Source organism: Amedibacillus sp. YH-ame6, from assembly GCF_053848845.1.
Map to the genome: position 1 here is coordinate 1 of NZ_JBSPEZ010000005.1, position 115,343 is coordinate 115,343.

The window sequence follows — 115,343 nt, forward strand, 5'->3', positions numbered from 1 at the left end:
CTTTACTTCTAGATCAACTTTTAATTACACAAATATTATTGAATCTTTAGGTAAGGAAATTTATTCACTTGCGCAAGATTCCTTGAAGTCATGGCTTGAAGATATGGACTTTTCTTTTCGTTTTTCTACACAACAAAAAGAAAGATACTATGTTAAAAACACTCGTCCTAGAACGATTATTACTCCCTTTGGAGAAGTAACCTATACAAGAACCATTTATTCCTTTAAAGATGGCTCAGATGGTCTCTATACACATGTAGACGAAATTCTTGGGATTCCTAAATATGATCGCTATGATCCTTGTGTTAAATCCATGATGATTTCTCTTTACGCAAACCACAATTCTATGATTAAAGTAGGGAAAATCTTAGGCGAACATATCTTTTCTCCTTTTTCTCTTGATGAAAAACGATTTCTACACGCAATACCTAGACAAACGATTCAATCTACGATTAAAAATCATCCTCAAATTGTATTCTCGTTGAAAAAACGTGAAATCACTCCCGAATCACTTTATGTCATGGCTGATGAAAAATGGATACCTCTTCAATCACATGACAAGGAAGGAAATAAACAAAAGCAAATGGTAAAAGCCGCTGTAATATTCGAGGATATCTGCAATGCCTTTACAAATGTAGAATCAAAAAAGCCTAGACATGAACTTATTAATAAGCACATTATCTTAAATTCAGAAAGCGATTTTTGGGGAACGACTTACGAAAGAATTAATGAATTGTATGATTTGGAGAAAGTAAAGAATATTCATATTCTAGGAGATGGAGCATCATGGATAAAAGCAGGTAAAGATATTATGACCACACAAAACACAAAAGCAGATTTCTCATTAGATAAATTTCATTTACATCAATCTTTAACCAGAATCGAAAAAGACAAAGAAATAAGAAATAAATTATTTGAGTATATTGTTCTTGATAACGATAGAAAGTTATTTAGAAAACTCATTGTGGTCTTAATAAGCGAATCACCACATCGTGAAGAAGTATACGTAAAGAGGCACAGTATATATCAAATAACTGGACAGCCATACAATCCGCACACTTCAATCTCTCTATGGGATGTAGTATGGGAAGCGCAATCTCTCATTACTTAGCCTCAACATTTACGAGTGTGCCAAAAGTGTATGGAAAATCAAACCTTTCAAAATATGTAAGTAACAGAGAACATCAGGTTAATAACGTTGACTTATCCAAGTTGTATATTCAATATCTTGATTATGAAGAAGAAAATGACAAGATTATAATAAAGGATTCTTTGGATTTTTCTATATTTGAACATAATACACAAGGACAAGGCAAAGCATCTACATCAAATTATATAAAAGGATTCATGGCAAGACATTGAAGGCTGCTCGCTACGCTCACAGCCTTTCAATATAAGATTTAATTTTATATGGTAATAATTCCACACTTACTTGACACTAACAAAATAAATTGAAAATCGGAAAAAGGTTTGCTACGTAAGATTTAATTTATTATTCTTTTAAACATTCCGTATAATATCATACGGAAGTATATTTAATTGATTATATTACAAGAATATTGTATAATCTCCTAAGAGTAAAAATCGATTTTACTGGAGGTTATTATGCTAAAAACTATAGAACTTTTTGCAGGGGCAGGAGGCTTAGCTCTAGGAATCGAAAAAGCAGGATTCAAAACAATCGGATTAGTAGAAAGTAATAAATTTGCCGCAGATACATTAAAAAAAAATCGACCAAATTGGAATGTAATTTGCGATGATATTGCAAATATTTCTATTTTGGATTTAGAGTCTTACTTTAATATAAAAAAAGGACAATTGGACTTATTATCTGGAGGCGCACCATGTCAGTCTTTTTCATATGCAGGTAAAAAATTAGGTCTAGATGATGCTCGAGGAACATTGTTTTATCACTATGCTATTTTCTTGACTAAACTTCAACCTAAAATGTTTCTATTTGAAAATGTCCGAGGTTTATTAACACATGACAAAGGACAAACATATACAGTCATTAGCGAAATATTTGAAAATGCTGGATACACTATATGTAAGAAAGTTCTAAATGCATGGGATTATGGTGTTCCACAAAAAAGAGAAAGGCTAATAATAATTGGTGTGCGGAATGATTTAGCAAACACTATTGATTTTGAGTTTCCGAAAAAACTAAAATACAAACCTGTTTTACGGGATATTCTTTTAGATTGTCCTGTAAGTGATGGTGCACAGTACTCTGCATATAAAAAGTTTTTATTTGACATGGTTCCCCCAGGAGGATACTGGCGGGATATTCCCGAAGAATATGCAAAGAGTTTCATGAAGAGTTGCTGGTTTATGGGTGGAGGAAGAACTGGTATTTTGAGACGATTAAGCCTTGATGAGCCCTCCCTCACTGTTTTAACATCTCCAAGCCAAAAACAAACAGAGCGTTGCCATCCTCTTGAATCAAGACCTTTTACAATTCGAGAGAATGCACGATGTCAAAGCTTCCCTGATCAATGGGAATTTTGTGGAAGCATAGGAGAACAGTATAAGCAGATTGGAAATGCAGTTCCAGTTAATCTAGCTTATGAAATTGCTAAAATGATAAAAAAGGAGTTGAAAAAATTATGAGTTGGCCTCTAGACTTTATATCCAAAAATGATTTAAAAGAACATATTGAATTAACAATTGAAAAATATGGTGAGAAATTAGAACCCTTCAACCTTACTAGATTCAATAAAAACATTGTAGATCCTATTAAGCTAATTTTTGATAAATTTGTATATAAATCTACTTGGGAAGAAATAGTTAAAAATGAAATTTTTAGACAGAGAGATAAATCTAACAATAATGACATAGGCTATTTTCATCAACGCATTTTCCAATACATTGAAAACTGTCATGTACCAGCTAATGGAGAAGAGGGCGGATGGGATGTGATTTTCGAAGATCCCGCTAGAATAAATTTGCCTGAAGGTGGTACAGTTTCCAGAATTTATGTTGAAATGAAAAACAAACATAATACTATGAATTCTTCATCGTCAGGGAAAACTTTTATAAAAATGCAAAACCAACTCCTTAATGATGATGACTGCGCATGCTTTTTAGTTGAAGCAATAGCAAAAAAATCACAAAATATAAAATGGGCTCCAAGTGTAGACGGTAACAAGGTTGCACATAGATATATTCGCAGAGTAAGTTTGGATCAGTTTTATGCAATTGTTACTGGTAACGATAATGCTTTTTATGATCTATGTTCGATACTTCCTGAATTAATAGAGGAAGTGGTAAGTAGTTCAGAGCGAATAAAAACTCCGGCTGATACAGTTTATGAAGAATTAATCTCTATGGTTGCCAGAGATTCCTCAGAATCTAAAGATTTATCAATAGCATTAGCTATATATTTGCTTGGTTTCAATTCATATGCTGGGTTCAAAGACTCTGTCTAAATGAAATATCTCCCATCATTTCTCCGCTGGTTTATAATAAACCAGCTTTTTCATTACATTTTCCTATAGTATAACTTTACCGCATCCAATTATTAAAATGAAAATCCGTAATATTAAAAACACTATGAAGATTAAGACACTCATTCTTTATTTTGAAATGCCTAACTTATTCGAATCTTAAAAATCAATCAATAAATAAAATCATAATTTGTAAACAAAGAAATATTATAAAAGAAATAATGAAGCTTATTGAAATCATCTTTATTGATTACAGTAACACTGAATTTATTATTGCTCACTATTTGTTTAGTCTTGTTTTTCATAATTTAATCTTTTTACCTAATAACTTTCTCTATCCACATATACATTTATTATGTTATTATAACAGCAGGTATAAAGTATAATTTACATAAAAAGCAATGAATTTCATTTGACATAAAGAACTTAAAAAAGGCAGGAACAACATGACAAAGAATGAATTAGCAACAATCAAAACAAAGCACAAAGATTTATCCTTTTACACTGACTTATTCTCAAAACCCATTTGGGGAGATATGGGTGAGGATAGCGCATCAATTTATTTAAGTGTGGTTGATGATTCTTGGCATTTACATTTCATTCGTACACAAAGTGGTGAACCTTATCCATTGAGTGAGACAGTTTGCAATATCATTGATGAATATGAAAAAGATTTAACAGATGATGAAGTTTATGATTTTTTAATGTTGCATAAAAAAACGAAAGAGTTCGAAGACTTTTTAACAAATGGGGTGAACGCACATGAATGATAAGAATATTATAAAATTCTCTAAATGTTGTGCACATCTTTATGGAGCTGTAACATTGAAAGACATCAAAGATACAATCCATCATTACAATCATGAGGATGTTGATGAAACTACAATCAAAGAAGTTCTAGAAAAATTTATTTCAAAAAGGACAACGATTCAACTTTATAATAATTTTGTATACAAGGCAAAGATCATCGATACGCCTACTACAATAGAACTTCTATACAACAAAGCTTCCAGCCATGAATTTTATTATCCTGATAGAAAACCAGTATTTTATGCTTTTGAATCTAGTGCGTATGCAGATATTACATATCCACATTCCAAGAATCTATTTAACTTTATAGAACAACATATTATGAAAGGTGATACGTATTGGATTGCGGATGACATAACAATGAAAATTGCAAGTATCTTTATGTCAGGGTATGGTCCTGATCATGTCATGGATATCTTATTTACCGAGTATAAGAAAATATTGTCTATCACGGAAAACGAAATTAATGAGCTCCTTGATCTACTTATAAATGCACATAATAATACACGCCGATATGATTTAAGAGGCTTTACACCTATCGAAGTACAAAACAACGTCAAATCAAAGCCTTATCTATATTAAACTAAAGAAATAATTCTCTATTCTTTTCTACTTCTTTACTAGCTGGTTTATATTGACCAGCTTTTTCATTGTATTCTTTTGCCTTATCTTTATCTCCTAATCTCCACCAACATACACACAACTGCAAACTAGGAATATATCCATAACAATCCCCTCTTACGAATGCTCCACTATGATCATTTCTTTTTGCGGTGAGTGCACATTCATACCAAAAGACAGCTTGTTTATAGTGTTCACGATCAAAGAAATGTTTTCCAATATCACAACACAGTTCAGCTCTTGGTGTATCATAAAGAAAACTCTTAAAAAAGCATTCTAAGGCATGCTCTTCTTGTCCCATAAAATATGCACAATATCCCATCATTTGACATGCATCAATGTTGTTTTCAATCCAACCTTGTTTCCCCTTTAAAAAGGTTTCAAACATAGCGTAGGAATCTTCATAACGTTGATGATAATATAGTTCTCTTGCATAATAAAATTGTTCTCTTGGACTTAAGGCAACACCTTGTGCTATGAGATTTTCAAAGATTCGTATATTACGTTTTGGGTCAGCGACATGCACTTTTCGATGGGTAATCGCAATTTCCTCATAACGAATATTTCCTCTTAATGAAATCACTTCATGAATGACGCCTTCCCAAACATGTGTTCTATCATTCTTTATCAAACGTTCTCTATAATATGAAAATACCGGAATCCCTTGTTCATCAAATCCAGTATGATACTTCATCATCACGATATCCTCTGTTCCATTCATTGACTGTTTAAGTGCTTGAAATTTACGTATATCTTCACCTAGTATGATATCATCTGCATCCAACCACATACAGTAATCCTTAGTAGCTTTTGAAAAGGAATAGTTTCTGGCTTTAGAGAAATCTTCACACCATGAAAAATCATACACATTATCTGTGTACTCCTTTGCGATTTGTTTTGTAGTATCACTACTACCCGTATCTACAATAATAATTTCATCTGCGATTTGTTTCGCACAATCCAAACATCTAGCCAACACGTCTTCTTCATTCTTTACAATCATACACACACTAATACTTATCATATGATCACTCCTTGTTATGTACAAAAGGATAGTTTCCACCATCCTTTTATGAATTGATTTGATAGATGATGAGATACGCATTGATTGTTTCATTCTCGTTGCATAGTACAAGTGGTTCTTCACTATCTGCCACAAGTCGAATGGTATCATTTGTATGAAGTGTCAAAATAATGGTTCCTTGAACAAAGCTTTGTCCAATTGCCAACATTCTTGATTCTTCAATAATCATGGTATTATTCAACTCTAAAGCAATCGCATTTCCACTCTCCATACAATTTGAAATTCTACAACCAAACTGTACTACATACGTACCTTGATGTGCTGCACACAAACTACGATAATCATCTACTACTGTAAATCCGCTTTGGATCTTACTGATGTCAAATATCAAGGCCTCGGATGGACAGATGTTCTTATTGGTAAATGCAAATAAGGATGCGGAAGCAAACTGTAAATTTGACGCATCTTTTCCAGCTGGACCAGTATTTCCTTGAGGTCCTTGTGGTCCTTGAAGTCCCGTGGCACCTCTTGTGCCGGTTGCCCCAGTAGCACCCTTTTCCCCTCTTGGTCCAGTTGCTCCAGTTGCACCTTGAATCCCTGGTTCTCCTTGTGCTCCTGTAACACCTTGTGGTCCACGTGCTCCTTCAATTCCTTCTCTACCTTGTTGTCCTTGTAATCCTCTAGGTCCCTGTATTCCTCTTGGGCCTTGTGGTCCCATAGGTCCAGTAGGTCCAATCAACGGTTCACAATTACACCCACATGAACACCCACACTGTTCACCACATGTAAAATCTTCTTCATCATATACATCGCACTCTTCTAAAGGACGGCAATCAAAATCAAGATTATCAAACTCATTCTCGCATTGATTTTGGAACATAACATTTCCCCTTTCGTTTCAATTCCATGCTCTTGTTTCAATCTATCTTATGCGAGAGTAGGCAAATGTGTTAGTATTTTCGCACATACTTTATGCAAAATGACCTAGACAATGAAATGTACATGCTGCTGTTTCATACCCATGTTTTAAAATACAATCAAAATCCTTCACAGGAACTCTTTCCAAAGATGTCTTATAATCTTTAACAAAATTAACCTGTTCATCACTCAATGCAGATTGTACAATTCGTTTACTTTCTTCATCGGATAATTTGCTACGTTTTACTATATCCACAACACGTGTTCCTATATCTAAATACACTCCATTGTGTTGTTCTCTAAACATATCTTTGATACTTGTACTGCGTAATGTATTCACTTGGTTCATATTAATATCTAGCAATCGTTTTAAATTGCTTATAGAAAAGCTCATTGTACGTGTTTTATGAGAAATACCAGTAGATGCATTACTTACAATCAAATAGTTCACAGGACGTATTAAAGAGTCCTCTCCGCGCATTCTAAACAATGGATCCAGTCCCATATTATCGTAGACTCCTCCATCCCATAAATGCAGTATCTCATCCCTAGGTTTAATAGTAATCGTTCCTGTTTTATCGCACCACGTATAATCCTTCGTCTTTAATTTATATGGGCCAATCAGTACAGGAAATCCTGCACTTGCTGCCATTGCATGAGAAATACGAATATGAGGATTCTTCACATGAGCGCCATCCGTTTGTCCCATTTTCACACTTGAGATTCGAAAATCTTTTCCTGTTTCAAAACAAGTAGTATTAATAGTCCACAGTGGATGTGAAGCAATGCTATGCAAACAACCTTGAATATGCCATCGTTTTTCCATCACATTCCCTAATAAATTAACTTTCTTATCCCAATAATAAGGACTTACAATCAAACGAAAAAGTGCTGTCCATTGAATATCTTTTTCCGTGATATACTTTTTTACCTTGGGCAGCACTTTCTTCAAAAAGGTCTCATCATCTGGCCATGTATTATCGTTACAACCATAGATGAGTCCCATACATATACTGGCACCTGAAACTGTTGAAATATGAGCAACACTCCCTAATAAGTGTTGCTCTGCCAGATACTTCAACACCCCTAAATGATATACAGCTGCTCGCATTCCCCCACCCGATAAGGCAAGTCCAATCTTCAGTTCATTCTTATTCAATCTATCCCCCTCACCATACTATTCCCTAATAGTAAAATGGTTCTTAGATAAACTCCTTAATAAACTATTTTATAGAATCAAAATATCTTCTATTTCTGACATGAATGTAGTATAATCACTACATTTAAGTAATCGATCTACGTTCTCTTGTTCATACAATGCAGCAATCAAACTATCAAAAATCCCTGTAAAAATATCGTGATCAATTTTGCTAAATCCAATTAAAATTATCAAATTTACATCGAACTCTCCCCATCTCATAGGTTTGCTATTCATTACAATGGAGAGAAACGACTGCTTTGTATTCTTGATTAACGAATGTGGCACAGCCACATGATTTGGAAAGGATGTACTTGAAATTTTCTCTCTTTCCAACACTTCATCTTCATAAAAACTATCACATAAGCCTAAATTCTGACAATTGTTGCATAAAATTTCTATCATATCTTCTACAGAGTTAGCATACAGTTCTTTAAAAAATAATTTTTCTCCAACGAACTTCCTCATATTATCACTGATTTGTTTTCTCTTCCTATTTAATTTGATGTGAATCAATGCCTCTCTTATACGTTTTATATCATCATCTGATAATAATAATCCGATTTGAATCTGTGAGAATTGCATATCAAAATCTATAGTATTCATTGTAAATATCATTTCAGTATCCATAGGCACCTGATTGATATGTTCAAATGGCAAAACTTTATTTATACAAATATCATTTTCGAAATTATACATCAATTTCTCCAAACATTTTTGATGCATATTATGATAATTCATATACACAAAGCAACACTTAACTCGATCTTTTTTGAAATTATCATTTTCTAAGTAAGCACCTATATGAAACGCTAAAAATGCTATTTCATCATCTGCTATTTGCCCATAATTCATTGCTTTTAATTCTCCAGCTACATAAACAGCCATATCATAAATAAGAGGATATTCTTTTTTTATTTTCAAAGAGAGAGGATTACTTGTAGAAATATTATTTTTTAGGCGCGAACATAGATTTTTAATATGAATTGTAAATTTTATAAAAAAACTGTCATCAAATCCCTCTAAAAAGAACATATCGGTGAGTTTCCTTATAATTTTTTTCGATAATTGTATGTATTCTTCATCTATAAACTGTTCTATATTTTCTCTGTTTATTAAAGCATCCATGAGGGTAGTACTATTAGATGAGATTAATAAAGTCAAATAATATATTTCTGCTTCATTCATCTTTACATGATATAATTCACCTAATAATCTCTCAATTTGTAAGGCAATACGATAATCATGTGTTTTCTTGATTTTAGAAATTTCGACTACTTCCTGTAAAGATTCATGTGCATGTATTCTAGTTATGATAACTGTGATATGTAATGCAATGTTATTAATTTCATAATCATTTGCATATACACTTTCTTCTACAAATATTCTGTGCAGTTGTTGGCATAACTGTATAAAATCTATATCATTTACTTTTGTTAGAACATCATTATATAACTTAATAAACTCATTCACATTTTCTTTGTTAATTAAATAGCTCATTAGCTTTCTTTTTTCACGCTCATTTCCTTCTAGAGCAAGATGTTTTCTGTTCTTTTTCACATACAAATGAAACTGACTCAATGTATCTTTGCATTTTCTTAATTCAAGTTCTAAAGTCGAATCACTTATATACATTTCATCAGCTAAATCATAAAAATCTAAACTACTGCAACATAGTAACTTTCTAATAATATAATTGCTTCTATTTTCAATTTCTTCATAATCTTTTTGCAATTCATAATGGGTAAAGTTTTCGCTCAATTTATACCCTTTATATGAAGATAATATACAATCGCCATATTGCTCACTGGCTTTACGAACATAATTTCTGATCGTTCTTGAGGAAACTTGAAAATATTCCGCTAATTCACTTGATTCCACCCAGGTCCCTTTTCTTTCAAGAAATTGTAAAATTAACTTACTATTGATTGTCATATCGAACCCTTCTTTTCTTATATAATAACACACTCAGATTATCTTTTTATTTCCAAATTTTACCTAATTAAAAAAGGCAAAAGAAGCAGTATACCTGCTTCCTCACCCAAGCTCTTCAAATCTTCAATGGTTTTTTTCGATTTCTGAAAACCGTTCATCGATTCTTTGGTACATCTTCATTAGTTTTTTTGTGATGCGAATTTCACTAGCTATTGTCATTAATGTATCTTGCGCATGTGCAAACAACATATAATATTCAACCTTAACACCTGCTGCCTCTTGTTGAACAATCTTTGTATGAATCATATGCGCATGAATGATTTCTTCATCACATAATGCCATGTTTTCATTAGCCAGCTGAAAATCAAACTCATAAATGTAATTCAATGCTTTTTCACAATAAGTCCTTGCATCCCCCGCATGTAAGATAATGCTCATTGCTTGGTCTATCAATTCTTCATTCATAATACTTTTCAACGCCTTTCGAATTTTTGATATATTCTTGATACCAATAGTAGCTCTTCTTTTTTATCCTTGGCAACGTAGGGTCATCAAAATCGATAAATACAAGTCCATAACGCTTATTATATCCATTCACCCAACTATATAAATCAAAGGTTGACCACACGTAATATCCTCTTACATCAACACCTTCATTCATAGCTTTTTCCATAGCCTTAATGTGTGATAATAGAAATTCTATACGACTATCATCATTGATTTTTCCATCTTCAACATGCTCGTGTAGTCCAATTCCATTCTCTGTGATATATACAGGAATATTATTATACTTATCTTTGATTATCATAAAAGAATCGTATAAACCATCAGGATAGATTTCCATATCCCAATCAGAATACACTCCATTAGGATCTTCAACTCTTTCAAACATTCCTTTTACATTCATAAGTTTCTTTACTACAGAACCATCTTCTTGCCTAACCCCATTATTATTTTCATTAAAGCAAGTTGGTCCCTCTGAATATGGTTTTACAAACGCCCTCGTATAATAGTTGATGCCAAGGAAATCTACCGTACCTTTCATAAATATCTGCTTATGATCTTCTTTCATATAATCCAGTTCCATATGTTTTTGTAGTTCTTCTATAAAATCATTAGGAAACACTCCATTAACAGCAGGGTCAAGAACCCAATTATTTAACACATTGTCTGCCATCCTTGATGCGAATAGACATTCTTTTTCCTGATTTATGCCATATACGGGATGAATATCATGAACGATACCTATCTTGCCTTGCAATTTCATATCTCGATATAGATTAACTGCCATGGCTGAAGCAAGCATATAATAATATCCTGCTCTTACAAATCTCTTTGGATCTTTTATATGAGGTGGATAATTCCCAACTCCATAACAGCACATTAAATTATACACAGGTTCATTTACAGTTACCCATAACTTTACCTTATTCCCATATTCTTCGAAACATACTCTTGCGTATTCTTTAAATGCAATTACAGTGTTGATATTTTCCCATCCGCCTCGTTCTTCTAGTGCCATTGGTAAATCATAATGGAAAAGTGTTACATTTGGTTCTATTCCATTTTTTAATAGACAATCGAAAACACGGTGATAAAACTGAATTCCTTTTTCATTAATTTCATCAGTTCCGCTTGGCATAATACGTGCCCATGATATAGACATACGAAATGTATTTTGATTTGATTCTTTTAAGATTTTTATATCTTCTTCAAAACGATGGTAAAAATCACTTGAAACATCTGCATCTACGTGATTAATATTTAGTGGAGAGTCATGAGAGAATACATCCCATTGAGTAATTCCTTTGCCATCGATATTCCATGCACCTTCACACTGGTATGCTGCAGTCGCAGAACCCCATAAAAACGAATCTCTTGTATGTTTATTCATCATTTACACTCTAACTCCTTTTGTTCAAGTTCTGTTTCTTGTTTATCGTAAACCTTGAAGAATGGATAATAAATAAGCGCTGCAATCGAGAAACATAACAACATCAATAGGATTGCATTCAATGAACGTGTAATTAACCATGTACTAATAGGATATGGACAATACCATAAATTGAAAACCATATCTGGTATTGGAGCAAAAACAACAATTTTTGTAAAAAACCAAATTACACAAGGCAGGACAATTGCAGTAAGCCACATCGGAATCATAAGTAATGGGTTCCATGCAACACATCCATATACAATAGGTTCATTAATATTGAATAGGCTTGGAACTAAGCCGACTTTCCCTAATGTTTTTAATTTTTGCGACTTTGCTCTTAACAGCATGAATACAAGCGGTAATGTACATCCTGTACCACCAATCATCATATAAGTAGAGAATCTTAATTCTTGCGTAAACATATTTAAATCTGATGCATTTGCCATACCGTTGCTTGCCAACAAAACATTACCTGCAATTGCAGCAAGTGTAACTGGCTCAGTAATAGGACTTAAAACCCAATTAGATATACCTAATGAATATAAGAACACCAATGCAAAATCAAATAGAATCCATCCTGGTAACGTTTGAATAAAACTCGTCAATGGTTTAAATAGAGATTGGATTAATGCATATACATCAATATTAACAACAAGCACACCTAGCCAACCTAATAGTGTAATGACACCTAAAGGGATCATTAAATCAAACATATTTTTAACAAATCCAGGGAGAATAGAATCTTTCTTAAAAAATGAAAAATTGTGGAAAACTTGAAATACAAGAGACACAATCACTCCAATTATGATAGAAACAAACATTCCACCTGCGCCTAATGCGCTACTGCTAAAACCTATGGATTCACTCGCTTCGATTTGTGGTGTTGCCACTATCATAAACAAAGTTAGACCTGCAATTGCCGCCGCAAAGCGATGATTGCGAAATTTTTTCTTTTCACAATAATTGAATGGTATTAAAAAACTAATAAAGAGAGATAATTTTCCTATGGTCCATTCATATCCTGTCCAAAATGAAAATGGTAATGTTACATATTCTTCTAAAATAGATAACAAACAAAAGAACGATCCTAACATAATCACTGGAAGTAGTAAATTAATAGAGTCTTTTATCGTGATAACCCAAATGTTTCCATTAGCTTTGTTCATAATCGGAACAAAGTGTTTTTCTAACCAATTCGTAAATTTCTTCATAATTTCTCCTTTTCATCCATTGAATTTAAGGCACTTTCTAAATGATCCAATGCCAATTTTCCGTCTAATCTCGCATAGTACTCATGTTTCATCACAAAAAGTTTGGTCTGTGTTCGTAGTTCTTCCCTTAACTCTTCCTCTAAATAAGCTAAATGTGGTCCTATCATCACACAGTCAACTTCATCGATATAGTTTTGAATTTCTGATTCAGAATGTGCTTCTATTTCATAACTTAAATTTCTTACTTTAGCTTCTTTCCTCATGCTAGCCGCCATAAATCCGCTACTCGCTCCTGAGCCGCATAGTAATATAATTTTCATTGCCTCATCTCCTTTTCAATTCACGTGAACTTACACTAACATCATATAGTTTCTTTTCGAGAATCTCAAATAATCATCATTCCGGACTTCCGGAAAATAACAGATAAATGATTTTCCTTATGTTTTACATCAAGGAATCTACTATTTTGACTACGAGAAAACTAAATATCTCATTTCTTAAATTCTAAACATGATGGTACATATATCTAAACGATTTATCCGTAAAATAAAGAAGGAAATCTCATTATCAAGTAATGCCACACAAACATCACTATACATGGTGAGAATGAGCCTTTCTTGGTAAATCTTAAACCGTAAAATTGAAATATTGTGATAAAATAATGAAAAACACATAATTTTCCACAGTTTAGACATTATAAAACCACAGCTTTCGGGTATAATTTAGACAAGCAAGTGATAAAAAGACTTGCTTGGTATGATAATCCCCCAAATAAATCATACTTTTCTCCCTTTCAATTATAAAAATATAATGTAGTTAAAAAATGCACTGATCTCCCTCGGTGCATTTTTTTGTTATCTATTACAAATAGTTTATCTTCAAGTTTCATTGGACATCCAGTGTATTTATTCGCATGATAGCGAGTAAAAACTAATAGAAATCTTTGCACAAGAAGAGCAATTACAAAGTAGTAAAAATATGAACTCTAACTGAAACTTTAAATAACTGAAATAAATCCAACAGTCTCGTACATCATCAAAATCCGTTTTCGTTATAGTGTAGTTATTCATAAACACTAGACTAAATAATATAAATAGTATATTATTTAGAAAAATGGAGAACAATTATGGATGAAAATTTCATTGAAATCAAATGCATTTATCAAAGAAAAGATATATTATTTTTTTATAAAAACTATTTAAGGTTAGTGCCTATTCCTGTATTATCTATCATCGCAGTCCTATATCTTTATTCACCTATCATATATGATAGCCTTACAAATAATTTTTCTGATCGTAATCTTATGATTAGGCATATGTTTACAGTAGTATTTTTTGCATTAAATATTTTATTCTTTGTCAAATGTGTAAGTATACTTAAAAGGATAAATTCACTTCAATTCAAAGATGCTAAAGTATCAATAAATAAAAATGATTTTTGTACATTTGATAACCTTATAATTTCAAAAAATTATATATTCTTCAAATGTAATGGTAAAGTCAAAGTTGCTGTTATCGATATCCAAGGAAAAAATAAACTTGAAGAGTTTCTCAGGGAAAATGATATTGAATATCGAAGTTCAGATTCACCTTTTCCATTGAAAAATTATGTAAAGAACAAATACTAAAATAAATCAGACGCAAACATTAGTATTGAATACCTCGATTTCATAAGTGGAACATCCAACAATGAAATAGAATCCGTCACTACATTGAAAAAAAACATAATTTTCCACATTTTTAACGTTATAAAACCATAGCTTTTGGGTATAATTTAGACAAGCAAGTGATAATAAGACTTGCTTAGTATGATAATCCCCCACATAAATCATACTTTTCTCCCTTTCAATTATAAATATAATGTAGTAGAAAAACACCGATCTCCCTCGGTGTTTTTTTCTTATTTCAAATATATCTTTATGATTTACTCAACAAAAAAGCCCGTCATAATAGACAGGCATAATATATTAGATATCCATGTATTTCTGTGCTGCAGTTACGATTGCCATTTTGTAAACTTCTTCCGCATTACATCCACGTGACAAGTCATTGATTGGAGAGTTTAACCCTTGTAGGATTGGTCCAATTGCTTCATAATCACCTAAACGAGATGCGATTTTATAACCGATGTTTCCTGAATCGATATTAGGGAAGATAAAGGTATTGATTTTACCAGCGCATTTTGAATCTGGTGATTTCAATTTCGCAACTTCTGGTGATACACAGCAGTCAAACTGAATTTCACCTTCGACTTCAAAATCTAAAGGCATACGTTTCAAACGAGTAGCGGCCTCTTTTACTTTAGAAACACTTTCCCCTTTTGCTGAACCAAGAGTTGAATAAGATAATAATCCTACTTTAGGTTCAATACCAAACTGACGGATAGTGTGTGCTGTTTGTAGTGTGATTTCTACTAAGTCATCAACCGTAGGGTCAATATTAATAGAACAGTCTCCCATAACTAATTGGTCTGCCCCATCTTTCATAAGAATGAAGCAACTAGAAACGATAGAATTTCCAGGTTTTGTTTTTACCAACTGTAACGCAGGACGAATAGTATCAGCAGTAGAGTATGTTGCTCCACCTAATAATCCATCTGCACAACCAAGTTTTACATACATTGTACCAAAGAAGTTTCTGTGTAGACATGCTTCTCTAGCAGCTTCTTCGTCTAATTTACCTTTACGAAGTTCGACTACTTTTGTAATCATCATTTGCATATTTTTGTATTCGATTGGATCCAATGTCTCAAGACCTTCAATATCCCAACCATTTGCAGATGCAGCTCCCTGAATTTCTGCTCTATTTCCTAGTAGTACTGGAACTAGAATATTTTCTTTATGTAGACGAATTGCAGCTTCCAGGATACGTGGGTCAGAACCTTCTGTAAATACGATTCTTGTACCTTTTCCCTTAATTTTTTCGATTAATGTATTAATCATTGATAAATCCTCACTTTCCTTACCATTATTTATTATACACCGACCATTTGCATATAAAAAGGCTTTTTTCACAAATGAAAAATTTCACAAGATAAAATGTATAAAAAACTTGTATTTTTATACAATACCCTCTATAATTCTCTCATAAGCAGAGTAGGACCAGAGGCGTTAAGTACCACCTGAACGGGGAGTTGTCAGGCGGGCGAAAAGTTTATCTTGCGATTTCTGGTTCGCATCCCGCTGTTGCATATAAAGAGCAATCTCTTTTTCTATATGCAATATGGAAAAGGAGGTATTTTTTTATGAACTTTGCGAGTTTAGTTTCAAAGGCTTCACAAGACATGAAGGATAGTGCGAAAGAAATCAAAAAGGTTTCATCCATTTGTGGGTGTGCGATGTTCACCGCCATCGACATTATTCTAAAAGCAGTACGTATTGATTTTAGTGCATTTTTAAGTATTGGTTTTTCAAGTTTAGCAGTGGCGGTGTCCGCATTATATTATGGACCTATTTTAACAGGTTTAGCTGGAGTCATTGCGGATACTTTAGGATATCTTATACATCCTAATGGACCATACTTTCCAGGTTTCGCAATAAGTGCATTTATTACAGGACTTATTTATGGATGTTTTTTCTATAAACAAGAAGAGATTTCATGGAAACGTGTCATCTTAGCACGACTAAGCATCACCATCGTTATCAACCTTATCCTAACTCCATTATGGTTGAATATGATGTATGGTACTTTATTATTTGCAGTACCTAGAATCATTAAAAATATTGTGATGTTTCCTCTAGATGCATGGCTCTTATACATTGTGTTAAAGACAGCCAAACGAATACAACCAAAAAAACGTTAGAAATTATAACGTTTTTTTTATATTCGTAACTCTTTCTTCATATCTTACGTACTCCTTTGTAGTAAAGTAAGGCTATAAAAGAAAAGAGAACATAGAAATGAGAGAATCTTCAACCGATCTAAATATTGAAAGAGGAAAAGTACTCTATAAGAAGTGTCATTTATATTTATTGTTAAGCTGTATCGCAATGATCTTTATCTTTAAAATTTTGTTAATGTATTGTCTTTCTAATTTAGGTGGTATCTCATTCTTTGATTTTGAAGAAGCTATCAGTAGCCTATTCCCATATATTCTTGGTTTCGTTCCTGTACCAATTGCGTACAAGTTGTCCAATAAAGCTTTTAAAACATCTTTGTTGCTTCATATAGTATCCTATCTATATTCTTATCTATATATCTATTTTACGTTCAAAGGTTGTGAATGGATGTTTTATCCACTCACATCTCAACAATGCTATATCAATCTATTACAGATTACAATAGGCACTGTTTATCCTGCATATCTTATTATTTGTGGTATACAATTATGGAGGCTATGTACGAATCAAGATATTAAATCTTTTATAGAAGCAAATAAGTAAACCGATGTGTATTGGTTCATTTAGACAACAAAAAGGCCCTTAAAGGGCCAATACGTATTCTGAAGTAATAATTTAATGCGTGGGTGTATCTACTATTTTCAAAAATAAAATCCTTTATAATATGATCCCTTTGCTGAGAAATACATATACGAAGGAGGGACTGATTCCATATTTAATTTAATGATAGATTCATTCAATATTGATAGCACGAAAACAAATTCGTTTTTAAACTATATACCCTTTTCCATCAGTTTCTTAAATAAATCACGGATATCTTTTTCACTTACCTCAATTGGATTGTTCAAAAGATTTCCATTTTGGCAATCCTTAATTATGCATTCTAATACATCATCAGTAATTTCGTAGTTTTCTAAATGAGTAAGCATTCCAATTTCTTCTTTCAGATTTTGAATGTACTTTATAAACGTTGCTACTTCTTTAAATCCGATAGTATTGACCAATTCCAATACTCTTTCGCAACCATGTTGATGATTGAACTCAATAAAGTACTCCATCGTTAATGCACATGCTTCTCCATGGGGAATATTTAAAATATTTGTTAATGGATAGGAACATGCATGCATAGATGTGGTTTTTGGGATTTGAAACGCTAGACCTGCAATGAGTGAAGCTTCCGACATTTTTTCTCTAGCAACTTTATCTAAAGGATCATGAACTACGATACTCAAATATTTGATGACAAGTGTAATTGCATGTATGGCGAGCGCATCGCTAATTGGTTGGTGATGCTTACTCCAATACGACTCCAAAGCATGACACAAAACATCCATTCCAGAGCAGGCTGTAATATAGGGAGGCAAGGAATGTGTTAACATAGGATCTACGATCGCTAGTTTTGGATAAAATGCATGGGATACCAGTGGTTTTTTAGTACCTTTTTTATGATTTGATACTACACTTACACAAGTTACTTCGCTTCCTGTTCCTGCAGTTGTTGGAATTGCAATTACAGGAATGCTTGAAGATGGTATATCCACGCCACTTTCTAACCAATCCCTATGTTCATTCAGCACTGCCACAGAAATAATCTTTGCTAGATCAATAACACTTCCTCCACCTAATGCAATTATAAAATCAATTGGTTTATTCCCGATTCTGTGAAGACATTTCATGCAGTCTTCATAATCTGTATTAGGTGAAGTTTCACTGTATACATGTACTATTTTTTGATTGGATAACATCTTAAGTTTATCCACATATCCTCTTCGTTCAAAGGAAGGGGATGTGATCAACAATCCCCGTTTTCCTTCTATGTGCTTTGTTATTTCTTGAATGGTGTCATTTCCAAAAATAATTTTTGTTGGTTGTACATATTGCCAATTCATATGTTTTCCTCGTCAGAAAGTTGAAGTGTATAGTGCACATAAACAGAATCAAATCCCTTCACTGGAACCCATCCTCGAATACGATTTTTTTCTGGACGATCACATTGTGCACTCCTTGTTTTTAATAGTTGTGCAGATTTACAGCCTCTGTGCGAAGAGGGATCACCAACACGTGCACAGCATACTCCTACTTTAAATCCTTTTTCATCTGCTATTGGATTTGCAGCTAGTACAATATGTGTTTTATCAATCAATCGAACAGGTCCTGGAAACGCATCCCACATACAATGAAATGCAGTTATTATTTCTTCTAAATTTTCTTTTGACATCTACTATCTTCCTTTCATTTTTTTAACGATAACATTGCATCTGAAACTTCTATGTGATCCGTTGCGACTACACAAATTGAGTTGTATGCATTTGTATTGGTGATTATGATCGGTGTAATAGTATCATAACCAGCGTTTGTGATATATAATATATCAAACGTTAGCAAGGTGTCTCCTTTTTTAAAAGAATCCTTAACCTCTACTTTATTTTCAAACCCTTTCCCATTTAATTCTACGGTATCAATTCCAACATGAATCAGCATTTCAATTGTACCATCATTATTTTTTATACCAATCGCATGCTTTGTTGGAAATAATGCTACCACTGTTCCATCAAACGGCGCAATTATTTGTCCAACGCTAGGTTTTATACAAACACCCTTACCTAAGGACTCACTTGAAAATGCCTCATCTTGAATATCCTGTAGAGCAATGAGCGTGCCACTCAATGGTGAACTTACAACACTTATATCCTCGATATCTTTATGATTTAAATCGTTCTCCTTTTCCTCTTCCCATCCAAATAGTAACGTTAATACAAAGGTTACTACAACGGAAACAATACCTGCAATACATGCAAACAAGAAGTTCTGTATAAATGTATTGGACGCAAACATTGGAAAAGATAATAAACATGGTCCTGAGAAAGCAAATGCTTTAATTCCTAAAAACCCTATTAATAAGCCCGATATTCCTGATCCAATCATGGATGCGATTAAAGGTTTTTTTAATCTTAAATTGACACCATAAAGAGCTGGTTCCGTTATACCACCAACACATGCCGAAATTGCTGCAGCTGTTGCCGTTGCTTTTAGTTCTTTATCTTTTGATTTTACAGCAACTGCTGCTGCAGCCGCAGCTTGTGAAAAGTTATATGCAAGCATGGCAGGCAGTTGTAGAAAATCATATCCCAAGGATTCTAGATTACTAAATATATATGGAAATACAGCGACATGCATTCCTGCCATAACAACAAATGGTAACAAAGCAGAATACAAACCAATAGTTAACCAGCCTACCTTTGTATACATAAAACTTAAAACGGATGCCATTCCATTTCCTATCAACATTCCCAAAGGTGCTAATACGATTAAAATAATCGGTATACAAACAAGCAAGATCACAAGTGGTTTTAGCAAGGTTCTTCTCCAACTTGTAAAAAGTTTATCAGTAATTGGTTCCACTTTCGACAATAACCATACACTTAAAAGTGCTGGAATTACAGTCGATGCATACGATGCAGAAGTAATCTGTACATTTAGAAATGATGAATTCCCCTTTGCTAATATAGCAATTAATTCAGGATGCAATAGGATTGCGACAAGCGTCATTGCCAATGGTGTATTACATTTGAATTTTTTTGATGCAGAGTAAGCCAACAGTATTGGTAAGAAGTAATATCCAACATCACCGATAATCGTTACTATTCTGTACGTTGATGTAGCGGATGAAACACCCATTAAATCAAGTATAATAATCAGTATTTTAACCATTCCACAACCAAGAATAACGGGGATAATTGGCGCAATTGATCCAGAAATTGCATCTAGTATGCTAGATCCCCATCCTTTTATTGAAAACTTCTTTTTTGTTGTCGCGCTCTGTTCTTCACTCACATCAATAAGGTTCATAACTTCTTTAAAACAAATCGCTACGTCATTTCCAATAATCACTTGGTATTGTCCCCCTTTACGAACAACACCCAAAACATTGGCAATCTCTTTTACCTCCTTATCATTAATTTGTGTATCATCGATCAAATCGAATCGTAAACGCGTCATACAATGGGTCAGTGAACGAATGTTCTTAGAACCACCCAATGTATTCACAATTATCTTTGCCGTGTTTATATAATCTTTCATTTTCCTTCTCCTCTATTTTGTATTTCGAGATCCTCTCCATTGGAGTGTACGACTCTTTGATACCAATAATAGCTCTCTTTTGGAAAACGCCTCCCTGAACCCTTTCCATAGTCGTCAATATCTACATAAATGAAACCGTATCGTTTACTCATTTCACATGATGAAGCACTTACAATATCTAATGGTGCCCAAGCAAAATAACCTTTTATATCCACACCATCTTGTACTGCTAGTTTGATTTGCTCAATGTGTTCTTTAAAGTAAATTTCTCTGTATTCATCATACACACGTCCATCTTTATCCACTTCATCATAGTAGCCACAACCATTTTCAACGATGTATATCGGTTTTTGATAACGATCATAAAATTCATTTAACAAGATTCTCAAACCAATAGGATCGATTGTCCAACCCCATGTATTTTGTGGTAAATATGGGTTTCGATAGGAACTTCTTTGATTATTGTAGCTTTCTTCATCACAAACTCTAGAATAATAATAGGAGAAGCTAAAGAAATCTGCACAATTTTTTAAAACTTCTTCATCTTCTTCTTCGAATGTGATATGAATATTATTTTCTTCGAAGTAGTGAAATACGTAGTTTGGATATTTCCCTCTCATTAAAACATCTGCTGGAAAATACTCCATCTGATTTCTACGCAATGTTGCTAATACATCTTCTGATTTGCACGTTGCTGGATATGCAATATCACCATATTCCATAACACCAATTTGAAGGTTAGGATAATTGGCATGAGCATATTGTGTTACCATAGCACAAGCAACCATTTCATGATGTAATGCTTGATATTTTGATGAAATAGGATCGTCACTACAATCTTGTGCTACCCCTAGGTGATTATAACTTTCATGAACAATCATATTAATCTGATTAACGAGTATCCAATGTGTAACCTTCTTATGATAGCGATCCAATACAATGTTTGCATATCGATTAAAAAATGTAATGGTATCTCTAGATAACCAACCATTATAATTTCTAGCCAAATGTAGAGGCATTTCATAATGACTTAGAGTTAACATGGGTTCCATACCATTCGCAAGTATTTCATCAATCAACGCATCATAATATGCCAATCCCTCTTCATTTGGAATCTCCTCATCCCCATTGGGAAATATTCTAGACCAATTGATAGAAGTGCGATAGGCATTTAACCCTAGACCATATTTCCCCAATCGTCTCAAATCATCTTTAAACGTATGATAGAAATCAATACCACGTCGTTTTGGAAATATTTTCGTATCATCGCTTACACATTCTTCAACATACGCACGTGTCATTTCCGCGGTATATCGCTTTGTAATTTCAACATCTCTTCTCCATTCATCAATATCTGTTACACTAATGCCTTTTCCCCCTTCATCAAAGGCACCATCCATCTGACTGGACGCAAATCCTCCTCCCCAAAGAAAGGTATCAGGAAATTTTTTTCGAACACGATTCATAAGATATTCTCCTTATCATATTTGCTTGTTTGAACGTTCGCCTCTAAGCAACTCTATCGTAACATCCCATCATAGCGCTTACAATATTTCGAGTACATTATGATTTTGCATTTCGTTATTACTTCTAATTTTTTATGTTATTACGAAATGCTATTTCGCAAAAAAAAGAACCCATCGCTTGGATTCTATTCTTCATCCAGTATATGAGAAGTCGAAAATCTGCCTGGTTCAGCACGTTTTCCTAACTCTTTTCGATCACGTAAGAATTTTGCATAGTTTGTTTGAAAGTAACAGGAATATAATATATCAAGCATTAATTTCATCGATGTTTGCGTTGAAAACTCCGCGATTTTTGAATATAATCGCTCTCTCGTTGTAATTTCCAAAACTACATCCGCCTTATTTCGAATACTATTTTCTCCCAAACTTGTAATTGCGATAATGGAAAGACCTTTTTCTTTATACATCGTTGCCATTTCTTTTAAAAGAGGAATTTCACCAGAATAGGAAATCATAATTGCGATATCATTATGTTCAATTATTGGATATGTATATAACTGCTCACCCGTTAATTCCGTTAATTCAACCTTTTTTCCAAGACGTCGCATTTTAAGCTGGAAATCTTTTGCATAGAGTAATGGAAAGCTAATTGCCGCAATATGAATTGTGTTTGCTTTTACTATATAGTCAACCGCTTGATAAAGGGCTTTTTGATTTATCAAACAAAGTGTATCATCAATGGTTTCCTTCATCAAGTTTCCAATACGATTCGCAATCGTTAAATACCCATCAACACTATAAAAAGGAAGATTCGCATCAATATTATTAGTATTTCGATCTAAATATTCTTGTTCTCTTAAAAAGTCATGCTTTAATTCATCAAATCCTTTATATCCAAGTCGCTGCGCAAGTCGCGTGAGTGTTGCGGCAGACGTATATACTTCCATAGCTATTTCCTTTGCCGTTTTCTCACGTATACGTTGCTTCTGTTCAAGCATATAATCAACTACAGATTGTTGTGAATTTGAAAGTTTTTCGATGTGTTCCATTTTTTCAATGAGCAACATTATCTAATCTCCTATCCTTGCAAATTGGCAATTTATGTTCGTAAGATGTATACAAATAGTACTAATACTCTTCTCATATAATATCATATGAAATTATGCAATTCAATCGTACACAAACGTGTAATGATATCTGATTCTATATAGAATTAAGAAATTAGTTCAATATCATATATATCCTCAGCGACAATACTTGTCTTATCTACAAAATGTACGACTTGGCATGATATTAAGTGTCAGTGAGAATATAGCACTTAGTTACTGATATAAAGAGATGTACCTCAATTTAATAAAGAAGCTGCATCAATGATTGTGAAGAGTGGTTTGATTTGATTTCAAATGCATTTATTTAAGTGGATCTTTCAAAGCATTCTAAATTAATAATTACCCTTAAAAATTGGAAAACTTAGATACTCAACTCATTTAAAAAATTTAGCAACAGAAAGAAACTGAGTAATGCATCTTTAGAAAATATAAATGAACAGATATGAACATATTTAGCTGTTTCAAATGATGTGTCTAATTTTATGAGACTTAGAAAATATTGCATTTCTTCTCCTAATCTAAAATCGGTTTTCTCAATAACGGGTTACTTGAGATCAGATAAAACATCTAAAAAGTATAAAAGTAAAGCAATCAATTTTATATTTCTCAGCACAATAAAAGGTGGTATATCCCAGCTACTCCTAGCCATGAATATATCACCTATCTGTTATTCTATAAACTCACTGGTGTATATTATTCGTATCACTATTTAATACTATTTTATTTTGCTTCTACTGTTTTTGCAGTCTCAACTCTTTCTTCTTTCGTTTGCATTTTACTTAATCCAGCACGTAACATAACTGTTGATGTATATACAGTAACTGCAACTACAATCCATTTCAATACATCAAGAGGCATTGATTTGATAACCAAGGATGCTATTAATGTAGCAATAGAACCAAAGATACACATGGATAAAGCAGATTTACGATTGTATGCATTTTCCTTAATAAATTTAACGGATGCAGGTGGCATTAAAAATGCACAAGAACCCATCATGATTGGAAATGCTACATCTGGAGACATTCCTAATAAGAAGATTAATACCATACAAGGGTTATATAATCCAACACCAGCTGTCATCAATGCTCCTAATATAAAGTTTACAGAAACAGCAATAACTAATTTAACACCAGATAAACCAATGGAATTTCCACCTACTGGGAACCATCCCATCAAAGATGAGAACATGATAAATGCAGTACAAGCAAGTGCAAATCCCATAACTAAACGAATTCTTTTTTCTGACATTCTAGAAACGATGCCCGCACCAAGTACGGCACCCGCCATTGCGGATATCAGCATAGCAACTAAGGTAATAGCTTCTACCTTAACAACAGTTGTAAAGATAATTGCTTGTAATAATACAGGAATACAGTTTGCAACATTCATCGTTCCTGGAATAAGTTTATCTCTTGTTTGCTTTGTAAATTTTAATAATGCAGTTTGAGGGGCAAAAGCACCGATACCTAGTGGATCAAAGAAGTTTACCAATGCTCCAATGGCACCCGTCTTAACCCAAGAAGTGTCTTTTTCAAACTCGTGTTTATGTTTGTAAATATCGATTGCAAAGTAAATTGTGTAACTAATTAACAAAACCCATAATACGCTAAGTATGATTGTAGTCGCATCCATTTTAATTATTTCTCCCTATTCTTATTCTGACATCATTTTTGATTTGTCAGCGCATGCTTTCATTGCTTGCATGATAGAAGAACGAAACCCAGTCTCCTCTAGCTTAGCAACTGCAGCTATTGTTGTTCCTCCTGGTGAACAAACCATATCTTTTAGTTCTCCAGGGTGTTTTCCTGTTTCCATTACCATTTTTGCAGAGCCATACACTGCTTGTGCAGCGAAAGCATATGCTTGTGGTCTAGGCATTCCTTCCACAACAGCAGCATCTGCCATAGCTTCGATTAGCATGTAAATATATGCAGGTGATGACCCACTTACCGCTGTCACGGCATCCATTAATTTTTCAGGTACGATTTCACTTTTACCAAAACTATTAAAGATGGCAACGATTTCTGCAGTTTCTTCTTTTGTAACATTGTTTGATGGTGAAATTGCAGCCATTCCCTCTCCTACTAATGCAGGAGTATTTGGCATTGTTTTCACGATTTTTACATCTCTATCAAATAATTTTTGAACTGTAGCACTTGATTGTCCAGCCGCTATCACAACGATGATTACATTTTCTTTTACTACGTTTTTAATCTCATTGATAACGATTGGATACAAGAATGGTTTAACAGAAAGAACGATGATATCACATTCTTTTGCTAACTCCACATTGTCTGTCGTTACATTGACACCATAGGATGCCTTCATACTCTCTAAACTTTGTTCATTGATATCTGATACATAAATATTATTTTTAGAAACAATGTTCGCCTTAATGATACCGCCAATCATTGCTCCTCCCATATTCCCACTACCAATAAATCCAATTGTCTTATTCATCATAAGTTCCTTTCTAACTAATTAAAGCTTTGTTCTGTACGGTTGATAATTTCATCTTGTAATTCTTTGCTTAGGTTACGGAAATGATCAGAATATCCTGCAACACGTACAATTAAATCACGATATTCCGCTGGATTTTGTTGCGCTTTGATCAATGTATCACGATCAATGACATTGAATTGAATATGGTGTCCATCCAAGTTGAAGTATGAACGTACGAGATTTGCCATATTTGTTAAACCATCTTCACCAGCTACAACAGCAGGTGTAAATTTTTGATTTAATAACGTTCCACCAGTTGATAAATGATCCATTTTACTTGCAGAGCGAATTACAGAAGTTGGTCCATGTGTATCTGCAGCTTTTTCAGGAGAAATTCCTTCACTAACAGGTTTATGAGCTTTACGTCCATTTGGTGAAGCTAACATAACCTCTCCAAAATATACATGGCAAGTGGTAGGTAACATATTGATTCTCCATTCCCCATCACGCATGTTTGGACGTCCTGTAATGCTATCTTTGTAGTACGTAAACACATCATTCATAATTGCATCTGCATAGTCATCATCATTTCCATATTTTGGAGTTTTACGTGAAACTAAACTATACATACGTGCATACTCTTCACCTTCGAAATCATGCTCGATTGCTTTCATCATGTCACTCATTGTGAAGTTTTTTTGTTCAAATACATTGTATTTGATAGCTGCTAATGAATCTGTAATTGTACCAATACCTACACCTTGAAGATAGTTTGTATTATAACGTGCTCCACCAGCATTGTAGTCTTTTCCAGCACTGATACAATCATCTGTAATAATAGATAAGAATGGAGCTGGCATATATTTTGCATAAATGCGAGTAATCATATTGCTACCAGTTACTTTGATATCCGCAAAATGAGTAATTTGTTTCTTATACGCATCAAATAATTCATCATAACTCTTAAAATCTTCTGCATTTCCTAGTTTTAATCCAAGTTGTTTATCCGCAACAGGATCAAATCCATTGTGTAATGTGATTTCTAAAATCTTTGGAAGATTGAAATACCCTTGAAGAATATATGCTTCACGTCCAAATGCACCAGTTTCAACACAACCAGAAGTACCTCCACGACGTGCATCTTCAATTGTTTTTCCAGCATTCAATAATTCTTGGATAATTGCTTCTGTGTTATAGAATGCAGGTTGTCCCCAACCTTTACGGCTGATTTCACAAGCACGTTTCAAGAATTTCATTGGAGTTTTCTTTGAAATTTGAACATTACTAGATGGTTGTAAAAGTTTCATTTCATCCATAACATCTAAGATTAAATAAGAAACATCATTTACTCCATCTTCTCCAGTTGCCGTAATACCACCTGTATTGATATTCGCAAAGTCTGTATACGTAGAAGACTCTTTTAAAGTAATTCCTACTTTAGGTGGAGCTGGTTGATTATTAAATTTCACCCAAAGACATTCTAATAGTTCTTTTGCCTTTGTATTATCTAAGATACCTTCTTCGATATCATGCAAATAGAATGGATTTAAATGTTGATCTAAACGTCCTGGTGTATATGCATCCCAAGGGTTTAATTCCGTTGTAACTCCCAAATGTACAAACCAATACATCTGAATTGCTTGCCAATACGTTTCTGGTTTATGTGCAGGAACAACATCACAGTTTGCAGCGATTTGTAATAGTTCTTCTTTACGAGTCGCATCACTTTCTTTTTCTGCCATTTCTCTTGCTAATGCAGCATAACGCTCACCTAATATCATGATGGCATCACACATAATGCTCATCCCATTTAATTCATCGCGTTTTTCCATTGCTTGTGGATCGTTAAGGAAATCTAATTTCTCTAATGTTACTTTGATATCATGTTGATAATCCAAGAATCCTTTTGCATATATTTTTTCAGATCCCACTGTATGACCAGGACCACGTTGTTCCATAAATTCTGTAAAAATACCTGCTTCATAACAATCTTTCCACTCTTGCGACATGGCGTTGATTACTTTGTTACGAATAGAACGCTTTTCCCAATAAGGGATGATAATCTCTTCTTGATCTTTCATGTTCTGTTCACTTACTTTGAAGCAAATCAATTCACGACTATCCATAACTTTCATGTCTTCTAATGTATGACAGCATAGTTCTGGAAATGTTGGTGTTGATTGTGGACCAGCACCTTTATCACCAACAATCAATTCTCCATCTTCTATCGTAATTGTTTTACGAGAGAAGATTTCTTTCATTGTTAATGCACGTAGTTCTGGGATTGATACTTCACCTTCATATTTCTTATAGGCATCTGTCATAAGCAGTGCACGTTCCATAAATACATGTGGTGTTGTTTCTTCACTTTGTTTTCTTAACTTTTTGATACGATCATTCATTCCTCTGAGTTCCATTTGTTTATCCTCCTATTTTTACCTGTTTAAACCCTTGTTCCTCAAACATTGATTTTAATTTTTCCATATTCTCATTGCTTGGTACGCGTAAATCCTTTGCTGGATACACACGTCCTAACTTATCGTATTTACTACTTCCCGTATTATGGTATGGTAATAAATTCACTTTTACGGCTCCTACTTTATCTTTTAAATATTGGATGATATCCTTCATTGTTGTTTCATCATTATTGACTGGTTCAACAACTGGAATTCTAATATTTATACAAGCTTTATTCTTGGCTAAAAATTCTAGGTTCTCTAATATTACATCATTTGATTTACCCATGTACTTTTTATGTGTTTCATCATCCAATGTTTTAACATCATACAGCCATGTATCCACATAGGGTAATAATCTTTCATAATTATCTTTTGGTGCATAACCACATGTATCCACTGCTACATTAAATCCTTTATCCTTCAATTGTTTACACAACTCTTCAAGGTACTCGATGTTTTGTGACATTACCTCACCACCAGATAATGTTACACCTCCACCACTTTCTTCATAAAAAGCAGCATCTCTTCTAACAATATCTATAAGTTCCTTGATGCTATACGTACGACCAACAATTTCTCGATTGTTATGCATACAATAATCTAAACAATCGGAACATAAAACGCATTTTGAAGCATCGGTATGTGCAGTTCCATCTGTTTCTACTTTGATTGCATCATGGGTACAAGCCTTGCTACAATAGCCACATCCCTTACATTTTTCACGATTGAACATCAGTTCTGGCATATATTTTTGACTCTCTGGATTATGGCACCACCAACAATTTAAATGACAACCCTTAAAAAATATGGTTGTACGAATACCATCACCATCGTGAACTGAGAATTTCTGGATATTTATAATGATTGGTTCTTTCATGCATTTTCTCCTGTTTTCGCAAATAGGTTCGGTGTATTAATGGTAATAAACTTCACCAATTTGTTCGTTTGATTACACCAGTTATGCGCTCTTGTGGATTTGTAATGCGCACTGTCACCTGGATATAAATCTATAATTTCATCTTCAATTTGTAGAGTTAATATTCCTTCTAACACATATACAAACTCTTCACCTTCATGTGGATAGGTTAAAGATTCTTCAATTTCTTTTTGAGGAAGTATTTCAACTAGCTTTGGAAGCATTTCAGCACAATCAGCCATATTTGTCATTGCATATTCAATGATAGAACTTCCTTCGATTCGAAGAATTTCACGTTCATAGCTTCGAAGCACTGCCTTCTTTTTTATCTTTGGTTGTTCCATGAAGATGGACATCTCAACGTGTAGTGCTTTCGCAATCTTCTTTAAAGTATCATGTGCAACAGAAGTTAAACCTCTTTCTAGTTGAGAAAGATATCCGATGGATAATCCAGTTTCTTGACTGACATCCTTTAACGTCATATTGTTATTGCTGCGTGTTTCTTTAATTAATTCGCCTACGTTTTGATTCATTCTATCGCCCCTTTTTCAAGTAAATTATATATTTCACAAGTGAAACTGTCTAGTGCTTTTACTATAATTTAAACATTTTTCAGTTAAATACAGGGCATATTAGTATACTTTTTAACTAAATTGTGATATTAAGTGGTAAAATTTTAAGTAAATTATAGATTTTTATAGTAAAATTCTGCAAGGTCGGAAAGCGCTTTCACAAGTGGCGCAATAATTGGCACACTATATTTCAAAAGAAACTGTAAAACACCTTAATATATCGTATATTTCTAGCTTGTTTTGATTGTTCAACTTATCCACTATTTCACAAGCATCTATAATAAAGAGTATATTTAAACTAATTTCCTATGTATGCATCAAAAAAATAATACATTTAATGCAAAAAAAATGTGCATACATTCACCTCTTGTATATAATATACAATGAACAATGTCACATCTTTTATCATATCTCTTTTTGTATTTATCTATAGAATTTCATTCTTTCATAAACAGCTTTCGAACATCACTAATAAAATAGAGAGAACCTGTTATAATAATTGGACGATGCAAGGCAATGGCTTGTTGAAGAGCGTCTTCCATATTATAAACCAAGTGTATCATGTCACTTTCCTGTATTTCATATATATCCAATGCTCTCTCATTATGTTGCAGTTGCGTTAAGATGATATAATCAGAAATTTTTTGAAGTTCATCCAACATAGAATGAAAGTTTTTATCCTTTAAAACCGAAAATATAACAACTGGATTATGAATATCTTGTATGGATTCACATAAAGCCTGAATCCCCTCAGTATTATGTGCGCCATCTAAAATAATACGTGGTATTTCACATACAACCTCAAATCTTCCTGCCCAACTAGCCATTTGTAAACCAGATCGTATGGCGTGCTCATCACATATAATATCATGATGCTCCTTCAAATATGTAATTACTTCAATGGCAAGAGCTGCATTAAGACATTGATATCTCGCCCCTGAAGACAATGTTACATTGTCATAATCTTTGTACTGAAAACTTATGACTCCATTTTGATTATGAACATTTGTAATATCTGAAGTTTGTACAACTTTAGAATGCTTTTCTTTTGCGATAGTTTGAAATATTTGAAGACAACTTTCTTTTTTCTCCGCTGTAAACAATGGAACATTTTCTTTCATGATGCCGGCCTTTTCAACCGCTATCTTTTCATAGGTATTACCTAATAGTTCCATATGATCCATTCCGATATTTGTAATCACACTTACCATAGGAGTTAAAATGTTGGTCATATCTAATCTACCTCCAAGTCCTACTTCAAACACACATAAATCGACATTCTTTCTTGAGAAATAAACACTCGCAATACACATATCAATTTCAAACATACTTAAATTCCATGTCATCCAAGAATCATAGTATTCATTTACGATTTCTAAAAAATCCGTTTCAGATATATAGTTATCATTGATTCGTATACGATCAAGATGAGTAATCATATAAGGAGAAGTAAATGTTCCTACTTGATAATTGGCTTCTTGAAGAATACTTCGTATATCATTCGTGGTACTTCCCTTTCCATTTGTTCCTGCTACATGAATGACCTTTAACTGTGCATGGGGACTTCCAATACTATCCATGTACTCTTGAAAATGGGCTAATCCATTTCCTCTATTTTTTCGTTGTTCAATGATGGAGATAATCTCATTTGCATTCTCAAACATAGTCACTCTCCGATTTTCCAATCAATTGGTGTTCTATTCATTTCTAACAAATAGGTATTTGTTTTAGAGAATGGTTTACTACCAAAGAATCCTTGATACGCAGACAATGGAGAAGGGTGTGGTGAACAGATGATTCTATGTTGCTTATTTGTAATAAGCTCCATTTTCTTTTGTGCCCAATTCCCCCATAAGATAAATACAATTCCTTGTTCTTGTTGATTCAAAACAGAGATGGCTCGATCAGTAAAGATTTCCCATCCTTTTTTCTGATGAGAGCCTGCTTTACCTTCTTCTACACTCATCACTGCATTCATCATAAAAACTCCCTGTTTTGCCCAATCCATCAAATACCCATGATTTGGTACGTCGATATCCATATCACTTTTTAGTTCCCTATAAATATTTTTTAAACTTGGTGGTATTTTTACTCCTTTGCGTACTGAAAAACACAAGCCGTGTGCTTGATTTGACTGATGATAGGGATCTTGTCCCAATATAACGACTTTTACATCTTCTAACGCACATGCGTGAAAGCACGAAAATAAATCCTCACGAGGAGGATAAATTGTTTTCAAAGTATATTCGTTCTCTAAAAAACGCATAAGTTTTTTATAATATTCTGCTTTACTTTCTTTTTCTAAAAATGTTGTCCATGTATGCATAATTTCACTTCCTAGTGATATTATCATACCACATATCAATTTATTTTCGATACTAGTTTTCAATCATATAAACTTTCTTCACATAAATTAACATACTTGTCCATCGCAGCCAGCCATGATTCCTTTTCTTCTTGTATTGTGAATTCTAACATTGCATAGTCATCAAGCGCTATATAACCTTTATCCAACATAAGTTTATAAAATTTCTTTAGGCTTGCACAGTTGGATTTAATTGCTTCACAACTTGACCACATCGCTTTTCTAATAAACCAATCACCTAGAAATCCACTCAAGCAATGGCATCCACAGCTCATATTTTGTGGTTCATAATAACACAAATAATCATTAATATAAAAATCTACATTGTCTACATGTTTGCATACTGTTTTATCCACAAAATCCTTTGATTTTAAGAATGCCTTAAACTCTTTGAGATATTGCTCATTTTGTTTCTTAATCAGTGTGACAGCTGCTTCATAATCTGACATGACAAATTCCTCCATTTCCTATCCTATATTCCTTGACTTTAGTGTACCACAATAGAAAAGAAAAGTTGACTATTTTTAATCAACTTGTTTACTTTTTCTTTCCAATAACTTACAAAATGCTTGAATAGTAACTCCTCCTGTTAGCACACAAACTATCGTACCTAAACCAAACGTTGATCCTAACAAATAAGCAACAATCACAAAAACGACATCACAGATTGTTTTTACAACACGATATGATATATGTAATTTCTTTTCTATACTTGCTAGGATTGCGTCTAATGGACTTCTTCCTAAGTTTAACGCAATCAACATTGCGAATGCATAACACATCATCAATTGACCAACTACAAATAATAGTATTTTTAAAGTTGTTGAAAGTTCTGCAATTTCTAAAGGCGCTAGAATCCAACGATATACATCAATAAATATACCTGTTGCATAGGCATAAGAAACACTTCCCCAACCTAATAAATCCTTTGCGAATACCACGGCTATTACCATACATATCGTACTATAAATCAAACCTGATATTGTATAGTTCGTCTGAAAGAAGCGTGCAATACCATCGTTCATCATGGTGATGGCATCACATCCATATCCAACTTGCAATACAAAATTGATACCAACGCCAAGTAAATTCAATGCAATAAAGATATATAAAAACTTTTTCATTCGCCATCACCATCTCATTCTTGTCTTCCTGTATTTTCATTATACTTCTTTCTTAAAGGAAAGGCTACAAGCATGAGCTCATAGCCTTATGTTTATAAATTTTCTCCGTTTGTTTTAATAACGTTTTGATACCAAGTAAAGGAATCTTTCTTCAAACGTTTTTGACTGCCTTGACCAAAATCATCACGGTCTAGATATACAAATCCATAACGTTTGCTCATTTCTGCAGTGGAAGAACTTACAATATCAATCGGTCCCCATGCACAGTACGCAAAGATATCGACACCATCTTTGATACATTCTTTTAATTGATGAATATGTTTTTCGTAGTAGTCAATACGGTATGGATCATGGATACTTCCATCTTCTTCTACCGTATCAAGTGCACCGAATCCATTTTCCCCAATCATCATTGGAATTTCATAGCGATCCCAATACTGAGATAAACAGTTGTATAGTCCTAGTGGGTCCATACGCCATTCCCAAGGTGTTGGTTGAAGGTTTGGATTTTGTTCCGCATCCGTTGGGTTCATACCATTTTTTGTAGAGTCTATGATTCTACTGTAGTAATAAGATAATGCTAAGAACTCCATTTTGTTATTACGGATGACTTCTTCATCGCCATCTTCCATATGAATATGGATGTTGTTGTCCGCAAAATAACGAAGTGCATATACAGGATATTCTCCACGTAATTGAACATCGGTAAAGAAGTATTGCATACGATTACGTTTCATTGTTAAGATTACATCTTCTGGTTTACATGATGCTGGATAGAATGTACAATCCGCAACCATGGTACCAAGTACTGCATTAGGATCTATTGTTTTTCCTAATTCTTTGATTCTTGCACAAGCTACAAATTGGTTATGAACTGCTTGATACATTAGTTCTTCCATATTTTCTGCTTGATCATCGTAAATTCCTAAAGAACCAAACTGTACGGTAGGAACTAGATTTACTTGATTACAAACAATCCAGTATTTTACTCTTCCTTTGAATCGTTCCAATAATACACTTGCGTACTTCACAAAGAAATCAATCACTTTACGATTTGCAAATCCACCATATTCGCTTACTAAATGAAGTGGCATATCATAGTGAGACATGGTAATGATTGGTTCCATACCATCACGAACGATTTCATCAATTAAATCATCATAAAATTTTAATCCTGCTTCACAAGGTTCTGCTTCATCTCCTTTTGGGAAGATTCTTGACCATGAAATACTTGTACGGAAACATTTGAATCCCATTTCCTTTAACAATGCTAAATCTTCTTTATATGTATGATAGAAATCGATTCCGAAACGTTTTGGATAATACCCTTCTGTATCATTCGCAGCTCTTACAATACTAGCAAGTGTTCCTCCACCTTCTTTTTCGATATGCGCACGATTTAATCCTTTTGTATACTCATGGATGTCAGAGGTAGATAACCCTCTTCCATCCTTATCAAATTCACCTTCACTCTGACAGGCCGCAAATGCACCTCCCCATAAGAAATTCTCTGGAAATCCACTCATTACTTTTTTCATTATTTACCTCTTTCTATTTGTCTAATCTAATTGTTCTCCATTGGATGCGATGACCTTTTTGTACCAGTAAAAGCTATCTTTTCGAATACGAGCACATTCTTTCGGATCATCATCATTACGGTCTACATAAATAAAGCCATAACGTTTTTTTACACCATTGCTTGTGCTCAATAAATCTACAGCTGACCATGGCATATATCCTAATACTTCTGCACCATAATCAATTGCTTTCTTCATTGCGGCTACATGATCTCTTAAATATTTAATACGGTAATCATCGTGTACCTTGCCATCTTCTGTTAAGGTATCAAATGCACCCATACCATTTTCTGTAATCATCAATGGTTTATTGTAGCGTGTATATAAATCACGGAAGATATATTCTAATCCAGTTGGATCAATTGCCCAATCCCAATCCGTTGTATCAAGTTCTGGGTTTTTGCACATTTGATAAAATCCAGGTTGTGTCTCAAATCCAGACATTTCACCTTTTTTACCAGACGGGTTAAACCCTGACCAACGTCTTTCTTCATCAATTGAACAATATTTCGCACATTCACTTGCATAATAGTTCAATGCTAGATAATCTGAAATACCTTCTTTTAGTAGTTCTTCATCGCCTTCTTCCATAACTGGAGCCAATCCATTTTCTTCTAGGTATATGGATGCTGCTTTGTTATAGAAACCTTTGAAGTATACATCTAAATAATATGAATTACGTAAGTCATGTGCATTTTGTGCAGCCATAACATCTTCTGGTTTACATGTTAAAGGGTAAACTGGAGCATATCCAAGAGCCGCACCTGCCATACCACCTGGCACTAATTCATGTACAAGTTTTACTGCAATGGCATGCGCTAAATTCATATGATGATTGATTTGATAACGCAATTGATTGTTGTTTTGATACTCTGGTTTTATATAACATTTTTGTGTCCAATATTGTACAATGATGCTTTGTTCATTGATAGTTAACCAATACTTCACATCGTCTTTGAACTCATTGATTACATAGTTCGCAAAATATTCAAAATCGTTAACAACCTGACGAGAAATCCAACCATCATAACGATCCACAAGAGCCATTGGCAAATCATAATGATACAGTGTTACCACTGGTTCTATTCCATTTGCCTTTAATTCATTAATAAGATTATGATAGAATTCTACACCCTTTGCATTCGGTTCTCCCGTTCCATCTGGAAAGATTCTACTCCATCCAATGGAGAAACGATAGCTGGTAAATCCCATTTCTTTAAATAGTGCGACATCTTCTTTATATTTATGATAATGATCACTTGCAATACTTGCATCTGCAAATCCTGTTTTCTTTGAATATTCAAGGTTTACAATATCTTGTTGAGAAGGTCCCTTCCCATCTTCCAATGCCGCTCCCTCTACTTGATAAGCACTGGTAGCTGCGCCCCACAAAAACCCCTTTGGAAAACCCTTATTCATGTTACTGCCTCCTATTTCTGTTCAATTTTTGTATTTAAAATTTGAAACATGTCAATTAATTCTGATGCTAGTTTTGCCTCAGACATAATGGTCATAATAGTATCCTGAGCGTGAGCAAACAATAGACATGGTGTATACTGTTGTCCTCTCGTTTCATTTTGAATGACTCCAGTTTGTGCAATATGCGCTTGATGGATACATTCTTTGGCCTCTTCTTGACAACGCTTTGCACCATCAAAATCAAACTTTTTAGCACATGCTAGTGCTTCCTCTGTTTTGATTCTAGCATCGCCTGCATGCAATATAATCTGCATTGCTACTTGAATTAATTCGTTGTCTTCTATGTGTTCACCCATATCGGTTACCTACCTTTCTACTTCCTATGCTATCTAGCTTTGTGCAGATTCATTAAGATCTGCTTGTTCTTCTACTAAACACTCTTTTTCATATACTTTAAAGAATGGATACCAGATAAATAAATATACAATAAATAATACAATCGCCCATAAGATACCTCTTACGTCTTGTGTAATCATTACAGTTGAAATTGGTACTGGAACTTGTCCAACTTGGTTAAGCGTTGCTGGAATATTCAACCATCCAAGACTCATTACTGTATATACAATCACTGGCCCTACAATCGCATTGATCCACATTGGTAACATCAGAATTGGATTAAATACAATTGGTGCACCAAACATAATTGGTTCATTGATATTAAAGATAGATGGTCCAATGAAGATACGACCCATAGTTTTTAATTTTTTTGATTTTGAGAATAGCATTAAACAGTTAAGACCTAATGTAGCTCCCATTCCACCCATTGTTACAAGGGCTGCTGTAAATACTGTTTCACTAGTCGCAATGTTTCTAGCTACTTCACCAGCTGCTACTGCATCGATATTTGCTTGAATACCAGCTAAGAAGATTGGTGTTGTTACGGCTCCAAATAACCAAGATGAAATACCCATTGAGTATAATACTGCTGGTATGAAACATAACAATACAAATCCTGGTAAAGTCTGTCCAAAACTTGCTAATGGTGAGAACACCCATACAACAAATTCAAAGATATCTACTTTTAAGTTCATTGTTAAAACCATTGAGATACCTAATGCAATGACTGTAGGTACTATATAATTGATCCAACCAGATACGAAATCTGGAATACTAGTACTATTCTCTAATACGTGTAATTTTGAATAAAGATTGAAGATAATGGAGGTAAATAACCCCGCAAACATACCTACAGCGATTCCAGTTGCTCCCATTCTCCCACCTAGAATCACCATATTTCCTGCTTCATTGGTTTCTGGCATGATAAACATGAGAAATACTGCAATGGCAACTAATCCACAATTGGTTGTATAGAAAGGTTTATTTAATTTTTCCATAACCTGCTGTGCTACCATAAATGAAATAATTAATGATATAAGACCGAAACTATAATCTGCAATTGGTCCTAAATTTGGAAGTGCAGGGATATAAGAACGGAATACGTTATAGAAATAAATCAGTGATCCCGTTAAAATAAATGGGATAACTTTTTGCATGGAGCTTGATACTGCCGCAATCCAAGGACGACTGCATATTTCATTCATTTTTGGGGCAAATTTGTTTGCTAACCAGTCCATAAATTTTTTCATAAATTTTCTCCTTCAATTTTCTTTTTTATTTCTATAAAACCGTGTATAATAGGTTTATAGAAATAACTTGTCCAAAGTGATTTCTTGAGAGCTAAGTGTGCGCTTAGCTCTTTTTTTACTTTTCTTCGATTGTTTTGATTGCATAATCCAAAAGGGCTTCTCCATTTAACATGGCATAGATATCTTTTGGAATCACGCATACACATACATTGTACGGATCTGCCATCTTTTTGAATTCAGGTAGTTCTCCTGCATAATGAGGACCTACCATCAATACATCGATGGAACTCATATAGCTGGCAATATCAGAATGACTACGTGCTTCAATGTTCACATCAAGTTTTTTCTTCTTTGCTGCTTTTCTAGCGGCATTTGCTAAGAATCCACTGGACATACCAGCTCCGCAACATAATAGGATACGAATGGTTTCCATGATTTCTCCTTTCTGCGTTCGTTTGCTTACACCCATATTATCTACCTACTTGCACTTTGCCTCAACTTGATATTTGCACCATACGGGGAAAGTTATAAGAAGATGAAATTGCCCCATGTGGTGCAATAAATCAGTTGTATAGGTAATTTATTATCTATATAATAGAATTAGATTATCATCGCAGAATAGGTAGAGGTGAACATAATGAAAAAGAAACATCGAGAACTTTTGGAATATCTTTTAAATACTCACTCCACAATTACAAGTAAAGAATTGGCGAATGCGTTGCACATATCTGCTCGTTCTGTAAAAAATTATGTTTTGGAAATCAATCTTTTTTCCAATGAAAAAGTAATTCTTTCTTCAAAGAGTGGTTACCAAGTACATGCACAAGCGGCGCATAAACTATTAGCTCCAGAAGAAGAACAAATACCTCAAACTTGGGAAGAACGTTCCTTCTATATCATCAAACAATTGATGTTAGAACATTCCTCTCATGTGGATATCTATTCTTTATGTGAGGAGCTTTTTGTTGGCTACTCCACATTAAAAGCCGATATTGCTAAGATGAACAAAGCATATACAAATTTTAATGTACATTTTGCATGTGAAAATGATGCGATTTATATTCGCGGAGATGAAAAAAACATGCGGAAACTTATCAGTTATCTCGTACAAGAAGAAACAAGCCAACAACTCGTTGATCTATCCATATTGAAAGAGAGCTTCCATGCCATTGAAATTGATAAAGTTGCCAGTATCATACGCAAAACATTTCAGAAATACAATTACTATATCAATGATTTTTCTTTCGTGAATTTATTGTTGCATTTTGTAATTATCATTGATCGTATCCAAAATGGGAATGTTGTAATATCTAAGGATGATGAATTTATCATTGAGAGTGCACATGAACAAGCATTGATAGAAGAACTATGTGAGCACATAGATGAATGTTTTGAAATTCATTTGACACCTAGTGAGCGTTTTGAAATCTATATGTTATTTAAAACGAATGCAAATTATTCTCTTCCAAATTCCGATGATACATTACGTAAAATCGTAGGAGATGAAATCTTAAAGGAAACCAAACATATTGCAGACAAAGTAAATGAAGATTATTATATTGATTTACATACAGAAGGTTTTCTAACTCCTTTTTCATTGCATATTAAAAATCTAATTGTACGAGCACAGAATAAAACGTATACTAAAAATCCAATGGCAGAATCCATTAAGAATACTTGTCCTACGGTTTATGATATTGCGATTTATATCTCTTTAGAGCTTATGGAACATTACCACATTCATATCAATGAAGATGAAGTTGCCTTCCTTGCATTGCATATTGGTGCTGAGATTGAACGACAAAAATCCAATGATGCAAAGATACAATGTGTTTTATTGTGTCCTGACTATATGCAACTTACCTCTGAACTTTATAACCAATTGTTGATCAATTTTGGAAATCAGATCAATATTATAAAAACGATTTCCTTTGAAGATGAATTAAAGGGATTGTCTTATCAAATGGTGATTTCTACCATCGCAATCCATCGAAAACTGCATCATCAAATCTGTATGATTCCTCCTCTTTCAACACGCTTAAATCTTGCGACCATTCAAAATGCCATCGATGCTTGTAAGGCAAATGAAAAACGTTATATTCTGAAAAAAAACTTCAAAGAGTTTTTCTTTGAAGAACTGTTCATGATAACGCAAGAACAAAAAACACGTGATGATATTCTGCATACCTTAACAAATAAAATGGTCGCGTTAGAATTCGTAGATCATGATTTTGAAAACAACGTCATGGTTAGAGAAACTGCAGCCTCTACTGCTTTTGGCAATATCGCAATTCCTCATTCCATGAAAATGGAAGCGATGAAAACTTGTATTGGAGTTGTCATATCTCCAACAGGAGTGCTTTGGGATGAACATCTAGTACATGTCATATTATTAGTAGCAATTAATAAGATTGATAAACGCATCTTCCATGATTTATATGAAACTCTCGTTCTATTGTTTAGTGAACAAAGTATGATTGAGCAGGCGAAAGATTGTCGTAATTTTAAAGACTTCGAAAATCTAGTCTATGCCAATATATCCTCTTTGGAGAGTGAATCATGAAGTGTATATTTCTAGATATTGATGGAACTTTGTTGGATCATGAAGTAGGGATACTGGAATCAAGCAAAGTCGCTATAAAGGAAGCCCGCGCAAATGGTCATAAAGTTTGCTTGGCAACGGGAAGAGCAAAGCCAGAGGTGGCACAAGATTTACTAGATTTAGGATTTGATGGCTTTATTTTTTCTTGTGGAAGTTATGTGGAAACAAGAGATACACTCTTATTTCAAGAAGTTATGAACAAAAAAGATATTGTAGATGTTATTGAACTCTTACAAAAACATCATGTAGGATTCAATCTTGAAGGGATACGAGATTCCTTCTTAGATGAGACGGGATTCTCCTTCTTTCACGATTTATTTAAAAATGAAATGGATATGAATAGTGAATTAGCTAGACAATATATGGCAAGTGTTCATATGTTACCCTATCAACAATTTCAGGATAAAGATTATGAACAAATTTTGAAGATTGCTATTTTTGCGAAAGAGCAGAATGCCTGTCGAATAGTTCAAGAAAATTTATCTTCTCACTTGAAATTGACGTTGCATGGCGTGGATGAAAACCCTATAATCAATGGAGAAATTACGTGTGCCCATATTTCTAAAGCAACGGGTATGGATATCCTACTTGATTATTTCCATATTCCTGTTTGTGATACCATTGCGATCGGAGATAGTATGAACGATGTAGATATGATTTTACATGCACATCGTGGAGTCGCCATGGCAAATGCAAATAAGGAATTGATTCGATTAAGTGATGAACAAACGACCTCTAGTAAGGAAGATGGAATTTATCATTGTTTCAAAAAACATGGTATCATTTGAGAACGGAGAGCAACACCGTTCTTTTTTCTTTATATAAACTTTATTACGGTTTTGTTAGATATCAACAATTTTAAAAAGCTTATGGTATAATATGGATACAAATTTAACAATGTAGTGTGGAGGGGTGAGAAGATGGATCAGGAGAATCTCCATTCGCAAGAAAAACACCTAGATGACAAACAACAACAAGAAATATTCGATGTCATGCGAAATGAAAATGAAGATGTCTTCAACGAAGTCTTTACCTTTCGAACGGTCTTATTTACTGCGATTATATTAGGGATTGTAATTTTAGTATTTTATTTTCTAGGATCCTTGAGATGAGGCATATGCTTCATCTTTTTTGATTGTAAGAGAAATGATACTTACATTTATATTTTCTTAACAAGAATGTTTATTTCTGTATGTATTGATTACATGGTTCATGGTACTATAGTTGAGAGAAACCTCTATTGAATATGTAACATTTTTCAGAATTTATGAAATAATGGTCATTTCTTTCATATAACTATTGTTTTTTTGCATAGATAGTGTTATGATACGTGTGAATTTGATAGAGGTGCGAATGCGACAATATCTTAGGGAACCGGCAGGTAACGATCTAAGATAGAAGCAAATTTGCCGAATTGTTTTCCTAGGCATAGGAAAATGGTGGGTCTATGGAGAATATCCGTAGAACTGTCTACAGTACTGTAGATGTGCTATCTTACTTTCCAATCGATATAACGCGATAGTCAGTAAGTGATACATTTCTACTTGCTGACTTTTTATATATAGATGAGGTGACCTTATGGACAAGAACGTATTAGAAATATCTGGTGTATCTGTTGAACAGTTGGCAAATACTTGCCGTACACCATTGTACATTTATGATGAAAACAAAATTACTGCGAAAATGAGTCAATTCTATGAACTATTTCAAAGTGATGAGTTCGAAACGGAAGTACTATATGCATCTAAGGCTTTTACATGTAAGGCTTTGATTGAGCTAGTAAGTGCTTATGGATTGTGTTTAGATGTTGTGAGTGGTGGAGAATTATTTACTGCGAAACAAGCAAACTTTCCAATGGAACGTGTGTATTTCCATGGAAATAACAAATCTTATGAAGAACTTCAAATGGCTTTAACTTATGGAGTTGGTACCATTGTAGTGGATAACGCTATGGAATGCGAAATGCTAGTACAGGCAGTTCGTCAAAGTGGGAAATCAATCAAAACAATGTTGCGTGTGAATCCAGGAGTGGAAGCACATACGCATAAATATATTGTAACTGCACATTTGGATAGTAAGTTTGGAACTTCTATAACTATGAAACAACAAATTGCGGATATGATCAAAACATTAACATCTACACCACAGATTACATTTGAAGGATTCCATTCTCATATTGGATCTCAAATCTTTGATAAAGATGCTTATGTTGCGGAAATACAAACACTTGCGAAGTTTGTAGATGATATGCAAAAAGAATATAGTCTAGAAATTCACGCTTTAAATCTTGGTGGTGGATTTGCGGCATATTACACAAGTGATGATCATCCAATTCCTTTACAGGAAGTATGCAAAACAATCCTTACAACTTGTAAAGAAGAGAAAGCGAAATATAACCTTTCTTTAACTAAGATTATGATTGAACCAGGACGTAGCATTGTGGCTGAAGCTGGTTCTACCTTATATCGCATTGGATATCAAAAAGAAACAGAAAATAAAAAATATATCTTTGTGGATGGTGGGATGAGCGATAACATTCGTCCTGCATTATATCAAGCAGCGTATGCTTGTGATATTGCGAACCGTATGAACGAAGAAAAAATAGAAAAAGTAACAGTTGCAGGAAAATGCTGTGAGTCTGGAGATATCCTTATTGAAGATGTAATGTTACCAAAGGCTCAACAAAATGATTTATTGATTCTTTATACAACTGGTGCTTATGGATACAGTATGGCAAGTAACTATAATCGTCTATCAAAACCTGCCGTGGTTTTTGTGAAAGATGGAAAAGCAAGAGTAGTTGTGAAAAGAGAAAGCTTTGAAGATTTATGTGATTTGGAATGTGATGAGGCAATTAATGTATGAATGTAGTAGAGAAGTATGGTGGAACAAGCGTAGGGACGATTGATCAAATTAAGGCAATTGCCGCTCATGCTGTAGAGATGAAACGCGCTGGACATAATTTAATTATTGTGGCGAGTGCTATGGGTAAAACAACAAATAAGCTGATTGAAATGGCAAATGAAATTGGTAGTACAAATGAGCGTGAAATGGACTCTTTGTTGTCTACAGGAGAGCAACGTACCATTACTTTATTGGCGATGGCCATTGATGCTTTGGGTGTAAGTGCTATTTCATTAACGGGATATCAGTGTGGTTTTATCACAAGCAATCATCATGCACATGCACGTATTAAAGATATTGAAATTAGTACACTGCAAAAGCATTTGGATGATGGAAAAGTGGTTGTAGTTGCTGGATTTCAGGGTGCTACAGAACATGGTGAAATAACAACTCTTGGAAGAGGGGGTTCTGATACTACTGCGGTAGCGTTGGCAGCGAAACTTGGATGGGAATGTCGTATCTATACGGATGTAAATGGGGTGTATACCATTGATCCAAGAATGTATAAACAAGCAAAATTACTACATGAAATTACCTATAACGAAATGATGCAGATGGCTTGTCTTGGTGCTGGTGTCTTAGAGACAAGAAGTGTAGAACTTGCTAGTAAATATGGAGTTAAATTATTTTTAGGAAAAGCTTTGGAAAAAGATGAGAGAAAAGGAACGTATATTATGGAGACAACAAAGAACTTAGAAGATATGCCTATTACTGGCATCAGCGTAAAAGATGATTATGCGATTATGCGTGTCAACGAATTGCCAAACGATGGTGTATTCTTAGGAGAATTGTTTCGCATGATAGCGAACTTAGATATCAACCTTGATACAATTTCTCAGCATTTGACACACGATGGAAAAGTAAACTTTCAATTCTATTGTAATACAAAACAAAGTGATGTCATCGTTAAGAACATTGATAAACTAAATTCAAAATATCCAATTTCAAGATTGTTGGGATTTGTGAAATTATCTGTTATTGGAGTAGGGATTTCTACTCATAGCGGGATTGCCGCAAAGGTATTAACAACGTTAAGTGAACATCAAATCCCTTACTATATGATTACTTCATCTGAAATTTCTATCTCATTAACAATCGAAGAGAAAGATAAACTACAAGCAGTAGAAGTATTAGCTAAAGCTTTTGATTTATAATTGCGTAAGAACGCGAAAAGGAGAACATCTTATGTTTAATGTAAAAGGAAGTATTGTAGCACTTGTTACACCATTCCATGAAGATGGAACCGTAAATTTTGAAAAATTAAAAGAACTTTTAGAATGGCATGTGGAAAATAAAACAGATGCAATTCTTGTATTAGGAACAACTGGTGAATCCGCAACTATGACACACGAAGAAGATGATGCAGTTGTAAAATGTACACTAGAGACCATTCAAGGACGTATTCCAGTTATGGTAGGAAGTGGTTCTAATTGTACACAGATTGCGATTGATAAGAGTATTGAGTATGCAGAAATGGGTGCAGATGCCTTGTTAGTTGTAGCGCCTTATTACAACAAAGCAAATGCAGAAGGAATGATTCGTCACTTTACTTCTGTTGCAGATGCTGTCAATAAACCAATTATTATGTACAACATTCCAGGAAGAACAGGATGTTCTATTTCTCCCGAGGCAATTGAAACATTAAGTAAACATCCTAATATTTGTGGAATTAAAGAAGCTAGTGGAAACATGTCTTATATCGCAGATATTGCACACTGCTTAAATGATGAATTCGTTATGTATTCTGGTAATGATGACATGATTATTCCAGTTCTATCCATGGGAGGAAGTGGAGTAATTTCGGTATTAGCAAATGTAGTACCACAAGAAACTCATGATATGGTCATGGACTATTTAAGTGGAAATCATAAAGCCGCTTTAGATGCACAAATCAAATATATGGATTTAATTCATGCATTGTTTATCGAAGTTAATCCTATTCCAGTAAAAGAAGCGTTGAACCAAATGGGAAAAGCAGTTGGTGGATACCGTTTACCATTGTGTGAAATGAGTGAAGATCATAAAGTTATGATGGGGAAAGCTCTTAAAGGTGTAAATCTATGATAAATGTATTAGTTGTTGGTTTTGGAAATATGGGGAAACTCGTAGTAAATACCATAGAGAAAAAAGAAGATATGCAAGTCGTTATGATTGCGGATGGTACCAATCATCCTGATCTGTCGAAGTTACAAGAACATGTAGATGTCATTATTGATTTCTCGCATCCTAATAACTTAGACTGGATTTATCCATTTATCAAAGAGCACAAAAGTGCATACATCTGTGGTACAACAGGTCATAACGACTTGCAAATCAAGCAGATTGAAGAACTTGGAGCACTAGCACCGATTGTTTTTCAGGCAAACTTCTCTCTTGGAGTCGCAGTATTCCAAGAAATGCTAAAACTTGTAACTCCAATGTTGGAAGAAAACTTTGATATAGAAGTTGTGGAAAAACATCACAATCAAAAACAGGACTCTCCAAGTGGAACTGCAAAAATGCTGATTCAAACGATGAATCCTACCCATGCTTATAAAGAAGTTCATGGAAGAAATGGGTTTGTAGGAAAACGTCAAAAAGAAATCGGTGTACATGCTGTTCGTGGTGGAAGTGTTGCTGGAGAACACAGCGTATATTTCTTCGGTGAAGATGAAATCTTAGAAATTAAACATACTGCTAATAGTAAACAAATCTTTGTAAATGGGGCAATTCGTGCTGCACAATTTGCATGCAAACAAGTTCCAGGTATGTATACTATGAAAGATATCTTATTTGAACAATAATATCCGATAGAAAAGGAATCTCACAGGATTCCTTTTTTGATAGGTATCTAAAACAACTCCTTACAAAAATGATTCTATATCATCCTTCATTTTTTTTATAAACGATTCATTGCTTTCTTTTGTATACATTGCATTTTGAATGGTACTATAGAAGTTTTCCTTTTTCATCTTGCTAAGTATCTTGAAATTACGCAATTGACTCTCATTAAGTGCTTCCATCAATTCTTTTCTGCTTCGATCATACACAAAGAAATCTTCAAGTGCTTTCTTTGCGATGAGGGGTGTTTTCGATGTATGTTTTAGAAGAAGTTTCATTCCACTTTCACTTCGCACAAGTTGTAGGAATGCACTTGCGGCACCTGGATACTTCGTAGTTTTATATACTACAAAGCCATAGGTATCGACAATAGGAGAAAAGGACTGTGAGTGATACGTTGGCATGCTTTTAAAGTGAAGCTTTCCTTTTCGATATAGATCTGTGAGTTGATATGTTCCATCATTTTGTACAAGACCACAAATATAACCATCCATATAAAATGATGACATTTCATATTGATCATCTAGGAATTCATTATCTTTATTAAGATTGCGATAAGCTTCTAAGTTCTCATACCATGTATCTTCTTCTTGGTCCTCTTCTGTATGCAAAAAAGGGTACACATACTCAGCATTACGATTATGATAGTAAACATGATTCCCAAGGGATTTCATCGATTCAAAGCTTTCCATATTTTGTATACTTCCCCCTCGCGCAATGAGTGCTTCTTCGCTGTATAGGAAAACAAGTCCTCTTCCATCTATGGGTAGAAAATAGTCTTCATCTTTCTGTAAGTGATCTTCTACAGGCAATTCTATATGTTCTTGAACGTGTTCAATATTGTAAAGCTTATCTTTTCGCTTAGCGATTTGCGTGTCCTGAAGGTAATCAATATCATAGGTAGAAGAATCTTTGGAAGTATCACAGTGAATACTAAGTGCACCTTTATGTTTTGGAAATGTTGTATCCCATAGATTGCGTATCGCACTAGCATAGGCATTATCATCCATCCGAATATGAAGGCTTGCGTCTTCTTCTATTTGAAAGTGATTTTGGCTATCAAGTACACTAGAAGGCTCTCCCTGTAAAGAACAACCACTGAAACACAAAGCAAATACGCATATAAGTATCACTTTTTTCATTTTATCACTCCCAATCAATAAGATTATAGAAACCTTCTTCAAAAAACATTGTCGAAATGATAAAATAGAAATAGAATTGTACAAAAACAAACTACACACAACAATAAGGAGGCTTTCTCTATGAAAAACCTACAGCTTATGATAGACACATTGCATCATGAAGAAGCATTGCATAAACAAGACACATATAATTATGTAATTCCTGAATCTTGGAATCATTTTGGATTTCGTTATGTACGTAAATTAAGAAATAAACAATTGATTGTGAACCCTTATTCCTTTTACGCGTACACGTTGGATCAAATGTTTAAAGGTAAGGGAGAACTTTGTTCAACGTTATCAACGCAGGATAGTTCTTGGTTATCAAAAGCTAGTGTATATTCTCTTATGATACGTTGTGCAACTTCATGGGATCATGATCGTGATGATTATATTTCAAATGATAATTTATATCATTTATCAGACAATGGCACCTTTTTAAAAAGCATTGCGCTTTTACCACTGTTAAAGAGAATGGGAATCGATACGATTTTACTACATCAACCTTTTGCCCTTGGAAAAACACAAAAAGCTCATGATTATGCTTGTAAAGAAGCTGTTGTAGATTTTCAAAAAATCGATGAACAACTAGGAGATCCTATTTTAAAATCCATGAGTGTAGAAGCTCAGTTTGCGGCATTTGTTGAGGCAAGTCATGTGCTAGGAATGAAAGTGATTGTTGAGTATTGCCCTGCAAAGATGGCAAGAAATAACGCCTATATTGCAAAACATCCAGATTGGTTCTATTGGATTGAAGAATCTTATGAAAAAGATTATCATGCGCCAATTTGTCACTCACTTCCTCAAAACACATTACCTTTCTCGTATACATTAAAAGACTTATATAAAAGCGATGATGTAATACAACACATTGCACACTTTCGTAATTTGAATAAAGGAGATAAAGCATCTTCTTTGGAAGAACTCCAAACAAAGCATAACGTTGTTTGTGCTCCATCCATTGTGGATCAAATCAATGCGAATGTCATAGCTGATGTAGATACCACCATACTTCGTTTCTATGAAGATGACTTCGTTATGATGCAAGATCGCATTCGTCCTGATTTATATCCTGGAAAGAAAGCTATTCGTACATGTTGGAATCAATTGAATCGAAACATTACTTGGTTACAAACAACATTTCATATCGATGGTATCTATTTAGAAAAACCTTATCTTTTACCTGAAAAACTACAAGTTGAATTTGTACAAACGGCTCGCAAATTTAACCCTCATTTTGTCATGATAGCAGAAGAAACACAAAGTGCACAAAGTGAAGCTTGGATAAAAAAAGGGTACGATATGATCAGTGGAAACAGTGGATATGAAGAAAGTAATATATGGGAGTATAAGTTCCATAACTTCGCCTATCAAGCCAAAGGGAATGCTTGTCCAATGTTTGCGGCAGCGGAATTTTATGACGCAAGACGTATTAGTTGTCTAGAAAATGGTAAACAATTAGCGATTACCTTAACCATTATGAATCACTTCTTACCAAATACCATTCCTATGATGTTAAATGGAATAGAATCATACGATGTGCAACCTTTACAATTATCCGAATATGGAGATCAAGCATATACATATTCTTTACCTAAAGAAGATGATCGATATCGTCGTCAACCTTATTTGGATCATTACTATTTTAATTATCTTTCTGATGATTTATCTATATTACCAAATTTATTAGAGAAAATTACAAAGATTAGAAAAGTATACTTGGATGTGATTTGTAATGCACAATATGCAATCCCAGTTTGGTTTGATTCTCCTAAAGATTTAGGTATTGGATTTACCTTCTTGAAGGAAGATAAAGCATTGATGGTTGTTTGTAATGTACATGTGCATACAGGAAATGTATTGCATATACACACCGACAATATATTTCCAGAGTTCGCATTTAACGTAGAACATGTACAACAGATTTTTTCTACTTGTGATCCTTATGTTCACGATATTGATTTGGACGCATTAGGAAATCTCCCTCTTTCTTTTGAACCAGGGGAAGTAAAATTTATTGAATTCAAGTAGCTATCCATTGGATAGCTTTCTATATAAAGGAGATATCTATGAAAGTTCAAATTAAAAATGTAAAAGATTTAGTAAGCAAGTCTAACCTACCTACCTGCGACTTTGTGATTAACCCCTATGTTGGATGCACTCACGGTTGTAAATACTGTTACGCAAGCTTTATGAAGCGATTTAGCGGACATTTAGAAGAATGGGGAACCTTCATTGATATCAAACAGTGTGAAAAACCAATCAACACGAAGAAATTAGAACATCATAGTGTTTTTCTTTCTTCCGTCACAGATTGTTATAATGAATACGAAGCTACCTATTGTGTTACACAGAACATTTTAAAACAACTTATAGGTATCGATTGTGAGCTAGGAATATCTACAAAATCATCCTTAATCTTACGTGATATTGAGTTGTTAAAGCAATGTAAGAATGTACGTGTATCCATGTCTATCAACACCCTAGATGAACAATTCAAAGAAGATATGGATCAAGCGTCTTCTATACAAGATCGTTTGCATACCCTAAAAACACTACATGAACAAGGGATCTATACCATTTTATTCATGTCTCCAATATTTCCAGGCATTACAGACTATCAAAAGATTATGGAGACTAGCAAAGAATATATCGATGAATTTTGGTTTGAAAATTTGAATCTAAGAGGTTCCTATAAACAAACTATTCTATCTTATATAGATGAAAAGTACCCTCATCTACATGATGTATATCAACGTATTTATGTAAAAAAAGATATGACCTATTGGAAAGAACTCTCACTAGATATTGCACAATATTGCGAAAACAACAATATCCAGTATACAAACTACTTCTACCACGAAGAACTCGTAAAGAAGACAAAACATTTGAAACAAAAGCATTTTGAATAAAAGGGTTCATGTTATAATAACAAAGGTGATAATATGTATCGTTTAAAAGAAACACATATAGAAGAAATAGACATTAAAAAAAGCAGATTTATCTGTTATCTTTATCCTGTAACTAGTGAAGAAGAAGCCAAGGCTATCATTTTAAATATAAAAAAAGAACATCCTAACGCAAATCATCATTGTTATGCATTCATCATTGGAGAACATAATGAAATCCAAAGAAGCAATGATGATGGAGAACCCTCTGGTACTGCAGGAGTTCCCATGTTGGAATGTTTAAGTAAACAGCTTATGCAAGATACGCTTGCCATCACTGTACGTTATTTTGGTGGTATAAAGTTAGGCGCTGGTGGTTTGATACGCGCTTACTCTAAAAGTGTATCCACTGCCTTAAGTGAAGCTGTATTTACAAAACGCGTACAAATGCAAAGATATGCAATTGAGTTCTCTTATGACCTTATTGGAAAATTCGATTATTATTTTCGACAACATGATATTGAAGTAACGACAAAAGAATATCAAGAACAAGTATATTATGAATACGTAAGTAAGCATTCTATTGACGAAGATCTTTCTGAGCTTAGCAACGGTACTTGCATTCCTATTTTCTTGGAAGATATATTTCTAGATGTTGAATGTACACATGAATAAACAGGAGCTTTTACTCAAAAAAGTCTCCTGTTTTTGTTTCATACTTCTTAAAGAAATAATATAAAAAACGTTCTGCCAAAGAATCATGTTTTACGCTTTTCTTTGCCTCTTCAAATGTAAACCAGGTAGCTTTATCTACTTCCCATTCACATACACCACTTAAATCTTCACTATCAATCATAACCGCAAAGTTCCAAATAAGGGTATTACTTTTAGGGAAATATTCTGTTTTCATAAAGCGATGCTTGATAACCTTGCGTCCAATCTCTTCTTCCATCTCTCTTCGAAGGGCATCTTCTCCACTTTCTCCCTTATTCACATAACCCGCGACTAAGATATTGCTCTCTCTACCATATTGTTGAATCATTAGAATTTTATCTTCCTTTTGATTTACCACAACCATAGAAACTGCCGTATTAAATATTGGAAAACGAAATTCTTTACAGTTTGGGCAAAAAGGTGTCATACCCTCATGTTCCAATTCTCTCATTTCCAATTTATGTCCGCATGCAAAACAATGCTTCATAGTTTCATCTCCAATCGAATAAACTTAATGTACCACATTCTTATATTTTTTCCAAGAAAAAAGACAAGATCGTGTCTTGTCTGTATATCGAATCATAATAATTATATAGCGTTTTGTATTTCATCAAATGTTTCAGCGTTCATTAGTAATTGCGATGCTTGTTGTAGTTGTTCTATGGTTAAGGTTGATAACCATGAAGATGCATCTATATTAAATTTAGTTTGAATGAGTTGATTCAAAAGCTTATTATAACCTTCTACTTTTCCTTTTTCCTCTCCTATTTTTATCCCTTCATCATAGTATCCTTGTTGAATAGCTTTTTGTTGTGCTTCCGCCATCTGGATTTGTTCTGCGAGTGTCCATATTTGTTCATTATCGCTCATTCGTTCATGTTTTTCCATAAGCTTTCTCACCACGCTTTCCTTTGTCTTTATTATATCATCGTCTTCATTGTTTTTAAAGAGATAACACATTTGTTCGAATGCTGTTAATTCTGCTGTCTTTTTCGTCTTTACAATGTCGTTTATCACTGGTAAATGTATGTACGTTCTATGTATTAAGGCATGTGTACTTTCAACCTTTCCTTCTTCATTTCTCATTTGATACTTCATAATCAGTTTCCCTTTATCTTCAGAATAGTTATCCATAAAGATAATTTGATACACTGGTTTCAAATCTAAATAATCCTCTCCTTCTTTTAGTTGTTTCTCTAAAATCTTTGCGCCATAATACTCAAATCGATTCGTAAGATTTGTGAGTAATCCTTCAACTTGCATCTCCATGTCATATTCATTTCCATGGATGTCTTTTACGTGTACATCCAATATGATTTTCTTACCTGCAAGTGCTTTTGGATCCATTTCAGGGTTTACCACAATACTATCTACTGGGTCAATCCCTGTAATCTCCTTAATCATAAAGTGGCGAATCAGTTTGGAGTCTTCATCTTGTGAAGATAGAGCGAATTTGAAGAACACATCATTTTTATAGCTTACTTTTGTTACATCTTTTGTAGCCATATATATCATCTCCTTTTTTGTTCTTACACTTTACATATACGAGATGAATTTTAAAATTCCTAAAAAATCAACAAACTTTATAGTAAACATGTAAAAGTAAACAAAAAGGATAGTGAACGAAAAAAGAAGCTTTCGCTTCTCTTTTTTGCATGTTGTCTATTTTGATATATAAATAACGCCTAAGAAATAACCACCTTGTAAATCTGCAGTTCCTGTTAATTGAATTACTTCTTTTGCGATTTCATAAAATTGATCTTCTGTTAAAGATACATCCGTACGATAAGTTGCAGAACCATTTGCTGTAATATCTTGTGCTAGTTTGCTTGCGACATCGCTTTGCGCAAAGTACTTACCATTTACACGATAGAATTCATTCTTATCTGTACTAGCCTTAAAGTTTGCCAAATCACTGTCCATCACATACAAAGTATCTTCTTTTAATACAGTTGCAGCTTCATAATCTGATAAATTAAACAATCCGTTTTTGTAGTATTCATTATCATTGTTTGTTGTGTCTAATGTATACCATTCTTCATCTAATGAAACACGGTTCCAAGCATGTGGTAAACTTCCTTGAAGGTATCCTGTCACAACTACATTCTTTAATCCTGCATCATCCGCAAGTAGTTTGAATGCTCCTGCATATCCTGCACAAACACCTTTTCCATTGATTAAAATTCCATAAGCAGTGAAAGAATCATTAAATTCTTCATCCACTTTTTTGAAATTATTCTTCTCAGCGTTTTCTAATGCCGCATCATCATATTCTGCATTTGCACATAAATAATCATTGATTGCAGTTTCTTTTTCAAGATCACTCATACCTTCTTTAATGATACTTTTGTTTACTTCTTTTACTTTTGTTACTATTTCTTGTTGTTTTGTTCTTTGTGTTTTAGAATCTTGATCATAACTGATAAGTACATCGTTATTTTTAGCGTCATAAGATATTCCACGTACACCTAATGTCAATGGGTTTTGATAGATTGCTTCATACCAAGCATCCAACAAGTACTCTTGGTCCATCGCTTCCTTGAATTCATCAAGATTTACTCGAATCTGACCATTTAACATTTGTAACGCCAAGTATTCTGATAAGCCGTTAGAAGCATAGATTGTATAATCATTATATAAGGTTTCTGCCTTTTCTTCCTCTTCTTCTGTACTATCGTTTAAACGAACATCTTTCTCAATATCCCCTGTACGATCACGAAGATTTTCTTGACGTGCTTTTAATTCTTTTAGTTGCTTCTTATAGTTTTCCTTGTCATATTGTAATACTTGAGCATATCCTTTATAGGAAGTCCCTTCAATCGTGAATGGAATAGATAGACATGGAACATCTTCAGATGAGAAGTTTACTGGATTTCCATTTTCATCTTTTTTAACATCTCCATTTTCATCTTCTTCATATGTATAATAATGCGCAACATCTTCTTTTACTTTTGCTGTATCATAAAGTACTAGTTTTTGTGTAACGTTTCCATTTGCCATAACTACCCAAACATGTGTAGAAGTCATCATGATATCACGATCTACTGTCACTTTTGAGTTTTTACCACTAGGTTTGATACCACCCTCGTTCATATAGCTCGCAACTTGAATTGGCACCTGATTGGCAAGCATACGCTTATCTAGCATATTACTGATTTTAGAAGTACCTTTGTCATTTAAAGCGATAACTGCGAAGTATTTATTATACTCTTTATCAAAATCACTTTCACCATCAAATTGGGTTTTCGCGATATCTTCAGCATTAACATTTTCATTGATTTTCTTTTGTTCTTCAAAATATGTATCTAAAGATTTACCATACGTTGTACGGAAATTCTTATTGATATCTTCAGTATTATTGCTTGTATCTTCCCATTTATTTTCTTTTACAGTTGCGATGGTTTTTACGTATCTTTTTGATGCTTTTCCATCTTTCCCTTCATCCACTTGTACAATTGCATATTCTGTAGCACCTTTAATCTTGTTCCATTTTAATCCACCAACACCGTTCTCATTTACATAAAAACTAACTTGTGGAGTATCTTTGATTTCAGTACCAATAGTAAATAAGGTAACTTCAGGTTTTTCTAATTTTTCACCAGTCTGTAAATTGTATTTTTGAACAATATAATATTGTTGTGCATTTCCCCAGTCATTCCATTCTCCCTGATCATAAAGAATTCCACCACGCTCTTCATCCGCTAAGGCAAATACTGGTTTACGATATGGTGAATAAGTAACACCTGTATCGCTTTGTGTTGCCTTGATTGATACTTCTTGTGTTAAATTGCTATCACGATATACACCAATGATATCTGTCCATTGTGTTGTAATTCCTTTAAAGATTTCTTTTGCTTCTGCAGAAACTTCAAAATCAAAACTTTCATCACGCTTAACATTTGCTTTCTTCTCTTTATATGCGACGGTTTCTTCTTTTGCATATTTCTTCGCAATATCCTGCGTTAATTTTTTAGCATCCACCTTATTTGTATCTTCCGTATTACTTCCACACCCATTCATCGTAAATACACTTGCGATCATTAGTGAAGATAATAACGTCTTATTAAATATACCCTTTTTCATATCCTTCATCTCCTTTTTTCACTAATAACACTTTCCACATATTGGAAAGGTTACAAATTATTTTAATTTTTTTATAATTTCTGTTAAACTCTTTAAAAACTCTTCTTGTTCCATGTGATTTCCCGTTATATGATACATACCTTTTCCAGAATTAAAGTAAACATCATATTGTGTAATTTCATCTTCACTATAGTAAATCGCTATCTCTCTACCATGTAATGTAGAATTGGTAGTGATTTCTTGATAGGGACTGATATAGCGAACATTCAATTCCTTAGTATCTTGTTGATAAGCAAAATGCCATTCTACTTGCCTCATCGTATCCTTTTCTAAATACCCATAATACCGTTTGGATGAAAGTGAGTACCCATCTAGTGTAAAAGGTTCAATGGTTTCTTTACTAAATTGATAGGCACTATTCTTATCAATCGTTTTCAAGGTGACTTCCTCACTTTGTCCAAAGGTACGGTGTTGTCCATCATCTTTTTCAAAATAAAGGTTACCATCTTCTACCGTTACCTGTTCTACTGTCTTGCCAATCTTAAATTCTGTATAACTATTTGTACTATCTTTTGGTATCATGAAGAATACGATACAACCAATCGCAAGCGATGCGAATGCAAATGCCGCTGATTTCCAACGTTTATGTTTCCGTTCTTCTTCCTCTTTCATTTTCAAAAGTGTTTTTGTCTTTACATCAAGTGGCACATGAATGTCACTATATTCATCTTTATATTTATCAAACATATGTTTCCTCCCACTTTTCCTTTAACATTACTCTTGCTCTTGATAATCGTGTTTTTACTGCGCTTTCACTATCTCCAAGGATACTTGATATTTCTTTTATGGACAGTTCTTCATAATAGAACAAATGAATAACGATGCGATACGCTTCTTCTAATTCACCCACCAAATACCGTATTCCACTATCCGCTTTGTTCTCTATGGGAATATCCACTTCCAATGGAATATTCTCTTTTCGCTTTTTCGAAGTAAATACACTCTTACAACAATTTAGCGTAACACGTAGAAACCAAGCTTTTACATGTTCCAAAGATTCAAAAGATGTATTATATTTTACATAACGTAAAAAAACTTCTTGGTAAATATCTTGCGCATCAGATTCATTTTTCATTGTGCTTAACGCAACTTTATAAACCATATCGCTATATAGTTCAATTACCTCTTCACATGTTGGTCTTACACCCTGGTTTCTATTAAACAGACTCATACAATTCCCTCTTTATGATACTTATTTTCTAATTATAGGGTATTTTTTTGTATTTGTCATAAATAATACGATTTTTTTATATAAAAGGTTACAAAATCAATAAAAAAAAAGAGTTTCAATCGTTTGATGGATTTTTACTCTTTCATTTGAACACATTCTAAATTTCTTTTACCATTCTCCATAACTCGCTAAAAGATACAAAACTGATTGCGTCACATTTCTCTTTTGCGGCTTGTCTTTGTTTCTTCACATTTCCTTCATGTACTTTATTTAGGTTGTTTTTATCCATCATATATTGTACATAAGAAAATTTCTTCATGAGGAACCATGTAGCGATGATGTGGTTGATACAATTTTCTTTTTCTTCACACTCCACTAATTTACTTGGTAATTGAGAAGTGAGATCTGTTGAAATTTTATTTGCTAAGGTATACATTTCATCATAGTTCTCAAAGATTTTAGCATCTAAATCACGTTGTACAATTCCTGCTTTTTTATTCTGTATGAAGAAGGCTTCAGATGCCTCTACCATACGTTGTTGATTTACTTCATTCATCGCAAACGCTATAATTTCATTGCGTGTTCCTTCAAACTCATTCTCTGGTTCACTCATTACATAATATAACGCCTTTGCGATTACATATTCTTCTTTATCTCCCAAGGTAAGTATGATTGCTTTTTGATACGTTTCAAATGATCCATATACGACATATGGACAGCGTATTGTGCCTGATGGTAGCTTGAATGAGTCTTTATAACGAATGATTTGATTTGCAATTGCATCTTTATTGATATCCAACCCCAAATTCACACAAATCTTTAAATCATCACTCAATTCAAGAAGTGTAGCTAATTCATCATGAATATCTTTCTTTTCATCATCTGCTTCAAGGACAGATAAATAATCTTCTAGATATCCATTAAACTCACACTTCCCTGTTTCTGACTCCCTTATATCTTTTATTCCACACAAAATATCATAAATTGCCATAGTTTCCCTCCTTTCTTTGAACTTCTTTGTGAGATAAATGGAAATTTCATTAATTTTATAGTACCTTCATCCCCCTAGTTTATGATGGGAGATATGGAAGTATTCCTTAGCTTGTAGTATGTTCTCTATAATTTTATTTTACAACCTTTTTCTAAAAATTCAACCTATTTTACAAAACACTCTAATTTGATGCGAATTATCGTTAATTTCTTCTAAATATATCTTACGATTTCCATAATACCCTATTTATTTTGTTTACCAATTCAACATAATGGTTTACAATAAATATATTATATCAAGTAAGAAAGGTGGAAACAGGATGAAAAAAGAATTGTTGCTTTCTTTATTGGAAACAAATGCACGTTATTCAACTAGAGATTTGGCTGATGTGCTATTAGAAGATGAAGAAAGTGTCATTCATACGATGAATGAACTTGAAAAGAAAAAAATTATCTGTGGTTATCATACGATCATCAATTGGGATAAGACAAGCAAGGACAAAGTCATGGCATTAATCGAGGTTGATGTTACTCCAGAGCGTGATTTTGGCTATGATCGTGTCGCCAAGAACATCTATCGCTATCCTGAAGTAGATACCATGTATCTGATGAGTGGAAAAAGCGAGTTTATCGTGATTATATATGGAAGAACGATGCAGGAGATTTCCAACTTCGTAGGTGCTAAATTAGCAACTACTGAACATGTTGTCTCTACATCTACCTTCTTTGTCTTAAAAGAGTATAAAGTAAATGGTGTTGTTTTTGATGAAGAAGAACGTCCTAGTGAGAGATTGGTTGTGACTCCATAATGTATGAAAAATTTTTAAGTAAACATGTAGAAACCATCAAGCCTAGTGGAATACGTAAGTATTTCGATTTAGCTAGCGAGATGGAAGGTGTTATTTCACTTGGAGTAGGTGAACCTGATTTTAATACCCCATGGCATATTTGTGAAGCAGCAATTTATTCCATAGAAGCAGGAAAAACTCACTACACTGCAAATCAAGGTCTACTCGAATTACGTGAAGAGATATGTGATTATCTAAAACGTCGCTTTAATTTAACATATGATCCAGTAAAAAATGTAATTGTTACAGTCGGAGGTAGTGAAGCAATCGATATCGCAATGCGCGCTATTGTAAATCCAGGAGAAGAAGTCATCCTAATGGAACCAAGCTATGTAGCGTACACACCAAGTGTAGAATTATTAGGTGGTACTCCGGTACATGTAAAACTTAGTCATGAAGATCAATTTAAACTGACTCCAGAAAAACTAGAAGCCGCAATTACACCAAAAACGAAAGCCATTTTATTGAATTTTCCTAGTAACCCAACAGGTGGCGTTATGACAAAGGAAGACTATGAAAAATTAATTCCGATTATTAAGAAACATGAATTGATTGTTCTTAGTGATGAAATTTATGCAGAGTTAACCTATGAAGGCGAATTCTGTTCCTTAGCATCATTTAAAGAGATAAAGGATCAAGTCATTATCATCAGTGGTTTTTCAAAAGCTTATGCGATGACAGGATGGCGACTAGGTTATGTAGTTGCGAATGAAACATTCACAAAAGCGATGAACAAAATTCACCAATACATTATTATGTCTGCACCTACTGCAGCACAATATGGAGCAATCGAAGCATTGCGAAATGGAGATATTCATGTATTAGAAATGAAAGAATCCTATATGGCTCGCAGAAACTTTATTACCAAAGGATTTAATCGTTTAGGATTGCCTACACATTTACCACAAGGAGCATTCTATATCTTCCCGGATATACGCTCCACTGGTTTAAATAGCGATGAGTTTTGCGTGCAGTTATTGAATGATCAAAAAGTTGCATGTGTTCCAGGTACTGCTTTTGGTGATGCTGGAGAAGGATTTATTCGTGTTTCCTATGCATATAGTATCGATCATATCCGAGAAGCTTTAGAACGCATTGAAAAATTCTTAGAAAAGATTCGACCAGTATAGAAAAAAACATCTGAAAATTCAGGTGTTTTCTTTTGGTATAATGCGTACACTTTGTATTCTTTTACGCTCTTTCATACAATTTATGAGAACATATATAAATGCTATGATGGCAAGTACCAAAAAGAATATCCATTCACTACTTTTCCACAGAAGCAAACAAATGACTCCAATGAGTACATAAAATCCATTCAACTTCAAACCAACTTCTATTGCGGCAGCGCTCTTCCATCGCTTCTTAGAATTTCTTGCGTACAATTTTAGAAGGGATTGCAACAGCTTATCCAACATATCTTTCACATTCCCTAACATACTTTGTAAAGAATTTGAGGCAATCCCACCAAATACTTTATATAAAATTGTCTCTCTGTACAATTTACGTCGCATAAGTTCATCATGAAAGCGAAATAAAACAAATATCATAAACACAAAACAAATACAAACAAACCACCATATTTGATGAAAAGCACGCATCCAAGCACTTGTATTTAAGATACAGAAAAGCAAAAAAATCGGTGTCGTAGTTTTTAATACATTTAAAATTATAATGGAGCCACCTTGATCCAGATATCCATTAGATACCACAAATGTATAGTACATAAAACTCAACAAATAAATCAATTGTACACACAGTGCATAATGGAATAACATCATACTGAAACTTTGATGAAGTATAAAGTACACAATGAAAGACAACAACATAATGGGGATTTGCATCAACAACAATACAAGTAATTTCGCAAAGATACGCTTTTCTTGCCCAACTGGATACACCAACAATGTTTTCCAACTCTCTTGGCGTTCTTCTTCAAAGGCAATTTGATACAAAAGGAAGCATGTAAGAAAAACTGGCATAATAGATAACATATAATCGATATCTTTTATATTCACCGCAAACATACTTGTAACTTGCGAAGAGGATTGTCGTGTCATAATAAAATAAGCTATACAAAACAACAAAATAAAGATCCCATACTTCCATTTAGGATTTCTTAGAATACGAAATAATTCATGAGATAGCATGGACTTCACCTTCATTGAAATATGCATCAATTACCTTTTCATCTTTGGTATCCACCAATGTTTTATGATCTAAAAAAAGTAATCGATCCGCACAAGGTCGTAAGTTATTGATGGTATGTGTTGTGATTAAAAACATCGTTTCTTGTTTCATATCCATGATAAGTTGTATGAAACGATCACTACTCTTGGCATCAATCGCAACAAATGGCTCATCCAAGATAATCAAATCTGCACCACTTAATAAAATCGCCGCAATGCTCGCTTTTTGTTGTTGTCCAGAACTACATTTATCAAAGGTTTGTTTTAGATAATCTATGGAAAGATCTTGCAACACTCTTTTCACAAAAGGATCTTCTAGGTTGAAATCCTTTCCTTGAAAACTACGATAAAAATATCGTAAATTCTCTAGGATTGTTAAATGTGGATAAAAAGGACTAACAAAAGGAAGATATCCTATTTGAATATTATTACGTTCTATAATACCACCATCTTCTTCCAACAAGCCACACACCACATTGATCAAGGTGCTTTTTCCAGCTCCATTCTTTCCAGCTAAAAGAGTACACCCATCACCTTCTTGTAAGGTAAAACTTAACTTTTCAAAGATGAATTCTTCATCGTATGAAAAATATAAATCTTCTACTCTTAGCTCTTTCATTTCTTTATCCTCTTTTGTATGTATTTTTTTACTTTATAGATTTTATCATCAACCAATACATCTAAGGTGGATTGTGGCATAACATTCGTTTTCTTTTTAAAGAAATTGTACGTATAATATATAGCAAATAGAATAAGAAAGATTCCCATTACTTGATTTGTCCAATCATCACCTGAAACATAAAAATAAATTCCAAAGCTAAACCAAAATAGTATGAAAAAAATCGTTAAACCATACCCTTTGTGATTCTTTTCTATGGCTGTAAAAATCTGTTCATTTAAACGAAAATCTTCATTTATGCTTTGATCTATCTCTTGTAAGAGTTCTTGGCGATGTGGATGATCAAAATCTTCGTATAGTTTTTGTATGTAATCTTTTTGTATTGTGCATTGTGCCATACGTTTATCGATTTCATTAAAATGTTCTTGAAAGATTTGTTCTCTTTGTACATTATGTATTATAGATTCTATCTCTATAATTGAAAAATCCAATTCTCTTAATACCTTTATTTCCCACAGACGCTTCAAATTCAATTCATCATATTCACGATATCCTGAAGAATTTTTTTGTACTTCAATCAATCCCTTATCTTCATAATATTGTAGTGCTTTTTTACTTAACCCTGTTGTTTTTATAACCTCTTGAATTTTCATATGTCACCCTCCATATATAGCTTACTGCGTCCCCCAAGGGAACAGTCAATAGATATTGGAAAGTTTGTTAATTTTCTTCACGAGCTTTTTGAACTTTTAAGTTTTTACCCTTAATGGTTTTCTTTTGTAGTGCCTTTAATACAAGATTTCCCTTACCATGTAAAATATCTACATAAGATTGACTTTCTTGTACTTGAATAATACCGATATCATCCCCACATACTCCAGGAATCTCACAAATAGCACCTACAATATCTCCTGCACGTACTTTCTTCGCTTTTCCACCATTAAGATATAGCTTCATAGTATCCTTACGTAAGTCTTTTCCCTTCTCCTCTTTTTGTACTTCAGGAGTATCCAATGTTTTTAACATTGCGGAAGTAACTTTTATAGCTTCTATCGCTTCTTTATCTTTCATAGTCAATGCATATCCTAGATATTCTTCTAAATCTCGCACACGCTCTTCATCATATTGCGCGATGAAAGAAATGGCAACACCCCTAGCATCTACACGCCCAGTTCTACCAATTCGATGGATATAAGTTTCTTTCTTTTCCGGCATATCATAATTAATGATATGTGTCACATTGGCAATATCAATTCCTCGAGAAGCCACATCTGTCGCAACTAAGATACGTATGTTTCCTAATTTAAAATCTTTCATATTTTGTATACGATCTTCTTGTAACATTCCGCCATGAAGTTTATCTACACTGATCCCTTTTTCATATAAGGTATCGCATACATCAATAACATGTTCCTGTGTCTTTGCGAATATGATACAAGACTCTGGCTTTTCTGCACATAATAATTTTAATAAAAAATCAGTTTTTTCATGTTCCTTCATATGATATGCATAATGTTCTACATGATCATTTACCTGGTCACTTTGTTCACACGTAATGATCTTTGGTTCTTTCATAAAGCCTGAAGCTAATTCTTGTATTGCGGAAGGCATAGTTGCGGAAAACATACAAATCGTAATATTTCCTGGGAAATATTCAAGGATTTCTTCCACATCGTCAATAAAACCCATATTCAACATTTCATCTGCTTCATCCAAAATAACGTAACGCAATTTTGAAACATTTAAGGTATCTTGTTTCAAGTGGTCCAAAATTCTACCAGGAGTACCTGCCACAATATGTGTTCTCTCTTTCAAATCTTGCGCTTGAAAACGAAAAGGAGACTTCCCATAGATAGCCAATGTCTTCATACGTTTGTACGCACCGATATGGTCAAAGTCTTGTTTAATTTGCATCGCAAGTTCTCTTGTCGGAGTCAATACGATAGCCTGAGGAGCACGCTCGTTCCATTCGATTTCTTCTATGATAGGAATCGCAAAAGACGCCGTCTTTCCACTTCCTGTTTTTGATTTTACGATTACATCATGTCCCGCTAATATTTCTGGTATAACTGCTTCCTGTACGGGAAGAGCTTCCTTATACCCTAGGACTTCTAATGCATCACATATATGTTGATCTAACGAGAATTCTTTAAATTTCATAAGTTCACCTGTATTCTTTCTAACTTATTATAAACTATAAAAAACGAATTAGATATGAAATATTACAAAAGTGTAACGATATTGTAACCCATTCACAACGACACATCCTTTTGAATAAGATAAACTATAGTTGTAAACAGGAGGGATTATGATGAAAAAAATATTAGAAGTGATAGGAATTGCATTATGTGTAACATTCTTAGGATATTCTGGGAAAGATTTATAATACCTACTCGCATATTATTCGCATTCCATATGCGCCATATATGCAGTTCATTCTCTCTCTAAACTTGAAAGATTTTAAGTTTCGTCGTATAATAAAGACGCAAAAAAAGTGAATCCGATATACAATGTGTGGTTGTTAAACGTAAGTCCAATTGTTTAACAGCTACATTTTTTTATGCATATTGGAAAGGGGTAATTTTATGCCTAAAACTAAATTTGAAGATGTTGTTTTCTCACTTCTCATGGCGTTCGCCATGACATACGCTATGGAGCTTTATAATTTGTCATTGAATCATGGAGGGCTTTGTAATGCATTGTTTTTTGAAGTCTTCAACGATGTATGGTTTATGATGTGCATCGTAATTATACTTGAGAAATTAGTGGCTGGAAGAATCGCAAAAAAACTAACAGCGAAACTATTTACACCAACCATTGATAAACCCATCTTTATGACACTTAGTATGCAATGTTTTACAGTTGCTACGATGGCTTCTATGATGTCACTGATTGCGACCTTGCTTTTTAAACACCCTGGAAATGAATTCATTTCCATTTGGCTTCAAACCTTAACATTTAATCTTCCATTTGCTTTCTTTTGGCAAATATTTTTTGCGGGACCTTTTGTAAGATTTCTATTTACTAAATTCTTTCATTCAAGAAACAATATCGCTGCACTAGAAAAGACAAAATAAAGAGATTGTAACTAAATAGACGAATTTGATAATACAAATAATTACCTATAAGTTACAACCTCTTTTTTAAAATGTTAAATTAACTTTCTACTTTTATTTGTTCCACAAGGATTTCTCGTATACGGCGATCTTCTACTTTTGTTACATGTAAAAGCCAACCATCATCTTCTACATCAAAGGTAGTACCATCTTTTGGAATAGAGCGAAGCTTTGAAAAAATATATCCACCAATCGTATCGTAATCATTACTTATAATCAAAGGCATGTTGGTTTCTTCCATCACTTCTTGTATGTCGCAATCACCAACAATTTTCCACTTGGTATCACTGATTTTCTCAATGGAGTGGTCCTCTTGATGATCGTATTCATCATATATATTACCAACGATTTCTTCTAATAAATCTTCCATCGTTATAATTCCACTTACTTCTCCAAACTCATCAACCACAACCGCAAAATGCACTTTCTTATGTTGCATGTCTTTAAATAGATCATCTGCCGCAATTGTCTCAGGCACAAAGTACGCAGGACGTAGTAAGGTTTGTAGTTCTTTACGTTCTTCACTGCTAGCGATTAAGTAATCTCTTGTATATAAAACACCCGCGACATCATCTAAATCATCTCCACAAACAGGAAAACGTGATAGCCCATGTTCTCTTATTTTCATCAAGATATCTTCTTCACTATCATGCAAATCGATATAAATTACATCTGCACTATGTGTCATGATTTCACGAATAGATGTATCATCAAAGGCAAATACGTTTTGTATCCATTCTTTTTCGCTTTCATCAATGGCACCATTCTCGCCACCCAAATTCACCATCATTCGTATCTCTTCTTCGGTTACACTTTCCTCTTCTGCCTCTGTTTTCATATGCAATAATTTAAGTATTAGATTGGTTGAAAACGATAAGAAGACAACAAGTGGATGCATGATGACAGCTACACCACGTACCACACCACAAGAAATTTTCGCAACTTCATATGGTTTTTGCATCGCAATACGCTTAGGCACAAGTTCTCCGAATACCAAGGTAAAATATGATAGTATCAATGTAATAACAATTACCGCAATGGTATCCAGTATACTCAACGATATCGTAGTGAAACCTAATCCATAGTACACCCAGTCCACAAGATAACCAGAAAAGTTATCTGCCGCGAAGGCACTACCAAGGAATCCAGCTAAGGTGATACCTATTTGTATGGTAGATAAAAATCCTGCTGGTTCTTCTGTAAGCTTCAATAAGCGAATTGCCGTTTTCTCTCCTTGTTCAGCTTTCATCTTCAACTTTGTAGGGTTCAATGAAATCACCGCAATCTCTGTTGATGCGAAAAATGCATTTACTAGAATCAAAAATACTTGTAATAGAATCTGTTGGGGAATCGAGTCCAAAAAACATCACTCCTTTTTTTATTATGAACTCTTTCATCTTATTGTATGAAAATATAAAAGACTTTTATCACACAAAAAGATTGGATAAAAGTCTCGTTATTTCATATATAAACCGGTTGTTCGTCAACGTATGTGGCGATTATATAACATCCTGAGAGGGATGCTAACTACTCCCTTTTATTACTTGTAATTTTACGATAAGACCTATAGATAGTCAATGAATGAATTGTAAACTTTCTATAAACGAAAGTTCATACAGTATCTTAATTTACTTATAGTTCTAGATTATCATCGGAGTTGTTTTATTTTTTCATCGTATCAAAATAGAAAGAATAACGATTCTTTCCATGACGTTTAGCATGATAAAGTGCTCGATCTGCTTTTGATAGTAATTCTTCAAAACCAGTTCCATCATCTGGATAAACGGAAATCCCCACACTACAAGAAACAGGGAGTTGTTGTTTTGTTAATACAGGACAATTAGATAATGAATCACAAATCGATTGTACATATCCTTGAATGTTATCCATCGTACTCGTTACTGGTAAAAATATCACAAATTCATCTCCACCTAAACGACCTGCAATGCCATCTTTTCCTGATATGCTTCGTAATTTTTGTGCAACATGGCAAATCACTTGATCTCCGATTTGATGCCCTAAAGTGTCATTTACTAATTTGAAATTATCTAAATCGATAAAACAAACGACTGCCTTTGCACGATATTGTTGTTGAATCGCTTTGCCAATCAACTCTCTAGATTCTTTGTTGTTATATAATTGCGTCATTGAATCATGTTTTGCTTCACGTAGTGCCTTCGCTAGTTTTCTTTCCTTCTTTCCTTCATCTAAATAAATCTGGGTAATGTCAGTTCTCGTTATAACAATGAGTCCTGCACAACGATCATAATAACTGAACTGCACTCTTGAACGATGATACTCATTTTGTAGATCGAAGAATCCTGCCGTAAATTCAAAGACATCTTGTTTTTCTAATTCTTTTATTACATTCGCAAGCATCATATTCTCTGTAACTTCTTCTTCCTCTTCAGGAACCACTTGGCTTTTGTTATATTCTCTTACATCATGCTCGTAATCTGTACCACTTTCTGGTGGTAATAATGAGTTTGGATTCCCGCTAAACATTTTATATGATCCGCTATGCGCATCGACGAGTACAAAATAATCCAAGTTGTTTAGCACATATAAATCGATAATCTTTTGCATCATATGGTTTTCATTGTCTATTTGTGTAATTACCAATAGCTCTCTTTTTCCACTATCCATTATCCTTGCGTTAACTTTAACCAATCATACTTTTGTTCTTTATTAATTACTCTTATTTTAAAGGGAAAGAGTGTATTTTCATTTTGGTAAAATGCTTGTGCTTGTTCTAGTGACAAATCATTTAAATAGGTGCGATCCTCTTCATAAATCTCATTTAGAAGCAGTTCTACATATTCTTCCCAAAATAGACTTTTACTCTTTATAGAACTATTCTGTGTTTTCATTACCTCTATATATCCACTATTTAAATCAACTTTTAATACACTTCTATAATCTTTTATAAGAGTATCTAAAATCAAGTTATTTGAAATTTCTAGTGTTTGCATTTACATACCCCTTTCACGCTCATTCTTTGTCACGCATAAATCTCATATATGCTATATCACAAAGTATATCGTGAAAGCGAAAAGGTATCTATATTTTTCTGTCTTTTTTTATAAACTGATTACTGATAGTAAACCGAATAATTATAAGCGCTTATACATTTCTTTCTCCTCTTATAGGATTACGACTGGTTTATAAAAGCTTGAAATAAATTCAAGCTTTTATTACAACTCATTCGTCTGATCTTGCCTTCATAAAGTAGAAACAGTCAACTTTTTGCTAATTGACCTGCTTGATAGAGTTGTATATCAAAAACTGAGTCGTACAAAAAACAGAGTAATATTATTCTTTCTTTCGCGTTAAGAAAATTCCAATGATTCCCCCGAGTAAAGCAAATGGTGATAACCTAACAAATAGCCATTCAACTATATGAATTCCCGCTCCCAACACAGCAGTTTCAGGGTCACTATAGTCCCAGCCTAAATTGGGGCTTCCTAATAATACTAAGGCTACAAAAGTCATTACAATTACTACACATAAAGAGATAAATATCCAATGAAGAATATTCCTTCTTGTACTCATCCTTTGCGCTAGTTGCAAGTTTATTACCTCTAATTTTTCAGATATCGCTTTTAAGTTATCGTCCTTTGTTTCACTAACAGTTACTCCAAGTAATGTACTTACGGGTGTTTCAAGCACTTCTGATATCAAAATCAACATGTCTGAATCGGGCACTGATAAACCTTGTTCCCATTTAGAAAGGGTTTGTCTAACCACGTTTAGTTTGATGGCAAGCTCTTGTTGCGAAAGACCTTTCGATTTTCTGATTGCTTTAATATTTTCATTTAGCATTAGGGATAACCTCCTTTCATTCACTACCACTAGTGTAATCGAAACTAATCATTGCCACAAGCAACGCTTTTTAACATATAGGTAGAATAACAAATTCCATACCCCTTTTCCTTCCTCAATGTTAATAAAAAAAATTTGTTTGTGATTATAAACTGCCTTTATTCGGTTATAACGTCATATTTATCATGTTTTTTGCTTGTATCCTATCTGTATGGTACTTGTATGGGTTCTTACTTATTCTTCATTGTTTTATTTAGAACAATTATTATAGCTCCCTTTCCATTGCTACTACAGTATAATTCTCTTGTTGCGTTTCTTTGCCAGTTGGTTTGAATCCATTTTTTTGCCAAAATGATTTTGCTTGATAGTTTTCTTTCACATATCCAAGCTTAATATATCGAAACTGAATTGATTTTAAATACTGTACACACTCAGATATAATTCTTGTGCCAATTCCTGAACCCTGTGAATTTGTATTCATCATAAAAAAGCCGATAAATGCCGTTTCATCATTTGGCCATTTTGATATTAAATCCATAACAGCAATTAGTTCGTCCTCAAGATAAAAGCCAATAAAATACTTATCATCTATTGTTTTATTTGGTGGTAGTGCAATCATATCACTTTTTATAGAGTCGACACTTACTGCAGGAGGGCAAAACTGATAATATAAAGGATTGCCTTTACATAGAATTAAAACAGTACTGATATCATCTTTCGATAACTTCCTAACAGTAAATCTTGTTGATAATGCTTTTACATTCATATGTGTACCTCCAAACAAATTCTTGTTTTTACGTAGTTCTTGTGATTTTGACCAAATTCCATTTGTGTCCCTCCACCTTAATAGATTGATATTTTTCTTTAGAATAACATAATTTAGTCAAATTTAAAATGACCAATTACGTTTCATCATAACTGGTCATCATAAGTAAACTTTTCACGACATTTTACGTAATTTCACAACAAACTCCTTTCGACAGATAAATTTTTTTGTTTTTCTTTCTCAATTTGAAGTGAAAGAATTTAGTATTCTTTTCGTTTCAATTCTCAGAGATCCTTACGGTTTCAGTATTTAACTAGAGGATTTCCAGATTTTTGTTTATTTGATGATGAGAGGTGTTTCTGTTTTGAACAGATGAAGCTATTTGTCAACAATCCCATCAGATACTTGATATTCCTTAGAGATAGATATACAACTTTGTTCTCCTTGCTATCTGAAAAAAGTAGACTCTTCATAAGGTTTATCATATCACTTTTTTGTGTAATTCCACTTTACAGCTCCAATTAATTATTGATGTTTCTCGTTTTATCAATTATTCAAATAGAAAAGCATCCCACTGTTTTACTATCTTCTATCTTTGATACAAATCATATTCAGGATAATCAAATTCATTTATATATGCATCTGTTGGATCATCATCATTTACTCTAATTCTTATGGAATTACCTACTACCATTTTCTTCATATGTGTTGGCATAACTAGATTAAATTCTTGTATCACTTCATAAACTTGATTATTAACACAGTATTCTACGGTTAATCTTTTTATGCATAAAGCATGAATATTGAATCTCACTGGGACATCCTCTACTTTAATGATTTTTCCATACCTTTCATATCCATGATACTTTAGTCTCATTTTTTTGAACATAATTTAATGTCCTTTCATAACTCTTTGGTTAATCTCTTATCTTATTCAATATATAAAATATTTGAATTATCTTCAATTAGATACGAGCACATCATTGTGATATAGAATAGATTACAAATCTTGAATATCTTATCCATTATTCATTGCCGGCGGTGCTAAATTTTTTTTTGCTCAGCATCTAACAATAAATATTATATTTCTCCCTTATATCACATATTGCGTATTTATATAATAACACCTGTTGTTTAATCTTTGTAAATTTTAAACTCAAGTGATGAGTTTTGATGCGGTTAGTAACGATCATTGATAAGCTGACTATGATTATATTACATTTATCTTTTCTTAAGATCTAGAAAATTTAAACTTTTACGGAAAATTCACGTTTTTTATATAAGTTTGTACGATACTTGTATTACTTACTTCTATCTTTCATATGTGGAAAAGCAAGTAACTGAAAATTTACTTTGTTTATCAAGTAGTATTTATATTGTATGAATAATATCCACGAAAATATACGAACTATTTATTTTTATGAAATTAAAAGTTTAATCAAATTTACAATACTTTCTTTATCATTAGGATTGGATGAGGCGACCAAAATAGTAAGCGTTGCAAGTGTTGTATTCGAAATTAGTTGTTTTCCCTCTTTAAACAACGCTTAATTTCTATCAAGAAAATATAAGAAGATGGTAGCAGCTATTCTTTTGTTGCCATCTGCATATGCATGATTCTTTGTTATAAGATACAGTAAATTCGCTGCCTTGTCTTCCAGTGTCGGATAAAAATCAACTCCATCAAAACTTTGATAAATTGTAGCGATTGCAGATTTAAATGAATCATTTTTTTCTAAGCCAAACAAGTCTCCTTTATCCGTATAGGTCGTCCTGTTTATAACATCTATACATTCATCATAATTCAAAATATAGGTTGATTCATTCCCTGTATTTGATTCCATTGTTTGATGATCATAATCATCAAGTATCTTTAATCCTTTATTATATGCTAATAAAAAATCTAACATATCATCACCTGTAAGTTGAAGTAGCCCAGAAGTCTTTCTTGCAACTTCAAGTAGATGTGTAATATTTTCGATAGAGGGAACTTTAAATTTTTTAACATCAATAACATATCCTTTTAGCATGAACTCTTTCAATATATTATTAGCCCATTTTCTAAAGGTTATACCTTGTTTTGATTTAACACGATAGCCAACCGAAATGATAACATCTAAATTATAATGCTCTACATCGTATGATTTTCCATCTAAGGCAGTTGTCGCAAAATTTGCGACAACTGCTTCCTTCCTTAATTCATCTTCTCTGAAAATATTATTTATATGTTTTCCTATTGTTTTAACATCTCTGTCAAAAAGCATTGAAATTTGTTTGCGATTCAACCATACTGTCTCTTCCGAAGCACTTACTGCAACATCGATTTCTAATTCTCCATTATTGAATTTAACAATACTTTGATTACACATATCCCTACCACTCCTTTCCTTTATATTAGCATTTTATAGGATGGATAGCACTAAATATTAAACAAAAAAACTTGAAATTTATTCAAGTTTTTCATTACAATTTATTCGCCTGTTCGTGCCTTCATGTGAGGAAGCATAAGGGTATCTCCTTCACATGTCTACATATCTCTACAAGTCACTATTTATCTTGGTCTTGTAAAGACTGTATATTTGTAACTATTCATAAATCTTCATAACAATTCCACCTTCGGGCGTACCTTAGGCGTAATGTTGGCGTAATTCTAATAATACATTTCATCTGAGGTATTAATAATTATTTCTTCGGCAAGAGCTCTAATTAAAGGTATTTCTTTTGCTAAATGAGAATCATGAATAAAGGGCTGATACTTTGACTCATTACCTTCTTTACTATGTACAATAGCATTTCTAACAGCATACACTCTATTTCTTATTTTCTTAAAAAGTATATCTCTGCGTTCTTCATCAAAGTCTATTTCTGTAGTTTCCTCAATAAAGTCTACATTAGATTTATAACGTTCAACATAATCTGTGTCTAGTTTTTGTAAAGCATCTTTAAGTTTAATTATATCAGGGATAAGTTTATCTAAACAAAGCAAGAATGCCTCATTCTCTTTCCATGCGCCATTTTCATTCTGACTTCTGCTAATTTTCTTTAAGGACTCATACAACTCTTTGATACTTTTCTTATTTTTAGGGACAAAAGAAGGGCTTGTAATTAAACTTTTAATTCTATCAAACACCTCTTCTTCAGATACACTGAAAAAGAAATGCTCTATAATATGATAAAATGCTATATATTGAACAAAAGGCAAATCAGAATTGACGGCTTGATAATAATACTTTATTAGATTTTGATTATACTTTCTGTATGGAAAAAACTGAGTTTCTCTTTTTTTCCTTGAAACATATCTTTCATTCCTTTTAAATTTATGGAAATCTATCATTATACTGAGAGAATAAGATATATTAAATAGGTATGATTGCACCATACTTCGATATTTTTTCATAGACATCTTGCTTTCATTTGATTCATCCTTAAAAACTTTGCAAGTATTAAGTATAATCATTTCAGTCAAGTCATTAAATGTATTTGTAATTGTTGTATCCTTATCTCTTAATCTATATGTTCTTATTCTCAAAATTCCATCCAATTTTTCTTCATCAAATTTCTCATGCATCAAAATAGAATACAAATATTTAGAGCTTAATTTTGTAATTTCCAATGTATAGCCGTTATTTATTACTCGTGCTTCATCTAAAGCTCTCTGTAGAATAAATGGAGGATATCTTTTCAATTCAACAGCCACTTCAAAATATGTATCACTACCTATTTCAAAGCTGTATGGCTCATCATCAAAAGCATAATATGCTTTGCATTCATTTTCCAAAGCTAATATTTCTTCGATTTCAATATAAAACAAAATTTCTTTGATACTCTCCATTTCTTCTACTTGTTCTTCATCATCATCCTGAAAAATCAATCCCTGTTTTGAAACAGTAAATATGTTTATTCTAGCACCTGATACTTCTGCATTTAAACCTGTTTTAGCTTTTAATGATTGTATAAATTTATTAATTAATTCAGTATTTTCCATGCAATCCTCTCCTATTTAACTCGCAATTAAATTTATCAAATTCATTATCTTTCAATTCCTTTGTAGCGTCAGTATAGATATTCATAGTTGTTGTAATATCTGCATGACCTAATACATCTTGTACAACCTTAATATTGATTCCTGATTCACACATACGAGTTGCAAATGTATGTCGTAGTGTATGACAACTAAACCTAGGTAATAATACAGGTTCTTCACTAGCTTTTGTATTTTCTAATATGATGTCATTGCAATCTCTCATGATACGTCGTAATGCCTTATTTAACATACCTTGATTTTGAACATTACCAAAGCGATTTATGAAAATGAAGTTTGTATATCCATCAATCTTAATATTCTGAGGCATTCAACTTGATTCTTGATACTGTTTCTCCTCTAAGAATGCTTTTCTAACTTCATCAATCATTGGTATCGTTCTATAACCTGATTTAGTTTTAGGTGTATTGATATTGAAGTAACAACCATTCGTTCTATGGTTATAATAGACCAATGTATGATTTACATTGATTGTATTGTTTTCAAAATCAACATCATCCCATCTTAACCCTGTTAGTTCCCCTACGCTTAACCCTGTATTTATCATAACTGTAAAAACAGGTTTCCAACGTGAACATTCCTTATTTGTATTTAAATAATTCATAAATATCTCATGTTCTCTAATCGTTAATGCTTTTCGTTTTTCTGTATTAAAGCTATGTGCCTGTTTCAATTCTTTCATGGCATTAGTTGCTGGATTCATTCTTAAATAATCCTCTTCAACTGCTAGATTTTATACTTGAAACATTACAGTATGAATACATTCAATTGTTCTAATTTTTATGTGCCTTTCATCAGCTAGTAAGTTATAAAATCTTCTAACATCTGAACGCTTTAAATTTAATACTCTTGATTTACCAAAGTCAGGATATACAAATTGATTATACATATATTGATAATTTTGAAATGTATTATCTATGATACCCTTTTTCAGTTCAACCCATAAATCAAATACATCATTCAAAGTAACATTTTTAGCTTCAGCCCTTATACCATCGCTCTTATCTCTTTGAATTTTCTTTTGTTTCTCTCGTAGTTCTTCAAGTGTTTTTGCATAAACTGAATGTCTTCTTCCATCTGCTGTTCGCCAACGGTAATCATAACATCCATCTTTACGTTGTGTCTCTCCTTCCTTTAACACTCTTCCTTTGTTATCTTTGCGTCTTTCTATCATTTTAAGTTCTCCTCTCGTAATAATAGAAAGCCACCTACAACTATTATTAAATCAAATAGTAGGTGGCATTTCAATAGTATTCTTAAATTGAATATGATTTATTTAAGTATTTATCTAACTCCTCACGTTTAATTAACCTTTTTGATCTATTCCATAGAACAAAAGGACAATCTTCCGTATCGGATAATTCACGTAGTTTATTGATTCCTATACCACTATACAACGCAGCTTCTTGTAATGTTAAATTACTTTTATGCCAAATGGGTACTACGCTACTATGCTCATCAAACATAATGCTACCTCTTGCGTTCTATTTATACTGTAAAGTATTTATCATCAAACCAATAGGATTGAAATAAAACGTTATCTTGATTTAGAAATAAACCTTGTGAATCATTAGGAATAACTTTACTTGCTTCTCTACTATCAAGAATGATTGAAGATAGAACACTATCAGCATGTCCACAAATTCGGTAATTGATGTTGTTCTTAATTTGTCCACTCAAAATATTAGCATCTGGTCTTTGTGTTGCTAGTATTAAATGTATGCCAAATGCTCTTCCTTGTCTTGCAATAATTGATAAACAACTTTCTATTTGCATAATTAACTCTTTTTGCTCTTTTGAAACGCCTGTTTTATCTAATACTACAGCAATCTCATCACAAGCAAAGATAATTCAAATGTCGATAACCTGTACAGATGTTAAAGAAATAGAATATGGAGCTAAGGACTATGATGTAAAAAAGGAACTTGTTAAAAATGTAGAAAATGCAGAAATCAAAGATTTTAGTAAACTAGATACTTCAACAATAGGGGAACAAAATTTAAGTTTTACGCTTGTTAAAGATGATGTTGAAAAAATAGTAGAACATGAAGTTAAAATCATTGATACAAAAGCTCCCATTATTGAATTAGAAGCAGATTCAAAAGAAATATATGTTAATGATGAATATGATTCCATGAGTAACATAAAGGAAGTCAAAGATGAAGTAGATGGAGTAAATTCACTTAATAATGACGTCCTCGAAATCAATAAGAATGCGACTGAGGAATATAACAAACTAAACAAGGAAAATATCAGCGATGATACAAAAGTCGCTAATACACTATTAAAAGACTTCTTAGTTGAAGATATTGAGGGTAAAGAAGAAAAAGTATTATATTTGAAAGGTTGCTATTATGTTGATGGTAACGTTGATACTTCAACAGTAGGAGAGTATAAAATCAATATCACTACCATTGATAAGAATGGGACTATTACAAATAAGACTTTCGATGTAATTGTTAAAGAAAAGGAAGTTGTTACGAAAAATGAAAATATCAAATCAGTAACGCAAAGAAGCAATAATAATGTAGGAAATTCTTCTACAAACTCTAAAAAGGATTTTGTTATTGCTCCTGAAGGAACTTATGTTCAAACTGATTGTCACTACGGTACACAAATGTCGCAAGCAGGAGCCCAAGCTTGGGCTGATAAATGGATAACAGATCCATCCCAAAAATACGTTATTTTTGAAAGAACCTGTTGTTGTGGATGGTCAACATGGGATATTCAGATTGACTTCCCAGGTTAGCTTCTCTCTTTATCATCAAAAAAATATTAGGAGGAAAATAAAATTGAATTACATGAATTAGCATTTTACAAAGAAGCATGTAAAGAAGCAGAATTAGTATTAGATGAATTAAAATCATTAAAAAACAAAACTATTGGAGAAACAATAAATTGGACTCCATATGACAAAGCAAATTACAGAAATAAAAAAAAGATAGAAATAAATTTATCTATGGTTACCAATGAGCCTACAAAAAGTGGAATCTAGCAAATGCCCTTTGCAGTATGTTTGAAGTTAATATGACTTTACCAACTGGGATAAATGATGAGGATATAATTTTAATTATACAAGCAAAATTTTATCCTCAATTTGAGCAACTGTTTCAGGGGTACCCTGATTTTCTAAGCCACTATAAAGACTTAAAAGAGGCGCTCGAAAAAGGAAAGCCTTCTTTTAGCATTATAGTAGCAAATCGAAATATTAGAAATGAATACAAAATATTAGAGGCTATTTATAATGAACCTGTTCTTTTTTTTAAAGAAAAAGAGTATAGCAATATGAGTATCGTTTTAGATGCTAACGACATACAGTTTGAGGAAACATCAATATGATAAAAACGCCAAACTTAAATAAAGAAAAAAGCCATATAAAAATAGCTTCTTGGAATATTAACAAGTTTGAAAGTTCCTCCGTTGCAGAAATCACAAAAATCATTGTTGATGAAAACCTTGATATTATATTTCTACATGAATTTCCTACTAATAGCATTCATAAATTCATGAATGAAGTGAACAAAGTATATCAAACACAAAATGATTTAATATCTCAACAACCTTTATATGAAAGAGACTATAACATTACGCTCGTTTTGATTAAAGAAAATTTAAAGACATACATAAAGACTATTCCTATGATTGATGATATGCCTTTTAAACTGCGACTAATTCAATTGGAATTATTTATTAATGATAACTCTATTAACATTCTAGGTCTGCATTGCCCCATCTATGTTGATAAAATGGATAATTTAAAACGTAGTAAGCAAATAGATATATTTTGGGATAAGTTATTAGATTATTCAAAATCTAAAGAATTAATGCTTATCGGAGATTTCAATGTTAATCTCTTAAAGCAAAATAAGTTTACAAGAAAACTGAAAAATATCATGGATAATGGATATATAGATTTAGATAGTAAATTAAAGCAAAATACTTTTATTGCTGATACAAGAATAGACTACGTGCTTTTACATAATTCACTCGCTACCTTAAGCAATAATGGTGCATTAATTATACCAAAATATATTCAAGACAATCCAAGTGATGAATTTAGATACTCTGACCATAGAATGATAATAACAGAGGTAGACCTACAATAAGCAAAAAGGCTTTGGTTTCAATACCAAGGCCCTTTTATTTTAAATCACGTTTTATTTGAAAATTTGGTCGATTATTTCGTCAGACATCTTCATAATGTAATTAGGAACTACATCAAAATTCTTTTCATCCAAAGACGTCATTTCATTATTTTCTACATGATAATATTCTGTCAAATAATCCCAAAAGACTTGGTTTTCGACAGTCTTTCCAGTAAGATTTACAATCATTCTTAGTATCTGTAATTTACTTATAGAAGAATCTAAACTATAATATAACTCTTTTAACTCCTCTTTATTTTGAATACGTGAAAGGTATGTATCATAATCAAAATCACTTATTTTATCTTGTATACACTCAATACCTTTATCTAATTTATCTTTATCAATTATTTCTTGCTTTACACCATTTTTACTTTTCATAGGCTTCTCATCGTTATGCTCTAAAGAAGACAAAATATTTATTGCTGTTCCCTCTTCATCACGGCATGTATATTGTAAATATTTTCTCAAGTTTACAATCCTTAATAGTGGGTGTAATTGCTGTTTTTTTGAATTTTCTTTCCAATGCTTAATTGTATAATTTACACTGCTTTTACTGATTTGCTTTTCAACAAAATTCCCACCCACATTTTTGACGAAATAGCATTTATTCTCTATTTTTTTAAACTCATCTTTATATTTAAAATCAACAACTATATCAAAATCATGAGTGAATAAAAGAACTGTTTTATTTTTAAATACCGCATCTTCTTTCGTGAAAAGATAATATAAGATAGCAAACTTTTTATTATTATCAAATGAAGATACAGGGTCATCTAATATTATTAAATCATAATTTTTACTTGCCTCTATTGAAAACAACATCAATGAGATTGCATTTTTCTCACCAAAACTTAGACTTTTTTCAGTTACTATTTCACTAGAACTCAAAGGATTCAAGACAGTCTTGAAATCATTATTATTTTCAACAATGTCAATTAAATAAGGTATTCCCGATATACTCAAAAAGTTATTGATATATTCCTTTTTATTTTTCACTAATTCATTTAATTTATCAGCAAATTCTTTTGTTATTGATTCTATATCTTTTGACTTGTTTATAATACTATCAATAGCATCATTGATATTTTTGATATCATCTTTTACTTCGTCAGATAAGCTTTCATAAAATTTTATCTCCAATGTATTACTTTTTAGAAATTCAACTAAACTATTATCTTCATATTTCCTTTTTATTTCAGATACATTGATTGAGCGTAAATTATATAGTTTAGTTAGTTCTGTGCTACAAACTGATACTATTTCATATAATCTTTTTTTCTCATCATCACTTAAATCCTCAGCCTTGTTAATAATCGATGTCATATCATCTTTGCTTTGTTGTGCCATATATTTGCTTGTATTTGATATAACCTCTTTAATTTCAATGTTTTGCTTTAAACCAGTTGCGTTTACAGATGTTTCGATGCTTTGATAAATCTCGTCAAAATCTTCTGGCAATTCATTTAAGCAAAAGGGACATATTTGATTGTCTTCGATATATTTTTCCCCTGCCTGAAACCATTTTAGCCATTCATGATTATTATCACTTTGTAATCTCCCTTTATAAATAGTTGCCTTTTCATCCAATATATCTTCTAGGTTCGCTACTTTTCTTGCTTTTTCAAATTTTGAAGCGCCACTTATGGTATATTGTACGCCTTTTGTTTTTGTTTCTTTTTTTTGGATAGGAACATTGTTTTTTAATGACTCCAACTCCTCTATAATCGTTTTTGTATTAGTATTATTTATAGCAGTAATTAAACCTACAAACATATCATCTATTTTCTTTTTTCCTATCTTATATTCATCGGTATTAATCATTATTTCAAAACTATTATTTGCTAAATCATCTTTAAACAAATAATTCTTTACATAATCTTGATTAAATACAATTACATTTGAAATGTCTTCACTTATAGAAACAGTAGGTTTAATTTCGCTTCCATATGTTCGCAAGTCATTCAAATCTTCATTTTTTACAAATAGTTCAATACCTTTTGAAATCGTGCTCTTTCCTGAACCATTAATTCCATACTTAATATTTACTACATTTTTTTCTAATTCAATTTTACCTTCAGTTATAACACCTAAATTTTCTACTTTAATTTCCATATGTTCCCTCCACAATTGTTTTTATATAAATATTATAACTCTGAATTAAAAATATTACTACCCTACTTAAGGCATCTTACTATGAAGATTAGAATTAAGTAAATACGAAAAAAGGCTTTGGTTTTTAAATATCAAGGCCTTTTTATCATAATTATAAAATTCAATGTTTTTAAAAATGATTTTTAATTTCTACTCTTGCCTGTTAACCCATTTGATTTACATCATAAATATTAGAGCAACGTTAATTGCTTATAAAACTTATTATTATCAGAGTAATATTTTTTTATGAATAATTCTATTAAATCTCTTTCTTCAACACTTAAATCTTGAGTATCCAAAATCCACATGTGTATTGCCTTTCCTATAGCGTAAGATAATTCTTTTTTCATTTCATTAGAAAAATCATTTCTTGTTACATTAGGTATTAAATCCTTATGCTTTGAATTTAAAACGAGCTTGTTAACTATTAAATTATTTAAAAAATATGGAAATGTTAAATGTGCATTTGATACCAAAATATCTTTACAGTATACTTCATCTGTAGACTTCCAATATGTATGCCTATTGATTTTTCTATCCACATCAAACCCTAAAAATAAATCGCCTTGATTGACTACCACAAACTGATTTTTCATAAATGCATACGCAACAGTATCATATGCTTGGCCAAAGTCATCTACTAAATTTTCAAATCCGTAATATTCAATAACTGTATCTCCTGATTCTATATTTGAATAAGCCACACTTTGCTTATCTTTATGTACTATCGTTATGTATGTAGCATCTACTTTATTTAAAGCAGCTTCATAATCCTCAAGGTAATCAAACGCATCATTAAACCTGTCCGAGTTTTCATTTTCTATAATTGCTAAATTCAAAAATTTCAACTTTTCGTCTTCTATGTATTCAAAAAGGTTAAAGTATTCTTCCGTTTCTTCATGAAGTTTATAATCATCTTCATCATAGAAGTAACCAACATTTCCTGTTAGATCACGTAGATTTTTGAAGAAGCAAGATTTTGAAAATTTTATATCTGCATAAATTTCAATATCATTTAAATACTTTGTTAAGGACACGTTTGGTAATATTATTTTATCTAAAGGATTTAAATCAAGTTCTATTTTTTCATTATTTCCATTTGCAACATGATTAAGAGTAATTGAGACTTCATCTAAAATAAAATTTCTATTTATAAAAAGTTTTGCTTCTTCAGTATTCTTAAATACTTTAGCAAATTCATTATAATCAAGAATTATTTCCGTACCATGAGTAAATTGGATTTCTTCCAATGAAATGCCCACATATTCACTATCTCTATTGATTATAATTGTAGTAGCTTTACTATCACCAACTTGTTTAGTCGTAATTTTTACATTTTTGGATAACATAAAACAAGCTAAAAAGCCAATACCATAGTTCCCAATCGGCTTATAATCATATCCCATATATCGATAATCTTTGGATTTATAATATGAAACTCCTACATTTAAGAAATAACTTTTTAATATATCTAGCGACATTCCATTACCGTTATCAAAAATACTAACCCTTCCTTTTTCCTCATCTATAGTCAGGCTAATTTGTGGGCTATAACTTTCATACGGATTTGGGTTTTTAGCATTATATTCATTTAGAACTTTACAAGCATCAATTGCATTTTGTAAAAGTTCCCTTAGTCCATATTTCTTATCTCCATAGATATTTTCACCCATTAATAGATTAGTTACAGCGTTATAATCCAAATTTAATTTAAAATCCGCAAAACTGAAACCCGATGTATCAATTATCATTTTAGGATTTGTATTTATTTTTAAGACATATATTTCATTCTTAAATTTTTCAGAGAATGATGTCACTCTTACTAACTCATCTTTAAAGTAGTCAATATATTGTAAAAATTTACGATGTATATTTACATCATCACTCTTTCCATAAAACTGAATTTCTTTACAGTCTAGAATTGAATTGTAACCCACTTTATCAATATTCTCTAAGATAAAATGTTGCCTCCATTCTACATCGCTTATACCTGACGGTCTTAAAAGCAAATATAAGTATTGTGGTGCTCTATTTTCATCAACATCCAATAAATCTGCAAGTCTTAATAACATTGCTACAAACTGTGGATTTGCGTCATATGAACCCTTTTTTATATGTTCCCGAATCTCATTTTTCAACCATTCAAAATCTTCATTATGTGCTTGGCAAATATTAATTAACTCATCCATAAACGATATACTAGTTTTAGGTATATTAAACAAATCGTTGAAAACTTGTTTATTTCTTTCCAAAATTGTTCTAACTCGTTTTCCATGAATAGGTCTTATAGCTTCTTGAAGTGCATAATTTTGATTTTCATATTCATTCATTAGCACTTTAAAATCATAATTAATTAATGTGTCCTTATTCTCTATTATTTTCGTAATTTCATCATCATAAACTACCATACCTATATCATGAAATAGCGCAGCATAAATACATAAAACAATATCAAGACTACTTAATTTATCTATGTCTGTAATCATTTTTGCCATATATTCCATTACGTTCAAAGAATGTATTTCATTGTGAATAGTATAATTATTAAAAACATGGTTGATTGAAGGAAATACACCTTTGCATTTTTCAAATGCAGTTTCAACCTTTATAATAAATTCCTTTTCGTTTTTATTTTCTAAAGCCTTATAAAAACTAGTCGCTTTAATATCATCTAACATATATACTCTCCCTTATCTTAATTTACAGAAAACTTTTTTATCATTAATTAAATTATACATTTATACTTGTTTCAAAACAATTATTATATATGAAATAAGCAAAAATTATATATTTCATTTATCAAATTGAATACATAAAAAGCATTGGTTTTAAAGCCAATGCCTTTTATTATGTTCATTAATCTGTAGATGTGCTTTCTATTGTATTTCTTCGGGCGTAAATTAGGCGTAAATACTGTTTTACATCACACTCGATATAACCGTATCCCCCTTTATTTAAGCCACTTTCACGCAATTCTTTACTTACTTGTTCTTCATATGAGGTGTAAGCTAGAATCTTATCTTTACATCTTAAAACCCTTATAACATGGTACTTTGCATTTAGAGGATGCTGATTTTTTTATTTTCACGGAAAATCCACGGGATTTGTATACTAGGTAAATGAACTTAAAAAGCTTATAACAGTATTAAAATTATTTAGTAGTTCACAATAATACACATATTCAAAATCGTTAGTTGAGAACTCATAATAACTGCATTTTGTTTTTTGAGATTCAAAATGGTCTTTTAATTCTTCATTATCTTCACTAATGTTAAACAACTCTATATAATATTTTAGTTCTCTTGATAATTTTATATTTGCTTCCAAACTATAATATTTTTTTAATTCTAAAATATCAAACTGATTATATAATCGCTTATATGTGATTTCATCAACGCTATTTTCTAGTACATGAAAATTAAAAAGCAATCGACTTTTTTCAATTATTAAATCCGCTCCTAACCATCTTGTAGAATTTAAATCATCCCAATATGGATGAAACAACTGAGAGAATTCGTTTAACGAACCATCTTTATTATCTTTACTTTTATTACAATCTGAACAGCAAGGAACAAGATTGATAGGAGTAACTGAATAGTTTGGAAAATTTGTTTTCGATAAAAAGTGATCAACAGTTTTAGTATGACGCTTCCCACAATAAGGACAGATACTAGATGATGTTAATATCAAATCATAATATTTTCGTATTTCATAATTTTTATTGAGTAACTTATCAGTATACAACTTATTTAAATCTTTATCCTCTATCTTTACGGAATGAGTTTGTTTTTTTTCTTCTTTATATAAATTGTTAGTTTGCATACGCGAAATGTATCTTTGTTGATCTTTTAATAGCTCTTGGTATATATTTAACATTTCTTTTTCTTTTTGAGGATTCTTATAATGACTAATGCTTTCACAAAAAATGTCTTCAAGACGAAAATTGGGAGGAGGTATTTTAATCATCTTCTTTATCCTCTTTCAACATATATAACGTTCGCGCAATTATATCTGCATCTGTCCCTAACTTTCCATCAAAGACAGAATATAACTCTTCGAAACTGTCTACATTATTTACCGTTTCCTCTAGCAATGTATGAAATCCTGATTTTTGAACTTCTAGCCCAAAAACATCTTCCAATAAGCTCCCATAATTTTCACCAAACGTTTCAATTTTGGGACGTGATATTCTTGAAACTTTAGATGACCTATCCAACTTCCAAACACATTCACTTGGCACTTCTTGTAATACAACTGGCGAATGAGTCGCAATTAATGCTACTGCATTTTTTTTAACTAACAACTCCGATAAACATCTTACGAAAGATGATAACAGTGGGGGATGTAAGTGTGTTTCTGGTTCATCTAGTAGTATAAGTGTTCTTTCCTCCACCATCTCTACTAGCTTTGTAATAGTTAGCAAAATTATTCCATGACCCGAACTCAATTTAATTCTAAAAAAATCACTGACTTTTTTTCTATTCTCCTTTGTGTCACTCAAATTAAGTATTTGTTTTATGTTAGCTTGTTTAAAAATAGGATCAGACTCTAAATTGGTTAATGCCTTGATTAGCATTTCCTTTTTATATACAGACGCCTTACAGTTGAATAAACTATCAGAAAATTCTTCCCCCAATTCATCAAGTCCTTTGTTTAAAAATTTCATTTCACTGTCTTCGTAAGTTTCATCTTTTATACATTTCCTCAACCCCAAATAGAAATAACTTCCTTCATCTAACTCACCTTCTATACTATTTACATTTTCAGTATTATCAAATGCACTATAACACATATACAACAAGTTAGGAAAAATAGAATTGGGTTCTTTTTTAATTCCCTCTTCATTTAAAAAATATCCCTTTACTCCATTTTCATTCAAATATGTGTTTACCATACTTCCAAGTAATCTCGATTTACCCACGCCATTGCGACCTATTAACACATGGATATTGGAAGGAGGCTTACTTCCTACTTCAACGTTGATTGCAAGAGAATTTTCTCCTAAATCAGCATCAGAATCATCAACATTAAATATATACTTAAAGTTATACTCTGTTAATTTTGCACCACCATGTGCAATTCTGTGAAACTGACGCTTAATTTCTGTGATAGATATACTGCGTAATAATGATGTTTTTGTAACACTTTCATTTTTATATTTTTGTATTAAATCAATATCATATGCCATATCATTAAGGCATTGAAAAGGATTGTCAGGCAGTTCATCCAGACACCTTGAAATATTTGAATAATAATCAACTGACTGTCCTACCGAAAAAAAGCCATCACTTAAGGATTGAAATTCGGTAGGTAAATCTGGTGATTTCCCATTCATATTTTCATTCCCAATTTTTACTCTTCCCAAATTATGGCAAATTCCTTTTTTATCATAATAGTATAGAGCATATAAAGTTTCAAAATCCCAATAATCATTCCATGAATCATGAACCAATAAGAACTTGTTTTTGAGGTTTATTGTGTGACGTCCAACTCTAAAATAATTCATATTCCCTCTCCTTTTCTTTTATTATACCCAATCAATTACACGCGGACAATCACTATTCTACAAATATATTGTTTATTCACCATATAAACCATCTAATGCCAACCTCTGATCATCATTCTCCGCATGAGTATACACATCCCATGTTGTTGTTACTTTACTATGTCTCATTAAATCTTTAACAACGATTGGATTTGCTCCTGACATCATCAATTCTGTTGCATAGGTATGACGCAACATATGAAAATGAAAGTTGATCCCAAGTCTTGATGCCGCATTGCTTGTTATGGTATTCAATACAGAAGGGCTTACGAAATCTCCCTCTTGATTGCATATAACTAAATCATAAGGATTTATTTTAAACCATTCTTTTAAATGGTCACTTAGGATAGTACCGATTTCTACTTTACTTTTACTGCTAGATGTCTTGAGTTTTTCTGTAAAGTACATCTCAGATTTTTTTAATCCTGCATACTCCAGTCTGCGACATACATTCAATTGATGATTATCTAAATCAAAATCATCTTTCTTAAGTGCTAATACCTCACTTATTCTAAGTCCTGTATATCTACCTATAATTAGTGCTATTTTTGCTGACTCATAAGTAAATTGTGCTTTTCTTGCTAGAGAATTCATCCTCTTATACTCAGGCTTGATATTATCGACAAGCAACTTAAGATTTGCATCACTTATAATTTCTCTATGTACTTTAGGGACTTTCCCTGGTATTTGTATTTTCTCAACTGGATTATCATAAATATAGCCACTACGCATAGCATATTTAAAGGTAACATTATAAACTCTCAACATATTCTTTATTGTTGGATAATTATATTTCTTAGCTATGCTATTGATATGTTTTTGTAAAGACACATAATCAACCATTTCAATTTTCGCCTTTCCAAACTTATTCCGTATGTACCCCTGATGTGTTTGCTTGTAATAAAACTGTGTTGCTGGTGCATACTTTTGATTTCCTTCAAATTCAAAGAATTCATCAAACACACTATCAATAGTCATATTCTTGTTATGGAGAAGTTCAACATTAGTATTAACTAATTCCATTAAACTTGCTTCATATTTTATTGCTGCCCTTTTCCCTGAAAATCCACTTTTGATATGTCGCTGTGTTATGCCAAAAGGATCCTTATAATGAAAATCCACTTGATATAGAAAGCGATTCTTTTTACTCTTGTATTTTGTTATTGCCATAATTCCTCCGTTCTTATATATAGAAAAGATACTTATCCTTTATCCAAATATAAAAATGACAACAGTACACCATTGTCATTCCATTTTCATATATAAGTTATCTAATACTTCTCTTTGATCTTTACTAGTTGGGTGTGTATATGTATTCCATGTAGTTGCTACTTCGCTATGACGTAATAAACCTTTGACAGTCACAGGATTAATACCAGCCATCATCAATTCTGTTGCATAGGTATGCCTTAGCATATGAAAGTGGAAATGAACCCCTACTTTATTCACAACTTTTCTGATACGAACATTAAAGGTTTCTGGTCTTATAAGTTCTCCACCACTATCACAAATAACAAATTCATGAGGATTGTAGGCAAACCATTCTTTGAGTTGGCTTGATAGCTTCTTGCTAATAGCTACTGTCGCATTACTATTTTTTGACTTCAACTTATCTGTAAGATAGATATCTTTCGCCAAAAGATTTGAATACTCAATTCTTCTTTGAATAGTAAGCGTATGGTTATCTAAATCAAAGTCACTTTTCTTTAGTGCCAATACCTCACTAACTCGTAGTCCTGTATAACGTCCTATAATAATTGCCATAGCACAGGATTTAAATTTAAATTCTGAGTCCTTTCTACATGGCGCCGTTCTTCCTACCTTCTGCATTTCATCAATAATCTTTTTTAAATCTTCATCACTAATAGTCTCCACAACCATTCTTCGGCTTGTAGACTGTTTAGGTAGTTGAATTATTTTCACTGGATTATCTTTTACATAGCCAGCTCTCATTGCATATTGAAACGTTACAGAAAACACCTTTTTCATATTCTTTAATGTAGGAAAATTATAGGATTCTCCCATTTCGTTAAAATGTCTTTGTAAATTTTTATATTTTACTCCTGTAATAGGCATACAACCAAACTTATCTTTGATGTACATTCTATGCGTAGCCCGATAGTATGTAACACTTGCCCTTGCATACTTATGTTGTCCTTCGACTTCCATATATTCTTCAAATACATCATTAATAGTTTTATTATGTGCAAGTCCTTTTTCTTCTTCTAAAGCCAGGCGTTCTTTAAAATCATCTTCATACTTCTTTGCTTCCTTTAATGATAGAAAACCACTTTTCACATGCCTTTGATTGACTCCTAGTTTATCTTTGTAACGATAATCCACTTGATATGTAGATCCATACTTTTTGCTTTTTACACTTGATATTGCCACACAGCATCACCTCTTATCAATTATTTATACATTTTTGATTGTACTAATTCCTTGCTTTTCATTGCTGACAATCTATTGCTTACATCTAACCCCTTATAGGCATCAAAGAATTCTTGTATTGCTTTTGCAGAAAACATATAATTTCTGCCTGTCTTGATTGCAGGTATAATACCTAATTCTCTCAAGAATGTAATATGACTTTCTGAGCAATTTAAGATTTTTCTTAATTCCTCTTGAGTAATCATTCGTAAATCGTCCATAGTCATCCTCCCTTTTTAGTTAATTTTTTTCATTACACACATTACTCTATTTTCATTTATATATCTATACAATAATTAACTAAACAATAAAAACTTGAATACTGTTTAAAATTAATTCATGAGAATTTCAAATCCAATGTTTTGTGTATTAGAAGGAAATGTAAGTGTAATATCACTATTCTGCAGTTCATCGATTAAATCATCATATGCTTTTGTATTAAATTCATCGTAAAATATAACTTCACTTATATCTTCCTCTTTTATTATTCTTCTAACTTCATTAGCAGTATCTAAATTAAATTTGATTACCTGCAATTGACCAAGTTGTGCAAGATTTTGTTTCTGTGATAACTCTATCGCATACTTTATCATATCCATAGTTTCATTTTCTCCACATACAAATAATACATTCTTTCCTTCCTTGGCATGTGCCTCACCCATCTCTTGGAACTGTTCTTTAATGCTTGGTGACACCAACTTCATAATTTCATCAAATCTTAATTCTAGATTAAGATCATAGACGTCTATATTATTTTGCTTTAATGCCTTTGAAATCAGAGAATCGTGGGTAAGTTCACTGATTAGAAAATCTGAACTTGATGTAACGACATAATCCACTTTCGTCATCTTTATACCTTCAATTACAATTTGCGGATCCATAACTGGCAATCCACTTGGATATTGCATAATCCCTTGGATTTCAGCATTATGTTTTTCTGCAAAGCACTCCGCCTTCGTTTTAAGAGTATCGTTCATTTCTGTATCATCTGCTATTGCTACTATTATTTTCTTCATCTTTTTTCCTCTTTTCTGTATCTTTATTGACACAAGCGTGAACACCATACATCTATATATGATGTTCACAATCTATCAATAAATATTTCATCTTCATGTTCATAAACAATATTATTTACTATCCCTTGTTTCTGGGCAAAACAAAGACACCTCTAGCTAGGTTCATACGAATTCCACGTTCTCCCTTTCAATGTAGGAAACGCCTCTCATGGGTGCGACGGTTTTATCACGCTCAACCAAGTCTGAGACGAAGTATCATGATCCTCTATCCTATCATCGCATAATAAGTCGCTACCTTATTTTCTTGATCCATTAGTTACCGCTCGATTACTACAAACTTCATGTCATGGCGTAATGATCAATGTGCTTAAGAATAGATTAACGTATCTTCATTTTGAGTATTCCATTGTCAAAGATCACTTAGAGGTATCAATTTGATAAGTTCCTCTACTCTATACCATTCAATGCGTCCCCTCTTTAACAACACTTTTTTGATATTTATTTCTAATTTTTTTAATGATTGCATGTTTCCTTCGGTTTATTTCTTGTTGCGTTACGAGAAAGCATTGAGCAAGTTCCCTCTCTTTTCTATCATTAAACAATAGTTCAGTAATTAAATACTTATCTTCAACGTCAAGCTCATTTATTATTTTCAAAACCTCCACAACTTTTGTACGGTTGCTAATGATTTCTACAATGTCATCATCTACTCCCTGTAAATCTAATAATGTTTGACCTTGCTCATTTTCACTATTCAAACTTATCAAACCATAGTTTTCACTCATACGATGGTCTCTTAGTTCTTTTCTATAAGCATTAAAGCATACATTAAATACGTCTTTTGTTACTTCCACTTTGTTATTTTGAACCTTAATATAAAATCTTTTATTTCCTGTAACCTCATCCTTCACAGTATAAAAACTATTCTTATTGTAATCATTCATCTTTCTTTTCCTCCATATTCTTTTTCATTCCAAAACGAACATGAAGGTGGTGAACGACCTCTTGGTATTTTAGACAAATAGAAAACGTCAAATTTTAGCCTGTTAAAAACAAGCATAAATCTGACGTTTATGACAACTTTTATTTCAACCCTTTTTAAGTTTTCCTTGCATATAAACGAGGGATGACTTATTGATTTTCTTACATCTATGTTTGTATAAAGGATTCCTCGCTCATGTATATGCAATAATAATTATTGCACACATATTTACTCACTCCTTATAAATAATTTTTTAACTGGTAATGTATAAATATCCTATACACATAAATAAATTCTCCTATCATTTTAGATACTTTATCGTATTCAATTCCTTTTCCCTTTGAGTGAGATATTTTAGAATATGACCCCTTTCGTAATACCGCTCTTGCGCAATTTCTAAAAGAAGATCACCATGTTCAATTAACTGCTCAGACCATCCACATATTGGGCAGATTTCTTCTACACTTGTATCAATAAAGGTAAGATAACAACAACAATTACACTTGCCCAATTGCTCAATTTCCCCGATGACTTCATACTGATTTTCTAATAACCTTGCTAGATACTCATTGGTTGTCCCTACCAATTTATATATCACTGCTGACTTCAATAAATCGTAAAGCATTTTTCTTCCTTCTGCTGTTCCATTTTCACAAATGTCCACCATCTTCTCCACAAGCATTGGATAATCCTGATCTTCTTTTTTGGTACCCACCCAATGTAAACAACAATCAATTCTTTGTTCCCTCGTCATACTTGCAATATGAATTATTTGAATCTTATTGTACGCATCCTCTCTTGTAATTTGTTCACACATACGACATTTCTCCTTTCTTTTTGATTTATGACAACCTCATGAATCTACTCAATACCAAATATTTTTTTATTTTGCTATCACTGATTAAGCAGATGCATTAGACTATCATGTTATTTTTCAGGACTAACAATTGATTCCATCAATATCAACAGTTCTAAGGAACTACGAAAACACATTTCTTTTTTCTCCTCCGCCCAAAATATGGTGCCTTGCCAACTTCCATTTTTTGTATCCTTAACTGAAATAACAAAGTTTGGTTTACTCATTGTATTTTCTCCTATACATTTACTTTATTTCTTAATTGCTTTATATTTTCCAATATGTACTTTTCTATATAACTTAAGCAATTCACTATACAACTCTTCAAAATCAGAGGATAAGGCAAATTGGCTACATACTTCTGGTGATACATAATAACCTTCAATATCTTTTACTCCATCTTTAATTGCACCTATGGTTCTATGTGTTCCATTAATCAAAAAGGTATCATTGGCTTTTCCATCTTTCATTACCATCACTTGATTCTTAGATTTTACAGTTTCCAATAAGTCTCCTCCTAATTTTTTAATGGCCATATCCATTTCATATTCCTCGAAACATTCTGGGTTAATAATTTGTTGCAATTGAGTTGTCTTAAATGTAACTACTTTTTCTTCTCTAGATACTAGATATTCATTGAGTTTAGTGATATTAATGACAAAAGGGATCTTGATTGTGACAGGTTGTTGTTTTGTATGAAATAAAAAGAACACATCAGCATCATATAATTCGTTACTTTTTGAAATGTTCGCAAACACATCAATGTCAGGAACTAAACATAATCTTCTCATCAATTTATAAAACTTTTCTATGCGATAATGCGATAAATATCTATATGGAAATTCATTTTTATAAAGTGAGATGATTTCTCTAAAATCATCAATTGTTTTTTTCAAATCACTTTTATCTTTTTGATAGTTTTTCATTATTTCTTTATACTGTATTTCATATAACGTTGATTTCATATATACAACCTTTCCCTTTTCGGTTTATAACATTCATCACAATACCGTATTCATTTTGATATACTTGTGTATCTCCTCTCCATAGTTTGTGCGAAAGGAAAGATATAGAGAGGAAGATAAACTACTACTTTCCCATTTTTTACTTCAAGAGAATGTTTTATGAACGTATTTTGCAAAGTACATCCTTTTTATAATATGAAAAAATTAATATTAGAAAAGTAGTTGAGATAATTGATTAATTATCTCACATATCTAGACGATAAACTCATCTAGATAAATCAGATAATGACACCTATTTTTGTTATGATTCAAGATATTCTAAAACATACTTCCATTCTTCTTGATACTTTTGGCGATTTACAAAACAAACCATATAACTGTCTACATGAAATCTTTTTAAATCACTGATGTAATTCAAACCTGCTTTTTTACAAATGATATTCAACAGAATATCCACACGCTCATTACATCCGATTTGTTTACTTTCTTTATCAGCCATTACATCTATAAACTCCAATACTTCACCATCATCCATGAGTACTGGTGATTTCAAAAACGAATCAAAATATATTAGTTTTACAGTTCCTTTTTCACTGATCAACATTCCATAGTTATCCATGATTTTCACTGGACTTATACTATCACTATGTGAGTTGCTTCGAACTGATTTAAGATTGTCATTCCAGTAAGCTATGAGATCATATGATTCAATGATTCTTATCATATGTACTACCTCCTATTCTCCCCCTTCTTTTTTAGCTAATTCCCTTGGTAATAACTGAAGCACCACCAACCATTACTTTTATTGGCAATTCTTGATTGTTTGTAGTCATTGCCTTCGATATCATTATTTCTGTGATTGTACTATCATTGATTCGTACACTTCCTGTATGCAACGTTAAAGTCGCTTTTTCATTCTTGCCTGTTATATTAATGGTTTGCAGTATATTCACTGTTGTGTTATCAATGTCGATTGTCATGCTTTGGCAAGTTAAAGAGTAATCATGATTTAAAAAACCAGTTACACTCTCTATTTTGCTTTCTCTGATTTCCAAACAAAGTTCATTCACATTTTCAACGTTATGTGCTCCAATAACATAGTCAACATGACATCGGTTTAAGAAGATAGACACTGCTCTTGTATCTCTTTTTGTTCCAATAACAACTAGACCAGAATTCTCCTTTCCTATATCTTCCAATATGCACGGAACACCATTACAATGGATTGTTATATGCTTCTTATAAAATCCAATAGACTTTTTTTTATGCGTTGTTATATGTAATTTAATCAAGGAAGAAGGAATGAAAATATCTTTTTCATCAAACACATCACTCGTAAGGATAATGTGTAATCTACCTCTTCTATGATGCTTAAACGCTTCATTTAGAGTAAGATATTGTCCATCAATCCCCACACTAATTGTCTTTTCTGAATACATAAGTCCCCCTCCTTTCAACTACTAGAGTAAAAATGTGCTTATAATTTTCAAATGTATACTATTAATTTTTATATTTGACAACTTACAAAGAATACGATGTTTTTACTTCTCTTCAAACACCACGCCAAATGTTTTTTCATAATTTTCTTTCGACTTTTTCAAACTGACATATTTAGCATCTCCAGTAGATTCTATAAGCCCTGCTTTCTTCAATTCCTCAATATTTGCTTTACTATAATCCAATTCAGTAGTGATAGTTACTTTTGTTTCTGTTGTTTCAAGTTTCATATTCACCCCTTCTACTTCATTATTTTTCTTCGCTGCTGGCTCCATGGTTGCTTTTGCTTGCTCTTCAGTTAGACCTAGTGTCTTCAAATCCATACCCACTACTTCTTTTACTTTTGAAACTTTATCTCCATTACTTACAATTTCGACCTCACACGTCATTCCATTTGTGTTTCCTTTACCAACAAATGTCGTTTCTTTACTACCTGTACATCCTGCTAATAACGCTACAAACATTAACACTGCTACTATTTTTTTCATCTTTTTGTCTCCTTCACTTTTGACTTTTTTCATTCTCTATTTTTATGTAAATATCATTTTTTTACTACACTATGAACCTTACATTGCCACTGATTTTTATTTCTCAATGGATACAATTCTTGTCTTGATATCCCCTCCATTCATTTTTTCCTTATAATCATCCAACGAAAAAGTCTCTATGTTAATAGAAATAGGATAGATTCCTGTAGGAAAACTACGATCAAATTTCACTGCTGTTACTGCATATCCTGGCGGAATCAACTTACTTTCGTAAATAATTTGTCCCGTTTCATCCAATGTAATTTTAAATTTGAAGTAACAAGGGTTGCCTTCAGGATTGTACAATGCAACATAAGCAGTATCTGTGTTCTCTTCCATATTGAGATCTTTATACCCTGGCAAAAGTATACTAGTTGAATCTGTATTTTTTTGAATACTCGATGTTGGTGTATACTGATCCATTCCATCTTCTAATTCCGGACCTTTAGGTGCCAGGATATTAAATATCAATAAGCCTATCATGATCAACATAAGTAAAAAAGGTAAAATTCTCTTTAATACCTTTCGTTGCATAATTGCAATGTATATATTCTCCTCAACTTCCAAGTATCCAATGATTTCATAAAAATATCGTTTCTTTTTAAAAGAATAATAGTCTCTTATTTCATCGTGATACTTCCAATTTCCTATCGGTTCTGCTATCCCATCTCCAATAAATCCTACAAGACTATAACCCACATTTTCCATCGGATACATTTTTTTGAATTGTTTCTTGGAAATATAGTCGACTTTACCTATTTCTTTTATTCTCTTCCTTTTATCTATAAATTCATTTTTCATATCCTTTTCTCCTCATCATTCTTATGAAAATATAGTAATTATCCTTACTACATTTTCATAAGAAAGTGAAATCACTTTCTCATTTACATTACTCTTCAATTGCCACAAGACGACTTTCTATTAGCCCACCATTCAGTGATTCTTTTTTCTCCAGTGAATATGTATCAATTTTTATTTTAATTGGATATATTCCCTCTTGAAATTTTTGGCTAAACTCTACCGCTGTGATTGCTTGTCCTGGTGGTATCATATTGCTTTCAAATATTTGTGTAGTACCATCTTCTAAGTAGATGCTAAATTTAAAATAGCATGGATTGTTTGGCGGATTATACAATGCCACGTATGCGGTATCCGTACCAGCCTTTAAACTTATTTTTTCATAAGTTGGTAAGGCAATATGATCAGGATCGGTTTCAATCACTTGTCCATTGGCAGGGATATAATCCTTTGCGTTTGGATCTATGTCAGAACCTTTCATGAAATAAAGTAGAAAAATCAACAATAAGAGAATGAGTAACAATAATAAAATAATTCTCTGTAACCCTTTGGGCTTAACAACCTCAATATATCGATCTTCGTCAACAGCTATATACCCTACTAATTTAAATCGTAGTCTTGAGAAATTATTCGCATAATACTCAAGTGTCTTATTTCGATGATGTAATTTTCCTATTTTTTTCTTCAATCCATTTCCAATACTGCCTGCAATATTGAAATCACCCTGTGGGTAAAGTTTCTTCATCGCCTTTTTACTATAAAAAGGACAAGAAGATCCTTGAATCCGTATTTTTTTATCATAAGTATCACTGTGTTTATATTCTAATTCCATATGTATCTCCTATCTTCTTGTCGTTTTTTATTTATAATCTTAATTTCCTAATTATTAATTATTTACCAGTTGAAGGTGCACTTGTAGAACCTGTTGTTACAACATAAGTCAATGTATCTGTTAAGTTACCAGATTTAGTTGGTGTTTGTAGCAAATATGCTTTACCTTCTACTGTTGCTTTTGTATTGTCTGATTTAGCACCTGTAATATCCGCTACTTGCAAATACCCATTAGCATTTGAAGTTTTATCTGTGATTGATACATCGGCTCCAATAGCCCCTGATTGTGTGTATGTTAATCCATATCTTAATTGAGTTGTTGTTGTATCTTTTAATTTATAGACATTACCTGACTTAACCCATACTTTTACAGAAGAATCTGTAAGTTCACCATCTTCTGCCATTGTCACCATTTTAACACTTACATCAACACCATTATCGGCTCCTACATTATTCTTTGTTAACTTAACTGTACTTGGAATTTGTATTCCCCATTCAGGACTTTCTGGATGATCTGGATCTGGGATGATGTTTCTATCATCGAATGATACATCCGTCTGTGAGTTATAATCACCACTGTCTGGGTCAGATTCTGCTGCATTTACCGCCGTCATACCCATTGGCATCATCATCGCAAATGCCATTGCTCCTGTTAAAAATACTTTCAATTTTTTCATTTTGTTTTCCTCCTATTGAAATTATTGAATTCTAGATATTTAAGGTGTTCCCACACCTCTATAACAAATGCTTTTAGCATGTTATAAATTTTTTAGTTTTTTTCTTCATCCTTTTTTCTTTTAACAACTAAAATTAGGATAATTCCTGTCAAACCGAAGAGTGCGATATACTGTCTCATCTTTGTTTGATCACCCGTGGTTATCGCTGTACTTGGTCGCTTGATTTCCTCTTTTGGTTGTTCAACATTAGGTTTCTCTATATCTTCATCTGGTCTTTCAGGCACCACTGGCTCTTCTGGCTCCACTGGTTTTTCTGGTTCTTCATTCATCTTTTCAAATGTAATATACAGTTTCATTTCTGTACCTTCTGTATCAATTGTAATAACTGAATTTTTTATTTGCTGCGTTATATCTTGCACTTCATTAAATAGTGGTTTTTCATAAATAGCACTTTTTACTTTATATCCTTTATTAGGTACAAGGGTGAATGAAGGATCATCATCTAAAGATAATTGATAGATAACAATACCATTTTCTATTACACTATCACCTTTTACTACCTTACCTCCTTCACCAACATGAACCTCTAATTTATAAAGATCTTCTTCTGGAAATTCTGCTGTTACAATCGTTGTACTAGAGCCCTCAGCGGCATGAACTGGATATACCTGTACAGAAAGAAAAGAAACCAATACTGTACAAATTACTATATATTTTCTTTTCTTATTCACATTACTTGCCCTCCTGTTCATTTTATTACCTAGTTGTCTATTCATCATTCTGCAGTTCCTGTCAATGGAACTTTGAATGATATTTTGTACGTCATTAACCCTGAATATCTATCCCCAGGATATGGAAGTCCTTTTTTTACTTTAAGTGTGAAACCTACTGTTGTAGTAGTACTATCTAATGTTGCTAGGGGGATATACGAATTCGACTCACTAGTGAGTTCGTTATTTAAAGAATCATATACGTTTACTGTGATTTTTGTTTCCTTATTACCACCTGTTGTCCCTGCCAATGTAAAGGTTGGTTGAGTTTCAACAACAATCTTGTTATTCATATTTTTAAGTATTGTATTCATTCCTACTTTAAGCTCTACTTTGTCTGATTTAGATGCGATAATTCCTGACTCACTACTTTTTTCAAGTTTTATTTTTTTGGGAATACTTACATAGGCAACTGGATCGGTTGCATATACAGTAATCGTAGGCTGGACTATTTCACCTGAGACAGTTGTGAATGTAACTGTATACACTCCTGTTTCTACAGCTTTTCCTGACTCAATTTTTGGGAGCCCTGATATACTAGATATTTCAACCTCATTTCCTGTATTAATATTAGTTGCATAGGGGTACATACCATACTTTGATTTGCTATCTGCTGGTGTTAAAATATCTATTTTATCTTGAATCTTTGACTTTTCACCTAACTGCGTTACCAAGTCAGTTGCTTCCTCTACAGTTAATTGAAGATTATTTGCAGAGACATTTATATCACCTGTTATAATTGCATGATCTCTAACAATGATTTTTGATAATATTTTAGTACCCTTGATTGTCTCTATAGTAAGTGTGGTTTCACCTAACTCCTTCCATGCTGTAACTTTTCCAAGTTTCCATTCTTTAAATTCACTATCACTTTTAGCACCTGTTTTTAAATCATAATATTCTATTCTAGCTAGCCTATCCCACCCATCTTTAACAGTACCTACCCCCCATACATTGCCCTTTTGGTGTATGTATGTATTTGCTCTCAACTCTTCTCCAGTTGTTGTATCTCTTACCAGATTATCCACAATTGTAAGTTCCGAGTTTAGATGCGAACCCGTAGAAGTGCGATTGAAGACCTCATAAATACCAGCATGAGTCTTTTCATCTGTAATTCCTGTACCACTATTAATAGCAAACGGTACAGTATTATAAGGCGCTGTATTATTTGTTAAGCTCCACTTTCCTTCTTTTGACAATACGTCTGATTGATTGCTTGCGTTTACAAATTTATCTTTATATTCCTCAAGAGACATGACTATATCATTTACATAGAGAATTTCATTTTTTAAACTTGAACCATTTCCTGCTCTATCGTACACATCAATAATTGCATCTTTTGGAGTAGTACTAGCAACCACATAACGTTCATCAAACCATGTGTTTTTCTCTGCATCTGTACCTTTTGTTATATTTGCTTTCCAAATATTTCCATTTGCGCTCAGTAACACTTTGCCATTTTCTATTGGGATCTTATCTTTAGAAACCCCATTAGCGACATCGCCTACATAATCTCCAATCCAGTGTGTGGTTAAAATCGAATAAGGAATTTTATTTTTATCTCCATTGGCTACAGCATCTTCTACATTTGTACCCTCTTTATACATTTTATACTTTTGGGTTATATCAGGCATTTTATCCTGTACTTTTAAGGAAATTCTCTCACTACCTTTATCAGCATCAAAAATACTTGAATCTATTTTTAGATCAATCTTTCTTTTCTCGGTCTTCACCTTAGTAGATGTAACTTCAAGTGCAGCATCATTTTTATTTGTTCCTGCTCTGTTGATTTTAATTTTCAATTTATCATCATTAGCATTATTTTGTGGTTTGACTACTTTAAACTTTGCTGTTTGTGTAAGTGTTTCTGGATTCCAGTTACTTCCTGTTTGTGTTAAATACTCTGACTCTACAGTAAATGTTATAGGTGTGGTTTTATCTATTAAATCAAATTCACCTTTATTTGCAACCTCTGCACTAACTTCAAATTCAGTTCCATATGGATAAGTTGTTGTAAGCAAAGCGTTTTTTGTAGTTGTAGTAAAATCAATCGTTTGTGGATTCGCCACTTTTATAGTGTATTCTTTTCCATCCTTAGAAATTGTGTCACTTATTGCCTGTTTATTTAGTTGTTCATGATATAGAGTGATTTTCTTTCCATTGCCTGTCCCAGTCAATTGATTAATATCCATAAGATTAGAAATATCAATTTCTATTTCACTATATTCATCTTCCACATCACCAACAATTCCATATTTCACATTACCATCTTTACCAGTAGAAACTGCACTTACCTTGTAAACTCCACTAGTAATAGGCATTTTAGTAGCAACAGGAATCCTAATTTTAGTTGTTCCCGGTGTAACAGTAATTGTAGACTCTCCATCAAATTGTGCACTACCTCCTTCTGCTTCTATCGTTCCACCTTCATAAATTCCTTCTACACCCAGAGTGTCATCCTTTACAACTAATTTATATTTACCACCACTTGCTAGTGTTGTGGTTGGTGCTGCACCTAGCGTCGCGTTAGGAGTAGCGTTCGCGTTAGACATGTTATTTCTTGCGAACATAACCTTGCTAGTATCTATGTTCATTTTAGGACGGACTTCCTTCTCTTCTACTTCTATACTGCTTGCTGGAATTGGTCTTTCATATGGGTTGTACCACATTCCACCAGTAATTCGTAAGGTTATGTTACTATTCTTGGAAAAAACTTCTATATCTCTTGGTGCTTTAGTATAAAGAACATATACTGGCGTATCATACGTTTGTGTGTCAGGAAAACGATAATCAAAAGTGTCATCACCAACCAATCCAACATTTAAATTAACCGTACCAGTTAACTGTCTACACTTTTCTTTATATTCTTTTGACATAGTTGATTTGTATATATAATGAGGCATACTTTTCCTATATCTATCCTGTTCATAATAATAACGCACAAGTGTTTCACCTTCTTTGACTATTTCACCTGGTTTAGGAAATCGATATGTATCAGTAATTGGATCATAGGTTGCTGCTACCGCAGTATCAAATGGGTTCGATGGATTCGCTTCTATATCAACATAAACTTCATCTTCTGGTTTACATTCAGGTGTAGAATAAGCCCTTAGGTACTTAGTAGGATCCAGACCAGCCTCTACTTTGTCCCTATCTCCAAAAACAGGTGCTATCCCCCTAAGTCTGCCTGAATTTTCACCATAATCAAACTTAGCTTCACCCAGCGGATCGTACCAATATCCTTCGGGTTGATCGAACTCTGCAAAATTAATCGCAGAAGAACCAGCATGAGCATAAGATCCAAAATTAAACAGCTTGCTATCAAACCATGCTCCATTTTCATGCATGCCACTTATAGTCTTTTCGTTTTTTGGAGACGTGTTATTTCCATTAGCATAACCTCTCATTGGAACATCTACTTTTAGTAATTCTTCTTTAGGTGGAGCTGAATATCCATGTTGAAAAATTGTTTCGGTTTTTTGATCACTTAACCAGTACTCTCCTCCCACTGATGGAATGACACTGTTCCATTTTTTTATATCAGTAATGCTTGGTAACTTGAAGCCATCATTATTGAAAATGTTCTTTATCTTATCCGTTTGTGTATCACCAAACTCACTATTTTTATACTCGGTAATTGCTGCATCGATGCTAGCTTGATCTCCTTTACTTGGAACAGTATATTGACTAAGAAGTGTATTACCTTCCACACTTGTTAGTACAGAACCATCCAGCAAGTCACCATAATATATGTTAGCACCAGGATTTATAGTTACATTCCCAAAAGGAGACGTATTTTCTGCGACTTCTGTAACTTCATCCGTAGCTAATACTGTATTATTAATATCATGTAGCATTAAACAAGAAACAAATATTGAAAATACCATCACCCCCATTAGTGCTTTATATCGTATTTTTCTAAAAGTATCATTTTTCTTTCCAACTGTTTTCATACACTCACTCCTCGCTCCTTAGTTTAATCCTTTATCATTTGCAATCTTCTAACAAACTTTCTATTGTTATGGAGACTAGCTTTTCCTTTATTTCTTCTTGCAATAAACAATAAAACTTTCTTACAGGACAGGTTTCTACTGCAAAACGACTACAGTAATGATCATCTTCCATACAACGATTTATCTTAGCCGTATTTTCCATGATATCTATCACATCAAATAAGTTTATCTCGCTTGTACTCTTAGCTAATGAATATCCACCATATGTTCCGATATGGGTTTTCACCAAACCCGCTTTTTCTAGTTTCTTAGCTATCTTTAACACATAACTTTGTGGTATCCCTAGCTTCTCAAACAGGATTGTCGAAGATACTGGCTTCGTATTAGAAGCCAAACAAAGAACGATTCGTATTGCATAGTCTGTAGTTACATTTAATTGCATATTGCCTCTCTCTCTTTAACTGTCATTGAATTCATAGCAAATAGAAACCATACCTTGATAGGTTTGATTCCTGCTATAAAATCGAATAATTCTGCCGTTATAATTTCCTTTTTTGCTATTTATCCAACTGAAAAAAGGAGACCTTTTTTTGTTCCCAGTAGTTTTACAACATAATGAATAATATGTTGTAAAACAAAAAAAACGATTGATTTCATCGCCTTTTTAATGTGTTTTATAGTGTATAAACAAGCTCTTTTTAGTAGTAAAAATTTAAAACTAATACTAGTTCAAAGCTATAACTTTGTATTTTTTTAAAGAAAAATGGAAAAAAATGTAGATTTTACCTACATTTTGTGTTAGATTATAGAGGAGCAATAGCAACGAATTTAACTTTACAACATATTATTCATTATGTTGTTTTTTTATCTAACACAGCATACCGACAAGGTTCATTTTATCTAATGTTTTTTCACATTCATGACTTGTTGTCATGGTATAGATTCTTGTTGTTTCGATGTTGGAATGACCTAGTATATCTGCTAGGCGAATGATATCTTTTTGTAACCTATAATACGTTAATGCAAAAAGATGTCTTAAATTATGTGGGAATACTTTTTCTCGATCTACCTTTGCATCTTCGCAAAGGTTTTTCATTTTGCGCCATATATTTGAACGATCTAACGGTTCTCCCTTTTTTGTTACAAAGATTGTACCACTCTCAATTTTTTCTGCTTTACAATACTCTGCTAACAACCTTCTTAGTTTCTTAGTAATGAAGATCACTCTTTCTTTACCCTTGTTGTTGATGAGGACTTTCCCACTCTTTAAACTTTCTACAGTGATATATTTATGTTCAGATACTCGTATCCCTGTTCCACAAATGGTTTGTAATAACATATACAACTGTTTGTTTTTTTCTTTTAATGCAGATTCTAATAGTCTTATATATTCTTCTTTTGTTAATTCCTTTTCTTCTTCATAAAACATTTTCTTTTGTACTTTACAAAGTTTTATCTTCAACTCTGCAAGATTTTGAAAAACAAGATATGTGTTTAATGAAGTTAACATACTATTGACACTTCTTACCTTGTAATTTTCTAACAAACCATTTTTATATGAAATTAAAGATTCTTTCGTGATAAGCTTACTACTTCCTAAGAACTCATAATACTTAACAATATCTCTTACATACTTATTGATTGTCGCTTGACTCCTTTCTTCTAAATACAAGTAATCTTGAAATTTAGTAATTTTCTTTTCATTGATAATATAATTATTCATATCGCACCCTCTTTTCTTCATATTTTGTCTAATATGGATAATTATACCATTTCATAGCACTAGTTCTACTTCCAAAATTTCCCATGTTATTACATTCTTCTGTTATTATATTTGTTAAGTAAGTAGTTACAGATATGACAACATGACCGTAGGCTACTGACAGCATACATCGAGACTCCTCCCAATCATACAATTAATTAAAAAAATACATATTGCTAGTGTGCCCATTATTTTCTCTTCTTCGAGGTATTCTTAACAAATAACCACTTTCTACAAGAGCAGACAGTTGCCTTCGCACTGTCCGTTCTGATAAATTTGTATCTCTTGCAATTGTCCTTACGGATGGATAACATGACCAATTCGTATAATCTGCATATCGTAATATGGCTTTATATACACTTATTGCACTAGCTGGTAAATGTGAGGCACATATCTTTTGATAAAAATGGAGATAGTCTTTATTCAACTTTCACACTTCCTTTCCCTGTTTTTTCTTTGATGGAGTTTAATACATTGATATCTATTCTCGTATGGTCATTTATGGCGTACTCTTTTTTAATGGATTCCTCAAGTACATATGCATTTGCATACGATACTGTTTGTTCATAACGTGGCGGAACACAATAGTTTTTGTTTAACTTTATTCCCCATTTCTTAAATAACTCTAGTTTTGTTTTCATAGGATTCGTTCCTGTTTTCATTAAAATGAAGTTTCCTTTTGGCATAGACTTCAGTTCGTCTGTAGTCAACAAGGGACGTTGTATCATTTGTAATGATTGTGATGGATCACTTTTGCCTTTACTTACTGATCCACTCATAACAGTTTGGAATCCTAGATTCTCGCTTAATATTTTAGCTGTTTCACTGGTAGGAGCAAATCCTCCGAACAATGTATCCTGACAGTTATCTTGAATGATGGAAGCACCCTCTTTACCATAGTTCTTTTCTAACTGCGCTAAAGATTGAATGATGGGGACAATCGTTATGTTTCTAGAACGAGATGCACTAAACATCATTTCAGCACTTTGTATTTTAGGTATCGTCCCTATCTCATCTAAAAACATCATAACCTTATTAGGAAGACGACCCTCACATGTATCTGCGTATGCTAACATTTCTCTATAATACTGTTGAATAAATAAAGAAATTAAAAAGTGTTTAGTAGCATCCTCTTCTGGCATGACTAAGAAGATTGCTGATTTCTGGGAACAAAACTTTTCTATATCGACTGCTGTTTCAAAACATAATATTTGTTCGATTTCTGAATCAATAAAAGCATTTAATCTTGATAAAACGGTTGATAGAACAGATTGCATAGCTTGCTCTCCTGTGTTTAAAGCAGCTCCTGCAAACCACTTCGCTTTATGAGTATCTGGCAATTGATCAACAAGTAATTGAAATCTTGTCTTCCCTTTCACTGGAGAGGGTTGAAGTAAATCTTGAACTAATTTAAACACACTCACAATATGCCTTTGATTCGCTGGACAAAATTCAGCAATCAATAAAATAACAGAAGTAAGCAAACCTTCTGCTGAGTCATAAAAAAAAGAATTCTGTCCATATCCACCAGCATTCTCTCCATCACTGAATACAATTGTTTTGGCTATAATCTTTGCGTATTTTTCAGTCTTTGCCTTATTTGCTAAATCGCTTCTATCTTGTTTATATAAATCCATATATTTATTTACTAGCTGTAACATATTATTGCCATCAGACATCATAGGATTTCGTAAATCAATGACAGATATATTATAACCATAATATTCTTTAGCAATTCCTCCATAATTTCTATATAAATCCCCCTTTGTATCTGTGCTTATAAAGCTTACACCTGATGCACAAGCAAACTCTAAATTGGGATACAGGAAGTTTGCTGTCTTTCCAACCCCTGCTGCACCAATCATCATTAAATGAATATCTTGATTATCCACATAAGCATAAAGACCTTTTGTGGTTTTTTTCATTCCTACAACAACACCTTGAATCTTAGGCAGGCATTTTCCTTCTCTCCATTTTTCTGATTGATACTTTATAGTGCAATATGATTGTTTAACTTCCTTTACACTGGCAAAGCGAGCAGTTCCATGTTGTCCATCACCTACTGTCTTAGATTTGATGTGATCAAGATTATAATTATTACCAAAATATACTGCCATTCCAATTAAACAAAAAAACAAACAACCTATTATTATAAATACTATTTTCGCATCCATTATTTCTCCTTTCCTACAAATAAAAAAACAGCTGATTTTTCATAACCAACTGTTCTTCATCTATCTTTGTTTTAAAACCAATAATCATGCATTTTCTCTAAGAACTCCTTTGTTATAGGAAATCCTGATGATTCACCTATAACTGAATCAATATCACAATAAGGACATATGGCTGTTCCACCCTCATCTTCTACCCAATTTTCTATTTCCTTTGGCTCAAATATGGATAAACAATAAAAACAACCACATTTTGAATCTTTTAATAATTCTTTTCTATGACTAGATGAATACTGATGTGCTTTTATATGATCTTCCATATCTTCATTCTCCTTCTTATTCCTGTTTTCATTTTATCATACAGTCGATGTTTTGTCTTTTTGATTTTTCCTTCATTGCATTGCCATATCAAAAGCCGTCGATTGTTCTTCCACGGAGATTGGATCAATATATTCCATCATGATATTTAATGCCTCATCATAGCTTCCACTACCTGTAATTCTATCAAACATGGCAGTTGCTTCTTGCTCTAACCCATTTTCTTTTAATGCTTTTGTTGCAATACCCATTAAGTTAAATATATTGCCATTTGCACCAATAATAGCTGCACGTGGTTTTTCAATTGGATTTCTACACTCTTGATCCATCTGTTGTTGCATTTCATGATTACAGTATTTTATAACTGTTGCACTCTCCATGGCTAGTTTTTCATAGGCTTTCCCAACTTCTATTTTTTCAGCATTTGTATCCATGAGTTTTTTAATTTCTTGAAAGCCTATTTTCACTCGTTCAATACGTTTTGCAAAACTGCCACGATCTTTATAGGAACGATAAGAGTCTATTAAATTATCTGCACCCATATATTGAGTAGGATGACTTTTATCTGGAAACAAATGATAGTTGGCTAAGTTTAATGCACACTTTGTAATCTTCATAAAGTCTTCTTTAATTTTAGGATAATCATTAAGTCCATCATGATTTAGTCCATAGTACATATCTGCAAATGCTTTAGAGAGTTGCTTATGTTCTATTTGTGTATAATCTTCAACTGTGAAATCATGTTTTATTTCATCAATAACCTCTTGTAAAATTCTAATATTGAGATTATCTTCTCCACTGATCGCTGGCAATCCTAACTGTGCTTTTCGATCTTCGTTGAAATCCTTGTATATAGGTTCTGCACGTGCCATATTAACATTTGATAAAGTGTCAATGTAATCTTGAATACGTTCAGCCCCTTCTATTCCTGCAACATCATGATCTGTTCCTACAATGACAAGATTGATGTTTGTATTTTCTTCAAGCATTTCTTCAATGGGTTGCATACCTAACCCACATAATGCAAGATAACTGTGTTGTTGCCAATTATCTTTATAGATTGAAATATACGATAGCATATCAATGGGTGCCTCAAATACCAATAAAGTTGAAGAAGTCCCCTTATAGTGAAAACTGTACCTAGGATCAGAACTCTCTACATTGCCTCGATAACTTGTTCCATCTTTTGATTCGTATGTACTCTTTTTATGTGCATGTCGAGCGATACCCTCATTATCCTCACCTACAAATACAACGTTATGATATTGTGTATCTTCATATAGAAGACCCTTCTTGACGAATTCATTGACGACATCTTTATCAATATGACGTGTCTTCAGAAGGTAGGCATACATCCGTTTCATGGTCTCACTTCTTTCTGGTAGTGCAAACTCTTTTTTAGGAACTTCTTCTTTAGGTTCATAGTTAGCAGTGATGCCAGTATCGCTGGCATACGATAAAAGGAGTTCCATCGCATCTACATACTTCATGCCATAGAACTCCTCTAAAAATTTAATGGGGTATCCTCCCTCTTGTGTTTTATGTTTATACCAATGATTGTCTTTGATAGTAACACTGGTGTATCGTTGCCATCGAAACTCCCTTCCTGATTTTATTAATGTCTCTCCTTGATTCCTCAAGTAATCAACTAAGTTGATACTATTCGCTAATGCTTTTTGATCATCCGAAAACTTTCTATATTCAGCCATTTTTTTCATCTCCTTTATCTCTTTCTTTTATTAATTTTACGTTTTACTGCCGTGTTATGAATTGTATTTACTTTTGCTTTGATGTGATTCAACCTTTGAACTTCTTTGATATCATATTTTTTCTTTTTCATCTTATCCTCTCCTATCTGACATTGAGTTCATGGTCTTTTGGATTATGACCTTGTGCAATTTTCTTTTGTCTTAATTTCTGCGCTAGTTTTCTATCCACTCCCCCTAGAAGATGATTATTATGAGGCAATTGATTTTCAAATATTTTACCAATGTGGTGAAACATACGTGACGCTAATAAAGACAATGGTTGTTGATAATAGGGATCATTGATATGTTCCAACAGATACATGGCATATTCATTTCCTTGGTTTGCAGACTTCATTAAATATTCAACAGCCTTTTCTTTATCTTGCTCTACATCAATTCCAAATAAAAAAAGTCTGCCTAATTGATATTGGGCAAACATATTATTCTGTTCTTCTGATTTTTTTAGATAGTAGAGTGCTTGATCTACATCTTTATCCAGTAATTGTCCTTTCATATAGGCACTGCCTAGTTTTACTTGCGCATACTCATTTCCTTGATTAGCGGCTACGTGTAAATAATGTAATGCTTTTGTAACATTCCTATATTCTTCACTCAAATATATTTTAGCTAGTTGATACATCGCAAAGGAGTTGTTCTCCTTGGCACATTTCGTATAATAAAAAATAGCTTGTTTTATATCATATTCAACATGGATTCCTTTTTGATATTCCTTTGCAAGGATATACCAGGAACTAGGATCATCTGCTTCCTTCAACCACTCTATCGCATCTGCAATATGTGAGAAGTCATCCTCTTCTAAATAAATACGTGCAAGCAATCGCTTCGCATGTTCATTATGGAAAGCAAGTGATTCTTTAAGATAGGACTTTGCTAATCCATGATTTGCTTCTGTCCCTTTGCCATAATATGACATCATTCCTACTCGATATAATAAATGATCATCTTTTTGTTTTTTCAACATGCTTAAAAACGAATGATAGGCTTTTTTATAATAGGTATTAGCTTCTTCTATATTTTTGGATGTTGCGATACCTTGTTCTAGATAATGTCCTACTTCATAGTTTGCAAAAGCATTTCCTTTTTGTGCTGACTGTAAAAAATACTGATAGGCTTTTTTATCAGATTGTTCTACACCTAGGCCACGTTGATACATTGTCGCTAATGAATATTTAGCATATTGACTATCACTCATTTCAAACTCCTTAAATGCCTGTTCGTAGTCTTGATTACATCCTTTTCCATAAAAATAGAACTTGCCAAGTTTATAATGAAGATAGTTTTGTGCGAAATTAGATTTATCTGTTTCTACTATTTCCAATGCGCCTTCCAAGGCATTTTTATAATAGTTATTAGATTCTTCCTTTCGTTCCTCTAGTTCTAACAGTTTTCCCATCATCTCCATTGCTAGAATATTGCCTTTTTCACATTCACCTTTAAATAGCATTTCTGCTTCCTCTATATTTTGTTCAACTTCTTCATTGCCATAAAAAAAAGCAACACCTGCTTTATAGTTGTCGCTCCATTTCATATGATACTGTTTGCTATGAACTTCGTTTGTATTTTCTATCAACGATTCACATTCTGGTACTGCATAGTCAACTATTATATTGTCTACAGAGATATCCATTATTTCAGCCACATCATTATTTCGCTGAGATAGATTGCAATCACTAACTTCTTTGATAATCATATTGCGGATACTATTGAACTCTTTTTGTTTATGTAAAGGTAATTCTTCAATAATTGCTTTTGCATATGTTTGATGAATATCTTGTTTATATAATTTCCATTGTTCGTAGAGTTGTTCGATTCTACTATCTTTTTCTAGTTCATCAACAATCTCATTGACGATCTGTTTTATGGCTATTGGAAGATACGCAAACATCAATCTTCCATGATAGTTATTTAGCGACTCCTTTAACTCCAGTATTTTATTAAATATAATTTGACTATCATGAAACTGTTTGTCACTAATTTCATTAAGAAGTTGACTAATGATATCTTTGCTATATTTTTTTAATTCGTCTCTTGTTTCAGTTTGTCCTTCATAGATTTGAATCAAGTCTTGATGAAAAATATCACTTGCAAACATATGTCTGATTTTCGCAATTCCTTCTTGTGTAACATAGCCTTCTCTTGGATTAATAGAGTATGCAATCATATGAATGTGCGGATGATGACTTTCATTGTGAAATGCTGCATACCATCGCAGATTATTTGGTGAGATTCTCATAGCTTCTGCTAGTTCATTTCTTTTTGCCTGACATAAATTCATCCAGCTATTGGCATAGTCAAAGCCTAGCCTTTTAACATCTTCGCGCTTTAACGATATAATATGTGTCCACACATTGCCTTCGTGTTTTCCTACTTCTTGAACCACATCATTTAATACGACATTCATCCCTGCATCACTGAATAACCCATGTTCACCTAATCTTTCTACATGAGGACGATTTGCAATATAATCTACATAGTTTTCTTTCGTTGCGACATCATGAATATTTTGATCCATGATAGCAGAAATCAACTCACTTGCATTTTCTCTGTTAGATTCTTTCATATAATCTTCATATTCAAACATGGCTTTAGTATCTGGATAATCACTCAACAATTGTTTTATCAATATTTGTTGTTTTGGGGTTGCTGGTTTATCTCCATGACTCATTTGAATCTTTTCAACACCATCACGTGTTGCAATATATTTTACATAATATTCTTTGTGTGTTTTGCCTTTCATGTAATTTGTCTTTACAATAATTCTTGGAATAGTACCACTCCTTCCTAAAAACAAAAAAGAGCAACAAACATATAGTTCATCGCTCCCTATCTTTCGTATAAATTAAATTGTTATTAATTCTTCCTTCATATTTTTGAGTTTTGTATGATCTAGTTTCTGTGATTTATAGCAAACACGTGTGTAAGTGTCTTCATTTATATCCTTTTGGTAAATTGCAATAATCGGATGAAAATCGGTAACTAAGTTTCTAATGTCCTCTCGCAATGCAGAACTTGGGCAATAATCGCCTATTTCATTTTTAGTAAATGCTAGTGTAGTTGCTACTGACCCACACATCTTATCTGCCATAATATGTAATTTAGAATGATTAAAATCTCCTATCATTCTAGCGGTCTTCTTAATGTTCATAATCATTTGTAGAATTTGAAGTTTTAATTGCGTAGTTCCATCAGATTTATATTTACATTTGTCTATGTCCAATCTTTTTCTAAGTGCTAAATTAAAAAAATGTACCGCTCCATCAGTTAAATCTTCAGTATCTATTTCTTCATTTTTAAAAGGATAAATAATGCCTGTTAAATGTTTAAAATTGGATGATAAAAAAGCAGCCTCAAAACAGCCATATTCTTTTGTATGTCTATTTTCATAAACGAATAACATCTTAGTATCTGCCAATTCTCTTTTATACTGCTCTGCACATCTTAACACAGTAGCATAATCATTCCTATTTATCATTATTCTTACCTCTATTAATTTTCGCAATTTAAAAGGAGTGTCTAGTTTCCGCAGTCGCTAGCACTCCTTTTGTGTTTGGTTTTATCGTTGCTTGCCAACCGTACGCGCCCGAAGTCGTACATGCATTTCTAGGTTTATCGTCTCTAGCAGACCGTACGCGCCCGAAGTCGTACATGGATTTCAAGTTGATACGAGCCAAACCTCGTGGTGTATTTCAACCTTTATATAGTGTGCGCATTTCTGCACATCATATACTATGCTATCCACCAAAGAACATGCAATATATTCATCACTTTCTTTGATATGTTTTATAATACCATTTTTTTATAAAATTTCAAGTGCTATTTTATATTCCTATTTTATGCACCCTTTTTACACTTATATTATAGCACATTCTTTTTTTGTTGCAAACGTAAATAATTTATTCTGTACTCTTTTTATTAGTCAAAACTGTATCTCAAAATTTAGGAGCGTTATAAATATAACTAGAATTTTTATTTATTAGTAAGCACTTTTTCTAAACGGTTTTCATTATTTGTGAGACTCCCATCTATATACCAATTAACCTAAAAAAATTTATACTATTTTAAATTTTTACGACAACAACGTTTATATTTTTTTCCACTTCCACAAGGACAAGGATCATTAGAATGTATTCTCTCTTTAACCTTAATAAAGTTTGGATTGTTATGAATTGCCATTTCAACAATCGGATCATTTACCAACACATAGTCTTCTCGATAAATATGGTGATCTTTCTCATCAAAGCAAGGCATCGGATAAGTTTGCTTTTCAAGCCCTCCAAAAAACGGACGTGTAGAAACAGGATTCATCAAATACTCCTGTAACTCCTCTCCATTAGGATACCCTTTTTCCCATATACTATCTGATTTCTTTTTAATTGAACAGCCCATTTTTTGTTCAATTATATCAAAATAGGGGGATGTAAAATATTTTAGGTATGTTGAATCATCCGTTATAAAAACACCATCCTTTTTGTTAGGTGTAAAATCAAATGCATCACTACAAGCTATTAAAATTATATGGTCATCATCATATGGTTGTTCTGGTAAATCAATTGACACTTTCTCTGCAAACTTTATCCAATCTTCCTTTACCGATTTAGCACGTCGTTTTAATTGTTTTATTGCTTTCTCCACATTTCCTTCCCTAGTATCTAAATCACTTATATCATAAGATGTCATTATTGCCTTTAATTCGATTAGTATAAGATAGTCTCCAAGTACAGAAATCACATCAAACTCAATATCTTTGCCATCAAATGCTTCATACTCTACACTGTTGGTATTCAATTTAAAATTAGGAATTTTTTTATATGTATTATCATCACTACTCTTCTTATGCCCTCTTTTAAGTTTTCCAATGAATTCTTTTTCAAAATCTTTCCCTACTTTACTAACACTTTTCTCATTACGAATAAATTGACGTTCAATAAATCTATCTAAATTTACCTGATCTATTAAAAACGGACAAAAGACTACTTGAGTCTTGCTAGCCTTTATTAATGGCTGAGCAAATATATCATCTGCTTTATTATCTTTTTCATGAAATATAAAACAATTAATTAATTTTTTAGCATAATCTTTTTTGAAATTATAGAGTCTTGACAATTCATCCGAAAAATACTCAATATCCACTACGCTTATTTCTTTTATAATTGTATTTTCATCTTTTTTATCTACTAAACTTTCATATGCAAAATATAAAACTTCTGAGATTGTAAACAAATATTTATATGTGGATATTAAATCTTTTATTTTAATCCCATTCACACTATTTTCTAAATAAAATTTTTTTATTAGTAATTCTACAACATTAACTTTTAATTCTACAACTTTTTCTGCTTCTTTAAATTTTTTTACATCAATATGAAGTACATTAAAATCAAAAATTTTACTTTCTTCTCTCTGAAGTTTTATAAGTTTTGATGCAATTTCTTTCACAGCTTTATTGCCCTGAAAACTTTGAAATTGGCTATAAGTATTTATCATCGCCATTCTTCTAAATTGATATTCTCTACGTAGCACACCTATTCTTCTTGCTTTATACTTTTCTTCGTTTTCAACAGAGAAAAAATAATATGGATCTTCACTTGGTCCAGTTCCGCCAAAACATAAGGTACCATATCGGTAATCTTCTTCTAACCGACATAAGTAATACCTTTGAAAAGCAACGTTCAAATAAAGCTCAAAATCTACATCATTATAGGGATGAATTAATTCATAGTTAATATTTTGAATCTTATCTTCAAATTTTCCTCGGTTTTTATAATATAAATATCTTACTATTTGATTAATGCTTTCCATTCTCGACTCAAAACTATCCATAATAGAAACTTTTAAACCATCAAAGTAATCAACTGGATTCTCTGTAATGGAAAATTCCATCCCAGTAATATAACCTTTTCCTTTTTTTGACTCTAGTTGCTGTTTTACAAGTCTTGTTTGATCTTGTTGAAAAACCAATATATTTAATAATTGCTCAATAAAGGGAATATGACTAGTAGTATTACTTTCCAATCTTTTTGTGTTTAACTTCTTCATTTCATATAACAAATTAGTATAAATTAGTGCTCCATAAATATCTTTAATCAACCTATCATCTATGTGCAAGCTTTCAGAAAAAATATTTAGTGTATCTATATTAGGATTATTAATGTTTTCTATTAATTCTAATAAACAATGTAAAATTTTGCAGGTCTTTCTGTATTCTTTATCGCTATAATTCATACCTAATGGATTACGTATAATATTTAATTTAAATAAAATATGTTTAAAACCATGATTATATTTACCACTTTCAGTAATTTCAGAATTATAAGTTAACATTAACCATGCTAAATCCGCAAAGCATTTTTCTATATTATTTTCTTTATGCGCATCTTTGATTCTATTTATGATTTCTTCCTTCACATAAACTCCTCCTCCATTGCAAGGAACATCTTAGTTACTTATGGATACATTATAATATTAATTAAACTATTTTAAAACATTTATGTGTTTTGATATTTATAAACATCATCAAAGTTAACTTTCCCTAATGTACCTTTTACATCCTTTATACATTTTACCCTTAGCTTCCGTAGTGTTTGTTCGTCAATCTCTGCGGTAGCTGACAGTACATTCATCATCATCGCAAGTTCAACTGCATTCTTAAATAGCACTCTTGATACTCTATCTTCTGATATTTTTACTATACCACTTAATAATGAGGATAATGCTACTGGTAAATATTCGTTCTCTTGTGTTGATCTTACATATCCATCATAAAATATCAATGCTTTTTCTATTAATTCACTTCTACTTTTACAATTGTTTTTGATTACCATATCATCTAATGCTTCCATTGTAGCAGGTGTTAACCATATAGTAGTTCTTTGTTTATTTTCTGCCATATCTCACTCCTTCATTTCCTAAAAAATATGCAAAGCGTCGTTTCTGACCACCTTGCATATCTTGTATTTACTAGTGTTTCTTTTAGTTTTCATTCATTTCAACGCCGAACATAGCACCATGCCATATATTCCGACCACCTTCATGAGCCCTTGAAATCCTTTAAACAGTTGGCATTGCCCGCTGATGTATTGTGTATCGGCGTGATTTTGACGCCGATACTTTAACCTGCACACCCAACTTTAATGCGAAAAACGATAATATTCTTACTTCTATCTCTATTCAAACCACCATACTTCTTTGCATTTGAGCTACAAACCGCCACACGTTGTTTATTTAACTCAATAGGTAATCTTGTTCCAGTTTCTATAAACAATTGCACACGAGGCGAACAAATCGTTAACATGGGAAAATGTTTGTACTCTAAAAGAAAAAGTCACAATAAGTGACTCCTTCCCAAAGTTTTTCAAGAAAGATTGTATATCTAAATATACAATCCTATGCGCAGGCATCAGCTCTAGTTTGTTTTATTCGCGGACAACAGTCCTAATACTATCTATTAACATAGTTCCATAGAATGAACAATACGCTTTGCTAACCATCGCACTCCTTTATGAGCTAATGGACTGTCATCTGAAAAATCTGTTAAACGCAGTTTTTTATCTGCGATACTATTCGCTTCTTTTTCAGAAATTTTACCACTAGAGAAATTGATTAAAGCTTGTATAAAATTTCTTCTAAAAATATCATTTCTTGTTTTATTCATCGACGTTCAACTCCTTTCTTTCTTTAGAAAAATAACATTCATATCATTAATATATATCATCAAGATCGACAATATCTATTTGTTCAAACTTATTAATTAATTTGATTTCTTGTAAGCCATCTTTGCAATTTAAAAGAGTATGTAGTTTCCTATCTTGATAATTCACACATCCAAAAAAGATTGAATTATCATTTTTATTTATTCTCAAACGCAACTCTCCACCACAGAGTTTACACCTTGGATGCTTATAGACAAGCGATGTACTTTGTATCATTTGATTAACCGCTATTAATATTGCAGTTACTTGTCTTGCTCCATTTTCATATAATGTTCTTGCTATTTCCTCCATTGTTGATCCTGTTGAATACACATCATCAAGAATAACAACATGCTTATCTTTAACATCAACAAGCACTTTATAAGCACCTTTAACAACTTCTCTTCGGTTGTATAAATCATTTCCTTTTTGTGAAAAGTCTTCAGTACATTCTATAATATTTTGCAGTTCTATTCCTTTTTTATAGGATAAGGGCAGTTTCAATGAGGCAAACCTATCAAATCTTTCCTCTTCAAAATCTTTTGGTTTTGGTGGAGAATAACAAAGATAATCTATTTCTTCATTACGATTCACAAAATTAATAACACTATCAAAGTAACTATCAATCACTGATATATATCTTTGTTTGAAGTTTCTAATCAGATTTGATAATGGATCATCAATATAAAACGCTCTTCCAGGAGGATAATATCGTCCTCCAAGAAGCAGTCTTATTTGTTTCTCATCTCCATTTAATAAAGTAATGTTTTTCTTGCTTTGAATCAAAGATTTCCTTTTTATAGCACCTCCACTCGCAAATACTTCAGCTGAATAACCAACATTTTTTTGTTTTAAAATGTTAGAAAGTTTATCAAAAGTTTGATTTGTAAAGTCTGGTGTATACTTAAAAACATTCTCCTGCAATTCGCCAATAAATATTGTCCCAATATGATTTTGTATCATTTCTTTTATAAATAGATTACTATTACTTATGGCAATTAAAGAATACGATTCAAGAGCATACTCTTTCATTATGTAAATTAAAAGAGAAGTAATATCACTATATTCTAAACAATCTGTTTGCTCATTATATTCAACATCAAAGGCAAAAGGCTCATTTATTACCTTCAAAATCTTGGCATTTGGTACCTCACTATGGTAGTCAAATGATAAATAGTCATCATCAAGAGAGTCAACATCCAACAGGATTGCTTGAACATCATTTGCATCAGTCCATTTCCACATCAGTAATTTCCTCCATGTCTTCTGAACTGAAAATATCATTTAACATTTCAACTTCATTGAGCGTCGCCAATGCATCTTTTAAAGTCTCAAATACTTTCGCTCCTTTTGTAACGTATTTTTTAGGCCAAGTAATGGCATTATTATCAATTGCAGATTTAGGTATTAAGACTTTTCTTTCTTGTTTTAAAGCATAGTCCGCTTGCTTCAAGGCACCACTTGTTTCTCCTGCTTCCATGATAATGGTTGCCAATGACAATCCACTCATGGTTGCATTTCTAGTTGGAAAATTCCATCTATTGACTTTATTACAGGGA

At 32.7% G+C, this 115,343-nt stretch carries 110 protein-coding genes, 1 pseudogene and 2 riboswitches (1 of these 113 running past the window's edge); of the genes and pseudogenes, 25 read left to right on the forward strand and 86 right to left on the reverse strand.

The window, feature by feature from the left end; all coding sequences use genetic code 11:
- The 4 genes from ACWG0P_RS05160 to ACWG0P_RS05175 all read left to right on the forward strand — a co-directional run.
- Positions 1 to 1,111, forward strand: a 1,111-nt coding sequence (locus ACWG0P_RS05160) for a UPF0236 family transposase-like protein (RefSeq protein WP_455800803.1), incomplete at its 5' end; no start/stop codon positions are given.
- The gene (locus ACWG0P_RS05165) at positions 1,084 to 1,362 is read left to right on the forward strand and encodes a hypothetical protein (RefSeq protein WP_455800804.1); all 279 of its coding nucleotides are present in this window, start codon (positions 1,084 to 1,086) and stop codon (positions 1,360 to 1,362) included. The genes ACWG0P_RS05160 and ACWG0P_RS05165, both read left to right, overlap by 28 nt.
- A gap of 243 nt (positions 1,363 to 1,605) precedes the next feature.
- A complete protein-coding gene (locus ACWG0P_RS05170; RefSeq protein ID WP_455800805.1) occupies positions 1,606 to 2,610 on the forward strand; it encodes a DNA cytosine methyltransferase in 1,005 nt (334 codons plus the stop codon).
- Positions 2,607 to 3,428: an Eco47II family restriction endonuclease gene (locus ACWG0P_RS05175; protein WP_455800806.1), complete on the forward strand. Its 822-nt coding sequence runs from the start codon at positions 2,607 to 2,609 to the stop codon at positions 3,426 to 3,428. Before ACWG0P_RS05170 ends, ACWG0P_RS05175 begins: the two co-directional genes overlap by 4 nt.
- Before the next feature lie 188 nt (positions 3,429 to 3,616).
- On the opposite strand, the gene ACWG0P_RS05180 is transcribed toward ACWG0P_RS05175, so the two are convergent.
- Complete coding sequence (locus tag ACWG0P_RS05180; protein ID WP_455800807.1) at positions 3,617 to 3,751, reverse strand: hypothetical protein; 135 nt, start codon at positions 3,749 to 3,751, stop codon at positions 3,617 to 3,619.
- A 141-nt stretch (positions 3,752 to 3,892) separates the two neighbouring features.
- Here ACWG0P_RS05180 and ACWG0P_RS05185 point away from each other — a divergent pair, with 141 nt between their 5' ends.
- Together ACWG0P_RS05185 and ACWG0P_RS05190 are read left to right on the forward strand one after the other, a co-directional pair.
- Positions 3,893 to 4,216: a hypothetical protein gene (locus ACWG0P_RS05185; protein ID WP_455800808.1), complete on the forward strand. Its 324-nt coding sequence runs from the start codon at positions 3,893 to 3,895 to the stop codon at positions 4,214 to 4,216.
- Positions 4,209 to 4,838: a hypothetical protein gene (locus tag ACWG0P_RS05190; protein ID WP_455800809.1), complete on the forward strand. Its 630-nt coding sequence runs from the start codon at positions 4,209 to 4,211 to the stop codon at positions 4,836 to 4,838. The genes ACWG0P_RS05185 and ACWG0P_RS05190 overlap by 8 nt, the downstream gene beginning before the upstream one ends.
- Position 4,839: 1 nt before the next feature.
- Here ACWG0P_RS05190 and ACWG0P_RS05195 read toward each other — a convergent pair whose 3' ends face one another.
- The 8 genes from ACWG0P_RS05195 to ACWG0P_RS05230 all read right to left on the reverse strand — a co-directional run bounded on the left by ACWG0P_RS05195 (position 4,840) and on the right by ACWG0P_RS05230 (position 13,419).
- A complete protein-coding gene (locus tag ACWG0P_RS05195) occupies positions 4,840 to 5,901 on the reverse strand; it encodes a tetratricopeptide repeat-containing glycosyltransferase family 2 protein (RefSeq protein WP_455800810.1) in 1,062 nt (353 codons plus the stop codon).
- Positions 5,902 to 5,947: 46 nt separating this feature from the next.
- Entirely contained in the window at positions 5,948 to 6,781 is an 834-nt protein-coding gene (locus ACWG0P_RS05200) for a collagen-like protein (protein WP_455800811.1), read from the reverse strand.
- Between the two features lie 90 nt (positions 6,782 to 6,871).
- On the reverse strand, positions 6,872 to 7,978 hold the full coding sequence (locus ACWG0P_RS05205) for a patatin-like phospholipase family protein (protein ID WP_455792279.1): 1,107 nt from the start codon (positions 7,976 to 7,978) through the stop codon (positions 6,872 to 6,874).
- Positions 7,979 to 8,047: 69 nt separating this feature from the next.
- On the reverse strand, positions 8,048 to 9,952 hold the full coding sequence (locus ACWG0P_RS05210) for a BglG family transcription antiterminator (protein WP_455800812.1): 1,905 nt from the start codon (positions 9,950 to 9,952) through the stop codon (positions 8,048 to 8,050).
- Between the two features lie 123 nt (positions 9,953 to 10,075).
- Positions 10,076 to 10,417, reverse strand: a complete 342-nt coding sequence (locus ACWG0P_RS05215; protein WP_455800813.1) for a PTS lactose/cellobiose transporter subunit IIA — start codon at positions 10,415 to 10,417, stop codon at positions 10,076 to 10,078.
- The gene (locus ACWG0P_RS05220) at positions 10,410 to 11,849 is read right to left on the reverse strand and encodes a glycoside hydrolase family 1 protein (RefSeq protein WP_455800814.1); all 1,440 of its coding nucleotides are present in this window, start codon (positions 11,847 to 11,849) and stop codon (positions 10,410 to 10,412) included. The genes ACWG0P_RS05215 and ACWG0P_RS05220 overlap by 8 nt, the downstream gene beginning before the upstream one ends.
- Positions 11,846 to 13,099 (reverse strand): PTS sugar transporter subunit IIC, encoded by a 1,254-nt coding sequence (locus ACWG0P_RS05225; RefSeq protein ID WP_455800815.1) that lies wholly within the window; start codon positions 13,097 to 13,099, stop codon positions 11,846 to 11,848. The genes ACWG0P_RS05220 and ACWG0P_RS05225 overlap by 4 nt, the downstream gene beginning before the upstream one ends.
- Positions 13,096 to 13,419, reverse strand: a complete 324-nt coding sequence (locus tag ACWG0P_RS05230; protein WP_455800816.1) for a PTS sugar transporter subunit IIB — start codon at positions 13,417 to 13,419, stop codon at positions 13,096 to 13,098. The genes ACWG0P_RS05225 and ACWG0P_RS05230 overlap by 4 nt, the downstream gene beginning before the upstream one ends.
- A gap of 806 nt (positions 13,420 to 14,225) precedes the next feature.
- On the opposite strand from ACWG0P_RS05230, the gene ACWG0P_RS05235 reads away from it, so the two are divergent.
- On the forward strand, positions 14,226 to 14,726 hold the full coding sequence (locus ACWG0P_RS05235; RefSeq protein WP_455800817.1) for a hypothetical protein: 501 nt from the start codon (positions 14,226 to 14,228) through the stop codon (positions 14,724 to 14,726).
- A 339-nt stretch (positions 14,727 to 15,065) separates the two neighbouring features.
- Here the strand turns inward: ACWG0P_RS05235 and pta are convergent, their stop codons facing one another.
- On the reverse strand, positions 15,066 to 16,040 hold the full coding sequence (pta, locus tag ACWG0P_RS05240; protein ID WP_455800818.1) for a phosphate acetyltransferase: 975 nt from the start codon (positions 16,038 to 16,040) through the stop codon (positions 15,066 to 15,068).
- A gap of 147 nt (positions 16,041 to 16,187) precedes the next feature.
- A riboswitch (THF riboswitch) is annotated at positions 16,188 to 16,285 on the forward strand.
- 57 nt (positions 16,286 to 16,342) lie between these two features.
- On the opposite strand from pta, the gene ACWG0P_RS05245 reads away from it, so the two are divergent.
- The gene (locus ACWG0P_RS05245) at positions 16,343 to 16,900 is read left to right on the forward strand and encodes a folate family ECF transporter S component (protein ID WP_455792259.1); all 558 of its coding nucleotides are present in this window, start codon (positions 16,343 to 16,345) and stop codon (positions 16,898 to 16,900) included.
- A gap of 97 nt (positions 16,901 to 16,997) precedes the next feature.
- The gene (locus ACWG0P_RS05250; RefSeq protein WP_455800819.1) at positions 16,998 to 17,480 is read left to right on the forward strand and encodes a hypothetical protein; all 483 of its coding nucleotides are present in this window, start codon (positions 16,998 to 17,000) and stop codon (positions 17,478 to 17,480) included.
- 230 nt (positions 17,481 to 17,710) lie between these two features.
- Here ACWG0P_RS05250 and ACWG0P_RS05255 read toward each other — a convergent pair whose 3' ends face one another.
- From ACWG0P_RS05255 to ACWG0P_RS05345, 19 genes are all read right to left on the reverse strand, one after another.
- Positions 17,711 to 18,826 (reverse strand): iron-containing alcohol dehydrogenase family protein, encoded by a 1,116-nt coding sequence (locus tag ACWG0P_RS05255; RefSeq protein ID WP_455800820.1) that lies wholly within the window; start codon positions 18,824 to 18,826, stop codon positions 17,711 to 17,713.
- Positions 18,823 to 19,155 carry a hypothetical protein gene (locus tag ACWG0P_RS05260; RefSeq protein WP_455800821.1) on the reverse strand — a complete coding sequence of 111 codons (333 nt, stop codon included), beginning with the start codon at positions 19,153 to 19,155 and terminating at the stop codon, positions 18,823 to 18,825. Before ACWG0P_RS05260 ends, ACWG0P_RS05255 begins: the two co-directional genes overlap by 4 nt.
- A 14-nt stretch (positions 19,156 to 19,169) precedes the next feature.
- On the reverse strand, positions 19,170 to 21,017 hold the full coding sequence (locus ACWG0P_RS05265; protein ID WP_455800822.1) for a beta-glucoside-specific PTS transporter subunit IIABC: 1,848 nt from the start codon (positions 21,015 to 21,017) through the stop codon (positions 19,170 to 19,172).
- Positions 21,014 to 22,483 carry a glycoside hydrolase family 1 protein gene (locus ACWG0P_RS05270; protein ID WP_455800823.1) on the reverse strand — a complete coding sequence of 490 codons (1,470 nt, stop codon included), beginning with the start codon at positions 22,481 to 22,483 and terminating at the stop codon, positions 21,014 to 21,016. The genes ACWG0P_RS05265 and ACWG0P_RS05270 overlap by 4 nt, the downstream gene beginning before the upstream one ends.
- A gap of 185 nt (positions 22,484 to 22,668) precedes the next feature.
- On the reverse strand, positions 22,669 to 23,550 hold the full coding sequence (locus ACWG0P_RS05275; RefSeq protein WP_455800824.1) for a MurR/RpiR family transcriptional regulator: 882 nt from the start codon (positions 23,548 to 23,550) through the stop codon (positions 22,669 to 22,671).
- A 762-nt stretch (positions 23,551 to 24,312) separates the two neighbouring features.
- Positions 24,313 to 25,227 (reverse strand): sulfite exporter TauE/SafE family protein, encoded by a 915-nt coding sequence (locus tag ACWG0P_RS05280; RefSeq protein WP_455800825.1) that lies wholly within the window; start codon positions 25,225 to 25,227, stop codon positions 24,313 to 24,315.
- A 21-nt stretch (positions 25,228 to 25,248) separates the two neighbouring features.
- Positions 25,249 to 26,058 (reverse strand): pyrroline-5-carboxylate reductase, encoded by an 810-nt coding sequence (gene proC, locus ACWG0P_RS05285; RefSeq protein ID WP_455800826.1) that lies wholly within the window; start codon positions 26,056 to 26,058, stop codon positions 25,249 to 25,251.
- A 14-nt stretch (positions 26,059 to 26,072) separates the two neighbouring features.
- On the reverse strand, positions 26,073 to 28,454 hold the full coding sequence (hypD, locus tag ACWG0P_RS05290; protein WP_455800827.1) for a trans-4-hydroxy-L-proline dehydratase: 2,382 nt from the start codon (positions 28,452 to 28,454) through the stop codon (positions 26,073 to 26,075).
- Between the two features lie 4 nt (positions 28,455 to 28,458).
- Positions 28,459 to 29,373, reverse strand: coding sequence for a trans-4-hydroxy-L-proline dehydratase activase (locus ACWG0P_RS05295; protein ID WP_455800828.1), 915 nt, complete (start codon positions 29,371 to 29,373; stop codon positions 28,459 to 28,461).
- Positions 29,370 to 29,945: a helix-turn-helix domain-containing protein gene (locus ACWG0P_RS05300; protein ID WP_455792247.1), complete on the reverse strand. Its 576-nt coding sequence runs from the start codon at positions 29,943 to 29,945 to the stop codon at positions 29,370 to 29,372. Before ACWG0P_RS05300 ends, ACWG0P_RS05295 begins: the two co-directional genes overlap by 4 nt.
- 476 nt (positions 29,946 to 30,421) lie before the next feature.
- On the reverse strand, positions 30,422 to 31,648 hold the full coding sequence (locus ACWG0P_RS05305; RefSeq protein ID WP_455800829.1) for a bifunctional folylpolyglutamate synthase/dihydrofolate synthase: 1,227 nt from the start codon (positions 31,646 to 31,648) through the stop codon (positions 30,422 to 30,424).
- 2 nt (positions 31,649 to 31,650) lie between these two features.
- The gene (locus ACWG0P_RS05310; protein WP_455800923.1) at positions 31,651 to 32,310 is read right to left on the reverse strand and encodes a uracil-DNA glycosylase; all 660 of its coding nucleotides are present in this window, start codon (positions 32,308 to 32,310) and stop codon (positions 31,651 to 31,653) included.
- A gap of 59 nt (positions 32,311 to 32,369) precedes the next feature.
- Positions 32,370 to 32,798, reverse strand: coding sequence for a hypothetical protein (locus ACWG0P_RS05315; protein WP_455800830.1), 429 nt, complete (start codon positions 32,796 to 32,798; stop codon positions 32,370 to 32,372).
- A gap of 75 nt (positions 32,799 to 32,873) precedes the next feature.
- On the reverse strand, positions 32,874 to 33,473 hold the full coding sequence (locus ACWG0P_RS05320; RefSeq protein WP_455800831.1) for a YczE/YyaS/YitT family protein: 600 nt from the start codon (positions 33,471 to 33,473) through the stop codon (positions 32,874 to 32,876).
- Positions 33,474 to 33,565: 92 nt separating this feature from the next.
- Positions 33,566 to 35,011, reverse strand: coding sequence for a glycoside hydrolase family 1 protein (locus tag ACWG0P_RS05325; protein ID WP_455800832.1), 1,446 nt, complete (start codon positions 35,009 to 35,011; stop codon positions 33,566 to 33,568).
- A gap of 21 nt (positions 35,012 to 35,032) precedes the next feature.
- Positions 35,033 to 36,469, reverse strand: a complete 1,437-nt coding sequence (locus tag ACWG0P_RS05330) for a glycoside hydrolase family 1 protein (protein ID WP_455800833.1) — start codon at positions 36,467 to 36,469, stop codon at positions 35,033 to 35,035.
- A gap of 11 nt (positions 36,470 to 36,480) precedes the next feature.
- Positions 36,481 to 36,825 carry a PTS lactose/cellobiose transporter subunit IIA gene (locus ACWG0P_RS05335; protein ID WP_455789895.1) on the reverse strand — a complete coding sequence of 115 codons (345 nt, stop codon included), beginning with the start codon at positions 36,823 to 36,825 and terminating at the stop codon, positions 36,481 to 36,483.
- Between the two features lie 33 nt (positions 36,826 to 36,858).
- Complete coding sequence (locus ACWG0P_RS05340) at positions 36,859 to 38,115, reverse strand: PTS sugar transporter subunit IIC (protein WP_455789896.1); 1,257 nt, start codon at positions 38,113 to 38,115, stop codon at positions 36,859 to 36,861.
- A gap of 115 nt (positions 38,116 to 38,230) precedes the next feature.
- Complete coding sequence (locus ACWG0P_RS05345) at positions 38,231 to 38,584, reverse strand: PTS sugar transporter subunit IIB (RefSeq protein ID WP_455800834.1); 354 nt, start codon at positions 38,582 to 38,584, stop codon at positions 38,231 to 38,233.
- A 168-nt stretch (positions 38,585 to 38,752) separates the two neighbouring features.
- Between ACWG0P_RS05345 and ACWG0P_RS05350 the strand changes: the two genes are divergently transcribed.
- The 7 genes from ACWG0P_RS05350 (at position 38,753) to dapB (ending at position 46,404) form a co-directional block, all read left to right on the forward strand.
- On the forward strand, positions 38,753 to 40,678 hold the full coding sequence (locus tag ACWG0P_RS05350; RefSeq protein ID WP_455800835.1) for a BglG family transcription antiterminator: 1,926 nt from the start codon (positions 38,753 to 38,755) through the stop codon (positions 40,676 to 40,678).
- Positions 40,675 to 41,505, forward strand: a complete 831-nt coding sequence (locus tag ACWG0P_RS05355) for an HAD family hydrolase (protein ID WP_455800836.1) — start codon at positions 40,675 to 40,677, stop codon at positions 41,503 to 41,505. Before ACWG0P_RS05350 ends, ACWG0P_RS05355 begins: the two co-directional genes overlap by 4 nt.
- A gap of 132 nt (positions 41,506 to 41,637) precedes the next feature.
- On the forward strand, positions 41,638 to 41,829 hold the full coding sequence (locus ACWG0P_RS05360; protein WP_455789900.1) for a hypothetical protein: 192 nt from the start codon (positions 41,638 to 41,640) through the stop codon (positions 41,827 to 41,829).
- 222 nt (positions 41,830 to 42,051) lie between these two features.
- Positions 42,052 to 42,217, forward strand: a riboswitch (Lysine riboswitch).
- A gap of 78 nt (positions 42,218 to 42,295) precedes the next feature.
- A complete protein-coding gene (gene lysA / locus ACWG0P_RS05365; RefSeq protein ID WP_455800837.1) occupies positions 42,296 to 43,582 on the forward strand; it encodes a diaminopimelate decarboxylase in 1,287 nt (428 codons plus the stop codon).
- On the forward strand, positions 43,579 to 44,775 hold the full coding sequence (locus ACWG0P_RS05370) for an aspartate kinase (protein WP_455800838.1): 1,197 nt from the start codon (positions 43,579 to 43,581) through the stop codon (positions 44,773 to 44,775). Before lysA ends, ACWG0P_RS05370 begins: the two co-directional genes overlap by 4 nt.
- Positions 44,776 to 44,806: 31 nt before the next feature.
- The gene (gene dapA, locus ACWG0P_RS05375) at positions 44,807 to 45,685 is read left to right on the forward strand and encodes a 4-hydroxy-tetrahydrodipicolinate synthase (RefSeq protein WP_455800839.1); all 879 of its coding nucleotides are present in this window, start codon (positions 44,807 to 44,809) and stop codon (positions 45,683 to 45,685) included.
- On the forward strand, positions 45,682 to 46,404 hold the full coding sequence (gene dapB / locus ACWG0P_RS05380; protein WP_455800840.1) for a 4-hydroxy-tetrahydrodipicolinate reductase: 723 nt from the start codon (positions 45,682 to 45,684) through the stop codon (positions 46,402 to 46,404). Before dapA ends, dapB begins: the two co-directional genes overlap by 4 nt.
- Positions 46,405 to 46,464: 60 nt before the next feature.
- Here dapB and ACWG0P_RS05385 read toward each other — a convergent pair whose 3' ends face one another.
- Complete coding sequence (locus ACWG0P_RS05385; RefSeq protein ID WP_455800841.1) at positions 46,465 to 47,583, reverse strand: hypothetical protein; 1,119 nt, start codon at positions 47,581 to 47,583, stop codon at positions 46,465 to 46,467.
- Between the two features lie 120 nt (positions 47,584 to 47,703).
- Here ACWG0P_RS05385 and ACWG0P_RS05390 point away from each other — a divergent pair, with 120 nt between their 5' ends.
- Genes ACWG0P_RS05390 through ACWG0P_RS05400 form a run of 3 tightly spaced genes read left to right on the forward strand, consistent with a single transcriptional unit; the run spans position 47,704 to position 51,185 of the window.
- Positions 47,704 to 49,653: a maltodextrin glycosyltransferase gene (locus tag ACWG0P_RS05390; protein ID WP_455800842.1), complete on the forward strand. Its 1,950-nt coding sequence runs from the start codon at positions 47,704 to 47,706 to the stop codon at positions 49,651 to 49,653.
- Positions 49,654 to 49,691: 38 nt separating this feature from the next.
- Positions 49,692 to 50,534, forward strand: coding sequence for a radical SAM protein (locus ACWG0P_RS05395; RefSeq protein WP_455800843.1), 843 nt, complete (start codon positions 49,692 to 49,694; stop codon positions 50,532 to 50,534).
- Between the two features lie 33 nt (positions 50,535 to 50,567).
- The gene (locus ACWG0P_RS05400) at positions 50,568 to 51,185 is read left to right on the forward strand and encodes a YigZ family protein (RefSeq protein WP_455789908.1); all 618 of its coding nucleotides are present in this window, start codon (positions 50,568 to 50,570) and stop codon (positions 51,183 to 51,185) included.
- Between the two features lie 10 nt (positions 51,186 to 51,195).
- Here the strand turns inward: ACWG0P_RS05400 and ACWG0P_RS05405 are convergent, their stop codons facing one another.
- From ACWG0P_RS05405 to ACWG0P_RS05430, 6 genes are all read right to left on the reverse strand, one after another.
- Entirely contained in the window at positions 51,196 to 51,711 is a 516-nt protein-coding gene (locus ACWG0P_RS05405) for an NAD(+) diphosphatase (protein ID WP_455800844.1), read from the reverse strand.
- Between the two features lie 101 nt (positions 51,712 to 51,812).
- Positions 51,813 to 52,730, reverse strand: a complete 918-nt coding sequence (locus ACWG0P_RS05410; RefSeq protein ID WP_455800845.1) for an Rpn family recombination-promoting nuclease/putative transposase — start codon at positions 52,728 to 52,730, stop codon at positions 51,813 to 51,815.
- Between the two features lie 156 nt (positions 52,731 to 52,886).
- A complete protein-coding gene (locus tag ACWG0P_RS05415) occupies positions 52,887 to 55,307 on the reverse strand; it encodes a transglutaminase domain-containing protein (RefSeq protein WP_455800846.1) in 2,421 nt (806 codons plus the stop codon).
- Positions 55,308 to 55,364: 57 nt separating this feature from the next.
- Positions 55,365 to 56,054 (reverse strand): hypothetical protein, encoded by a 690-nt coding sequence (locus tag ACWG0P_RS05420; RefSeq protein ID WP_455800847.1) that lies wholly within the window; start codon positions 56,052 to 56,054, stop codon positions 55,365 to 55,367.
- Positions 56,047 to 56,538: an RNA polymerase sigma factor gene (locus ACWG0P_RS05425; protein ID WP_455800848.1), complete on the reverse strand. Its 492-nt coding sequence runs from the start codon at positions 56,536 to 56,538 to the stop codon at positions 56,047 to 56,049. Before ACWG0P_RS05425 ends, ACWG0P_RS05420 begins: the two co-directional genes overlap by 8 nt.
- Positions 56,539 to 56,695: 157 nt before the next feature.
- The gene (locus ACWG0P_RS05430; RefSeq protein WP_455800849.1) at positions 56,696 to 57,529 is read right to left on the reverse strand and encodes a hypothetical protein; all 834 of its coding nucleotides are present in this window, start codon (positions 57,527 to 57,529) and stop codon (positions 56,696 to 56,698) included.
- A 319-nt stretch (positions 57,530 to 57,848) separates the two neighbouring features.
- Here ACWG0P_RS05430 and ACWG0P_RS05435 point away from each other — a divergent pair, with 319 nt between their 5' ends.
- Positions 57,849 to 58,337: an Lrp/AsnC family transcriptional regulator gene (locus tag ACWG0P_RS05435; RefSeq protein ID WP_455800850.1), complete on the forward strand. Its 489-nt coding sequence runs from the start codon at positions 57,849 to 57,851 to the stop codon at positions 58,335 to 58,337.
- Positions 58,337 to 59,506 carry an aminotransferase class I/II-fold pyridoxal phosphate-dependent enzyme gene (locus ACWG0P_RS05440; RefSeq protein WP_455789916.1) on the forward strand — a complete coding sequence of 390 codons (1,170 nt, stop codon included), beginning with the start codon at positions 58,337 to 58,339 and terminating at the stop codon, positions 59,504 to 59,506. The genes ACWG0P_RS05435 and ACWG0P_RS05440 overlap by 1 nt, the downstream gene beginning before the upstream one ends.
- 18 nt (positions 59,507 to 59,524) lie before the next feature.
- Here ACWG0P_RS05440 and ACWG0P_RS05445 read toward each other — a convergent pair whose 3' ends face one another.
- The 4 genes from ACWG0P_RS05445 to ACWG0P_RS05460 all read right to left on the reverse strand — a co-directional run bounded on the left by ACWG0P_RS05445 (position 59,525) and on the right by ACWG0P_RS05460 (position 63,344).
- Complete coding sequence (locus ACWG0P_RS05445) at positions 59,525 to 60,541, reverse strand: hypothetical protein (RefSeq protein ID WP_455800851.1); 1,017 nt, start codon at positions 60,539 to 60,541, stop codon at positions 59,525 to 59,527.
- Complete coding sequence (locus ACWG0P_RS05450; protein ID WP_455800852.1) at positions 60,513 to 61,184, reverse strand: ABC transporter ATP-binding protein; 672 nt, start codon at positions 61,182 to 61,184, stop codon at positions 60,513 to 60,515. The genes ACWG0P_RS05445 and ACWG0P_RS05450 overlap by 29 nt, the downstream gene beginning before the upstream one ends.
- Positions 61,181 to 61,837, reverse strand: coding sequence for a MerR family transcriptional regulator (locus ACWG0P_RS05455; protein WP_455800853.1), 657 nt, complete (start codon positions 61,835 to 61,837; stop codon positions 61,181 to 61,183). The genes ACWG0P_RS05450 and ACWG0P_RS05455 overlap by 4 nt, the downstream gene beginning before the upstream one ends.
- A gap of 67 nt (positions 61,838 to 61,904) precedes the next feature.
- Entirely contained in the window at positions 61,905 to 63,344 is a 1,440-nt protein-coding gene (locus ACWG0P_RS05460) for a DEAD/DEAH box helicase (RefSeq protein WP_455789920.1), read from the reverse strand.
- A gap of 425 nt (positions 63,345 to 63,769) precedes the next feature.
- On the opposite strand from ACWG0P_RS05460, the gene ACWG0P_RS05465 reads away from it, so the two are divergent.
- Positions 63,770 to 64,261: a DUF2798 domain-containing protein gene (locus ACWG0P_RS05465; RefSeq protein ID WP_455800854.1), complete on the forward strand. Its 492-nt coding sequence runs from the start codon at positions 63,770 to 63,772 to the stop codon at positions 64,259 to 64,261.
- 79 nt (positions 64,262 to 64,340) lie between these two features.
- Here ACWG0P_RS05465 and ACWG0P_RS05470 read toward each other — a convergent pair whose 3' ends face one another.
- The 12 genes and pseudogenes from ACWG0P_RS05470 to ACWG0P_RS05525 all read right to left on the reverse strand — a co-directional run bounded on the left by ACWG0P_RS05470 (position 64,341) and on the right by ACWG0P_RS05525 (position 74,610).
- Positions 64,341 to 65,660 (reverse strand): hemolysin family protein, encoded by a 1,320-nt coding sequence (locus ACWG0P_RS05470; RefSeq protein ID WP_455789922.1) that lies wholly within the window; start codon positions 65,658 to 65,660, stop codon positions 64,341 to 64,343.
- Positions 65,661 to 65,962: 302 nt separating this feature from the next.
- Positions 65,963 to 66,946, reverse strand: a complete 984-nt coding sequence (locus ACWG0P_RS05475; RefSeq protein WP_455800855.1) for a GGDEF domain-containing protein — start codon at positions 66,944 to 66,946, stop codon at positions 65,963 to 65,965.
- Positions 66,946 to 67,272 carry a hypothetical protein gene (locus tag ACWG0P_RS05480; RefSeq protein ID WP_455800856.1) on the reverse strand — a complete coding sequence of 109 codons (327 nt, stop codon included), beginning with the start codon at positions 67,270 to 67,272 and terminating at the stop codon, positions 66,946 to 66,948. The genes ACWG0P_RS05475 and ACWG0P_RS05480 overlap by 1 nt, the downstream gene beginning before the upstream one ends.
- 340 nt (positions 67,273 to 67,612) lie before the next feature.
- The gene (locus ACWG0P_RS05485; protein ID WP_455800857.1) at positions 67,613 to 68,122 is read right to left on the reverse strand and encodes a helix-turn-helix domain-containing protein; all 510 of its coding nucleotides are present in this window, start codon (positions 68,120 to 68,122) and stop codon (positions 67,613 to 67,615) included.
- A 265-nt stretch (positions 68,123 to 68,387) separates the two neighbouring features.
- The gene (locus ACWG0P_RS05490) at positions 68,388 to 68,888 is read right to left on the reverse strand and encodes a GNAT family N-acetyltransferase (protein ID WP_455800858.1); all 501 of its coding nucleotides are present in this window, start codon (positions 68,886 to 68,888) and stop codon (positions 68,388 to 68,390) included.
- Between the two features lie 589 nt (positions 68,889 to 69,477).
- Positions 69,478 to 69,777, reverse strand: coding sequence for a hypothetical protein (locus tag ACWG0P_RS05495; RefSeq protein ID WP_455800859.1), 300 nt, complete (start codon positions 69,775 to 69,777; stop codon positions 69,478 to 69,480).
- A gap of 658 nt (positions 69,778 to 70,435) precedes the next feature.
- Positions 70,436 to 71,257, reverse strand: coding sequence for a RhuM family protein (rhuM, locus tag ACWG0P_RS05500; protein ID WP_455800860.1), 822 nt, complete (start codon positions 71,255 to 71,257; stop codon positions 70,436 to 70,438).
- A gap of 281 nt (positions 71,258 to 71,538) precedes the next feature.
- Entirely contained in the window at positions 71,539 to 72,873 is a 1,335-nt protein-coding gene (locus tag ACWG0P_RS05505; protein ID WP_455800861.1) for a hypothetical protein, read from the reverse strand.
- Positions 72,860 to 73,633, reverse strand: a pseudogene (locus ACWG0P_RS05510) (site-specific integrase). Before ACWG0P_RS05510 ends, ACWG0P_RS05505 begins: the two are co-directional and overlap by 14 nt.
- 30 nt (positions 73,634 to 73,663) lie before the next feature.
- Complete coding sequence (locus ACWG0P_RS05515; protein ID WP_455800862.1) at positions 73,664 to 74,104, reverse strand: integrase DNA-binding domain-containing protein; 441 nt, start codon at positions 74,102 to 74,104, stop codon at positions 73,664 to 73,666.
- A gap of 82 nt (positions 74,105 to 74,186) precedes the next feature.
- Complete coding sequence (locus ACWG0P_RS05520) at positions 74,187 to 74,396, reverse strand: excisionase (RefSeq protein ID WP_455800863.1); 210 nt, start codon at positions 74,394 to 74,396, stop codon at positions 74,187 to 74,189.
- Positions 74,397 to 74,418: 22 nt separating this feature from the next.
- Entirely contained in the window at positions 74,419 to 74,610 is a 192-nt protein-coding gene (locus ACWG0P_RS05525) for a hypothetical protein (RefSeq protein ID WP_455800864.1), read from the reverse strand.
- A gap of 40 nt (positions 74,611 to 74,650) precedes the next feature.
- Between ACWG0P_RS05525 and ACWG0P_RS05530 the strand changes: the two genes are divergently transcribed.
- The 3 genes from ACWG0P_RS05530 (at position 74,651) to ACWG0P_RS05540 (ending at position 77,036) form a co-directional block, all read left to right on the forward strand.
- Positions 74,651 to 75,679, forward strand: coding sequence for a hypothetical protein (locus tag ACWG0P_RS05530; protein ID WP_455800865.1), 1,029 nt, complete (start codon positions 74,651 to 74,653; stop codon positions 75,677 to 75,679).
- 263 nt (positions 75,680 to 75,942) lie between these two features.
- Positions 75,943 to 76,269 carry a hypothetical protein gene (locus ACWG0P_RS05535; RefSeq protein ID WP_455800866.1) on the forward strand — a complete coding sequence of 109 codons (327 nt, stop codon included), beginning with the start codon at positions 75,943 to 75,945 and terminating at the stop codon, positions 76,267 to 76,269.
- Positions 76,266 to 77,036 carry an endonuclease/exonuclease/phosphatase family protein gene (locus tag ACWG0P_RS05540; RefSeq protein WP_455800867.1) on the forward strand — a complete coding sequence of 257 codons (771 nt, stop codon included), beginning with the start codon at positions 76,266 to 76,268 and terminating at the stop codon, positions 77,034 to 77,036. The genes ACWG0P_RS05535 and ACWG0P_RS05540 overlap by 4 nt, the downstream gene beginning before the upstream one ends.
- Positions 77,037 to 77,087: 51 nt before the next feature.
- On the opposite strand, the gene ACWG0P_RS05545 is transcribed toward ACWG0P_RS05540, so the two are convergent.
- The 34 genes from ACWG0P_RS05545 to ACWG0P_RS05710 form a co-directional block, all read right to left on the reverse strand.
- Positions 77,088 to 79,190 carry an AAA family ATPase gene (locus ACWG0P_RS05545; RefSeq protein WP_455800868.1) on the reverse strand — a complete coding sequence of 701 codons (2,103 nt, stop codon included), beginning with the start codon at positions 79,188 to 79,190 and terminating at the stop codon, positions 77,088 to 77,090.
- 230 nt (positions 79,191 to 79,420) lie between these two features.
- Positions 79,421 to 81,907 (reverse strand): HD domain-containing protein, encoded by a 2,487-nt coding sequence (locus ACWG0P_RS05550; protein ID WP_455800869.1) that lies wholly within the window; start codon positions 81,905 to 81,907, stop codon positions 79,421 to 79,423.
- Positions 81,908 to 82,340: 433 nt separating this feature from the next.
- A complete protein-coding gene (locus ACWG0P_RS05555; RefSeq protein WP_455800870.1) occupies positions 82,341 to 83,195 on the reverse strand; it encodes an HNH endonuclease in 855 nt (284 codons plus the stop codon).
- Positions 83,188 to 84,735, reverse strand: a complete 1,548-nt coding sequence (locus ACWG0P_RS05560) for an AAA family ATPase (protein WP_455800871.1) — start codon at positions 84,733 to 84,735, stop codon at positions 83,188 to 83,190. Before ACWG0P_RS05560 ends, ACWG0P_RS05555 begins: the two co-directional genes overlap by 8 nt.
- Positions 84,736 to 84,807: 72 nt before the next feature.
- A complete protein-coding gene (locus ACWG0P_RS05565; RefSeq protein ID WP_455800872.1) occupies positions 84,808 to 85,944 on the reverse strand; it encodes a tyrosine-type recombinase/integrase in 1,137 nt (378 codons plus the stop codon).
- Positions 85,945 to 86,019: 75 nt separating this feature from the next.
- Complete coding sequence (locus tag ACWG0P_RS05570) at positions 86,020 to 87,165, reverse strand: tyrosine-type recombinase/integrase (RefSeq protein WP_455800873.1); 1,146 nt, start codon at positions 87,163 to 87,165, stop codon at positions 86,020 to 86,022.
- A gap of 20 nt (positions 87,166 to 87,185) precedes the next feature.
- A complete protein-coding gene (locus tag ACWG0P_RS05575) occupies positions 87,186 to 87,425 on the reverse strand; it encodes a helix-turn-helix domain-containing protein (RefSeq protein ID WP_455800874.1) in 240 nt (79 codons plus the stop codon).
- A 111-nt stretch (positions 87,426 to 87,536) separates the two neighbouring features.
- On the reverse strand, positions 87,537 to 88,220 hold the full coding sequence (locus ACWG0P_RS05580) for a hypothetical protein (RefSeq protein WP_455800875.1): 684 nt from the start codon (positions 88,218 to 88,220) through the stop codon (positions 87,537 to 87,539).
- Between the two features lie 461 nt (positions 88,221 to 88,681).
- Positions 88,682 to 89,164: a sigma-70 family RNA polymerase sigma factor gene (locus ACWG0P_RS05585; protein ID WP_455800876.1), complete on the reverse strand. Its 483-nt coding sequence runs from the start codon at positions 89,162 to 89,164 to the stop codon at positions 88,682 to 88,684.
- Between the two features lie 339 nt (positions 89,165 to 89,503).
- Entirely contained in the window at positions 89,504 to 90,019 is a 516-nt protein-coding gene (locus tag ACWG0P_RS05590) for a hypothetical protein (protein ID WP_455800877.1), read from the reverse strand.
- 110 nt (positions 90,020 to 90,129) lie between these two features.
- Positions 90,130 to 90,285, reverse strand: a complete 156-nt coding sequence (locus ACWG0P_RS05595) for a hypothetical protein (RefSeq protein ID WP_455800878.1) — start codon at positions 90,283 to 90,285, stop codon at positions 90,130 to 90,132.
- A 24-nt stretch (positions 90,286 to 90,309) separates the two neighbouring features.
- Positions 90,310 to 91,023 carry a hypothetical protein gene (locus tag ACWG0P_RS05600; RefSeq protein WP_455800879.1) on the reverse strand — a complete coding sequence of 238 codons (714 nt, stop codon included), beginning with the start codon at positions 91,021 to 91,023 and terminating at the stop codon, positions 90,310 to 90,312.
- A 301-nt stretch (positions 91,024 to 91,324) separates the two neighbouring features.
- Positions 91,325 to 91,747, reverse strand: a complete 423-nt coding sequence (locus tag ACWG0P_RS05605; RefSeq protein WP_455800880.1) for a hypothetical protein — start codon at positions 91,745 to 91,747, stop codon at positions 91,325 to 91,327.
- 31 nt (positions 91,748 to 91,778) lie between these two features.
- The gene (locus tag ACWG0P_RS05610; RefSeq protein WP_455800881.1) at positions 91,779 to 92,462 is read right to left on the reverse strand and encodes a hypothetical protein; all 684 of its coding nucleotides are present in this window, start codon (positions 92,460 to 92,462) and stop codon (positions 91,779 to 91,781) included.
- 102 nt (positions 92,463 to 92,564) lie between these two features.
- A complete protein-coding gene (locus ACWG0P_RS05615) occupies positions 92,565 to 93,008 on the reverse strand; it encodes a DUF1307 domain-containing protein (RefSeq protein WP_455800882.1) in 444 nt (147 codons plus the stop codon).
- Between the two features lie 96 nt (positions 93,009 to 93,104).
- On the reverse strand, positions 93,105 to 93,848 hold the full coding sequence (locus ACWG0P_RS05620; RefSeq protein ID WP_455800883.1) for a hypothetical protein: 744 nt from the start codon (positions 93,846 to 93,848) through the stop codon (positions 93,105 to 93,107).
- 88 nt (positions 93,849 to 93,936) lie between these two features.
- Positions 93,937 to 94,677, reverse strand: a complete 741-nt coding sequence (locus ACWG0P_RS05625; protein ID WP_455800884.1) for a hypothetical protein — start codon at positions 94,675 to 94,677, stop codon at positions 93,937 to 93,939.
- Positions 94,678 to 94,735: 58 nt separating this feature from the next.
- Complete coding sequence (locus ACWG0P_RS05630) at positions 94,736 to 95,353, reverse strand: hypothetical protein (protein ID WP_455800885.1); 618 nt, start codon at positions 95,351 to 95,353, stop codon at positions 94,736 to 94,738.
- Between the two features lie 92 nt (positions 95,354 to 95,445).
- A complete protein-coding gene (locus ACWG0P_RS05635; RefSeq protein WP_455800886.1) occupies positions 95,446 to 96,084 on the reverse strand; it encodes a hypothetical protein in 639 nt (212 codons plus the stop codon).
- Positions 96,085 to 96,128: 44 nt separating this feature from the next.
- Positions 96,129 to 100,076: a hypothetical protein gene (locus ACWG0P_RS05640; RefSeq protein ID WP_455800887.1), complete on the reverse strand. Its 3,948-nt coding sequence runs from the start codon at positions 100,074 to 100,076 to the stop codon at positions 96,129 to 96,131.
- Positions 100,077 to 100,110: 34 nt separating this feature from the next.
- On the reverse strand, positions 100,111 to 100,518 hold the full coding sequence (locus ACWG0P_RS05645; RefSeq protein WP_455800888.1) for an RrF2 family transcriptional regulator: 408 nt from the start codon (positions 100,516 to 100,518) through the stop codon (positions 100,111 to 100,113).
- Between the two features lie 426 nt (positions 100,519 to 100,944).
- Positions 100,945 to 101,799: a tyrosine-type recombinase/integrase gene (locus tag ACWG0P_RS05650; RefSeq protein ID WP_455800889.1), complete on the reverse strand. Its 855-nt coding sequence runs from the start codon at positions 101,797 to 101,799 to the stop codon at positions 100,945 to 100,947.
- 193 nt (positions 101,800 to 101,992) lie between these two features.
- Positions 101,993 to 102,265: a helix-turn-helix domain-containing protein gene (locus ACWG0P_RS05655; protein WP_455800890.1), complete on the reverse strand. Its 273-nt coding sequence runs from the start codon at positions 102,263 to 102,265 to the stop codon at positions 101,993 to 101,995.
- Positions 102,258 to 104,012 (reverse strand): VirD4-like conjugal transfer protein, CD1115 family, encoded by a 1,755-nt coding sequence (locus tag ACWG0P_RS05660; protein WP_455800891.1) that lies wholly within the window; start codon positions 104,010 to 104,012, stop codon positions 102,258 to 102,260. Before ACWG0P_RS05660 ends, ACWG0P_RS05655 begins: the two co-directional genes overlap by 8 nt.
- Before the next feature lie 71 nt (positions 104,013 to 104,083).
- Entirely contained in the window at positions 104,084 to 104,329 is a 246-nt protein-coding gene (locus ACWG0P_RS05665) for a hypothetical protein (protein ID WP_455800892.1), read from the reverse strand.
- Positions 104,330 to 104,401: 72 nt separating this feature from the next.
- The gene (locus tag ACWG0P_RS05670; protein WP_455800893.1) at positions 104,402 to 106,036 is read right to left on the reverse strand and encodes a DUF3991 domain-containing protein; all 1,635 of its coding nucleotides are present in this window, start codon (positions 106,034 to 106,036) and stop codon (positions 104,402 to 104,404) included.
- Between the two features lie 142 nt (positions 106,037 to 106,178).
- On the reverse strand, positions 106,179 to 108,887 hold the full coding sequence (gene mobP3 / locus ACWG0P_RS05675; RefSeq protein ID WP_455800894.1) for a MobP3 family relaxase: 2,709 nt from the start codon (positions 108,885 to 108,887) through the stop codon (positions 106,179 to 106,181).
- Between the two features lie 48 nt (positions 108,888 to 108,935).
- Positions 108,936 to 109,568 (reverse strand): PBECR4 domain-containing protein, encoded by a 633-nt coding sequence (locus ACWG0P_RS05680; protein WP_455800895.1) that lies wholly within the window; start codon positions 109,566 to 109,568, stop codon positions 108,936 to 108,938.
- 581 nt (positions 109,569 to 110,149) lie between these two features.
- Entirely contained in the window at positions 110,150 to 112,501 is a 2,352-nt protein-coding gene (locus ACWG0P_RS05685; protein ID WP_455800896.1) for a YecA family protein, read from the reverse strand.
- Between the two features lie 80 nt (positions 112,502 to 112,581).
- On the reverse strand, positions 112,582 to 112,983 hold the full coding sequence (locus ACWG0P_RS05690; protein WP_455800897.1) for a ribbon-helix-helix protein, CopG family: 402 nt from the start codon (positions 112,981 to 112,983) through the stop codon (positions 112,582 to 112,584).
- 221 nt (positions 112,984 to 113,204) lie between these two features.
- Entirely contained in the window at positions 113,205 to 113,387 is a 183-nt protein-coding gene (locus ACWG0P_RS05695) for a hypothetical protein (protein WP_455800898.1), read from the reverse strand.
- A 153-nt stretch (positions 113,388 to 113,540) separates the two neighbouring features.
- Complete coding sequence (locus tag ACWG0P_RS05700) at positions 113,541 to 113,747, reverse strand: hypothetical protein (protein WP_455800899.1); 207 nt, start codon at positions 113,745 to 113,747, stop codon at positions 113,541 to 113,543.
- 46 nt (positions 113,748 to 113,793) lie between these two features.
- Entirely contained in the window at positions 113,794 to 115,029 is a 1,236-nt protein-coding gene (locus ACWG0P_RS05705; RefSeq protein ID WP_455800900.1) for a ComF family protein, read from the reverse strand.
- Positions 115,013 to 115,343: the final stretch of a DNA-protecting protein DprA gene (locus tag ACWG0P_RS05710; RefSeq protein ID WP_455800901.1), read on the reverse strand. The gene runs 848 nt beyond the window's last position; 331 of the gene's 1,179 nt are visible here — the last part of the coding sequence; its start codon lies off the right edge, out of view — the gene reads right to left on this strand; its stop codon occupies positions 115,013 to 115,015. The genes ACWG0P_RS05705 and ACWG0P_RS05710 overlap by 17 nt, the downstream gene beginning before the upstream one ends.

What these genes read in the sequence shown, in the direction of transcription:
- ACWG0P_RS05385 (WP_455800841.1), bottom strand. Translation starts at nt 47,583, where the DNA reads ATGAAAAAAGTGATACTTATATGCGTATTTGCTTTGTGTTTCAGTGGT.
- ACWG0P_RS05615 (WP_455800882.1), bottom strand. Translation starts at nt 93,008, where the DNA reads ATGAAAAAAATAGTAGCAGTGTTAATGTTTGTAGCGTTATTAGCAGGA.
- ACWG0P_RS05540 (WP_455800867.1), top strand. Translation starts at nt 76,266, where the DNA reads ATGATAAAAACGCCAAACTTAAATAAAGAAAAAAGCCATATAAAAATA.
- ACWG0P_RS05695 (WP_455800898.1), bottom strand. Translation starts at nt 113,387, where the DNA reads ATGTTAACGATTTGTTCGCCTCGTGTGCAATTGTTTATAGAAACTGGA.
- ACWG0P_RS05335 (WP_455789895.1), bottom strand. Translation starts at nt 36,825, where the DNA reads ATGGGTGAACACATAGAAGACAACGAATTAATTCAAGTAGCAATGCAG.
- ACWG0P_RS05480 (WP_455800856.1), bottom strand. Translation starts at nt 67,272, where the DNA reads ATGCAAACACTAGAAATTTCAAATAACTTGATTTTAGATACTCTTATA.
- ACWG0P_RS05225 (WP_455800815.1), bottom strand. Translation starts at nt 13,099, where the DNA reads ATGAAGAAATTTACGAATTGGTTAGAAAAACACTTTGTTCCGATTATG.
- ACWG0P_RS05565 (WP_455800872.1), bottom strand. Translation starts at nt 85,944, where the DNA reads ATGGCAATAACAAAATACAAGAGTAAAAAGAATCGCTTTCTATATCAA.
- ACWG0P_RS05370 (WP_455800838.1), top strand. Translation starts at nt 43,579, where the DNA reads ATGAATGTAGTAGAGAAGTATGGTGGAACAAGCGTAGGGACGATTGAT.
- ACWG0P_RS05485 (WP_455800857.1), bottom strand. Translation starts at nt 68,122, where the DNA reads ATGCTAAATGAAAATATTAAAGCAATCAGAAAATCGAAAGGTCTTTCG.
- ACWG0P_RS05400 (WP_455789908.1), top strand. Translation starts at nt 50,568, where the DNA reads ATGTATCGTTTAAAAGAAACACATATAGAAGAAATAGACATTAAAAAA.
- ACWG0P_RS05185 (WP_455800808.1), top strand. Translation starts at nt 3,893, where the DNA reads ATGACAAAGAATGAATTAGCAACAATCAAAACAAAGCACAAAGATTTA.
- ACWG0P_RS05705 (WP_455800900.1), bottom strand. Translation starts at nt 115,029, where the DNA reads ATGTGGAAATGGACTGATGCAAATGATGTTCAAGCAATCCTGTTGGAT.
- ACWG0P_RS05270 (WP_455800823.1), bottom strand. Translation starts at nt 22,483, where the DNA reads ATGAATCGTGTTCGAAAAAAATTTCCTGATACCTTTCTTTGGGGAGGA.
- rhuM (WP_455800860.1), bottom strand. Translation starts at nt 71,257, where the DNA reads ATGTGTAATCAAAGTATTGTTAAATTCAATAATGGAGAATTAGAAATC.
- ACWG0P_RS05395 (WP_455800843.1), top strand. Translation starts at nt 49,692, where the DNA reads ATGAAAGTTCAAATTAAAAATGTAAAAGATTTAGTAAGCAAGTCTAAC.
- ACWG0P_RS05515 (WP_455800862.1), bottom strand. Translation starts at nt 74,104, where the DNA reads ATGATAGAAAGACGCAAAGATAACAAAGGAAGAGTGTTAAAGGAAGGA.
- ACWG0P_RS05625 (WP_455800884.1), bottom strand. Translation starts at nt 94,677, where the DNA reads ATGGAATTAGAATATAAACACAGTGATACTTATGATAAAAAAATACGG.
- ACWG0P_RS05690 (WP_455800897.1), bottom strand. Translation starts at nt 112,983, where the DNA reads ATGGCAGAAAATAAACAAAGAACTACTATATGGTTAACACCTGCTACA.
- ACWG0P_RS05450 (WP_455800852.1), bottom strand. Translation starts at nt 61,184, where the DNA reads ATGAAAGAGCTAAGAGTAGAAGATTTATATTTTTCATACGATGAAGAA.
- ACWG0P_RS05460 (WP_455789920.1), bottom strand. Translation starts at nt 63,344, where the DNA reads ATGAAATTTAAAGAATTCTCGTTAGATCAACATATATGTGATGCATTA.
- ACWG0P_RS05645 (WP_455800888.1), bottom strand. Translation starts at nt 100,518, where the DNA reads ATGCAATTAAATGTAACTACAGACTATGCAATACGAATCGTTCTTTGT.
- ACWG0P_RS05665 (WP_455800892.1), bottom strand. Translation starts at nt 104,329, where the DNA reads ATGGAAGATCATATAAAAGCACATCAGTATTCATCTAGTCATAGAAAA.
- ACWG0P_RS05475 (WP_455800855.1), bottom strand. Translation starts at nt 66,946, where the DNA reads ATGGATAGTGGAAAAAGAGAGCTATTGGTAATTACACAAATAGACAAT.
- hypD (WP_455800827.1), bottom strand. Translation starts at nt 28,454, where the DNA reads ATGGAACTCAGAGGAATGAATGATCGTATCAAAAAGTTAAGAAAACAA.
- ACWG0P_RS05440 (WP_455789916.1), top strand. Translation starts at nt 58,337, where the DNA reads ATGTATGAAAAATTTTTAAGTAAACATGTAGAAACCATCAAGCCTAGT.
- ACWG0P_RS05255 (WP_455800820.1), bottom strand. Translation starts at nt 18,826, where the DNA reads ATGAATTGGCAATATGTACAACCAACAAAAATTATTTTTGGAAATGAC.
- ACWG0P_RS05435 (WP_455800850.1), top strand. Translation starts at nt 57,849, where the DNA reads ATGAAAAAAGAATTGTTGCTTTCTTTATTGGAAACAAATGCACGTTAT.
- ACWG0P_RS05670 (WP_455800893.1), bottom strand. Translation starts at nt 106,036, where the DNA reads ATGGCTGAATATAGAAAGTTTTCGGATGATCAAAAAGCATTAGCGAAT.
- ACWG0P_RS05165 (WP_455800804.1), top strand. Translation starts at nt 1,084, where the DNA reads ATGGGAAGCGCAATCTCTCATTACTTAGCCTCAACATTTACGAGTGTG.
- ACWG0P_RS05580 (WP_455800875.1), bottom strand. Translation starts at nt 88,220, where the DNA reads ATGAAGAAAATAATAGTAGCAATAGCAGATGATACAGAAATGAACGAT.
- ACWG0P_RS05325 (WP_455800832.1), bottom strand. Translation starts at nt 35,011, where the DNA reads ATGAAAAAAGTAATGAGTGGATTTCCAGAGAATTTCTTATGGGGAGGT.
- ACWG0P_RS05490 (WP_455800858.1), bottom strand. Translation starts at nt 68,888, where the DNA reads ATGAATGTAAAAGCATTATCAACAAGATTTACTGTTAGGAAGTTATCG.
- ACWG0P_RS05330 (WP_455800833.1), bottom strand. Translation starts at nt 36,469, where the DNA reads ATGAATAAGGGTTTTCCAAAGGGGTTTTTGTGGGGCGCAGCTACCAGT.
- ACWG0P_RS05495 (WP_455800859.1), bottom strand. Translation starts at nt 69,777, where the DNA reads ATGTTCAAAAAAATGAGACTAAAGTATCATGGATATGAAAGGTATGGA.
- ACWG0P_RS05640 (WP_455800887.1), bottom strand. Translation starts at nt 100,076, where the DNA reads ATGAAAACAGTTGGAAAGAAAAATGATACTTTTAGAAAAATACGATAT.
- ACWG0P_RS05235 (WP_455800817.1), top strand. Translation starts at nt 14,226, where the DNA reads ATGGATGAAAATTTCATTGAAATCAAATGCATTTATCAAAGAAAAGAT.
- ACWG0P_RS05170 (WP_455800805.1), top strand. Translation starts at nt 1,606, where the DNA reads ATGCTAAAAACTATAGAACTTTTTGCAGGGGCAGGAGGCTTAGCTCTA.
- ACWG0P_RS05175 (WP_455800806.1), top strand. Translation starts at nt 2,607, where the DNA reads ATGAGTTGGCCTCTAGACTTTATATCCAAAAATGATTTAAAAGAACAT.
- dapB (WP_455800840.1), top strand. Translation starts at nt 45,682, where the DNA reads ATGATAAATGTATTAGTTGTTGGTTTTGGAAATATGGGGAAACTCGTA.
- ACWG0P_RS05410 (WP_455800845.1), bottom strand. Translation starts at nt 52,730, where the DNA reads ATGGCTACAAAAGATGTAACAAAAGTAAGCTATAAAAATGATGTGTTC.
- ACWG0P_RS05545 (WP_455800868.1), bottom strand. Translation starts at nt 79,190, where the DNA reads ATGGAAATTAAAGTAGAAAATTTAGGTGTTATAACTGAAGGTAAAATT.
- ACWG0P_RS05550 (WP_455800869.1), bottom strand. Translation starts at nt 81,907, where the DNA reads ATGTTAGATGATATTAAAGCGACTAGTTTTTATAAGGCTTTAGAAAAT.
- ACWG0P_RS05650 (WP_455800889.1), bottom strand. Translation starts at nt 101,799, where the DNA reads ATGAATAATTATATTATCAATGAAAAGAAAATTACTAAATTTCAAGAT.
- ACWG0P_RS05320 (WP_455800831.1), bottom strand. Translation starts at nt 33,473, where the DNA reads ATGAAAAAGTTTTTATATATCTTTATTGCATTGAATTTACTTGGCGTT.
- ACWG0P_RS05620 (WP_455800883.1), bottom strand. Translation starts at nt 93,848, where the DNA reads ATGAAAAATGAATTTATAGATAAAAGGAAGAGAATAAAAGAAATAGGT.
- ACWG0P_RS05300 (WP_455792247.1), bottom strand. Translation starts at nt 29,945, where the DNA reads ATGAATCAAAACGTAGGCGAATTAATTAAAGAAACACGCAGCAATAAC.
- ACWG0P_RS05445 (WP_455800851.1), bottom strand. Translation starts at nt 60,541, where the DNA reads ATGAAGGTGAAGTCCATGCTATCTCATGAATTATTTCGTATTCTAAGA.
- ACWG0P_RS05200 (WP_455800811.1), bottom strand. Translation starts at nt 6,781, where the DNA reads ATGTTCCAAAATCAATGCGAGAATGAGTTTGATAATCTTGATTTTGAT.
- proC (WP_455800826.1), bottom strand. Translation starts at nt 26,058, where the DNA reads ATGATGAATAAGACAATTGGATTTATTGGTAGTGGGAATATGGGAGGA.
- ACWG0P_RS05590 (WP_455800877.1), bottom strand. Translation starts at nt 90,019, where the DNA reads ATGTGTGAACAAATTACAAGAGAGGATGCGTACAATAAGATTCAAATA.
- ACWG0P_RS05420 (WP_455800847.1), bottom strand. Translation starts at nt 56,054, where the DNA reads ATGTTTGATAAATATAAAGATGAATATAGTGACATTCATGTGCCACTT.
- ACWG0P_RS05600 (WP_455800879.1), bottom strand. Translation starts at nt 91,023, where the DNA reads ATGAAATCAACGTTATATGAAATACAGTATAAAGAAATAATGAAAAAC.
- ACWG0P_RS05220 (WP_455800814.1), bottom strand. Translation starts at nt 11,849, where the DNA reads ATGATGAATAAACATACAAGAGATTCGTTTTTATGGGGTTCTGCGACT.
- ACWG0P_RS05390 (WP_455800842.1), top strand. Translation starts at nt 47,704, where the DNA reads ATGAAAAACCTACAGCTTATGATAGACACATTGCATCATGAAGAAGCA.
- ACWG0P_RS05520 (WP_455800863.1), bottom strand. Translation starts at nt 74,396, where the DNA reads ATGTTTGATGAGCATAGTAGCGTAGTACCCATTTGGCATAAAAGTAAT.
- ACWG0P_RS05190 (WP_455800809.1), top strand. Translation starts at nt 4,209, where the DNA reads ATGAATGATAAGAATATTATAAAATTCTCTAAATGTTGTGCACATCTT.
- ACWG0P_RS05340 (WP_455789896.1), bottom strand. Translation starts at nt 38,115, where the DNA reads ATGAAAAAATTTATGGACTGGTTAGCAAACAAATTTGCCCCAAAAATG.
- ACWG0P_RS05230 (WP_455800816.1), bottom strand. Translation starts at nt 13,419, where the DNA reads ATGAAAATTATATTACTATGCGGCTCAGGAGCGAGTAGCGGATTTATG.
- ACWG0P_RS05610 (WP_455800881.1), bottom strand. Translation starts at nt 92,462, where the DNA reads ATGTATTCAGAAAAGACAATTAGTGTGGGGATTGATGGACAATATCTT.
- ACWG0P_RS05305 (WP_455800829.1), bottom strand. Translation starts at nt 31,648, where the DNA reads ATGTTTGAGAATGCAAATGAGATTATCTCCATCATTGAACAACGAAAA.
- ACWG0P_RS05350 (WP_455800835.1), top strand. Translation starts at nt 38,753, where the DNA reads ATGAAAAAGAAACATCGAGAACTTTTGGAATATCTTTTAAATACTCAC.
- ACWG0P_RS05595 (WP_455800878.1), bottom strand. Translation starts at nt 90,285, where the DNA reads ATGAGTAAACCAAACTTTGTTATTTCAGTTAAGGATACAAAAAATGGA.
- ACWG0P_RS05530 (WP_455800865.1), top strand. Translation starts at nt 74,651, where the DNA reads ATGCCAAATGCTCTTCCTTGTCTTGCAATAATTGATAAACAACTTTCT.
- ACWG0P_RS05195 (WP_455800810.1), bottom strand. Translation starts at nt 5,901, where the DNA reads ATGATAAGTATTAGTGTGTGTATGATTGTAAAGAATGAAGAAGACGTG.
- ACWG0P_RS05680 (WP_455800895.1), bottom strand. Translation starts at nt 109,568, where the DNA reads ATGATAAATAGGAATGATTATGCTACTGTGTTAAGATGTGCAGAGCAG.
- ACWG0P_RS05430 (WP_455800849.1), bottom strand. Translation starts at nt 57,529, where the DNA reads ATGGCAATTTATGATATTTTGTGTGGAATAAAAGATATAAGGGAGTCA.
- ACWG0P_RS05280 (WP_455800825.1), bottom strand. Translation starts at nt 25,227, where the DNA reads ATGGATGCGACTACAATCATACTTAGCGTATTATGGGTTTTGTTAATT.
- ACWG0P_RS05555 (WP_455800870.1), bottom strand. Translation starts at nt 83,195, where the DNA reads ATGATTAAAATACCTCCTCCCAATTTTCGTCTTGAAGACATTTTTTGT.
- ACWG0P_RS05180 (WP_455800807.1), bottom strand. Translation starts at nt 3,751, where the DNA reads ATGAAAAACAAGACTAAACAAATAGTGAGCAATAATAAATTCAGTGTT.
- ACWG0P_RS05425 (WP_455800848.1), bottom strand. Translation starts at nt 56,538, where the DNA reads ATGAGTCTGTTTAATAGAAACCAGGGTGTAAGACCAACATGTGAAGAG.
- ACWG0P_RS05260 (WP_455800821.1), bottom strand. Translation starts at nt 19,155, where the DNA reads ATGTCAAAAGAAAATTTAGAAGAAATAATAACTGCATTTCATTGTATG.
- ACWG0P_RS05310 (WP_455800923.1), bottom strand. Translation starts at nt 32,310, where the DNA reads ATGCATACATGGACAACATTTTTAGAAAAAGAAAGTAAAGCAGAATAT.
- ACWG0P_RS05315 (WP_455800830.1), bottom strand. Translation starts at nt 32,798, where the DNA reads ATGTCAGATTATGAAGCAGCTGTCACACTGATTAAGAAACAAAATGAG.
- dapA (WP_455800839.1), top strand. Translation starts at nt 44,807, where the DNA reads ATGTTTAATGTAAAAGGAAGTATTGTAGCACTTGTTACACCATTCCAT.
- ACWG0P_RS05560 (WP_455800871.1), bottom strand. Translation starts at nt 84,735, where the DNA reads ATGAATTATTTTAGAGTTGGACGTCACACAATAAACCTCAAAAACAAG.
- ACWG0P_RS05265 (WP_455800822.1), bottom strand. Translation starts at nt 21,017, where the DNA reads ATGAAAGATTATATAAACACGGCAAAGATAATTGTGAATACATTGGGT.
- ACWG0P_RS05250 (WP_455800819.1), top strand. Translation starts at nt 16,998, where the DNA reads ATGAGAGAATCTTCAACCGATCTAAATATTGAAAGAGGAAAAGTACTC.
- ACWG0P_RS05405 (WP_455800844.1), bottom strand. Translation starts at nt 51,711, where the DNA reads ATGAAGCATTGTTTTGCATGCGGACATAAATTGGAAATGAGAGAATTG.
- ACWG0P_RS05355 (WP_455800836.1), top strand. Translation starts at nt 40,675, where the DNA reads ATGAAGTGTATATTTCTAGATATTGATGGAACTTTGTTGGATCATGAA.
- ACWG0P_RS05415 (WP_455800846.1), bottom strand. Translation starts at nt 55,307, where the DNA reads ATGAAAAAGGGTATATTTAATAAGACGTTATTATCTTCACTAATGATC.
- ACWG0P_RS05360 (WP_455789900.1), top strand. Translation starts at nt 41,638, where the DNA reads ATGGATCAGGAGAATCTCCATTCGCAAGAAAAACACCTAGATGACAAA.
- ACWG0P_RS05465 (WP_455800854.1), top strand. Translation starts at nt 63,770, where the DNA reads ATGCCTAAAACTAAATTTGAAGATGTTGTTTTCTCACTTCTCATGGCG.
- ACWG0P_RS05245 (WP_455792259.1), top strand. Translation starts at nt 16,343, where the DNA reads ATGAACTTTGCGAGTTTAGTTTCAAAGGCTTCACAAGACATGAAGGAT.
- ACWG0P_RS05455 (WP_455800853.1), bottom strand. Translation starts at nt 61,837, where the DNA reads ATGAAAATTCAAGAGGTTATAAAAACAACAGGGTTAAGTAAAAAAGCA.
- pta (WP_455800818.1), bottom strand. Translation starts at nt 16,040, where the DNA reads ATGATTAATACATTAATCGAAAAAATTAAGGGAAAAGGTACAAGAATC.
- ACWG0P_RS05575 (WP_455800874.1), bottom strand. Translation starts at nt 87,425, where the DNA reads ATGGACGATTTACGAATGATTACTCAAGAGGAATTAAGAAAAATCTTA.
- ACWG0P_RS05700 (WP_455800899.1), bottom strand. Translation starts at nt 113,747, where the DNA reads ATGAATAAAACAAGAAATGATATTTTTAGAAGAAATTTTATACAAGCT.
- ACWG0P_RS05345 (WP_455800834.1), bottom strand. Translation starts at nt 38,584, where the DNA reads ATGGGTGTAAGCAAACGAACGCAGAAAGGAGAAATCATGGAAACCATT.
- ACWG0P_RS05660 (WP_455800891.1), bottom strand. Translation starts at nt 104,012, where the DNA reads ATGGATGCGAAAATAGTATTTATAATAATAGGTTGTTTGTTTTTTTGT.
- ACWG0P_RS05210 (WP_455800812.1), bottom strand. Translation starts at nt 9,952, where the DNA reads ATGACAATCAATAGTAAGTTAATTTTACAATTTCTTGAAAGAAAAGGG.
- ACWG0P_RS05535 (WP_455800866.1), top strand. Translation starts at nt 75,943, where the DNA reads ATGTTTGAAGTTAATATGACTTTACCAACTGGGATAAATGATGAGGAT.
- ACWG0P_RS05275 (WP_455800824.1), bottom strand. Translation starts at nt 23,550, where the DNA reads ATGTTGCTCATTGAAAAAATGGAACACATCGAAAAACTTTCAAATTCA.
- ACWG0P_RS05505 (WP_455800861.1), bottom strand. Translation starts at nt 72,873, where the DNA reads ATGGAAAATACTGAATTAATTAATAAATTTATACAATCATTAAAAGCT.
- ACWG0P_RS05605 (WP_455800880.1), bottom strand. Translation starts at nt 91,747, where the DNA reads ATGATAAGAATCATTGAATCATATGATCTCATAGCTTACTGGAATGAC.
- ACWG0P_RS05630 (WP_455800885.1), bottom strand. Translation starts at nt 95,353, where the DNA reads ATGAAAAAATTGAAAGTATTTTTAACAGGAGCAATGGCATTTGCGATG.
- ACWG0P_RS05295 (WP_455800828.1), bottom strand. Translation starts at nt 29,373, where the DNA reads ATGAAAGAACCAATCATTATAAATATCCAGAAATTCTCAGTTCACGAT.
- ACWG0P_RS05215 (WP_455800813.1), bottom strand. Translation starts at nt 10,417, where the DNA reads ATGAATGAAGAATTGATAGACCAAGCAATGAGCATTATCTTACATGCG.
- lysA (WP_455800837.1), top strand. Translation starts at nt 42,296, where the DNA reads ATGGACAAGAACGTATTAGAAATATCTGGTGTATCTGTTGAACAGTTG.
- ACWG0P_RS05585 (WP_455800876.1), bottom strand. Translation starts at nt 89,164, where the DNA reads ATGAATGATTACAATAAGAATAGTTTTTATACTGTGAAGGATGAGGTT.